Here is a 112,996-nt window from a genome sequence, read left to right as displayed (position 1 = left end):
GGGAGAGCTTCTGCTCGGTACGATTGAAGGACGAAGCGTCGTTTTAATGAAGGGACGCTTCCACATGTATGAGGGTTACGGCCCGGAAGTGACGGCTTTCCCGGTAAGGGTCATGAAAGAGCTCGGCGTGAAGAGCCTGCTGGTGACCAATGCGGCCGGCGGAATCAACACGGCTTTCGAGCAGGGAGACCTGATGGTCCTGACCGACCATCTGAACCTGACCGGCCGGAATCCGCTCATCGGCGCGAACGACCCGGCGCTTGGCGTCCGCTTCCCCGATATGTCCGAGGCGTACAGCCGGCGGCTGCGCCAGCTCTTGAAGGACACGGCCGCGTCGAAGAACATTCCGATTCGCGAAGGCGTATATGCCGGTCTGCTTGGACCGACGTACGAAACGCCGGCCGAAATCCGTATGCTGCGTACGCTCGGTGCAGACGCTGTCGGCATGTCGACGGTATCGGAGACGATCGTGGCCCGGCACGCCGGCCTGGAAGTGCTCGGCATTTCCTGCATCAGCAACATGGCGGCAGGCATTCTGGACCAGCCATTGTCCCATGAAGAGGTCATGGAAACAACCGAGAGAGTCCGCGAGAAGTTCCTCGGCCTGGTGCTTGCGGTCATCCCTCATATGTAATATGCACGGCACGTTTATTCAAAGCAGCCCCCGCAGGAGTGATCCTGCGGGGGCTTTTGCATTTTTCAAAAATAATTCGGCGTAAGCCGCCCCTGGCATGGAATATTTTCCTGTGATCCTGACGAAACTGAAAGACAGTAACCATTTCAATTGAACCATATAGAAATGAACTAAAGAAATGAAAGTTATAGGCCATATCAGGCCTTAATAACAGGAAGTTCAATGAAAAAGCTTTAGTTCAATCTATACAATAGGTCAGGAGGGGACTTATTTTGAAAAAAACGATACTGGCGCTCGCGCTGTCCTTCGGGCTGTCCACGGTCGCGCTGCCTTATCTGGGGTATGCCGAAGAAGCGCCAAAAGGCGGTCAGGCTCCGGGCGTGGAGCTGGCGGCGAATGCTAGGTCAGCCATCCTTATGGATGCGGATACGGGAACGGTCATTTATGAGAAGAACAGCCATGATAAACTTCCGCCGGCAAGCATTACGAAAATTATGACCATGCTGCTGACCATGGAAGCCATCGACGAGGGCAAGCTGAAAATGACCGATATGGTCCGGACGAGCGAATATGCGGCGTCGATGGGCGGTTCGCAAATATTCCTTGAGCCGGGTGAAGAGATGACGGTCAACGAAATGCTCAAGGGCATCGCAATGGCATCCGGCAACGATGCCTCGGTGGCGATGGCCGAAAAAATCGCCGGCACGGAGCAGGCCTTTGTCCAAATGATGAACGACAAGGCACAGGAGCTGGGGCTGAAGGATACCCATTTCGTGAACTGTAACGGGCTTCCTGCCGAGAACCATTACTCTTCGGCGCATGATATCGCGGTGATCAGCCGTGAACTGTTGAAGCATTCGGAAATTACGAAATACACCGGTTCCTATCAGGATTATTTACGGAAAGATTCCGAAAAGCCCTTCTGGCTCGTGAATACGAACAAGCTGGTCCGCTTCTATACTGGGGCCGACGGCCTCAAAACGGGGTATACCTCCGAGGCGAAGTTCTGCCTCTCGGCTACGGCCAAGAACGGCAACCTGAGAGCGATCGCCGTGGTGCTGGGCGAGCCTAACACCAAGACACGGAACGAAGAAGTGTCCAAAATGTTCGACTATATGTTTGCCCAGTACAGCACGCATACCATTTTCAATCCGGGTGACGTGATGGGTACGGTGAAGGTGAACAAGGGCAATTCGAAGGCACTGACCTTGAAGGCCGGACAAACCTACAGCGTTCTGACAAAGAAAAACGCCAAGGCAGCGGACATCCGCCACGAAATGGTCGTTCCGAAGGAGATCAAGGCTCCGGTCCAGCAGGGACAGGTTCTCGGTAAACTGGTCGTCTATGAAGGCGGCAAGGTGCTGAAGGAATTCGAGCTGAAGTCGCCGGAGACGGTGGGCAAGGCCGGATGGTGGAAGCTGTTTAAACGGACGACATCAAAATTGTTTCTTGTAGATTGATAGCGGTTTTCTTCTAGTTTTGTCGTGATGCAGGAATCCGGTTTTACTCCGTAGAAATCGTTGTTCATGACAGGGAGGAGAGTGAGCAAACGTGAATCTGCAAGTGGAAATGGAGCATCACCGCAACATCTTGATTGTGCGCTTATCAGGAGAGCTCGATCACCATACGGCTGACCATGTCCGCATGAAAATGGATGAGACGATCCAGCGCGGACTGACAGACCATCTGGTGCTCAGCCTGAAAAATTTACAGTTCATGGACAGCTCAGGCCTGGGTGTGATCCTCGGAAGGTATAAGCTGATCAAGGCCAAGGGCGGCAAAATGGCGGTGTGCGACGTCAATCCTACCGTCTACCGGCTGCTCGATATGTCCGGCTTGTTCAAAATTATGCCCATTTACGATAACGAGGGTCATGCGCTCTCGGGTCTGGAGGTCGTGTCATGAGTAAAGAAAAGGCCATGGAACGCAATTTCATGACGCTCCAATTCGCAGCCAAGTCGGAAAACGAATCGTTCGCTCGTGTGACGGTGGCCGCCTTCATCTCACAGCTGGACCCGACCATGGATGAGCTGAGCGACCTGAAGACGGTCGTTTCCGAAGCGGTGACCAACAGCATCATTCACGGGTACGACAGCGATCCCGAGGGGATCGTTACGATCACTGCGGAAATTGTGGGAGATACCGTCACGCTGACCGTGGAGGATCGGGGAAGAGGGATCGAAGACCTGGAGCTTGCCAAGCAGCCCCTGTATACGTCGAAACCGGAGCTGGAACGGTCGGGCATGGGCTTTACGATCATGGAGAACTTTATGGATGAATTCGAGGTATCCAGCGAGCCCGGTTCCGGAACATCAATCAAGATGAAGAAGAGGATCGAATCTAAGAAAGCTTTGTATAATTAGGGGTTGGGCGCATGGATGCTGATGTGAAGAAAGGTTCGCAGACTTATTTGGATGATGCCGAAGTCAAACGTCTGATCGCACTCAGCCAGACCGGGGACAGCTTAGCCCGCGATACGCTGGTAAACTGCAACATCCGCCTCGTCTGGTCTGTTGTGCAAAGGTTTATGAACCGGGGGTACGAACCCGAGGATCTGTTCCAGATCGGATGCATCGGCCTGCTGAAATCGGTCGACAAATTCGATTTAAGCTATGACGTCAAGTTTTCCACCTATGCTGTTCCGATGATTATCGGCGAGATCCAGCGCTTTCTCCGCGATGACGGAACGCTGAAGGTCAGCCGGTCGCTGAAGGAAATGGCCAACAAGGTACGCAAGAAAAGGGACGAGCTGTCGAAGCACCTGGACCGGCTGCCGACCGTCAAGGAAGTGGCCGAGGAGCTTGGGGTAACGCCGGAGGAAGTTGTGTTCGCCCAAGAGGCCAACAAGCCGCCTACCTCGATCCACGAGACCGTGTTCGAAAATGACGGGGATCCCATTACGCTAATGGACCAGATCGCCGACGAATCCCAGGAACGCTGGTTTGATAAACTGGCGCTGAACGAAGCAATCGACGGCCTGTCGGAGCGGGAAAAGCTGATCGTCTATTTAAGGTACTACCGCGACCAGACCCAATCGGAGGTAGCCACCCGGCTCGGGATATCCCAGGTACAGGTTTCGCGCCTCGAGAAAAAAATACTGCAGCTGATCCGCGATCAGATTGCCCAGTGAACAAGGAACCGTCTTCCGTAAAGGAAGGCGGTTCCTTTTTTTGGGCAGCGATGCAAATCGGACTAGAAAGTAGACCTTTTTCCTATACTAACGGTAATTCAGCAGCAAAAGGAGTGATTGGATGTCTGATCACGGATTGCCTACGGTCTACCTGCAGCTGCGCAGCCGCGTACCGATTTCCCATGGAAGGGTCGTGACCCTCGGCCACATCGCCCGGATTTTATGCGACCCCGAGTGGGAATCTTCGCTCCGCAGCCTGGAGCTGGTTCATCCCCATAAGTGGGATGGAAATTTGTTGTTAATTGACATGATGCACATCATACCGAAGATCCAGGAGCTCATTCCGGGCGTCCGCATTGAGTCGATGGGGAACAAGCACTCCCTGGTGGAAGTGGTAAAAAAGGAGAAGAAACCGTCACTGATCCTATTCCTCCTCGTCTGGCTCCTCCTTTTCTTCGGGTCAGCGCTGACGATCATGAATTTCCATGCGGACGTGAACATGCAGGAGGTGCAAATCCGTACGGTGGAAATGGTGACCGGCCGCCGGGACGAGCATCCCTACTTGTTCCAGACGGCTTATTCCTTCGGCATCGGGTTTGGCATGGTCGTTTTCTTCAACCATTTATTCAAAAAGAAATGGAACGAGGAGCCGACCCCGCTGGAAGTGGAAATGTTTCTGTACCAGGAAAATATCGACCAGTACGTCGTTGCCGAGGAATATAAACGGATGAAAACCGCGAGCCGTCAGGGGGATTCGTCTTGATTCTGGTCGGCTGGTTCATCCAAATACTGCTCGGGATTGCCGGGGGAATTGCGGTTGGCGGCGGCGTTATCGCGCTGTTCATCGTCCTCGACATGATTCCAAGGCTGGCTCAACTGACTTCATCCTATAACCGGGTTCACTGGTACGAAGGGGCGATGGTAACGGGGTCGCTGGTCGGGACCGTGTTCGACTTTTGGAACTGGAAACTATCCTTGGGACCGCTGGCGAGCCTCTTGATCGGGCTGTTTAACGGGATATTCGTCGGTATGCTGGCAGCCGCGCTCACCGAGGTGCTCAACGTGCTGCCCATTTTGGCTAAAAGGCTGCAGATGACCCGCTACCTGTTCGGTTTTTTGATGGCGATGGTCACGGGAAAAGTGGCGGGTTCCCTGTTTGACTGGTTTGTTTACAGAAAGTAAGGAGGAACGCTTCGTGAGAGATGACAAGGATCAGGAAATCAACGTAGAGGACCCTGCGGGTATTGCGATGATCATGCAGTATGGGGACGAATCGAAAGAGAAGAAGGAAGACGCTTCTCATCAGTCGGATGAGGGGAAGGAGCCCCGGAGGACAGCGAGCCGGAGTGAAGGCGGTGAAGAACAGGCTGAAGATGAGCATAAGGCAGCGGATGACGGCGGAGAAGATAAGCGGATGCAGGAAAAACGCGACCGGGAAAGGTCCGACACCGTCGAAGAATCTATCATCTATTGGCAGGATGAGGATGTCATCCCGGAAAGCCTAGAAACGACCAAAAACACGCTCAAGGAAGTGGTGGGCCTGGGTTCATCCTTTGACATCGTGTTTCGCGAAATGACCCTCGCCGGCCAGAACACGGGATTGTTCTTCATTAACGGCTTTGCCAAAGACAACATCATGCTGGAAATACTGAAGCGGCTTACCTATTTGTCCGCCGACCAGCTTACTTCGGATGCGCTTAAGTCCTTTTTTGAATTTTACATCCCGCATATTCAGGTCGAGATTGTCGACAAGCTCAGCGCGGCAGTCAATAAAGTACTGATGGGGATGTCCGCACTATTCATCGAGGGAGAACGGGCGTGCATCATTTTAGATACCCGGAATTATCCGGTCCGTAGTCCCGAAGAACCAAGTATAGAACGGGTGGTGCGGGGTGCACGCGACGGGTTCACCGAAACGCTGCTTACCAACATCGCCCTTGTGCGGCGGCGGATCCGCGACCCCGGATTCAAAAGCGAGCTGGTGCAGGTCGGGCGGCGGACGCGGACGGACGTCTGTATTGCCTATATCGACGACATTGTGGATAAGGTTCAAGTGGACTCCATCCGGAAAAAAATCAAAAGTCTCGACATCGACGGGCTTCCCCAAGGCGACAAACAGCTGGAGGAAGCGATTATCAACAAGGGATGGCATCCGTATCCGCTGGTCAGATATTCGGAGAGACCGGACGTGGTCGCTTCGCATATCATGGAAGGCAGGGTAGTGGTGTTCGTGGACACCTCGCCGAGCGTGATGGTCATGCCGACTACGTTTTTCGACCTGTGCCAGCATGCCGAAGAGAACCGGCAGACGGCCTTTATGGGAACCTACCTCAGATGGGTCCGGTTTCTGGGCATTTTCGCCTCCATGTTTCTGCTTCCGCTCTGGATGCTGCTTGTGATCGATCCGCACCTGAAGCCTCCGGAATTAAATTTCATCGGGCCGCACGATACGGGCAAAATTCCGCTTATCGCCCAGTTTCTGCTGGTCGAGTTCGGCGTCGATCTCCTACGATTGGCCGCTGTGCACACGCCGACCCCGCTGGCTTCGGCCATGGGCCTCATCGCAGCGATCCTCGTCGGGGATATCGCGGTGAAAACAGGCTTGTTCGTCAATGAGGTCGTCTTATACATGGCCGTAGCGGCCATCGGCATGTTCGCCACGCCGAGCTATGAGCTGGGATTGGCCAACCGGATGGTGAGGCTTGTGCTGCTGGTCGCGGTGGCCATTTTCAAAGTGCAGGGATTCGTTGTCGGGACGACGCTGCTGATCCTGCTGCTGACGCTGCACCGGTCTTACAACTCGTCTTATCTATGGCCGTTTATACCGTTTAATGCAAAGGCTCTGTCTGAAGTGCTGCTGCGCTTCCCGGTGCTTGAGAGCAAGAAAAGGCCGTCTTTCAACAAAACGAGGGATAATACGCGGATGGCGAAGAACCCGGACAACCGCGAACAGTCGTAGGAAAACACAAATGTTGTGCAAAAAAATCCATTCATTCTCTTCCCTTGTCTGGTATACTGATGTAAAAGTTCACATGGAATATTTACATTTCCAAGGAAAGCGAAGGGATGCATAATATGTTTCTACATGGTACAAGTAAAATCAATGCGGACGGTCACCTGGAAATCGGTGGCTGTGACGTTACCGAGCTGAAGAAGCAGTATGGTACGCCGCTTTATATCGTCGACGAGGAGCTGGTCCGCACGCGGTGCCGCGAATACGTCGATGCGTTCCGCGCGTCCGGACTGAAATTCCAGGTGGCTTACGCCAGCAAGGCGTTCTGCGTCATGGCCATGTGCCGGATTGCAGAGGAAGAGGACATGTCCCTAGACGTCGTGTCCGACGGCGAATTGTTCACGGCGCTTCAGGCAGGCTTCCCGGCCAAGCGCATCCATTTCCACGGCAACAACAAGACGGTGGAAGAGATGGAAATGGCGATCGACGCCGGCATCGGCTGCTTCGTCGTAGACAATTTTGTTGAGCTGCATGTGCTGGAATCGGTGGCGGCTGAGAAAAAGGTGAAGGTCAACATTTTGCTCCGCGTCACACCAGGGGTTGAAGCTCATACGCATGAATATATTTCAACCGGCCAAACCGACTCGAAATTCGGTTTCGACATCGGTAACGGCTCTGCGTTTGAAGCAGTCAAAGCAGCTGCCGCTCAGGAGCATCTGGAGCTTCTCGGCGTCCATTCCCATATCGGATCGCAGATCTTCGAGGTCGACGGATTTCAGATGGCGGTTCAGCGTGTAGCCGAATTTGCCAAGAGTGTCAAAGAACAGCTGGGCGTGCAGTTCAAAGTAGTGAACCTCGGCGGAGGCTTTGGCATCCGTTACGTTGAAGGCGACACGCCGCTTGAAGTCAGCCAGTACGTGAAGGCGATTACCGACGCGGTGAAAACGCATTTTGCCGAGTGGGGAAGCGAGCTGCCGGAAATTTGGGTGGAACCGGGCCGCAGCATCGTGGGCGATGCGGGGACAACCTTGTACACCGTCGGCACCAGCAAGGATATTCCGGGTGTGCGCAAGTATGTGGCCGTGGATGGCGGCATGACGGACAACCCGCGCCCGGCGCTGTACGAGTCGAAGTATGAGGCCATGCTGGCCAACCGTGCCAACGACAAGCCGGAAGAAACCGTGTCCATAGCCGGCAAATGCTGCGAGAGCGGCGACATGCTGATTTGGGATGCAGAGCTTCCGAAAGTCAATAACGGTGACCTGCTCGCCGTTTCGTGCACAGGAGCCTACAATTATTCGATGGCGAGTAACTATAACCGGATCCGCAAACCGGCGGTCGTATTCGTGAACCAAGGTCAAAGCGACCTGGTCGTTCGCCGCGAGAGCCTTCAGGATATCATCGGCCACGATGTCATTCCTGAGCGGATCGCAAAGCAGGCTGTGCTTAAGTAAGGAGATGCATTAAGGGGGCAGGCGCTGTTCGCCAGCGCCTCTGGTAAATGAATTGGTGCGCAGTATAAAGGATCATCTCTGTATTGGGGAATGCAGAGGGGTCCTTTTGCGCGTTTATAGAACGAGGAGAAATGCGGAATTATTTTGCTTCGCCCGGGATTTCATAGTAAACTAGAAGATGTCTGTTAACACTCAGGAAAGACATGAAAGGAGTCATTGACATAATGGCCAAGCAAGCAAAAATCACTCTTGAAAACGGCGGCGAAGTGCTGCTCGATCTGTTTGAAAAAGACGCTCCGAACACGGTGGCGAACTTTGAAAAACTGGCAAACTCCGGTTTTTACAACGGTCTGGTGTTCCACCGCGTCATTCCGGGATTCGTTGCGCAGGGCGGATGCCCGAACGGCACCGGTACCGGCGGCCCTGGCTACACAATCAACTGTGAAATCAACCCGAACAAACACGAGCGCGGATCGCTGGCGATGGCACATGCCGGCCGCAACACCGGCGGAAGCCAGTTCTACATCTGCTACCAGCCGCAGCCGCATCTCGACGGACAGCATACCGTATTCGGCAAAGTGACGAAGGGCATGGAATACGTCGACGCGTTCCAAGGCCGCGACGTGATGAAGACGGTCGAAGTATACGAAGCTTAATCTGCGAGTCGCGCACGATTTATCAGCCGCTTTCCCTGTTTCAAAGAGGGACAAGCGGCTTTTTGTTCTGGGCCGGGAAAAGGGGCGTATTGATTTTTTGATGAGGCAGTGTTAACATTTCCTAGTATAGATGGGGCTTCCACTAGGCAGCCATTCCATCTGGCAATTGCATATTAATATTGGTTATATCCTTCGGGGCAGGGTGAAATTCCCTACCGGCGGTGATGATGCGGCAGCCGATCAGTTCTGGCGCCCGTCTCAGTCCGTGACCCGGACGCTTCGTTTGACGCTGAGCGTGCGGTGGACCTGGTGCAAATCCGGGACCGACAGTATAGTCTGGATGGGAGAAGGAGAGAAAGCGTGCACTTCAGTTCGGAGTGCAGCTGTCCAATAAGATGTCACGTGTACGTGGTTGTTTTCACATAGTAGAAGGTTGTCCCTGGAGGGACGGCTTCTGTTTACTGATGACTTTACGCTACCGATGACTTATTTGGCTGATCCTGATTATTGGGATTCTGCAGCCTTATTGGAGTGTATCTGACTTGTCTCTCACAGCCCCGAGGATGGTTTAAGCCATCCCGGGGCTTTTTGCTTTTTTACAAAGACCTAGGGATCCCTGAAGAGTACCGGTTTGAACAGCGCGGAGCCAAAGCTGTGCATGGTAAAGTGATTTACCATGGAAATTCCAACATGCGAAGTATCCGCAAAGCGCTCGAAGCCGAGACTTAGCTTTGAGGGGATGTCCCGATTCCGAACAAGGGGGGAGATGAATGGACGGCATCATCAACGATGAATTTTATATGGCGCTTGCGCTTGATATGGCGGAACGGGCACAGGGTCAGACCGGAATCAATCCGGTTGTCGGCTGCGTTGTCGTTAAAGACGGGGCTATGGTTGGGCTTGGCACGCATTTGCAGCGGGGAACCGCTCATGCGGAAGTACATGCGCTGAATATGGCGGGTGACCGTGCGGAAGGGAGTACGGTCTATGTAACGCTGGAGCCCTGCAGCCATTACGGAAAAACGCCGCCATGCAGCGAACGCCTTATACGCGAGAAGGTGAAGCGGGTCGTCGTGGCCTGCGAAGATCCCAACCCCCAGGTGGCGGGCAGAGGAATCGATCTGCTCCGCCGAAGCGGGATTGAGGTGGAGGTTGGGCTGCTCGGTGACAGGTCCCGCCGCTTGAACGAAAAGTTTATCAAGTATATTACAACCGGGCTTCCCTATGTGACGGTCAAGACAGCAAGCACGCTGGACGGGCGCATCGCGGCCGAATCGGGAGACAGTAAATGGATCACGAACGAAGCGGCCAGGGAGCAGGTTCATACGCTCCGCCACCGGCATCAAGGGATTATGGTTGGTGTAAATACGGTGATCGCGGACAATCCGCAGCTGACCACCCGGCTGCAGGGCGCCATCGGTCTGAATCCTGTGCGGATCATCGTCGATTCCTTGCTGCGGATACCGCTTGAGTCGAAGGTGGTTCGGGATGGAGCTGCGCCGACCGTCATTTTGACGACGGAACGCGCCGATCTGGATAAGGCGGAAGCCCTTAAGAAGATCGGCGTAGAAACGATCCGCTGCGGATCAGGCCCGCAGGTCGATCTTCGCCTGGCGATGCAGGAGCTGGGCAAACGTGAGATCGGTTCGATTCTGGTGGAAGGCGGCGGCCGGCTGAACGGTGCCTTGCTGGAGGCCCGGCTGATCGACCGGATCGTGCTCTATTTCGCACCGAAAATCGTTGGAGGTCCGGCGGCCCCCGTCAACTTCTCGCTGCGTGGCGCCGACAAGATGGCGGACGCCGTCCGGCTAGAAGACGTAGAGACCGAAGTGCTCGGGGATAACGTCTGTATCAGCGGAAAGCCGGTTTGGCCGGCATGACCTGATCCGGAAAAACGATACTTAACTTTTTAAGGCTGCACACGGTTAACGATATGAATCGTATGAAATACTTCTTTACAGGACAGAAAGGAGCGGTTGCGATGTTTACCGGTTTGGTTGAAGAGGTCGGCGTCATGCGGGGTGTCTCCAGCAAAGGGGAAGCGATGATCCTGCATATTGAGGCCTCCCGGATTATGGGCGATCTCAAAATCGGGGACAGCGTCTCAGTCAATGGCGTCTGCCTCACGGCTGTCGAGATTGGAGCCCGTTCGTTCGCGGTGGACGTCATGCCGCAAACGTACCGCCACTCCAACTTGAAATCGCTGGGGGCCGGAAGCCGGGTGAATTTGGAGCGCGCCATGCAGGTGGGTGCCCGCTTCGGCGGACATATCGTGCAGGGACATGCCGACGGGACGGGGACGATCCGGGCGATGGACCGGGATCAGAATGCGGTGTTGATCGAAGTGGAGCCGGAAGATACCGCCCTGCTCCGCTACATCATCCCGCAAGGATCTATTACCCTGGACGGCATCAGCTTGACGGTGGTCAAGACGAGCGCCACAACATTCACCGTTTCCATTATCCCGCATACGCTTGCGGAGACAAGTCTGGCAGACAAAAAGCCCGGAAATGCGCTGAATCTGGAATGCGACATTCTCGGGAAATATGTGGACCATTTGCTTCACTACCGAACAGGGGAAGGGAACGGGCGTCCTGAACCTTCGGGAATCAGCATGGAGCTGCTAGCACAACACGGATTTGCATGAGGCAGGCAAGAGGACAGAAAGGCCAATAAGCCCATGCAGGAATAGGAGGGAAACCCATGAAGGAGGATTTTGTGTTTGACCGCATTGAAGATGCCGTGTCCGACTTGTCGGCAGGCAAGGTCGTCATCGTCGTAGACGACGAGGACCGCGAGAACGAAGGCGATTTTATCGCCTTGGCAGATCAGGCAACGCCTGAAGTCATCAACTTCATGATCACGGAAGGACGCGGACTGGTCTGCATGCCGATTACCGAGGAAAGAGCCGCTGAGCTCGGCCTGAAGCCGATGGTATCGAACAATACGGACCATCACGGCACGGCTTTTACTGTCTCCATCGACCACAAGGAGACGACAACGGGCATCTCCGCCTATGAGCGGTCCCTGACCGCCAAAGCGCTCGCCGATCCGGAAGCGACCGCAGCCGATTTCCGGCGCCCCGGCCACATGTTTCCGCTGATTGCCAAAACCGGCGGCGTGCTCCGGCGCGCCGGTCATACTGAAGCGGCGGTAGATCTCGCCCGTCTCAGCGGATCGTTCCCGGCCGGGGTGATCTGCGAGATTATCAAAGAGGACGGGACGATGGCACGGCTCCCGGACCTGGTGCAGATCGCCAAAAAACATGGCCTCAAGCTGATCAGCATCAAGGATTTGATCCAATACCGCAACAATAAGGAAAAGCTCGTTACCCGCGAGGTTTCGGTGCGGATGCCGACGGACTTCGGCGAGTTCCAGGTCGTCGCCTATACGAATGCGGTGGACAATAAAGAGCATTTGGCGCTCGTCAAAGGGGACATCGCATCCGGGGAGCCGGTGCTCACCCGCGTCCATTCCGAATGCCTGACAGGGGACGTGTTCCATTCCCATCGCTGCGATTGCGGTCCGCAGTTTGAAGCCGCACTCCGGCAGATCAACGAAGAAGGCCGCGGCGTGCTGCTGTACATGCGCCAGGAGGGCCGCGGCATCGGGCTCCTTAACAAGCTGAGAGCCTATAAGCTCCAGGAAGAGGGCCTTGATACGGTCGATGCCAACCTGAAGCTAGGATTCCCCGCGGATCTTCGCGATTACGGCATCGGAGCTCAAATATTGAAAGATCTCGGCATCCGCCAAATTCGGCTGCTGACGAACAATCCGCGCAAAATCAAAGGCCTGGAGGGCTACGGGCTGGAAATCGTCGAGCGCGTGCCGATCCAAATGCAGGCCAATAAGGACAACGAGAACTACTTGCATACGAAGCAAATGAAGCTGGGGCACATGCTGAAATTTGAGCAGCCCGATTCATTGACGACGACTACCGAATAATTACAGGAGGCTGATGAAGCATGGCACACATTTTTGAAGGAAATTTGGTATCCGAAGGATTAAAATACGGCATCGTGGTTGGAAGATTCAATGAGTTTATCACCAGCAAGCTGCTGGGCGGCGCACTCGACGGACTGAAGCGGCACGGCGCCAAGGAAGAAGAAGTGGACGTGGCGTGGGTTCCGGGCGCTTTCGAAATCCCGCTGATTGCCCAGAAGATGGCCGAAAGCGGCAAGTACGACGCCGTCATTACGCTCGGCACGGTTATCCGGGGGTCAACCTCCCATTACGACTACGTGTGCAACGAGGTGGCCAAAGGCGTGGCGGCGATCAACCTGAAAACCGGCGTTCCTACCATTTTCGGCGTCTTGACGACAGAGAACATCGAGCAGGCGGTGGAACGAGCCGGAACGAAGGCTGGAAACAAAGGATACGATGCTGCGGTGGCGGCAATTGAAATGGCCAACTTGACGAAACAGTTAAAATAGTGCTTATTTAATGTAGTACCCTTTTTTACGGGTACTGCATTTTTTATTTCCGCAAAGTGCCTTACGGGGCCCATTGCGACACAGCCCCGCTTGGCGGGCGTACTTTATGTGACGGGAGGATAAGCTGTGAACACCGTATTATACAAGCTGGAGACGTTTGAAGGTCCGCTTGATTTGCTGTTGCACCTGATTGACAAAGCGGAAATCGACATCCAGGATATCCCCGTCAGTGAGATTACCGATCAATATATGGAATATTTGCAGAGCATGCAGGAGCTCGAATTGGATATCACCAGTGAGTTTCTGGTTATGGCGGCCACGCTGCTGTCGATCAAGAGCAAGCTCCTGCTGCCGAAGCCTCCGGTATTTGAAATGGACGAGTTTGACTTTTATGAAGAAGAAGAAATCGATCCGCGGGCGGAGCTCGTGCAGAAGCTGATCGAATACCGCAAATATAAAGGGATTGCCAAGCATTTGCAGGAAAAGGAATTTGAACGGAGCCTGATCTACTCCAAGGAGCCGGAGGATTTGACGCCGTGGGTGCCGCGCGTGTCGGACAATCCGGTCAAAGGCCTGCACGCCTCCGATTTGGTCGCGGCCTTTCAGAAGGCGCTGCGCAAGGCGTCGAAGCGGACCAGCTACGCCAAAATCCAGCGGGACGAAATTTCGGTGAAGGATCGCATCCGCGAGGTGGTGAATGCCCTGGAATCCAGCGGGCCCGGCGGCAAGCTATTGTTTTCCAAGCTGCTGCATGATGAGATGGTACGGCATGAAATCGTCGTGACGTTTCTGGCCATTTTGGAGCTGATGAAGATGAAACAAATTATTTGTTATCAGGAAAAGCTGTTCGACGACATTGTGATGGAATGGAAAGGGGGAGGTCTCTCGAATGGACTTTCCGACATTGAAATCGATTATTGAGGGTCTGCTCTTTTTGGCGGGGGATGAAGGGCTGACGGCCAAGCAGATTGCCGAGGTCGTCGAGCACCGGCCCGAGCTGGTGACCGATGCCCTGGAGGAAATGAAGGAGGATTTTGTCAGGGAGAAAAGGGGGATCCAGGTCGTCCAGATTGCCGGCAGCTATCAGCTGGCTACGCTGCCCGATCACGCCCCGTATTTTGAGCGGCTCGCTTATTCCCCATCCCGATCCTCGCTGTCGCAGGCGGCACTCGAGACGCTGGCCATCGTGGCCTACCGGCAGCCGATTACCCGGGTGGAAATCGAAGAGATCCGCGGCGTCAAATCCGAGCGGGCGATCCAGACGCTGGTCAACAAGGACCTGATCGAGGAGACGGGACGGGCGGAGGCGATCGGACGTCCGATTTTGTACGGTACGACCAAGTCGTTCCTCGATTACTTTGGCCTGCCGAATATTCAGGCGCTCCCGGAGCCGGCCATTTTTGAAGATACGGATAATCTGGAGGAAGAAACCCAGCTCTTGTTCGAGAAGCTGGACGGAAAACAGCTGACGTTTGACGATGTGCCGTAAAACTGCATAAATAACAAGACCCATCCGGATTCCCCGGGTGGGTCTTTGGCGTTCAAAAAAAGCTTGTGGCCGAATCTTTTCCATTGGGGAATGCCATACTATGCACAGGAAGATTTATGGACAGACTTGGGGGTTTATACGTGTGGATTGTAGTCGCCATTATTGTTCTCCTGATCATTCTGCTGGTTGCCGTCATAATGTCAAGCATTACCATTACATTATGGTACAGCAAGCATAATAAGGATGACAAGGCCGTATTGGACGTCAAGATGCTGTATGGAATCGTAAAGATGCATTATGAAATGCCTTCCCTGGTGTTTGCCAATATGAAAAAGGGCTTTATGCTCCGGCTTGAGAGCAAAAACAGTTTCCGTAACGGCCAAACCGTCGGAAAAGCGCATATTAACAAAAGACGGCTGGACCATTGGGCAGATGAAGTGAGAATTATGCTCCAGTCGACGGCTTCTTTAAAGGAATGGTTTTACCGTACCATGCAGCATGTAAACATCATGAAGCTGGATTGGTCCACCAATTTATCAACCGGCGATGCAGCATGGACTGCGATTGCAACGGGAACCGTGTGGGGGCTCAAAACGACCCTGGTGGGCTGGCTCTCCTTTAAAGTACGCATGCGAAACAATCCAAGGCTCTTTGTCGTTCCGGTGTTTAAGGATGAGCCGCAGTTTGCCACTGAGCTGTCCTGCGTCGCCCGCATATCCTGCGGTTATGCCTTGTATGCCGGCATCATGTTGATGGCCCGAATTCTCAAAGTACCGGGAGGTCCGATCCATTGGTTCCGATTGGCCAAACAGGTTCTGCGATAACAAAGGCTTACTTAATTTAACGGTACCGGCCGCACAGGCGGGACTACATACTTCAAAGGGATATGGGCAAGCTAACATCTGTGGCTCAGAGCTTATTATCAACACACTAGGAGGAATCAACATGGCAGAGCATCCGATTCAAGGCTTAATGCAGACTGCGATGGAAAACATCAAAGGCATGGTTGATGTCAACACAATCGTCGGCGACCCTGTAGAAACTCCTGACGGCAGCGTCATCCTTCCGATCAGTAAGGTGGGCTTTGGCTTTGCCGCAGGGGGAAGTGATTTTAACGCGGATGATATCAGTAAAAGCGTGAGCGCGGCTCCCGGACATGAATCCAAGTCCTTGCCGTTTGGCGGGGGCAGCGGCGGCGGAGTATCGATTCGTCCGATCGCATTTCTCGTTGTCGGCAAAGCAGGCGTGAATATCGTTCCGCTCGATAATCAAACGCATTTATTCGAGAAATTAATTGATTCCGCACCGTCTATGGTGGATAAAATCACGTCGATGTTCCAAACGAATACGCAAACGGGTGCTGTCAATCCAGCCCAAACGACGACTTCGGAGATCAATCCTTCATTGTTTTAAGCCTGTGCCAATCCCTTCCGTCAGCCGGGAGGGATTTTTTATGGTTTGCACGTTTGGCATACCCGAGTTAGGCCAAGCATATACTTGTACAAGATTTTCTGAACCGAAAGGAAAGATAACATGTGGATCAAGCATAAACGAATATGGAGCTGGATTGCGGTCATCACACTCATCGCCAGCGGCTTTGCCGGTACAAGCCGGGCATCGGCCGCGAAAAATTTACCCGCTCTCGGCACCCACGCTCAGGCCGCAGCCTTGATCGATGTCACTTCAGGCAGGCTGCTGTATTCCAGCCACGGGGACGATGAGCTCCGGATCGCCAGCCTGACGAAAATCATGACCGCCATCGTAGCGATTGAGCATGGCAAGCTGGACAGCGAAGTGAAGGTCAGCAAAAACGCCTTTGGCAAAGAAGGGTCTTCCATCTATCTCAAGCTGGGGGAAGAAATGACCCTGGAAAATATGCTGTACGGGCTGATGCTGCGTTCAGGCAATGACGCGGCCACGGCGATTGCCGAGCACGTCGGCGGTTCTGTGGAGGGGTTTGTCTATTTGATGAACGAGAAAGCCCGTATGCTGGGCCTTTCCCATTCGCATTTTATGAATCCGCACGGACTGGACGAGGAAGGCCATTATTCATCGGCCAATGATTTGGCCAAGCTGACGGCATATGCCCTGCATAATCCGGTTTTTAAGGAAATCGTGAAGACGCCGACGAAGAAGGTTCCGAATCCGAATGAATCCTGGGACTACAAATGGGATAACAAAAATAAAATGCTCCGCCTTTATGAAGGAGCGGACGGAGTCAAGACCGGCTATACCAAAAAGGCGTTCCGCTGCCTGGTCAGCTCGGCGACCCGCAACGGCCAGCAGCTGGTCGCCGTGACACTGAACGACGGGGACGACTGGAACGACCACGGCAGAATGCTGGATTACGGGTTTGAATACTACCCGCTGAAACAGCTGACCGAAAAAGGGGAGTCGGTACAGGGTCAGGATTTGGTCGTCAGCCAAACGTTCCAGTACCCTTTTGCCGATGGCGAGGAAGCTCAGGTCAACAAGAAGCTGGTGCTCTATCCTGAAGCGGAGGAAGGAGCACCGGATTTGAGATTCGGGCTGAGAGGGAAAATCGAAGTGTCGCTGAAAGGGGAAAAGATCGGAGAAATTCCGGTCTACAGAAAAGGAAGCGTGCTGCCGGAACGAACGGCGTCCGGAACAGCTGCCGAGCAGACGATGGCACCCGTTCACAAAAGCAATTGGGGACAATGGTTCAGCGTAGTGCTGAAGCATCTGCTTCAGCCTGGGGCCTGATGTTAACGTAACAACCTGGGGAGAGGGGATACGAAATGATCAATGCGATTTGGCTGGGGCTTATTCTGATTGGATTCGGTTTTGCAGCAGCCCAGGGGAAGATTGAACTGGTCACTTCTGCGGCCTTCGACGGGGCTAAGACCGGGGTGACAGTATGTTTCGGGTTAATCAGCGTGCTGGTCTTCTGGCTCGGTATGATGCGCCTTGCGGAAGATTCGGGTCTGCTGAAAAAAATAGCCCGGCTGCTGAGCCCGATCGTCACCTTTTTATTTCCGGATGTGCCGAAAAACCATCCTGCCATGGGTTACATATTGTCCAATATGAGTGCGAATCTGCTCGGTCTAGGCAACGCAGCCACGCCAATGGGCATCAAGGCGATGCAGGAGCTGCAGACGCTGAATCCCGATAAGACGGCCGCCAGTCCGGCGATGTGCACACTGCTGGCGCTCAATACGGCCAGCATCACCTTGATTCCGACAACGCTGATCGCCATCCGGATGAACTATCAGTCCGCCAATCCGACGGATATCGTCGGCACCACGCTGATGGCGACCGCCGTGGCCACGTTGGCCGCCATCGTGATGGACCGCTGGTACCGGCGCAAATTTGTGCGCAGCAGGCCGAAGAAGCCGCCGGTGCACGGGGGTCCCGTTTCTTCCTCCCAATCCGAGCTGAAAGGGTGAGCAGGGCGTATGGTGGCGTTCATCAATTTGATATCGGCCTGGGCGATCCCGGTACTGATCGCGTTTATTCCCCTTTATGCTTTTACCAAGAAGGTGCCGGTGTACGAATCCTTCGTCGACGGAGCCAAAGAGGGATTTCAAACGGCCATTCAAATCATTCCTAACCTGGTCGGGATGATGGTAGGGATCAGCATTTTCCGGGCCTCGGGGGCCCTTGATTTTTTTGTGGGCTGGACAGGTCCCTTCCTTCAGCATTTGGGCGTTCCGAGCGAAATATTGCCTCTGGGTCTGCTGCGGCCGCTGACAGGAACAGGGTCCCTCGCATTCGCCACCGATCTGATCTCGGTGTACGGCCCGGATTCCATGATCGGACGGATGGCTTCAACGATTCAAGGGAGTACGGATACGACGCTGTACGTGCTCACTGTTTATTTGGGTGCGGTCGGGATCCGCAACGGGCGGTATGCGCTTAAGGTCGGTCTCTTATCGGATGCGGTAGGATTTGCAGCAGCTATTGCCGTCTGCCTGCTGTTCTTCGGATAACCGGCCAGCCGTGTGGAACGGTTTCATGGACACCTCATATACTGTACCAAGCTCAGGCTAGTTTAAATGAGGTGATCCGCATGACATTCGAAGGCTTTATCATTCATCATTCCGTATGCCCTTCCATCAACGGAAAAGGGTATGATTTTTGGATCGGGGAGGATGCCACGGTCGTTTCTTCCCCTTACGTCACCGATCCGTCCCATATCCATATTTGCCTCCAGGGTGATTTCAACCGCGAATACACCCTGTTTCGCCCTGCCGAAAAACAGCAGCTGTTCGTTGCCAGCAAGCTTATTATGGAGCTGGCACGCCGCTACAACATTTCCCCCCTCTATTTGTATCCTCACTCCGACACCTGCCCAGGAGCGGATTTTCCATGGAACGAACTTGTGATTTATCCTGTTGATGGTTATCATTAGGGTTGAGGTGACCTATTGAACATGGAAAGATTACAGAAAGTGTTAGCGCAGGCCGGTATCGCTTCGCGCCGTAAGTGCGAAGAATTGATCCTGGCCGGCAAAGTGGAAGTTAACGGGGAAACCGTAACCACGCTGGGGACCAAGGCGGACCCGAATCAAGATATCATCAAGGTGAACGGCAAACCGATCAAGCACGAGCAGAAGATTTACATCGTGTTCAACAAGCCGAAAGGGGTTATTACCAGCGCGTCCGACCCGGAGGGACGAAAAATCGTAACCGATTATTTGAAAGGCATCAAAGAGCGGGTTTATCCGGTCGGCCGTCTGGACTACGATACCGAAGGTCTGCTGCTGCTGACCAATGACGGCGAATTTGCCAATCTGCTGACTCACCCGCGGCATCATGTGCCCAAAACGTATCTTGCGACGGTGGAGGGGATCCCGCATGGCAGCGACCTGGACAAGCTCAAAGCCGGCATTCAGCTGGAGGACGGTATGACAGCCCCTGCCGAAGTCGAATATAAAGATATCGACACGGAGAAGAACGAAGCCGTAATCAGCATCACGATTCATGAAGGCCGCAACCGGCAGGTCAGACGGATGTTTGATGCGATCAAGCACCCGGTGATCCGGCTGAAACGTGTGGCGTTCGGCGACCTGCTGCTGCACAATTTGAAGCGCGGTTTGTACCGCCATCTGACAAAGGATGAAGTACAAAGTTTATTAAATATGGCTAAATCGGGAAATTTAAACAAAAGATAGAACGGAAGGACACATAATTTTCAAATACTCCCGGAGCACCTGTGACATTATTTCGCTATAATTGTTCATAGGTTGTTCAAACTCTGCGCTTAAAATATGTGATTTGTCATGGAAAGGGAGCTTTTGGCATGGGTAAATCTAGAAAAAAGGTTCAAATCATTATCCTGCTGTTGATTGTCATTTTGGGCGGTTACGCCATTACGACACAGGTTTCGGGCTCTAATGGCAAACCGACGGAAGGCAGTAAGGCGCCGAACTTTGACTTGCTCGGGCTGGACGGCAAGGTTCATACGCTCGATGAATATAAAGGCAAGGCGCTTGTTGTCAATTTCTGGGGAACCTGGTGCGAACCATGCGTGAAGGAAATGCCCGCCCTGCAGGCCCAGTATGATAAGTGGAAGGATAAGGATGTCGTCATCGTTGGCATCAACGCCGGCGAGGACAAGATGGCCGTGGAAAATTTTGTGAAGCAGGTCCATGTCAGCTTCCCGGTAATGCTGGATCCCGAGAAGGACGCCATTCAATCCTACGGAATATCCCCGCTGCCTACGACGTTTTTTGTCTCGCCTAACGGGAAAATCAATAAAATCCATCTGGGACAGCTGGATTTACAAACTCTCGATCAGCAAATTGAAGAGTTGGTGAATTCCTGATGATGAAGGAAGTTATTGCATTCAAGAACACCAAGTGCGAGTGCGGACACCAAAACCCCGTGGGGACGGTGCTCTGCGAGGCTTGCGGAAGGCCATTGGAAGAACAAGACCGCGAGTCCAACGAAGTTCTGGAGATGCGCTATGACGGGATGGCACGACGCTCTCAGCGTGCCAACCCGAATTTCATAGACCGGATCTGGAACTTCTTTTCGTCTGTAAAGATCGCCGTATACATGATTATCCTGACCCTGCTCGGATCGATGCTCGGGACGATTTTCCCCCAGGAAAACACATTTCTGAACATCGATCCCTCAACGTACTACAAGGAAACTTACGGCACGCCCGGATTGATTTATTACAAGCTGGGCCTGTCGCATACGTACGAATCCTGGTGGTTTGTCCTCCTGCTCGTCATGATCGGCGCGTCGCTGGTCATCTGCAGCCTGGACCGGGTGCTGCCACTGTACAAAGCGCTTACCAAGCAAAGAATTTTGAAGCATAAGCAGTTCCTGACCCGTCAGCGCGTGGTATATCAGGGACCGGTAGAGCTGGAGTCCAAGGAATGGGTGGAGCAGGCATCCGTCCACATCAGGAAAAGAGGCTACCGTGTACATACCTTGGATAACGCTTTACTCGCAGAAAAGTACCGCTTCAGCCGCTGGGGACCATACGTCATCCATATCGGACTGATCATTTTCCTGCTGGCCGTGCTGGCCCGCGGCTTGCCCGGTCTGCACATGGATCAGCATGTCGCTTTTCCAGAAGGCGAAATCAAGCACATTCCGAATACGTCGTATTATTTGAAGAACGAGAAGTTTACGGTTGAATATTACTCGGAACAAGATTTGCCAAAGGAATTTCAGGGCAAAAACAAGGTGCTTCCAAAACTGTTCAAGACGCAGGCGACCCTGTACGAATGTACGGCCAACTGCAATGATCCGTCCAAACAGCCTACGCTGAAGGCCGTTGATCATCACAACATCGAGGTTAACGACCCGATGGATTACAAAGGCCTGAAGGCCTATCAGTTTGACTACGATTTGACACCGGTCCTCCGTTCGGTCAAGCCTTCCCTGGTGGACAAGAAGACCGGCAAAGATTACGGAACGTTCCAGCTGAAGATCAAGGATCCAGAGCGAAACTACAAGGTAGGGCCATATTCGCTTGAGTTGAAGGAGAAGTACAACGATTTTGGGCTGGACGAGAACGGTCAGCCCGTCACGAAAACTCCGAATCCAAACGCGCCGGCTTTTCTCTTCCTGATTAAAGGGCCGAATTTGCCAGCCGAAGGCGTACATTATTTCTATTTCCCGAAACAAATCGACAAGGAGCGCTTCCAGCAGGATGCCATAAACGCCAAAATGAACGGCGGCAGCGTTCCGCTTGAGCTGGATGTCAAAGGAATGGGAAATGTGGACTTATCGATGTCGACCACCTATTTGAACATCCGGGTGGACAAAGCGATGCCTTTTGTCTGGGTAGGCGCAGCCATCGTCATGCTTGGACTTATACTCGGCTTCTATTGGCAGCACCGCCGGATCTGGCTGCGGATTGACGACGGGAACCTGACCCTCGGTGCGCATACCAACAAGAACTGGTTCGGCATCCGCCGGGAGATTGCGGCAATACTTCGCAAAATGAATCTGGAAGTGGACGAGAAGTCCTTGGATAACGGAGGGAATCACTCATGAGTGGATTGTTAAATTTCAGCAGCAACATGTTCGTCGTCGCATTCTTCCTGTACTGCGCGGCGTTCATCCTGTTCGCGGTCGCCATTATGGGCCGCCGGTGGAGCAACAGGGATCCGGAGTCGCACCGCAGGAAGTGGGGGAATATCGCGTTTGGGGTATCCTCCCTCGGCCTGGTGCTGGAGCTAACGTACTTCTTCACCCGGTGGGCGGGCGGCGGACATATTCCCGTCAGCAACATGTACGAATTCATGTCATTCCTTTCGATGATGGTCATGGTGGCGTTTACGGTGGTATATCTCATTTACCGCAAAACGATACTCGGCTTGTTCGCCGTTCCGATCACGATCATCATTATGGCATACGCCGCGGTATTTCCGCAGGAGGTGCAGCCGCTGATTCCGTCGCTGCAGTCCTATTGGCTGAAAATCCACGTCACGATGGCGGCGGCCGGAGAGTCGTTCTTCGCGATCGCATTTGCAGCAGGCTTTATGTACCTGCTGCGCACGGTGAATTTCAGCAGCACGGATAAAAAGGACAGACGCCAGCAGCGCTGGGTCGAAATCGTATTTTTCTCGATCATTCTGGTTATCTCGTTTATCATTACGGTCTTTGCCTTCCGTGCAGCCGGTTATGAATCCGTGTTCACCCAGACGAAGGCTTCCGGAACGGCCGGGCAAACGGCGAGCGTTACGCAGACCGTCGAATACAAGCTTCCGCCGATCGTAGCGCCTTACCACAGCAAGGTCGAAAGCTATCAGCCGTTCCTCGGCATGACGAAGCCGCTGTTCAGCGCTCCGTCCTGGATGAACGGGATCAACGCGGGACGCAAGTTCAACACGATAATTTGGACGGTGATCTCCGGCATTATCCTGTACGGAATCCTCCGGTTGATCGCGCGCAAGCCGCTTGGACGTGCGGCCTCTCCGTTCCTGGACGGGATCGACCCCGATGATTTGGATGAGATCAGCTACCGTGCGATCGCCATCGGATTTCCGATCTTTACGCTCGGCGCCTTGATCTTTGCAATGATTTGGGCTCAGGTGGCCTGGGGACGCTTCTGGGGATGGGATCCGAAAGAAGTGTGGGCGCTCATCTGCTGGCTGTTCTACAGTGCCTACCTGCACCTCAGATTGTCCCGAGGCTGGCAGGGGCGCCAGTCGTCATGGCTGTCGGTTCTCGGGTTCCTGGTAGTCATGTTTACCCTCGTCGGCGTGAACCTGGTCATTGCCGGACTTCACTCCTATGCGGGTACAAACTGATCCAGTTATGACAATTTATATAGATTGAACTGGAGCCAATTGTTACTCTAGTTCAATCCTTTAGCACTGAATAATCCGTTTCACATTGCTCGCTTGGATGTTGAAACGGATTTTTGTTAAGATTAGCATGGAGTTATGACAAGTTCTTCACAGAAACATAGAAGGGGTTGAGGTTGTCTTATGTCAGAACATACAAACCGGATCCTGGTCGTGGACGACGAGGAACGGATCCGCCGCCTGCTGAAAATGTATTTGGAGAAGGAAGGCTATGAAGTCGAGGAGGCCGAGGACGGCGAAACCGCGCTCCGTAAAGCTTCCAATCAGGATTATGGCCTGATCATGCTGGACTTGATGCTGCCCGGCATGGACGGCATCGAGGTGTGCAACCGGCTGCGCCAGCTCAAATCGACGCCGGTGCTGATGCTGACCGCCAAGGGCGAGGAGATCAACCGGGTTCAAGGCTTTGAAGTCGGCGCGGACGATTATGTCGTGAAGCCATTCAGCCCGAGGGAAGTCATTTACCGGGTAAAAGCGATTTTGCGGCGCTCTTCGGCAACAGCGTACCTGTCGAAGGAAACGAATTCGAGCAACAACATCGTGTTTCCGCATCTTGTGATTGAGCACGATGCCCACCGGGTGACAGCGAACGGACAAGAGGTCAGCTTGACGCCTAAGGAATACGAGCTGCTGCATTACCTGGCGGTCTCGCCGGACAAGGTTTTTTCCCGGGAAGAATTGCTGAAGGATGTATGGAACTATGAATTTTTCGGCGACCTGCGGACGGTCGACACGCACGTAAAGCGCCTGCGGGAGAAGCTGAACAAGGTATCACCGGAGTCGGCGGCGATGATCACCACCGTCTGGGGCGTAGGCTACAAGCTCGAGGTACCGAAATAACATGAATTTCTGGACCTCTCTTGTCGGGAAGCTCTGGGCGACCATCATCTGCCTGGTAGCATGCATCCTGATTATTCTCGGGTTATTTCTGCTTCCATACATCGATATGAATTATTCGAACTCCGGGGACATCAAGCGGCTGTTTACGTACACAGCTATCATCGGGTTTTCAATGACGACCTTCTTTGCGCTGTTTCTGCTGACGAAGATTACGCAGCCGATGCAGCAGATGATTCAGGCTACCGAAGCGATCCGTAAAGGCGAGTACAACACGCGCTTGTCGATCAATACGAGCGACGAGATCGGGAAGCTGGCGAACACGTTCAATCATATGGCGGCTGAGCTGGAAGACAATATCCGCAACTTGAACCAGGAAAAGGAGCATTTGGCGAGCGTCCTCCGAAGTATGAGCGATGGCGTCATTACGTTCGATACTTCAGGCAAGGTGATCTTGACGAATCCACCGGGACAGAAGCTGATCACCCAATGGAAGGATATCCACTGGAACTTGGATCAGGAGGACGCCGAAGGGGAGGAAGAACAGCAGGTACCTGAGCCTTTGCTGGACCTGTTCGACAATATGCTGGAGGGCAGCGGCGACACGAGCACGAATCTTCACGTCAAGCAGGGCGTCTGGTCGGTTCATATGGCGCCTCTGTATTCGGATAACGACATCCGAGGGGCGGTTGCGGTGCTCCGCAACGTAACCGAGGAAGTGCAGCTGGAGAAAATGCGGCAGGACTTCGTTGCCAACGTGTCGCATGAGATCCGCACGCCGCTGTCCATGATGCAGGGATACAGCGAAGCGCTGCTGGATGGCATGGCGGCGTCTCCGGAAGAGAGCCAGGAACTGATTCAGGTCATTCATGACGAATCCCTTCGCATGGGGCGGCTGGTTAAGGATCTGCTTGACATGGCGCGGATGGAAGCGGGGCATGTCGACATGGCCAAAAAGCAGCTTGACCTCAACGAGCTGCTCGAGCGCGTATACCGCAAGTTTACGGTACGGGCCAAGGAACGGAATATCGAGCTCCTTTATGACCGCAAGACGGAGGATATGGTGCTTGAGGAGGCCGATGAAGACCGTTTGGAGCAGGTGATGACCAACCTGCTGGACAATGCGTTCAGGCACACGCCAGAAGAGAAGAAGATCAGCATCCTTGCCGACCGTGTCCTGTCGGACAAAAAGCCGATGATCCGAATCGTGGTGAAGGACGAGGGCGTAGGCATTCCGCCGGAGGATCTGCCGTTCGTGTTTGAACGGTTTTACAAGGCGGACAAGGCACGGGTACGCGGGGAATCGGTCGGTACGGGTCTTGGGCTAGCCATTGTTAAAAACATCGTAGAATCGCACCAGGGCAGCATTCAGGTGGACAGCATCCTGGGCGAAGGAACGGCCTTTACGATGCTGCTGCCTGTCGAAAGCCGTAAATAATGGAAAAAGAACAGGAAACACCTCTGACGGGGTGTTTTTTTGTTGAAGAAAAAAGATTAATCTTGTTCAACGTGGAACATCACTTGTTTCCCACCAACAAAAAACAGCGTAAGCCAGGCTCACTTGAACCTGCTTACGCTGTTCTTCATAAAGTATAGACCGATTAGGAAAGGACGATTTCGACGGCACTGTTGAGTTCCGGAATCGTCGTCAGCTCATTCAGCACTTCTTTCTGCACGCCTTTATCGACGGTCAGAATCATGATGGCTTCGCCGCCGATAATTTTCCGGCCGACCTGCATCGAAGCGATGTTAACGTCGTTCTTGCCGAGCAGCGTTCCGACTTGGCCGATAATACCCGGTTTGTCGTTATGGGAAATCAGGATTTGATGACCCTCCGGAGCGATATCGACAGGGAACTTATTCAGCTGCACGATCCGCTCGCCATAGCCGTTAAGCAGCGTGCCCGCTACCAGACGCTCTTCGTTCTCGGAGGTTTTGAGGGTCACGGTAAGCAGGTTCGTAAAGCCTTTGGATTTAGGAGCCGTGGATACGGCCACGTTGACTTCACGGTTTTTGGCGAGATGCATGCAGTTGACGATATTGACTTCGCTGCCAAGGTGGTGGGCAAGCACGCCTTTGACGATATAGCGAGTCAGCGGAAGGGTGTCGATGTCGGACAAATCTCCCGCATAGTCCACATGAATTTCATGGATCGCCTGGTTTTTCGTAATTTGGGCGGCAAAGCTGCCCAGTTTCTCCCCGAGCGAGAAGTAAGGCTGCAGACGGCTCATGATGCTCGGTGCCACCGGCGGCATGTTGACGGCGTTCTTGAACGGCTCGTCGCGCAGAATATGCAGCACTTCTTCGGACACGTCAATGGCTACGTTCTCCTGGGCTTCGATGGTGGAAGCGCCGAGGTGAGGCGTAACGATAATTTTCGGATGGTTCAGGAACGGATGGTCCTGCTGCGGCGGCTCCGATTCAAACACGTCGAATGCGGCGCCGGCAACGATGCCTTCATCAATCGCTTCAACCAGGGCCATCTCGTCAATGACGCCGCCGCGGGCGCAGTTGATGATGCGCATACCCTTTTTCATCACTTCAAATTGCGGACGGGAAATCATATGGCGGGTCTCCGGCGTAAGCGGCGTATGCACTGTCATAAAATCGGCATTCCGGATAATATCATCCACCGTTGCCAGCTTTACTTCGAGCTTCTCGGCGCGTTCCTGGGTCAGGAACGGGTCGAATGCCAGAATGTTCATGCCGAACGCTTTGGCACGTTTGGCCACCTCACTGCCGATCCGTCCCATACCTAGTACGCCAAGCGTTTTGTTGCGAAGCTCGACGCCAAGGAACGATTTGCGGTCCCAGGTTCCGCCGATCGTTTTGGCATAAGCTTGAGGGATGTGACGGGCCAGTGCCATCATCATCGCAAAGGTATGCTCGCAGGTGGTGATCGTATTGCCGTCAGGGGCATTAATAACGATGATGCCGCGTTGGGTTGCAGCTTCGAGGTCGATGTTATCCACGCCGACACCGGCGCGGCCAACGACTTTCAGGCGGGTTCCCGCGGCCATAATTTTTTCGGTAACACGCGTTTGGCTGCGAACGAGAAGGGCGTCATAATCACCGATGATCGCCGCAAGCTCGTCTTCGGAGAGCCCTGTATTTTTCTCTACCGTAACATCAGGTGCATCGACTAACTGCTGGATTCCGAGATCGCTGATCGGATCCGATACTAACACTTTAAACATTGGTTTCCATCCTCCTTAAATATCTAGAACGCTTATATATAAGGACATGTCCGATAGGAACATATCCGTGAAGCCGAAAGTGGAGCCGCTGAGCAGCCTATGGGAGACAATCAGGCGGACGCCTAAGTTCATTCCGTAAAGCAACGCGGTACTGTGCCAAAGGATGAACGTGCAGCCGGCCGGATTTTTCTCCTTATTCTTAGTTGGACAACAAAAAAACTCCCGATCCGCATACTACTTCCGTAGTAAGGGACGAGAGTTATCGTGGTGCCACCCTAATTCACCGCCGTCTTCGCGAACGGCAGCCTCAAGGTCTTCCGATTGGAGACCTGATTGATAACGGAATCATCCGACTGCACCTACTGGGTAGTTCAATGCAGTTGCTCTGGAACGCTAAAGATGACTTCTCTGTCACCGGTTTGCACCAACCACCGGCTCTCTGGAGACGATAAAGCCTCTTCTTTCCTTCATCGTGTTTCGCTCAATTAATTTTTCCATAATGTATCACGGGCCTATCAGGCGTGTCAATAGGTAAAAGTGCTTCCCTTGAATGTTCTGCTCTTAATCTGCTATGATTCTAATGCTGGGAGGACTTTTTTAACAAAGTTAATTCGTATATTTCGGGGGTCCCGCAGAACACAAACAGATGTTGGAGTAAAGCCTTCACGTTGTGGGATGTTTGCAACCACTCTAGTAACAGAAACTTAATAGACAGGCAGGCCTCATCATGAAAAAAAGGAAATGGAAATTACCCAAAATTCAGCAGGCTAAGCCTGAACAGCTGAATGACCGTCTACTTCTGATCAATCTGTATATCACCCAGGGCCTAACCTTATTGATCGGTCTCGTATGGATTCTGCTGCAGCGAAGAAATCCGCTTGCCTTGTTTCAGCTTCAGCATCCCGGACAAGTTGCGGCATGGGGGCTTGGGCTGGCCGCCGTTATGTTTGCCGTCGATTTCCTCGTCTCCCGGATTACGCCGGAGGAAGTGATGGATGACGGCGGAATCAACAACATGCTGTTTCAGCGCCGTCCCGTATGGCATATTATAGTCATCTCCGCGGTCGTGGCGGTATGCGAGGAGCTGCTGTTCCGCGGAGCCGTACAGCATGCGTTCGGTCCGTATTGGACCAGTATATTATTTGCGGTCATTCACGTCCGGTATTTGAAGCACTGGATTCCAACCGGCTGGGTTTTTTTGAGCAGTTACGGCCTCGGATATATCTACATACATTCCGGAACACTGCTTGCCCCGGTCTTATGCCATTTTATGATTGATTGTGTATCCGGGCTAGTGATTCGATTTCGGAGGGAAGCATGAACAGCGAATTGAGCAGAGTTGAAACGTACAGAAAAAATCGGAAGAAGACCCCGGTAAAAAAGGCGCCTTCAGCCGGTGCCGGTCAACGGACTCCGCCCAAGTCCAAGGCAGCAGAGACGTCTTCAACACGGGCGGCCGGAACGCTGAGACGCGGAAAAACGGCAGGAAATGCAGGGAAGCGGCCGGCGGCCGCCAGAACTGCTGCAGCCGCTTCCGGCTCGGCGGCAGCCCCGCAGTCCCGCCGGAGTAATCGGACTGCCGGAAAAAGGGAGACGGCCGACGAATCCGCCGTTCCGGCAAGGGCGGACACTTACGGTTCCCGGCGCATCAAGATCAGTAAATATTTTACGAACTCTTTAATCTTTTTATTTATCGGTTTAACGGCATTTCTTGTTTATTGGGGAATTAAGGGCGCCCCCCCGCTGGAGGACCTATGGTAGCCCCCTGGCTCGTCTGGGCAGGGGCAGGCGTCGCGGCTGCGGCTGCAGCGCTTTACGCCAGGATGTCGTATGAAGCGAGGCTGGAGCTGGTTCAGCAGGCCGACGTGAGGCTGGAGAGGCTGCCAAAGCCCTTTGACGGCTGCAAGCTTCTGTTCATATCGGATCTGCATAGCAGAAGGCTGACGGGGAAGACGATACGGCAGCTGGCCGGAAAGGTTGATTGGGCGATCCTTGGCGGGGATATTATGGAACGGAATGTACCGCTAAGCCAAGTGGAGCACAACTTAAGGCTGCTCGCCGAAATCGCCCCGGTATATGCCGTATACGGCAACCATGATTATAAGGCCGATCCCGAAGGTTTGGAAAAGCTGATGAACGCATGCGGAGTCACATTGCTGCGGGATGAGAACGTTCCTCTGCTGCGACACGGCGCGCGCCTCTGGTTAACCGGTGTTGATTATCCGCGGTACAAACGAAACGATTATCCTCCGGTTCCACAGCTGCCTGTCCGTGATGCCGGTGCGGAATGCCGCATCCTGGCCGTTCATGACCCGGCCTGGCTGCAGAAGCAGAAGACGATCCAGGCGGACCTTGTGCTTGCCGGCCATACCCATGGCGGACAAATTACGCTGCCGTGGCTCGGACCGGTCCGGCTGAATCAATTTTACCGCAAGTATGCTTCGGGATGGTTTGAATGGGAGCAGCCGGAAGCAGAGGTCCGCCGGCCGCGCATGCTGATCAGCCGCGGTTTCGGCACAAGACGCGTTCCGCTCCGCCTGTGCTGCCCAGCAGAAATGCATGTCCTTACGCTAAGGACAGAATCCATAGAAAAAACACAGATAAACGAGTAAAAGCAGCCGATATGCCGGCTGCTTTTTTGTGCATTGCATGATTCCTTACTTGATTTGAGTATCGATGCTTTCGGGATCTACAAAGGTGTAGCCTTTGCTTTCCAGCTTGGTAAGGAGCGTATCCAGCGCTTCGACGGTCCACGGAAGCTCATGCATTAAAATGTTGCTGCCGCTGTGCAGCTGGTCCAGCACGTTCGAGACAACCTTGTCGGCATTGCCGCCGCTTTTGGAGCTCATCGTCCAGTCGAGCGAGCCGTTGGACCAGGTCATATACAGGAGACCGTTCTCCTTGGCGATTTTCTTGCCGGTATCACCGCCAGCCCCATTGGGGGGACGGAAAAATACCGGCGCTTTGCCAACGGTTGCCTTGACGATCTGCTGCGTATCCTCGATTTGTCTGCGTACTTCCGCTTCGGGCTTATTTTTGAGGATGATATGATCCCAGCTGTGGTTGCCGATAGTCTGCCCGCGGTCCGCTATTAATTTCAACAGCTCGGGATGCTGCTTGACGCGGTATCCATTGACAAAAAATATCGCCTTGGCGTGATGCTTGTCCAGCGTATCGATCAACCCGTTGATCATTTCGGCCTTTTTAGGGCCGTCGTCGAAGGTTAGCAGTACGACTTTTTTCGAAACCCCTTCAACACTCGGAACGATATCGTACGCTTTATTCATGCGATACTGCACCTTTACCGCTTTTGTACCCGACTGCTGATCCTCGGAATCCGGCTTGGATGCGCTGCCTTGATTCGTTTGATCGTTATTCGTTTGATCCTTATTCGTTTCTGGAGAACTTTCCGGTACCGATCCGCCGGGTTGAACGCCGGACGTCCCGTTTGTTGTGGTGCTGCCTGGATGGTTTGTATGTACTTCGTTTGTTTGAGCCGGAGGGACCGCCTTTTGGTCTTTTTGTCCCTCGTTTCCGCAGGCGCTAAGGATGAGCAGGGAGCATAGAGCTAGCGCCGCCGTGATTTTAACCATGATTTCATCTCGCTTTCCTGAATTTATGCCGCATGAGCAGGACCATATTCGCTCAAAATATATTCGACTTCATCCCATAAGGAGGTTGTACCTAAATGAACACTTCTGCTTTTATTGGCGGTATTTTGATTGGTGCTGCTGCAACGACGCTCTTGTCCAGAAACCGGGGACGCAGCATGATTACGTCTGTCATGGGCGGCAATGCCAAGGACAAAATGATGGATATGGCGAACATCGGCATGGGCTCGTCCCATCGTCACGACGCTCATGGTTCCCACAACGATTCGTATTCCAAGGGATCGAGCGTTACCCAGATTAAAGATTTTATCCGCACCAATCCGGATGTCAAGCGGGAAGTGGACATGATTCTGAAAGAGACAAATACGGTGATACCTGGATTGTAAACGCGTCAAACCCATTAGAATCATTTAAAGGGCGGTTATCCGCTCCAAATGATTCTTTTTTTGTCCATTTTACAGCGTGCATTTATGGTTATATAATGATAACATACTTACATAGAACTATTTTCAGCACATATTATGGGAGACATCATAATTTGTTATAACAATGCTTACAAGGAGGATCCTGTCATGAAAATAGAACGCTTAAGCTCAGATAAGATACGGATTTTCCTTACGTTTGACGACCTGAGTGAACGGGGCATCCAGAAGGAGGACATGTGGCAAGAAATCCCGAAGGTGCACGAGCTGTTTACCGAAATGATGGATCAGGCCTATAACGAACTGGGCTTTGATGCAACGGGACCGCTCGCCGTGGAAGTGTTTGCCCTTCCTGCTCAAGGAATGGTCGTCATCGTGACCCGGGGGAAATACGATCATCATCAGTACAGTCAACTGGGTGAAGATGAACTCCCTGAAGAAGTTTACGAAATGGAAGTCACGCTTGAACAAAGCGACTCCATCGTGTATGCTTTTAACGACTTCGAAGTGCTGATCGAAGCTGCACACGTACTTCAACGACATATCACCGAAGCCGGGCGGCTTTATCATTATAGAGATAAATGGGTACTATACATGGACCCCGAAGAAATCGACGCTAATCAGCTTCCTTCGCTGATCGCGGTTCTTGCCGAGTTCGGAGAAGCTGCATCCTATACGGAAGCCGTACTTGAGGAATATGGCAAAGTCGTCATTGCCGAGAATGCGGTTGACGTCATTTGCACACATTTCAAGCGCCAGGATTAACACCGTTGTCCTGATTGAGACATCCCATGAGGATTCATCTTCATGGGATGAACTTTGCTTTGAAGCTGGAGTTACATTCGGCAGGGCCGCTAAGGTCACTGCCAGGAAGTGGAGGGATTAAGAACGGTGCTTTTGTTTTCGGTTATTGCGTCGGCATTGGCGCCGGGTCTTGCCCTACTGACCTATTTTTATTTAAAGGACAGATACGATCAGGAACCGCTGCTTATGGTGATCAAGGTGTTTCTGCTTGGTTTTATGATCGTGGTTCCGGTCATGATCATCCAGCGGGGCCTTACAACGGGTCTCGGCGGCAATCCGTATCTGGATTCTTTTGTCATATCGGCGTTTGTTGAGGAATTTTTGAAATGGTTCGTGCTGTTTCACATGATATACAACCATACGGAGTTTGACGAGCCGTACGACGGAATCGTGTATGCCGTAGCGATTTCGCTTGGTTTCGCGACTGTGGAGAATGTGATGTATGCCTGGTACAGCCACGCATCCTTCGGGGCGATGTTCCTGCGGGCGCTGCTTCCGGTATCGGGGCATGCCATGTTCGGGGTGATGATGGGTTATTACCTCGGCAGAGCGAGGTTTTCGACCGGAGCCAAGGCCAAGCGTTTTCTGGTCTATTCGATGATCATCCCGTGGTTCTGGCACGGGGTCTACGACTTTATTTTAAGCACGATGACGCATTATTGGATCTGGTTTATCGTCCCGCTGATGGCTTTTTTATGGTACGGAGGCATGGGCAAGGTATACCGGGCCAACAACCGCTCCCCGTTCCGTTTCCTGAAGCGGGAGGAAGAGGTTAATACGTAATTAAATTGGGCACACTTTATCCTAAGAAGTTACAATCCGCATTCGGATACAATCTTTTTAGGATGGAGGTGTCCTTTTTTGCGTGTCAAAGTAAAAATCGTCTGCAGGCAGTGCGGGGAACGCTACGTGCTGCGCGGCAAAAAAGAACGCGGGAAGATCGAAACCGGCTTCAAGCAGTGCCTGTGCAACAACCAAAGCCAGTTCGATATCGAAGAAGACCCGTTTTGAACCGATACCTGGGAAACGATGCATAAGACTCCTTTCTTCTAGTCAAACTAACACCAGCTTTAAGTTGATGAAAGGAGACTTCACATGTACAAGCGATTAAGCGCTGTTTTATTTCCCATAGTCACCCTGTTTATGATCGGAGCGTTTGTGTGGGGGTACCAAGAGAACCAGGAGAAGAACGCCGTGCTGATCAAGGCGGAAAACCAGTATCAGCGGGCTTTTCATGACCTGTCCTATCATATGGACCGCCTGCACAGCGAGCTTGGCAATACGCTGGCCGTAAGCTCGGCTTCCAATGCGATGCACCGGAAAGGGCTGGTCAACGTGTGGCGGCTGACAAGCGAAGCGCAGAACGAAATCAACCAGCTGCCGCTCACCATGCTGCCGTTTAACAAAACCGAAGAGTTTCTGTCCAAAATATCGAAGTTTTCCTACCAGACCTCCATGCGGAATTTGGAGAAAGAGCCGCTGTCAAATGAGGAGATCAAAAACCTGAAGGCGCTCTACGCCAACTCCGGACAAATCACCAAGGATCTCCAGGACGTGCAGTCCAAGGTGATCAGCAACCGGCTGCGCTGGATGGACGTAGAAAGCGCGATGGCCACGGAAGACAAGAAGCTGGACAACACCATTATCGACGGCTTCAAAACGGTAGACAAAAGGGTCGGCGAGTACCCGGAATTGAACTGGGGTCCGTCGGTATCCAGCATCTATGACAAGCGATCGGTGAAAAAGCTGTCCGCACAGCCGGTATCTCCCGAGGATATCAAGCGGAAAGCAGCCGATTTTGCCGGCGCGGGAGGAGGCCAATCCAACGTTCAAGTTACCGAAAACGGGAAAGGAACCGAATGGGCATCCTACACCGCCACCGTCAGATCCAACAACCGGCCTGCTCCGCTGTCGCTGAACTTCACCCGTCAAGGCGGCCACTTGATTTCCTTTTCCGATAACCGGGAAGTCGGACCGAAGGCGGTTACGATGGAAGAAGCCCGCAAGAAGGCCGATCAGTTTCTGCAAAGTAAGGGCTATAATGACATGACGGCCGTTACAGCAGACCAGTATGATAATATGGGCAACTTCACATATGTGCGCAAGCAGGACGGCGTACTGGTGTACCCGGAAAAAATGACGGTTCGGGTCGGGCTCGATAACGGCGAGGTGACCGGGTTCCAGGCCAGCGATCTCGTTTACGAGCAATCCCAGGCGCGTAAAATTCCAAAACCGAAGCTGACCTTGAGCCAGGCGCGGAAGAAGCTGAATCCCGAGTTTAAGGAAAACTACAACCGGCTGGCGCTGATCAAGGATGATTCGGGCCAGGAAGCTCTGTGCTACGAATTCGGAGGCAACATTAACGGCTCCAGATACCGGATATACATGGATGCCAATGACGGCTCTGAACGGGTCGTAGAGGAACTCAAGGATTCGGATAAAAAAGCGGTGAAATAGGCAAAAAGTTGCAAGGATCAAGTGATGAGCAAAGCCTCTCGGATCAGTCGAGGGGCTTTTTTTATTGCGCAAAAACACTGCTTACCTATGAACAAAGACATGGTATAATCAGGATAGAATGCTATTTTACAGGCTGGCGGTGAGTTTGTTGTTTCCTAAAATCAGCGATCAATTGTTTATCTCCGTGGATTCCGGAGACCAGAAAGAAGCGGGGATGGAGTACAAGTCCCGCATCACGGATTTGGAGGACGAGTCCATTCTGATGGAAGTGCCCATCCAGGAAAAGACCGGGCAGCTGAAGCGGCTGCACATGGGTGACGAGCTTTCGGTGTATTTTTTGACCGACGGCGGCGTTAAAAATTTTTTCAATACTTACGTGCTCGGCTTCAAGGAAGACGTCGTCCGGATGGTGCGGATCCGCAGGCCTGAGCCCGAGTCGATCGGCAAAGTCCAGCGCCGAAGCTTTTTGCGCGTCAATGCCGGTTTGGAGGTGGCGGTCCAGACCGAACACAATATCCGCTTCGTCACGCGTACAGAAGATGTCGGCGGGGGCGGCATTTCCTTTTATAGTGACGCCGACATGGCGATCCGGGAAGGTGACATGCTGTCCTGCTGGGTGCTCGTACCGTATAAGAACGGAAACCTGGAGCACGTTCCGTTTAAAGGCAGCGTCGTCCGGATCCAGCAGCTCGACAACGGCCGGAAAATCATGATGCTGAAGTTTGAAGCGATTACGGATATGGAGCGGCAAAAGCTGATCCGGTACTGCTTCGAGCGCCAGTTTGATTTCCGGAACCGCTGAGAGATCGGGTGAGGGAATATTTTGCAATGCCAAGGATACACTAGTAGGAAAATTCAGGGAGTGTATCTGATGGATGAACAGGATCGCGTTCGGCAGTATCTCCGGCTGTTCGGGGAATGCTTTGACGTTTTGTCCAAATGGGTGAAAAGGGCTTTGATTGTGCTTGTCGTTATGCTGATCCTCATACAGGGGGCGCTTCATATCAAGCAGGTCAGACCATACTTGTCCCCGGTGTACAAGCTTGACGGCATCCCTGTCAAAGAGCGGGATGTCAGGGATTGGAAAGAGTAAAATGGAGGGACGTTTTTGCATCGGAATAGGTTGTGTGGTATAATTTTCTCGACGCAGGCAATGCCTGCTTTTTTCTTGAGGCTTATGTTTGAGGAGGAATGCCCCTTTGGTTAGGCAGGGGACAGAGGATAACTTGAAAATCAACATTGCGATCGATGGACCTGCCGGGGCCGGCAAAAGCACGATTGCCCGCCTGGTGGCGAGAACCCTCTCGTACATATACGTGGACACCGGAGCCATGTATCGGGCCGTAACGTGGTTTATGATGGAGCAAGGAATTGGACCGGAATTTCCTGAAAAAGTGCTTCAACTCACCCAAAAGATGGTGATTGAATTAATACCCGGGGAAGACGGGCAGAAAGTTCTGGTCAACGGCGAAGATGTGACCCCTTACATCCGTTCTTTGCAGGTGAACGGGATGGTATCCCAATACTCACAGATTGAAGGAGTAAGACGCCACCTCGTTGGGCTGCAGCAGCAGATGGCTCTGCACAAGGGCATAGTGATGGATGGACGAGATATCGGAACGACCGTGCTTCCCGATGCCGAAGTGAAGATTTTCATGACGGCAAGCGTCAAAGAGCGTGCTCTCCGCCGGTACAAGGAAATGAACGATGCGGAAGGAATGACACTTGAACAGCTTGAGAAGGATATCGAAAGACGTGACCGTCTGGACGCAGAGCGCGAAATTTCGCCGCTTCGCTGCGCCGATGACGCCATTGTCCTGGATACGACTCACATGGATATACCTCAGGTTGTCGACACCATCGTTGATTACTGCAAAACGTACAGGGGTGGGGAGAAGAATTGAAGATTTACGTTTTTTGCCGGGATATCCTTAGGGCCATATTCACCTTGTTGTACCGCTTTGAAGCGGTCGGCACGGAGAATATCCCCAAAGAAGGCGGGGTGCTGCTCTGCTCCAATCACAAAAGTCTGCTCGATCCGATATCCGTCGGGATCAAGGTGAAGCGGCAGGTCAAGTTCATGGCCAAGGAAGAATTGTTCAAAGTTCCTGTACTGGGATGGCTGATCACCCAGTTCGGAGCGTTTCCCGTCAAGCGGGGGGGAGTCAGCAAAGAGTCTTTCAAGACCTCCATCTCCATTTTGCGCGGCGGTGAAATCATGGGCATCTTTCCGGTAGGCACGCGCTTCTCCGATACTGGCGCCGCCAAGAAAGGGGCTGCCATGTTTGCGCTCCGCGGCAATGCCGCCGTCGTGCCGGCCGCGATTATCGGCGATTACAAGATTTTCAGAAAAATGAAAATCGTGTATGGACAACCTATCGTCCTGGATGACCTGAAAAGCGGCGAGGTGGATGGCGATCCGCTCGAGCTGGTGACAGAACGCATCATGGACCGGATCCATGAAATGGAGAAGACCGGAAGACCTTCGGGGAATTAGCCGGGCGTGCATGAACACAAGCACTTATTGGAAACATATGATTCGTACTGCTTTATGATGTTTTGAACTCTGCGTCAGCAGGTTTGAATAAATGGGTTTTTTTGAATTGAGGAGGGTATTGACATGTCGGAAGAAACGAAAAATCAAGAAACTGCAGAAGCGGTAAACCAAGAGGAATTGGATCAATTCGTATCCTTGAAAAAAGGGGACACCGTGAAAGGCACGATCGTCAAACTGGAGGACAACCAGGCTTATGTAAGCATTGGATATAAATATGACGGCGTCATTCCGGTCCGCGAACTGTCTTCCGTACACCTTGACAACGCATCCGAAGCGGTGCAGGTTGGTCAGGAAGTGGAATGCAAGGTTGTCAGCATCGACGACGAGAAGGAAAGACTTGTTCTTTCCAAGCGCGCGATCGACAGCGAGAATGCTTGGGATGAGCTCGAGAAGCATTTCGAAGCTCAGGACGCTTTCGAAGTTACCGTAGCTGACGTGGTAAAAGGCGGTCTCGTCGCAGACGTGGGCGCACGCGGATTTATCCCGGCTTCCATGGTAGAGCGTCATTTCGTTGAAGACTTCAGCGACTACAAAGGCCGCACGCTGCGCGTGAAGGTGAAAGAGCTTGACCGTGAGAACAACAAAGTGATCCTGTCGCAAAAAGACGTTCTCGAAGAAGAGTTCGAAGCCAACAAGCAAAAAGTGATGGGTGAACTCCAAGAAGGACAAGAAATCGAAGGTACGGTTCAGCGTCTGACTCAATTCGGCGCCTTTGTTGATGTGGGCGGCGTTGACGGACTGGTTCACGTGTCCGAAATGGCTTGGCATCATGTGGACAAACCTTCCGATGTCGTGTCCGAAGGCGACCAAGTGAAGGTAAAAGTGCTCAAAGTTGATCCGGAAAAAGGCAAAATCAGCCTGAGCATTAAGGCTGCCCAGCCAGGACCATGGGAATCCGCAGCCGACAAGTTCCATACCGGCGATGTAGTAACAGGCGAAGTGAAGCGTCTTGTCACTTTCGGTGCTTTCGTTGAGCTGGCGCCAGGTGTCGAAGGACTTGTTCATATTTCGCAAATTTCCCATAAGCACATCGGTACACCGCATGAAGTGCTCAAAGAAGGCCAAGAAGTTCAAGTCAAAATCTTGGACATCAACACGGCTGAAAAGCGCGTAAGCCTGAGCATCAAGGAAACCGAGGAAGCTCCTGCGGCAGCTCCAAGACCGGAAAGAGCACCGAAGAGCAGCGCGCACAAGGATGATCTGAAAGACAACCCGAACGTATCGCTCAGCAACCAAGGCCTCAGCATTACACTCGGTGAACGTTTTGGAGACAAACTCAGCAAATTTAAATGATTTGGGCCTCCAAAATTGAAATCGGTGAACCCTTACACGGGTTTACCGATTTTTTTTTAGATTAGCAAGTATGCTGACTCGGGGAAATTGGTACGAGATGTTCGATCATGAAAGCCAAAGAATCGGCCATGCATGGTTCGGTGTATGCTTTGGAAAAATACAATTAACATTCGCTATTCCTATGAAAGGTTAGCCAAAAGAAACGTTTTTTGCTATGATGATTATCGTAAGAATTGACAGGAGGAGTGACTATGGCAAGACCCGTAGTGGCAATCGTGGGCAGGCCTAATGTGGGAAAATCCACCATTTTTAACCGTTTGGTCGGGGACAGGCTGGCCATTGTAGAAGATAAGCCGGGCGTGACGCGTGACCGGATTTACAGCGTTGCCGAATGGAACGGCAAACCTTTCAGTGTCATTGACACGGGAGGTATTGAAATTGACGGTGACGATGAAATTTTGAAATCGATCCGTATGCAGGCTGAGCTTGCTATCGAAGAAGCCGACGTCATCGTCTTTATGTGCGATGCCAAGAGCGGCGTAACCCAATCTGACGAAGAAGTAGCCCAGATGCTTTTCCGTTCCGGAAAACCGATCGTGCTGGCCGTAAACAAAGTGGACAATTTGCAGCGCAATGACGACATTTACGAGTTTTACAGCCTCGGTTTTGGGGACCCGATCGCGATATCCGGCAGTCACGGAACCGGGATCGGCGATCTTCTGGACGCTATTGTAGATATTTTGCCAGACCTGACGGATGACGAGTACGATGAGGACGTGATTCGGGTTGCACTGATCGGACGCCCGAATGTCGGCAAATCGTCGCTCGTGAATGCGATCCTCGGCGAAGAACGCGTCATTGTCAGCGATATTGCGGGTACGACCCGGGATGCCATTGACACTCCGTTTGAGCGGGACGGGCAGCGTTACGTGCTGATCGATACCGCCGGTATGCGTAAACGCGGAAAAGTATACGAAACGACCGAGAAGTACAGCGTTATGCGGGCGATGCGCGCCATCGAAAGAGCGGACGTGGTGCTTGTCGTCATTAACGGTGAAGAAGGGATCATTGACCAGGATAAGCATATTGCTGGTTACGCTTACGAGGCTGGCAAAGCTTCTCTTTTTGTCGTCAATAAATGGGACGCCGTCGAGAAGGATGACAAGACGATGCACCAGTTTGAGAAAAAGATCCGCGATCACTTCCTGTTTATGACCTACGCGCCGATTCTGTTTCTGTCCGCCAAAACGAAGCAGCGGCTCCACAAGCTTCTGCCGGTCGTTCAGCACGTCGCCGAGCAGCATTCGCTGCGGGTGCAGACGCATCTATTGAATGACGTCGTATCTGACGCCGTGGCGATTAATCCGCCTCCGACGGACAAGGGGCGCCGTCTGCGTATCAACTATGCGACGCAGGTTGCGGTCAAGCCGCCGACGATGGTCATTTTCGTGAACGATCCGGAACTGATGCACTTCTCTTACGAGCGTTATTTGGAGAACAAGATCCGGTCTGCTTTTGATTTTGAAGGAACGCCTATACGCATCTTTACTCGGCGCAAATCGGATGAAAGTTAGGGGAGAATAGCTTGGTTCTACAGATCATCGCCATTATACTGAGTTACTTGCTCGGTTCCATCAGCTTCAGCGTCGTCCTTGCCAAGCTGCTGAAAGGGATCGACATCCGTCAGCACGGCAGCGGTAATGCGGGAGCGACGAATACGCTGCGCATACTGGGAAAGGGACCGGCCGTTCTGGTTCTGGCGCTGGACGTCCTCAAAGGAATCGCGGCTGTGTGGATCGGCGTGTGGATGGGCGGAGGCGAGGCATGGGTTCCCGCATTATGCGGCATCGGTGCGATCGTCGGGCATAATTGGCCGGTGTATTTTCACTTCCGCGGGGGCAAAGGCATTGCGACGACCATTGGCGTCATGGCGACACTGAGCTTTCTGCCAGCACTGTATGCCGGCATTATCGCCATTCTGCTAATCGTGGTTACACGGTACGTGTCGCTGGGATCGCTGGTGTTCGTGGCGCTTACGCCTGTATTTTTGCTCATTTTGGGTTATGCCTGGCCGATTTTTTGGACCAGTCTCATTATTTGTTTATTTGCCTTCTGGAGACATCGGAGCAATATTGTGAAAATTCTTCAGGGTCGGGAAAACAAAATCGGATCCGGAGGGCCCAAAGGGGGTAAAGGGATTGTCAAATAAAGTGGCTGTATTGGTCGCGGGCAGCTGGGGAACGGCTTTGGCCAGCGTGCTGGCTGCAAACCATCCGGAGGTGGTGCTGTGGAGCCGAAATCCGGATCAGGTCAAGGAAATCAATGAGCAGCATACCAACAACCGCTATCTGCCGGACGCTCAGCTGCCAGTCAATCTGAAAGCGACAAGCGACATGGGTGAAGCGGTGTCGGGGGCGAAGGCCGTAGTTATCGTTGCCCCATCCAAAGCGATGCGGCAGGTGGCGCGGGATTTAAGCGCTCATTGGCAGAAGGATATGCTCGTGATCCACGCGACGAAAGGTTTTGAGACCGAAACGTTGAAGCGGATGTCTACGGTCATCGCTGAAGAGCTGGGCTGCGAAGAGGGAAGAATCGTAGTCATGTCCGGTCCAAGCCATGCGGAGGAGGTCGTCAAGCGGTGCCCGACCACCGTTGTGGTCGCATCACTGACCGAGAGCGAGGCGGTCGCCGCGCAGGACTTGTTTATGAATTCCGACTTCCGCGTATACACGAACCGGGATATGGTCGGGGTCGAGCTCGCGGGAGCGCTGAAGAACATCATTGCCCTCGGCGCGGGCATGTCGGATGGCCTTGGCTTCGGGGACAACGCAAAAGCGGCGCTGCTGACGCGAGGTTTGGCTGAAATCACCCGGATCGGCGTGGAAATGGGAGCGAACCCGCTCACGTTCTCCGGCCTCGCGGGCGTCGGGGACCTGGTGGCCACGGCAACGAGCAGGCACAGCCGGAACTGGCGGGCAGGCTCCATGCTCGGTCAAGGCAAAAACCTCGATGAGGTGCTGGATTCGATGGGCATGGTGGTGGAAGGTGTCCGGACGACCCAAGCGGCGCATGACATCTCGAAAAAATACGGCGTACAGATGCCGATAGCCGATCAGCTGTACCACGTGCTCTTTTTGAACCGGAATCCGCGCATTGCCGTCGAGGCGCTCATGGGCCGGGACCCGAAGACCGAAATGGAGACGATGAAGCTGGAAACGTGGGAGCAGTGGCACCGTTAATGCTTATTCACCTTTTTCCGCACTTCCTCATATATTAGGGTTGAGGAATGCCGGAGGAGGGGAGAAGACATTGAGCAAAAACATTTCTAGGGATGCGCTGAAGGCGATCAATAAGAAAACGGGCAAAAACATCTCTGAAAGTGCCGTCAAAAAACTGGCCAGCACGGTTAAGCCGTCGACCATGCAAAACGAGGCCCAGCTCCGTCAGCTGATTAAACAAGTATCCGCGATGGCCAACGTTCCCGTCAGCGAGGAAACCATCAAGGATATCATCAGCGCCGTGAAGAAAAGCGGGATGAATCCTGAAAACATGGAAGCGTTGATGAAAATGATGATGAAGAAATAATCATATAGGTCTGACGAAAAAAGAGCATGAAGTCTTTGGAGCCGGAGGCTGCAGGGCTTTTCGCTCTTTTTTTATATGTGTCAAATCGTCTCTGCTGTTCCGATGAGAGGAAGAAGTACGGGGACTGCTGACCGAGCCTTACTTTGTGGGCGCATTTTGCGAAATTGGACAAGTTTCGTGTTATAATACGGTTAATGATGGAACAGATTGGAGAGTTTTAGCGTATGGATCCAATGACAAAAATGTGGGTATCCCTGATCGCCATCTTGATTATGGGGCTATCCGTCTTTCTCATTACCTTCGCCCGAACCAAAACAAAGGGGGTTCTTCGGGGAGCCCTCTCTTTGGTCGCATTTGTCATTATGGTGGTCGGATTTTTGGGCGGCATGGCAGCATTAATGTAGCAAAGGAACGGTGGATAACGAACATGGAAGCAGCATTACAGCTAATTGGAAGAACAATCGAGAAAACCGTCGTGCCTGAACCGGGCAAAAGCATCCTTCAGCATGCGAAGGACAACAAAGTGGACTGGCAGCATCTCTGCACCCGTGGTACTTGTGCCCGCTGCCGCTGTCTGATTTCCGAGGGGGCGGAGCACCTGGAGGAACCGACGAAAGCGGAACATCTTCGCCTCGACCCGGAAGAGTTTGACGAGGGCTATCGTCTAGGGTGCCAAGCCGTGGTCAAGACGGCGGGAAAAATCGTAGCCAGAAACAAAACGTATTTTTAAATGGACCGGAAGATTGGAGTGTGTGCCGTGCAGATCCCAGCCGAATTACAGCAAGCCCTGCATGACGCCTCTCATGCGCTGTCGCAAACTTCATCCTGCTGGTTGATTGGCGGAAGCTGCGGGCTATTGCTTCAGGACGTGCATTTGGATAAACCGCCACGCGATATCGACATCTACGCCGATTCGGCCTCCGTATCGGAGCTTCATCATGCCCTCGCAGGGTGGGAGGTGGATCAGCCGGTCCTGAGCGTTACGGATCAATACAGGTCCGTGTTAAGCCATTATAAGTTGAGCCGGTACACGCTGGAACTGGTGGGAGGGTTCGAAGTTCAGGCGGAGGGTTCGCATTATAAGGTTGAAATTAACCGGAGGCTGGCCTCTGCGGGCGTCCATGCGAAACTCAACTCAATACGGATTCCGCTGATGCCGCTCAGCCATGAGCTGCTGTTTAATGTGCTTCGGAACCGGGAGGACCGGTACACGGCGATTGCTGCTGCCATGCGGGCAGATTTGCAGGCCCATTTACCGCTTCTTGAGGATCTGCTCTCGGATAATGCGTTCCAATCCGAACACATTCAGATCATTTCCCAACTACTCCATACCGAGTCGTTAGTACGATTTGCGGTAAACGGGCAGGATTCAGGCCATGCCGGGCGGGAACGCCAATGAACCATAAAGTTACGTTCCAGCCGTCAGGCAAAAGCGTTCTCGTCCGTGAAGGCATATCGCTGCTCCATGCGGCCAGGGATGCAGGTGTATACATACCCACGCGATGCGGGGGCAAAATGGGCTGTTTGATGTGCAAAGTTCAGGTTGACGCCGCCAGCGCCGGACAGCTGACCCCTCCCGCCGAGGCGGAGAAGCGCAAGCTCGGTTCCCTGATCCGCAGCGGCACCAGGCTGTCTTGTCAAGCCAGAGTGCGCGGGGCGGTGACGGTGACAGTCCCGGAAGACAAATTGAAGGCGGCGGTCCGCAAGCAGCTGGAAGCAGCAAGGAACCGTGACAGGGAGGACGACCTGTGGTAGCGGCAGGCAGGACAAACACGTTACAGGCTGCTTGATGTATCAATCGGCTTTACTATATGCAAAGGGTGATATTTGTTGATGACACCGGCTTTGACCAACAAGATGATGAAGGGAGCCCGGAAGGCGGCGACGGCTGTCATGGTGCTGCTGTTGATCATGACAGCCACAGCCTGCATGTATCCGGATCAGAAGAGCGGTGAGACGAGGGTATCCTACCGTGAAAGTGTGAAACGCATCCAGTCCGCGATGGACGATTTTCAAAAGGACCAGGGGATCCTGCCGATCATCAATGCGGATGAGACGACGCCGCGCTTTGAGAAGTTCCGTATCGACCTGGACCAGCTCCAAAAACGGGGCTACTTGGACGATATCCCGACGACCGCCTTTGAGAAAGGCGGAAGCGCATACTTTCTGGTACAGAACGAAGAGACCGACCCGACCGTTAAGGTCATGGATCTCGTCACGGTGCAAAAGGTCAACGACGTGCAGCGGGCGGTCGATTTGTATAAGTCCAAGCATGATGGGCAGCTGCCGGCCGGCGAAGAAATATATCCCGGGATCCATACCGTTGACCCGGATCTGGCCGGCACAAACAATGTTGAGCTGAAGAGCGTATATTCGGGTCAGGACATGAGCTTTATTATGGATGCCAAGGGCGTCGTGTACGCGGATTATGCGTTTGATATTATGCAGTTGATTGACAAGGAAGGCGTGAAGCCTTCCAAAGACGAGGATTTACGAGATTACCTCATCAAGTCTTCCGATTATGTACCGGTGAAGTCGCTGCCGTACGAGTGGTCCGGTGATGCGCCAGTCGCCAATCGGAGACAGGGGCGTGAAGCTGAACGTACAGATTGGAAGTGAATGGCCTGCTGGAAACAGCAGGTCTTTTTTTATGCGTATTACTATGTTTTTCGGGATTCCCGCTAGCAAAACAGCATCAACAAGCGGATAAGCGGCTGTGCGCAGGTAGTTATGTTGTGCTGCATGCTTCATATACATATTTATTTCTGCCCCGGCATATATCTGAGAGGGATGACGAGGGGCATGCGAACGACGCAGGGATTATATGAATTTTATTCCGAATACCCGTCATATTGTTTTTAATAGGTACATACTATGATACTAGTCCAAATGCCTACGGAGTAACGCCGCTTTGCCGTTTCCCATCCTACCTGACTACCGGCGGCGGACTACTGACGACATTGTAAGGCTCAAATCCGTTGCAATGGCTCGAGGCTCCAGATGGAACACGAAGCGGATGCTCTTAAAGCATTTTTCCTTCGGAGTAAATGAGGAGGGGATCTCTTTTGGAAAAAGTGGACATTTTTAAAGACATTGCCGAACGAACTGGCGGGGACATTTACCTGGGTGTCGTCGGCGCCGTCCGCACAGGAAAGTCAACATTTATTAAACGGTTTATGGAAACAATCGTACTGCCGAACATTGCAAGCGAAGCAGACCGCGCCAGAGCGGTCGATGAGCTCCCGCAGAGCGCTGCCGGGAAGACGATTATGACCACCGAGCCGAAGTTTGTACCGAACAATGCGGTGCAGCTGAAGGTCACCGAAGGTCTGGAAGTGAACGTCCGCCTCGTGGACTGCGTAGGCTATGCGGTCGAAGGCGCCAAAGGCTATGAGGATGAAAACGGTCCGCGCATGATATCGACGCCATGGTTCGAGGAGCCGATCCCGTTCCAAGAAGCGGCCGAAATCGGGACGCGGAAAGTGATTCAGGAGCACTCCACGCTGGGCGTTGTGGTGACCACGGACGGCACGATTGCCGAAATTCCGCGCCACTCCTATGTGGAAGCTGAAGAACGCGTCATCGCCGAGCTGAAGGAAGTCGGTAAGCCGTTTGTGCTGGTCATCAACTCCACGAAGCCGCGGAGCGAAGAAACGCTGCAGCTGCGCAATGAGCTCGCCGAGAAATACGACATTCCGGTCATGGCGCTCAGTGCGGCCACAATGACGGAGGATGACGTCACCGGCGTCCTGCGCGAAGTGCTGTACGAATTCCCGGTGCACGAAGTCAACGTCAACCTGCCTAGCTGGGTTATGGTGCTGAACGAGAAGCACTGGCTGCGCAGCAACTATGAAAATTCCGTACGCGATACGGTCAAGGATATCCGCCGTTTGCGCGACGTGGACCGGGTGGTTACCCAGTTCATGGACTACGACTTCATCAACCGTGCGGCGCTCAGCGGCATGAATATGGGCCAAGGGGTAGCCGAGATCGACCTGTTCGCTCCGGATGAACTGTACGATCAAATCCTGATGGAAGTGGTCGGGGTGGAAATCCGCGGTAAGGACCACCTGCTGCAGCTGATGCAGGAATTCTCGCATGCCAAGCGGGAGTACGACCGGTTCGCCGAGGCGCTGGAGATGGTCAAGACGACCGGTTACGGCATCGCCGCTCCGTCGCTGGCCGAAATGTCGCTCGATGAGCCGGAGCTGATCCGCCAAGGATCCCGTTTCGGGGTTCGCTTGAAGGCGACGGCGCCTTCGATCCATATGATCCGCGTCGATGTCGAGTCGGAATTCTCGCCGATCATCGGTACGGAGAAACAGTCCGAGGAACTTGTGCGCTATCTCATCCAGGACTTCGAAAACGATCCGATCAAGATCTGGGATTCAGACATTTTCGGCAGATCGCTGCACTCTATCGTACGGGAAGGCATTCAAGGCAAGATCGCCATGATGCCGGATAATGCGAGATATAAACTGCAGGAGACGCTCGGACGCATTATCAATGAGGGCTCTGGCGGATTGATCGCGATTATTTTGTAACCCATCAGCATGAAGTAAAAACCGTAGGCAAGCGCCCGCTTGCTTGCGGTTTTTTTGTGCTTGAATGCAGAAATGGATACCTGTTGATAGTAATTCCTGTTTTATACATAAAAATAAGCAAATGGCTGCTCGGAGCCGAGTTAAGGGACCGTAATTACAGGTTTTTTATGAAAAAAAGAAAGTATTTATACAAACTCTTAAAAACCTATTTACATACTTGGATATAGGCTTTATATTAGTGTATAACATTTTAACATAGTGAAGCTTTTAAGGGGGAAGAGAGAAATGCGTTTAAGAGGTAAAAAAAGGGGTTTCGTGTTGGCATCCGTCCTGCTGGTGCTGTCGATGGTGATGAGCGCCTGCGGTCATAACGCGCCGCCGGCATCGGACTCGGGGAGTGCATCCGGTGCAAATGCGGACAAGCCTCTGGCTGGCAAACGAGTTGCGCTTATCATGGAGTTTAACACAGGGACGTTTTCCCAGCAATACGTTCAAGGGGTAACCGAGGAAGTGGAGAAATTCGGCGGAAAGCTGACGAAGTTCGTGGCCGCCAACGATAAAGCAAAAATGGCGTCTCTGCTGGATTCGGCCATCACGCAGCATTTTGACTTGATTCTGACCGACCACGGCGATTCGCTCCTCGAACCTGGCCTGCGCAAGGCGGTGGAGCAGAAGATCCCTGTCGTCGTCTTCGACGCTGACGTGAACGTTCCCGGCGCGACTGTGCTCTCTCAGGACGACCAGAAAATGGCCGACCTGACGCTGCAGCAGATGAAGGAAGACATCGGGGGCAAGGGCAACATCGTTAAAGTATGGGTGGCCGGATTCGCACCGATGGAACGGCGCCAAATCTCTTACGCGAAATTTATGAAAGAGAATCCGGATATCAAGGAAATCGCTACGTTCGGCACCGCGAATAACCCGGCACTGGACACGCAGACCCAGATGGAAGCGATTCTGAAGCAGTATCCGAAGGGACAGATTTCGGCCGTTTGGGCTGCATGGGACGAGTTCGCCAAAGGGGCTGCGCGCGCCATCCAGCAGGCCGGACGCGATGAAATCAAGGTGTACGGCATCGATATGAGCGACGAGGACCTGCAAATGATCCAGGATCCTAGCAACCCGTGGGTCGCATCCGCCGCTGTCGATCCAAAGGATATCGGACGCATCCAGGTCCGCTATGGCTACCAGAAGCTGCATGGTGATCAAACCGATGACAAGGTCGTTCTGAATCCGGTCTATGTATCCCGCGACGCGCTTCCTAAGGAGCAAATTTCCACTACCGAGCTGTCCCAATATGTAGACGGCTGGGGTGCCAGCAAGCAAGGGCTTCAGGACTGGATGAACGAGTACAGCAAGTAAAAAAGATCCGGTCAAACCGGCAAATGCAAGTCTTGGGGTGGTGCTGAGGCGCTGCCCTTTTTCAGGAACAGGGGCTAAGCTGCACGCCACTTTGTGTGGTTACTTTTTGAAGGAGGAATGCCGTGTGACATCATCATTTCAGCTGGAAATGAGCGGAATCGGCAAACAATTTGGCGGCGTTCCTGCGCTGCATGCGGTGGATTTTTCGGTTCACGGCGGCCAGATTCATGCTCTGCTCGGTGCCAACGGCGCCGGGAAGAGCACGTTGATGAAGATTCTGTCGGGCGCTTATCAGCCGGACAGCGGACGCATTGCGGCAAACGGCACGGAGCTGCACATCACCTCTCCGGCCGCGGCCAAGCAGCACGGCATTCACTGCGTGTATCAGGAGGTCGATTCGGCCCTCGTCCCCCAGCTGAGCGTCGCCGAAAACGTCATGCTGGACGCCTTGTCTTCAGGCCGGGGAAGCATGTGGGTCAATTACCGGTCTATGGACAAACAGGTCAAGGCGATTTTGTCCAGGCTGGATGACAGTATAGACATTCATAAAAAGGTATATGAGCTGTCGCTTGCTCAAAAACAGATTGTCCTGCTGGCCCGCATTTTGTCCCAGGACGCCAAGGTGATTATATTCGACGAGCCGACCGCTCCGCTGAGCGACAGCGAATGCGAGGCTTTTTTCCGGATGATGCACTCGCTGAAGGACGCGGGTGTGGCGTGCATCTTTATTACACACCGCCTGCCGGAAGTGCTGCAGCACAGCGATATGGTGACCGTGATGCGTGACGGCAGGAAGGTTTACACCGGCCGGACACAGGACATCACCGGGGAAGGCATTATCGGGCACATGCTCGGTAAAACGTTTGAAGAAGAGTTTCCGAAAAAGGATACCGTGATCGGGGAAGTGCTCCTTCAGGCGGAAGGCGTCAAGCGCGGACACAAGGTGCGGGGCGCGGATCTTGAGGTCCGCCGCGGTGAAATTGTGGCCGTAGTCGGCCTGGTGGGCGCCGGTAAAACCGAACTGGCTCGGATCCTGAGCGGTGCGGATCAGCCGGACGAAGGCAGCATCCATCTGAAAGGGAGGAAGCTGTCGCTTAAGCAACCGGCGGACGCGGTATCCGCGGGAATCGTCTCCATCCCGGAGGAGCGCCGGAAAGAGGGAATCTTTATTCACGAATCGGTGGATTTGAACCTGTCCATACCGGTGCTGAACCAAGTCAGCAGACTGGGGTTCATCTCGCGGAAGAAGGAGAAGGCTTTATCCACCAAAATGGTCGGCGCCCTTGGAGTCAAGGCCGCCTCCGGCAGCCAGCTGGTGAAGTTTCTGAGCGGCGGCAACCAGCAGAAGCTGGCGATCGGCAAATGGCTGGACAGCGGGGCGGAAGTTTTTATTTTTGACGAACCGACCAAAGGGGTCGATATCGGCGCGAAAAGCGATATATTCCGCATTATCGGAGATTTGGCGGATGCCGGCAAGGGCATTTTGTATTTTACCTGCGAATTGGCAGAAGGACTGGGAATCGGCGACCGGATCGCCGTCATGAGCGGCGGAACCATCAGCAAAGTATTTGCTCGGGGAGAAGCGACGCAAGCCCAGCTCCTATATTATGCGAGCGGAGGCTTGGAGGAAGACCATGAAGGATAAACTGTTAAACTTGGCGTTCCGGTACGGGGCGGTTGTCGTTATCATCGGGGTTATTGCATTTTTTTCGTTCAGACTGCCTTATTTCTTCACGTACGGGAACCTGACCGACATTCTGGGCTCGATCACGATCGTGACCTTTGTGGCGATTGGGGTGACCTTGTCGCTGGTCGTGGACGGCTTTGACCTGTCGGTAGGCTCAACCGTGTCGCTGACCACCGTAGGCGCTGCGTCGCTGATGATATGGTATGAGCAGCCGCTGTGGGTCGTCATCATCGTGCCGCTCATCCTCGGTGCCGTCATCGGGCTCGTTAACGCCTTCCTAATCGTCAAGCTGCGGATTCCGGATCTTCTGGCGACCCTTGCCGTGATGTACATTGTCGGCGGGATTCACAAAACGTATGCCGCGGGTTATACGATTTACAACCATATGGAATTTCCGGACGGCACCAAAGCCCCCGGCGAGATGAGCGCAGCCTTTCTGCAGCTTGGACAGGGCAAATGGTTCGGCATTCCGATTTCGGCCGTCCTCCTCATTATCGCTGTGGCGCTTGTGCATATTTTTCTGACGCGGACCAAATACGGCCGCCAAATGTACGTCACGGGCGGTAATGAGGAAGCGGCGCGCCTGTCCGGAATCAAGGTGAAAAGGGTGCGTACGCTGGCGTACGTCGCTTCCGGCGTGTTCGCCGCGATTGGCGGGATTATTTACGCCTCCCGGGTCGGATCCGGTCAAATCGACGCGGGATCGCCGCTCTTGATGGAATCCGTGGCGGCCGTGTTCGTCGGTTTTTCGGTCTTTGGCGCCGGCAAGCCCAACGTCATCGGCACGTTTATCGGGTCGGTATTGATCGGGGTACTGGTCAACGGACTGACCATGATGAATTTGCAGTATTTTACACATGACATCGTCAAAGGGATCGTTCTTGTCCTCGCACTTGCCGTCACTTTTTACGTTTTAAACCGCTCGCGAACGTAAAACTCTTGAAATTCTGCGGTTGCTGTATTACTATAAGTTTGTTCCGCGCCTGCGGCTGAATACGGTCTATATGGCGATTCTATCTGTAAATCTCACAGATGAACGTATATTTTACGGCAAAACGGAAAGATTGATAACATCGATTTATTATTTTGGGAGGTGAAATGATAGTGAACAAGTCCGAACTGATTTCCCAAGTAGCTGAAACGACAGAACTGTCCAAGAAGGATGCGACGAAAGCGGTTGACGCTGTATTCGAATCCATCGCACAGGCTCTGCAAAACGGGGACAAAGTCCAACTCGTTGGATTTGGTAACTTTGAAGTGCGCGAGCGTTCCGCACGTAAAGGCCGTAACCCGCAAACCGGTGAAGAAATCGAAATCCCTTCGAGCAAAATTCCGGCATTCAAGCCTGGTAAAGCGCTCAAAGACGGAATTAAATAAGATTTCTACATATTCCATACGCAAGAAGAGGACCGTGACGCTCGTTCACGGCCTTTTCTTTTCTGTAGGGCTGACATGTCCTTCGAGAGGATTGCCGTTGTCGTCCTTTTCCGAATAGGCGATCAGGATGACGGGAGAACCCGTCAGCTGGCTCAGCTGCTGTTCGTATTCGCGAAGCTTGGAAATTTGCCCTTCCCGCAAGGGCGCCGGTTCATATTGCATGTTCTCAACTCCTTGGACTTTATTACATTGGGTAGTATAGCCAGAGGATTTTAAAATAATTATACGCTGTGTGTAAGGCTCGCTGAAAAAAGGAGGATACACTCATGGAAAATAAAGGGAATACGGGGAACAGCGATTTTATCGTGATCAAGGCGAAGGATCAAGGGGTGCAGGTCATTGGACTGACCCGAGGCCAGGATACCCGGTTTCATCACACGGAGAAGCTGGACAAAGGCGAAGTGCTGATCGCCCAGTTTACGGACCATACCTCCGCCATTAAAATTCGCGGCAAAGCCGAAGTGTGGACGAAACACGGAAGTCTCGAAAGCGACAGCTAATAGCAGGGAGCGCAAAAAAACAGCTCTTGAATGCAAATTAGCTGCTGGTCAGGGGATGGCAAATTACCTTAAGCGCAATCTGTACAAACGCAGGCATAGCCTGCTTTTTTTCGTTGTAGAATGAGGTATGGACAGCACGTGTCCGGACGAAACTAAGGGATACTATGACGATGGGAGGGCTGTACTTGAAACGATTTTTCATTCCTGGCCTGGTGCTTGCCGTTACGCTGGGCTCGGTCCTCATCCTGCCTGCACTGTATCATGCGGAGCACACATTTGCCCGGGAAAGCCGGGCTTTGGCCGCGTTTCATCCCCAATCGGGCTGGACGCTCGACAATGCGAATATCGTGGATGCGCTGGACAGCCTTCCCCTTACGCTGCCGATCCGCAAGGTGGAGTGGGAATCCCGCGTGCTGACGGTTGACCTGAAAGTGGCCACACCGGAGGTGTCCGTGTCTGAAATCTATTCGAATATCGCCGAGATCCTCACATTTAGCTTTGACGGCACTTCCAATGTCGACCAGATTCTCCTTCGGCTCGTCGCAGAAGACAAATGGCTCGGCACAAGGCATCTGCTGCTTGCTGCGGATGTCCGGCGGACGGAGTGGAGTCCGGAGCTGAAACAGGCGCTTGGCGAAGCGGGAGAAGGCCCGCTTGCGGACGATATCAAATCCCGATTCCACCTCACCGAAACGAAACTGTGGAGAGACCGGTTCGATCCGCAGGAAAACGGGTAAAAAGAAGTAAGCATACTGTGCGTGGTCTGACAAGTTGTGCTATAATAAAAAAGATTGTGAACAAAAGTTCTTGCTCGCAACAGACGACATAGAAGTGAGAAAGTTATAGGCTCGGAGGCTGACGATGAAACCGTACCGCATACCCCAACTAGCAAAGAAATATGTCGATTACGACATGATCCAAACCCATACGGAGCTGCCGCCCTATCCGGATGCCCGTGTTCATCTTCTATATATTTTTCTGAACCAGGGAAGCCGCAAGCCTTCCGTGCATACAGAGCTGCTGGCGCTTGTCACGTCGCTCGTTCAGATGGGTATTGACACGCATGAAACGATCGACACCATCCAGGGCAAACAGAACGAGGGAGAAATGCGTTCCCGTCAGCTTAAAGTGCTCGCGGGAGACTATTTCAGCAGCCGGTTCTATCAGCTTCTGTCCCAGAAGGGGCAAATCGAGGCTGTATCGACGCTGAGCGCGGCCATTTGCGATGTGAATATTTTGAAAATGAATCTGTACGGCAAAATGAAAAGCCTTCTCCTGTCAGCGGAGGAATACTTACGGCAACGGGTACAGCTGAATATGCAGCTGTTTCTTTCTTTTACCCCTTTTCTGGATGACTCGTTAAAAGAACTGTGGAAATCGCTTCTCCGCGGCTTCAGCGAATGCGAAACGGTCGTTCGTGAAATGCAGCTGAGCTCAGGCTCGGAGCCATTCTTGTACAGCTATTCGTTCTGGCACATCCTGGATGTGGCCTCGGATGAAGACAAGCTGGCCCTGAAGGAAAACCGGGTTGAGCCGAAAGACTGGAAGAAGATGCTGCTTAAGTACAAGGCCGGAGAACATTTGGCGGATAAGCTGCAGCAGGCGGTGAACAGCGTGCAGTCCATCCTGAAAATGGTTAAGGGAGACGGAATGTTCCGGGAGATCGGACAGGTGCTTGACCCGTTCCTTCGTCAGCTTAACACACCGGGATCCGCAGTAGGGGAGGGATTGGCGAGAGGATGAATACCAGCATGAGTGAACGGGACACGAAGACGGAAAACAAATACTCACATGTCCAATCCGTTTTTGAGAGCATTGCACCGAAGTACGATGTGATGAACGATATTATAAGCTTTCGCAGGCACAAGGCCTGGCGGAAGTTCACGATGAAGAAAATGGCGATGAAACCCGGAGATACGGCGGTTGATCTGTGCTGCGGGACTTGCGACTGGACGTTGAGCATGGCGGAAGCCAGCGGCACGGGGCAGATGGTCGGCCTCGATTTCAGCCCGAACATGCTGAAGGTCGGCATGGACAAAATCAAGGCGAGACACCTCGAGGATCAGATTACGCTGGTTCAGGGGGATGCCATGAATTTGCCGTTTGAGGATAACCGTTTTGACTACGCCACCATCGGCTTTGGTCTGCGGAACGTGCCTGACCTGGTGCAGGTGCTGAAAGAAATGCAGAGGGTCGTCAAGCCTGGAGGCATGGTTGTATGCCTGGAGGTGTCCAAGCCGACGTGGCAGCCTTTCAAAGGAATTTATTATTCTTATTTCAAGTATATACTGCCTGGACTCGGAAAGGTGTTGGCCAAAAGATATGAGCAGTACAAATGGCTGCCGGAATCGTTGGCTCTTTTCCCGGGAAGAGAGGAACTGGCAAGCATATTCCGCAGCATCGGTCTTCAGAATGTCGAAGCCTATCCCCTAACTGGCGGCGTCGCAGCATTACATATTGGGATCAAGGAGAATCGGCATGTTTAAGAAAATCGGCATTTTTCTAGAAATGATCAAAATTGAGCACACATTATTTGCGTTACCTTTTGCGTTTATGGGCGCGATCCTCGGATCAGTCGTCGTAAACGGTCACCTTCCATCATGGGCCCAGATCGGCTGGGTCCTGTTAGCCATGTTTGGGGCCAGGAGCGCGGCCTTCGGCTTGAACCGGATGATCGATCAGGTGATCGACAAGAAAAATCCGCGGACGGCGAACCGGGCCATTCCGGCAGGGCTGCTGAAGAGCGCCGAAGTGATCCTGTTTACGGTCGTTTGCTTCCTGCTTCTGCTCTGGGCGGCCTATGAGCTGTCTCCGCTGGCGCTCAAACTGCTTCCGATCGCCGTGTTTTTTCTCGTCATTTATTCCTACACGAAACGGTTTACCTGGCTGTGCCATATCGTGCTCGGCTTAACGATCGCGCTTGCCCCGCTCGGCGGCTGGGTGGCCGTGACCAACGAAATCGACTGGCCGTCCATCGTGCTGTACATCTCGGTCGCTTTCTGGACTGCCGGCTTTGATATCATTTATGCGATCCAGGATATCGATTTTGACCGGAAGGAAGGCTTGTACTCCATTCCGGCGCGCTTCGGCGTCCGCAAGTCGCTGCTCATTGCACGGTATTTTCATTTCATTACCGCGATCGGATTCGTTATCCTGTTCTTTACGACCGAGCTGAGCTGGTGGTATTTTGGTGGGATGCTGATCGCTTATATTATTCTCTTCTACGAGCATTTTATTTTGTCCCCGAATGACATGAGCAAGCTGCAGGTCGCCTTCTTTACAATGAACAGCGTCCTCAGCATTCTCGTATTCGTATTCACCCTGATTGATTTGGTGGTGCAGTACTTGTGACGCAGACGGAGAACAAGAGAAGAAGCTGGGTCGTCGGGATTACCGGCGCCAGCGGTTCGGTGTATGGGGTTCGGTTAACGGAGGTTCTGCTGAAGCAGGGCTATGACGTACACATCGTCGTCTCGAATGCAGGCTGGCGGGTGCTTGGCGAGGAGCTCGGCTGGAAAACAGCTCAAAGGGAGCTTGTGCTAAGCGAAAAATTCGGCGGCCATCCGGGCAGCGTCTATTACCATCCGGTGGCGGATATCGGAGCAACGATTGCCAGCGGCTCCTATCAGGTGGAGGGTATGGTGATTGCGCCATGCTCAATGGGGACATTGTCCGCTGTAGCTAACGGATCGTCCGACAATTTGATGACCCGCGCTGCAGACGTCATGCTGAAAGAAGGAAGGCCGCTGATTTTGGTACCCCGTGAGACGCCGCTGCATGCCATTCACTTGGAAAATATGCTGAAGCTCGCCAGGCTCGGAGTGAAGATGATTCCGGCGATGCCGGCTTTTTACTTTCATCCCCGGACGATCGAGGATTTGATCGACTTCCAGGTGGGAAAGGTGCTTGACATGATGCGGATCGAGCATGAGCTGTTCAGGCGTTGGGACGGCGGGCTGGCCGGACAGGCCAAAGCTGCAGAGTCCGGTACCAAAGAATAGACAGTCCTCCAAACCCATTCGTGCAGCACGAATTGTATGCTATGATTTAAATAAGATGAAAATGAATGGAAGAACGCCAGTGCTCTTTGTTTCTGCTATGCGGGCCATGCTCAAGCCGATGATTTGAACATGAACGGACAGGGAAATGCGGAGTAACATTACGCTGATACGGGTGAAGGAATGAAGAGATTAGACATATTCGGCTTACTGAAAAAAGATATGAATCAAATCGAACAAGAGCTCTTTCGCAGCATTGAGGGCGATCACGAGCTGTTGAACGAGACGTCCATGCACCTGCTGAAGGCAGGCGGCAAGCGGCTGCGCCCGGTGTTTGTGCTGATGGGCGGCAAGTTCGGCAGCTATGACCTGGACAAGCTGAAGCATGTGGCCGTTCCTCTGGAGCTGATCCACATGGCTTCCTTGGTGCACGACGACGTCATTGACGACGCCGAGACGCGCCGCGGTCAATTGACCGTCAAGTCCAAGTGGGATAATAAAATCGCGATGTATACGGGGGACTATATATACGCCCGGGCGCTGCTGCTTGCCACCAAGCTGGAGAACCCGAAGATTCATCAAATCCTCTCCAAAGCGATGGTCGAGATGTCCATCGGGGAAATGGAGCAAATTCGGGACTTCTTCAATACGGAACAGAGCATCCGTCGTTACCTTCTCCGTATCCGGCGCAAAACCGCCCTTCTGATCGCGATCAGCTGCCAGCTGGGAGCGGTAGCGGCTGACGCGGAGCCGAAGGTAGGCAACCTGCTCTACCGCTACGGCTACAACGTAGGGATGGCATTCCAGATTCAGGACGATCTCCTGGATCTGTGCGGAACGGAGAAACAAATCGGCAAACCGCCTGGAAGCGATATCCGGCAGGGCAACATTACGCTGCCTGTGCTGTATGCCCTGGAGGACGAAGCGGTTCGGGAACCGCTGCTGAAGGAGATCGCCGTCATCCGGGAACAGAACGGGGAATGCGACGTTTCCGCAGCGGTTTCGCTCATCAAATCCAGCACGGGAATCGCCCGGGCGGAGGAGCTGGCTACGCGCTATATCAACAAGGCGCTGGAGGCGCTCGACCGGCTTCCGAACCAGCGGACGAAGAAAAATTTGCGCGATATCGCCCATTTTGTGACCAAACGTTCGTATTGATACTTCCGCTGATCCGACTTTCTGTTTACAATACAAATCATAACTATGTACAACATTCGCAATGACTTGAGGAAATGGAGAGTGAGTTTATGCAGCGAACTTTTTTAATGATCAAGCCTGATGGAGTGCAGCGTGGTTTAATCGGTAAAATTATCGGCAGATTGGAAGACAAAGGTTTCAAAATGGTGGCCGGCAAGCTGGTTCAGGTGTCGGACGAGCAGGCCAAGCGTCATTACGCGGAGCATGAGGGCAAGGACTTTTATGACAATCTGGTAAAGTTCATCACGTCCGGCCCTGTGTTCGCCATGGTATGGGAAGGGGATAACATTATTCAATTGTCCCGCATTCTGATGGGCAAAACAGAAGTCACGGAGGCTCTGCCGGGCACCATCCGCGGGGACTACGCTTCCCATACGCCCCACAATCTGATTCACGGCTCGGATTCACCGGAGAGCAGCGCACGCGAAATCGCCAATTTCTTCGAAGCGCATGAACTGGTGGATTACGACCGCAGCATTACGCCGTGGATGTAAAGCCTGTTTTATATAATAGCGGCGCGTCGGAAGAGCCAGGGACGCCCGACCCGGATTACATAAGGTTTATCCAGAATATTAAGCGAAGCACGGGAATCGACCTGTCGGACTATAAGGAAGCCCAAATGAAGCGGCGTCTGACGACGCTCAGGGTAAAGAACGGATACAGCAGTTTTGCGGAGTTTTTCGAGGCGCTGCAAAAGGATAAGCGCTTGTTTCATGAGTTTCTGGACCGGATGACGATCAACGTCTCGGAATTTTGGCGTAACCCGAACCGCTGGGAAGTGCTGCGCGATGTGATCCTTCCCGAATTGACCGCAGGTGCGCGGTCCAGGCTTAAGGTATGGAGCGCCGCATGTTCCACGGGAGAGGAGCCCTATACGCTGGCCATGATTTTGGACGGCAAAGGGCTGCTGCAGACGAGTACGCTGGTCGCCACCGATATCGATGAGGGCGCGCTGGCCAAAGCGAAACAGGGCTTGTACCTCGAGCGTTCGCTGAAGGACGTGCCGAAGGAAGTCGCGGCCCGGTATTTTTCCCAGGAAGGTCCGATGTACAAGTTCAGCGAAGGGCTCAAGGCAAACGTCCAATTTCGTAAGCAGAATCTGCTGACCGACACGTTTGAGCAGAATCACGATCTCATCGTCTGCCGGAATGTAATGATTTATTTTACTGAAGAAGCCAAAGCCAAGCTTTACCATAAATTTGCCTCTGCCCTGCGTCCAGGGGGATATCTTTTTGTGGGGAGCACCGAGCAAATTTTTACGCCCGGCCAATACGGGCTCGAGCCGACCGAAACCTTTTTTTACCGGAAAAAGGCGGACGCTTAAGGTGTCAAGGTATATTCAAACCTTCTCTTTGCGATACTACGATTATATTACGGCATCAGACAAAGCGGAGGTTTGCACATCATGGACAAACGAAAGGTAATTACCGCGTATCAGCGCGGGTTTATTACCATTCAGGAATGCGGACAGATTCTGGGCATTGAGAGCGTCCAGCTGAGCCGCCTGGTACAGGATTCCCTGGAAGGTCAGAAGAATACGCAGCGAAGCAGCCAGCCGGTCAGCCGGTAGGCAGGCGGAAGCTGGCGCTAATAAGCACCGTTCTTTCACTAGGAAAGACGGTGCTTTTTTGTGCTTGGTTACGGGGCTATTCTTTCGGGTGCCCCCATGCAAAGGACTGAAGCTGTAAACGAACCGAACAGCTGGCCTTGATCGTGGGATTTCAATATAACGGGCTAATATGAACCAAGCTTCTCCTTGAATCATCTTCAATACAGCGAAGTGTTTTCCCTAGCTGTAGCACATTGTATATAGCTGTAGGGGTTTCTTGTCAAAGCGTGGCACCTATACTATAATGGCAAAAGATATCTGCGGATTTTAGCCAGTTAATGTTTAACAGTTTAAAGGGGGAAAGCACCATGAGTATACGCTACTTAACGGCGGGGGAGACGCACGGACCTCAACTCACGGCCATTATCGAAGGATTGCCGAGCCAGTTGAAACTGGACTTTGAAGCCATCAATTTTCAGCTTGCACGCAGACAGAAGGGGCATGGACGCGGGCGCCGCATGCAAATCGAGAAGGATACGGCGAATATTGTAGGCGGTGTCCGGCACGGTTATACGACGGGAGCGCCTGTTGCCCTCGTGGTCGAGAACAAGGACTGGGCGAGCTGGAGCAGCATCATGAACGTGGAGCCGATCGAAGGGTCGGATGAAGAGAAACGCCGCGTTCACCGTCCCCGCCCGGGACATGCCGACCTGAACGGAGGCCTGAAATACAACCATAAAGACCTGCGGAACGTGCTGGAGCGCTCCAGCGCGCGAGAGACGGCAGCACGCGTTGCCTGCGGGGCGATCGCCCGCCAGTTTCTCGAAGCTTTCGGCATCAAAATTGCCGGGCAGGTCATCCGGATCGGCGAGATTGAAGCGCCGGCCAACAACCTGAGCGTCGACGAACTGATCGAACGCACCGAGGCTTCTTCGGTTCGGGTGGTAGATCCTGAGACGGAAGCGAAGATGGAAGCCTACATCGATGAAATCAAGAAAGAAGGCGATTCCATCGGGGGGATCGTGGAGTGCGTCGTTGAGGGCGTACCGGTCGGTCTCGGGAGCTATGTGCAGTACGACCGCAAGCTGGACGGACGGATCGCTCAGGCGGTCATGTCGATCAACGCGTTTAAAGGCGTCGAGATCGGCATCGGGTTTGAGGCCGGCGTACTGCGCGGATCCCAGGTTCACGACGAGATCCTGTATGAGGAAGGCAAGGGATATACCCGTGCCAGCAACCGCCTGGGCGGTTTTGAGGGCGGCATGACCAACGGCATGCCAGTTGTGGTCCGGGGCGTGATGAAGCCGATCCCGACGCTGTACAAACCGCTGCAGACCGTGGATATTGACACGAAAGAGCCGTACACCGCTCAGGTAGAGCGTTCGGACGCCTGCGCCGTTCCGGCGGCGAGCGTGGTGATGGAGCATGTGGTCGCATGGGAAATCGCCAAGGCGTTCCTGGAGAAGTTCGGCGGCGATTCCATGGACGAAATTAAAGCCAACTATGAAAATTACCTTGCCCAAGTGGAGAGGTACTAATGATGAGAACCGTACAAGTGGAGCTTGGCGACCGTTCGTATCCGATCTATATTGGCCCGTCCCTTCTTCCCGAAACGGGAAGTTATCTGGAGAAGCATGGGCTGACCAAGAAAAGCACGCATCTGATCGTCACGGATGAGCAGGTTGCGGCCCGCCATCTGGACACCCTCAAGCAAAGTCTGGAAAGCCGGGGATATACAGCGGTCGTCTCGATCGTCAAATCGGGGGAAACGTCCAAATCCCTCGCAGTGTATGAAGAAGTGATGACGACGGCCATCCAGGGCGGTCTGGACCGCAGCTCGGCCGTTCTGGCACTCGGCGGAGGCGTAGTCGGAGACCTTGCCGGCTTCGTGGCTGCTACATATATGCGCGGCGTCAAGTTCGTGCAGATTCCGACCACGATTCTGGCGCATGACAGCAGTGTCGGCGGGAAGGTAGCCGTCAACCACCGGCTCGCCAAAAACATGATCGGCGCCTTCCACCAGCCCGAGCTGGTGCTATACGACATGGATACGCTGCAGACGCTCCCGGCACGCGAAGTATCCGCCGGTCTTGCCGAGATGGTCAAGCACGGCCTGATTCGGGATGCGGAGTTTGCCGGCTGGTGCCGCGACCACGCGTCTGAGCTGCTGTCCCTGGACCGGGAGGCGCTGGCGTACGGATTGGAACGCGGCTGCTCCATCAAGGCCGATGTCGTGTCGGCCGATGAACGCGAGGGCGGCCTGCGCGCTATTTTAAATCTGGGCCATACGATTGGCCATGCGATTGAAGCGGTGGGCGGCTACGGAGAATTTTTGCACGGTGAGGCGATTTCCATCGGGATGGCGGGCTCAGCATTGCTGGCTGTCAAACTGGGACGCGATGCCTCCATCTATCCAGAGACGGTGTCCATGCTGAAGGCACTGAAGCTTCCGGTCGTACTGCCGGAGCACTTGTCCACGGATGAGCTGATCGCGGCGATGAAGCATGACAAGAAATTTACGGAAGGCACCATGGTGTTTATCGTCCCGGATCGGATCGGGGAGGTCAGCATTGTGAAAGACATTCCGGAGGCTCTGGTCCGCGAAGTGATCGAAGAGCTGAGAAGAAAGGAGCCTGAGCATGTATAACCGGGGAATACGGGGAGCAACAACAGTAACCCGCAACGACGAACAGGAAATTCTGGATGAAACCCTCCGTTTGATGAAGGAAATTGCCGACCGCAACGAGATCAATCCGGAAGACATTTGCAGCATCTGGATTACGCTGACCCAAGATCTGGATGCAGCGTTTCCGGCCAAAGCGATCCGCCAGCTGGAAGGCTGGGAGCTTGTACCGCTGATGTGTTCGATGGAGGTTCCTGTCAAGGGAAGCCTGCCGCGCTGCATCCGTCTTATGGTGACGGTCAATACCGAGAAGGGCCAGGCAGAGATCAACCACGTCTACCTGAATGAAGCGAAGAAGCTGCGCCCGGATTTGGCCGCACCCAAAGCCTGATTTGAAAAACATGGTTGCCATAACAGGGAATGTTCCTGTATAGTGTAGGTAGTTGAGATGAGTAGAGTTTAGATGAGATGAGTTAAGTATAGAAGAGCAGAGTCCATAAGGTTGCATATATATTTCGTCAACATGTCCGTGCTGAGGCAGTCAAGGCGTTTCCTTGTATTAGGGAACAGGTGAATGCTGATGCGGTTCATGCTGTCGGACTCTTTCATATACTTATTGAAATCCAAACCTCTACTTCGGTAGAGGTTTTTTTGTTGCTTTCGAGTCTGCTGCTCAACAAAGTCCTGATCAATCGAAGGAGGGTACACGATGTTGAATCCTAGTAAAGAGCAGGTCATCGCCCTGGCCGGGCAGTACAATCTGATCCCGGTCGTCAAGCGGCTGCTGGCCGACATGGAAACGCCAATCCGTATATTTCAGCGCTATGCCCAGCGGGAATGCGCATTTCTGCTTGAGAGTGTAGAGGGAGGAAGCCAGTGGGCCCGTTATTCGTTTATCGGGACGGACCCGTTCATGATGATCTCCGGCAAGAAGGGGGAAATCGTGCTGGAGCAGGGCGGACAGAAGCAGCTCATGAAAGGGAAGCCTGTTGAGGAGCTCAAAGCGCTGCTTCGCACATATCGAAGCCCGAAACTCGATGATCTTCCTCCATTCACGGGAGGAGCGATCGGCTTCTTCGGATACGATCTGCTGCAGTATTATGAGAAGCTTCCCGCGCATCAGGTCGACGATCTGGGGATGGACGACATCCGCTTCATGTTCTGCGACACAGTCATCGTGTTCGATCATGTGAAGCAGCAAATTTTGCTGGTCGGCAACGTGCATGTAAAGGAAGGGGACAACGACGAAGCGATCCGCAAAACGTATGACGAGGTGGACCGCAGGCTGGAGGAGATCGCGGGGCAGCTGCAAGAGCAGGGTCCGCGAGAGAATGTCAACGGCCGCAGCATTCCGGTGGATATCGACCTCGGCGAAATCAAGTCGAACATGACCAAGGAGCAGTATATGGCGAACGTTCGCCAAGCGCAGGAGTATATTCGCGCAGGGGACATTTTTCAGGTAGTGCTGTCCCAGCGCTTTCATATCGAGACGGAGGTGTCCCCGCTGCATGTGTACCGGGTGCTGAGAACACTGAATCCTTCGCCTTATATGTATTATTTGAAAATGCATGAAGAAATCATTGTCGGCACCTCACCCGAGGCGCTGGTCAAGGTCGACGGCAACCGGGTCAGCACCCGGCCGATCGCCGGCACGCGGCCGCGGGGAGCCGATGAGGCCGAAGACAGCCGCCTTGCCGCCGAGCTGCTCGCCGACGAGAAGGAGCGCGCCGAGCATTTGATGCTCGTGGATTTGGGACGCAACGATCTTGGCAGGGTGTCGGCGTTCGGCACCGTGAAATGCGACAGCTTTATGGAAATTGAGAAGTATTCGCATGTGATGCACATGGTTTCGAATGTGTCGGGGACGCTGCGGGACGACAAAGATTTCTTCGATGCCTTTCTGTCCTGCCTGCCGGCGGGAACGGTGTCCGGAGCACCGAAGCTGAGAGCGATGGAGATCATCGCCGAGATGGAGCGGGAGGCGCGCGGCGCTTATGCCGGTGCCATCGGGTATCTGGGATTTAACGCCAACATGGACTCCTGTATTACGATCCGGACGATCATATTCCGCAAGGGCAAGGTGTACGTGCAGGCGGGCGCAGGCATCGTGTGGGACTCCGTTCCGGAGAAAGAGTATGAGGAGACGATGAATAAAGCCAAGGCGCTCCTGAAATCGATCCGGACGGCGGAAGCGATGTTCCCGCCGGTTAAACTGGAGCGGGAAGTGACCAATCAGGATTATTTCTTTGAATATACACCTTAATGGACCGGAAAGGAGAGGAAAGAGCATGAGCGCAAGCGAATTGATACATGCGAGTTTGTCACAATTAATCGGAGGCGCGGATCTTTCAAGGGAGGAAGCCCGCGGACTGATGCAGTGCATCATGGAGGGAGCGGCGACATCTTCCCAGATCGGGGCGCTGCTGACAGCGCTGCGGATCAAAGGGGAGACCGTGGAGGAAATCACGGGGTTTGCCGAAGCGATGAGAAGCGTCGCGAGCCATGTAGCGACCGATAACGCAAGGCTGCTGGATACCTGCGGAACGGGCGGATCGGGGATCCACAAATTCAACATTTCCACCGTCTCGGCGATTATTTCTTCTTCCGTTTCGGTCCGGGTGGCTAAACACGGCAACCGCTCGGCATCCGGCCGCGCGGGCAGCGCCGATGTGCTGGAGGCGCTCGGCGTTAACATTCACTTGAGCAGTGAACAGGCTAAACGGTGCCTCGAGGAAATCGGCATCTGCTTCCTGTTCGCCCAAATCTACCATCCGTCCATGAAACATGCAGCCGCTCCGCGCAAGGAGCTCGGCGTGCGGACGGTATTTAATATGCTGGGACCGCTGACGAATCCAGCCGGAGCCGACCGTCAGCTGCTGGGAATCTACGACCGGAACAAGACCGAAACGATCGCAAACGTGCTGAAGGAGCTCGGCTCCAAACGGGCGCTCGTTGTGACCAGCCTGGAAGGTCTGGACGAAATCAGCATCTCGGGGCCGACGCAAATTTCCGAACTGCGTCGCGGCGAAGTGCGGACCTATCAGATTCACCCGCATGATCTCGGGTTGGACGTCCACCCGCTGGAAGCCGTTCTGGGCGGAGATGCAGTTCAGAATGCCGCCATTATCCGCTCGGTGCTGGCAGGCGAGAAGAGCCCGTACCGCGACATCGTGCTGGCCAACGCGGGGGCATGTATCTATGTCGCGGGGCTTGCAGACAGCATCGCGGAAGGCGTGCAGGCGGCGGTTCGGGCCATCGACAACGGCAGCGCATCGGCCAAACTTGAGCAACTGATCCAAATGACAGGAGAGCTGAGCTATGTATCTTGATAAAATCGTACAAACCAAACGGACCGAGGTGGCCCGACTCGCCGAGCATTTTTCACTTGCGGAAGCGGAGCGCCAAATCGCGGCGATGCCCGCGACCAGAGGATTCCACCGGGCGCTGACTGAAGGACGCAAGCGGAGCATGGGGCTGATCGCCGAGGTAAAGAAGGCGTCGCCTTCCAAGGGTCTCATCCGTCCGGATTTTCATCCGGTGCGTATCGCCCAGGCTTATGAAGCGGCAGGGGCCGACTGCCTGTCGGTTCTGACGGACGTCGAATACTTCCAGGGGAGCGGGCAGTATTTGCGCGATGTGCGCGCCGCGGTGGACCTTCCGCTGCTGCGGAAGGACTTCATCATCGACGAGCGGCAAATTTATGAAGCCCGCCTCCTCGGTGCGGACGCGGTGCTGCTGATCGCGGCCATTCTGGAGCCCGATCAAATCGCCGCTTACCTGCAGCGGGCGGGTGCGCTCGGGCTCGACGCCCTGATTGAAGTTCACAGCCGGGAAGAGCTCGAAGCCGTGCTTGGCCTCGGAGCGGATCTGCACCAAGGAGCGCTGATCGGGATCAACAACCGGAATCTGCATACGTTCGAGACTTCCCTGGAGGCAACGGCAAAGCTTCGGGAGCTGATTCCACAAGGGATTCCGGTCATCAGTGAGAGCGGCATCGCGGGCAAAGAAGATATGGCCTATTTGGAGCAGGCAGGCGCAAGCGGCGTGCTGATCGGAGAGTATTTCATGCGCCGGGATGACATCGCGGAGGCGGTCCGTGACTTGATGGGCCCGACCTTATCCGGGGAAGAAGTGAAGCATCGTGGGTGAGACGGCGGTAAAAATTTGTGGACTTCAGGACGTTGAAGTGCTAAAATCAATGGTAAACTTGCCTGTGGATTATATCGGATTCGTATTCGCGCCGAGCCGGCGCCGGGTAACGCCTGAGCAGGCTGCCCTGCTTTCAGCACAGCTGAAGGCGTGGAAAACGCCCGAAATTCCGCAAAGCGTCGGCGTGTTCGTCAACCCGGAACTGGAAGAGCTTGCGGCGATCGTGGAGGAGGCCCGGCTCGACGTCGTTCAGCTCCATGGACAGGAAAGCCCGCAATTTTGCCGGGAGGTCAAGGAGCGTTTGGGGACCCGGGTATTCAAGGTACTATCAGTTCAATCCCTTAATGAGAATTCCGAAGCATCTATAAATCATGAACTTTACGCAGGCGTGATCGATGGCCTGCTGCTTGATACATTCGATCCGGTGTATGGCGGAGGATCGGGAAGCACGTTTGCCTGGGAGGAGATACCGGAATACCGCGATTGGGCGAAAGCCCAAGGGATTCCGCTGTTTGTAGCCGGAGGCCTTCTGCCGTCCAACGTGGCCGAGCTGATCGATAAGTACAGCCCGGACGGCGTAGACGTTTCCAGCGGCGTGGAAAGTGACGGAGTGAAGGATATAGACAAAATCGCAGCATTTGTGGGAAGGGTGAAGCAGGCATGACAACACAATTACCAGACAAGAACGGGCGCTTCGGACCGTTTGGCGGGAGATTTGTTCCCGAGACGCTCATGAACGCGCTGATCGAGCTCGAGGAGTCATACAACCGATATTCGGACGACCCGAGCTTTCAGGAGGAGCTGAACTATCTGCTTAAGCAGTACTCCGGCCGCGAGACGCCCCTGTACTATGCGGAGCGTCTCAGCAAGCATTTGGGGCAGGCGAAGATCTACCTGAAACGGGAGGATCTCAACCACACCGGCGCCCATAAAATCAACAACGCGCTCGGACAAGGAGTCCTCGCCAAACGAATGGGCAAGACGAAGGTCATTGCCGAGACGGGAGCAGGCCAGCATGGTGTGGCCACGGCAACCGTAGCCGCACTCCTTGGAATGGAATGCAAGGTGTTCATGGGGGAAGAGGATACGAAACGGCAGGCGTTGAACGTATTCCGGATGCAGATGCTGGGCGCCGAAGTCGTACCCGTTACGTCCGGTTCGCGTACGCTGAAGGACGCCGGCAACGAGGCGCTGCGGTACTGGGTCAGCCATGTCGACGATACGTTCTACATCCTCGGCTCTGCCGTAGGGCCGCATCCATATCCGATGATGGTGCGCAACTTCCAGCGGATTATCGGCGACGAGACGCGCCGCCAGATCCAGGAGGCGGAAGGGCGTCTTCCGGACTATGTTGTCGCAGCCATCGGCGGCGGCAGCAATGCGATCGGCATGTTCTTTCCGTTTATCGAGGACAAGGACGTCCGGTTGATCGGCGTAGAGGCCGCTGGTAAGGGTGTGGAGACCGCCTTCCACGCCGCGACGATGAGCAAAGGCACTCATGGCGTCTTCCAAGGGTCTATGAGCTATCTGCTGCAGGACGATTTCGGCCAGGTGCAGGAAGCCCACTCCATATCGGCCGGCCTGGATTATCCGGGCGTCGGACCGGAGCACTCTTACCTTAAGGATATTGAGCGCGCCCAATACGTTCCGATCACGGACCAGGAAGCGCTCGATGCGCTTCAGCTGCTATGCCGGACGGAAGGGATCATTCCGGCTCTGGAATCCGCACATGCGATCGCTGAAGTAGTGAAGATGGCGCCGAGGCTCGGAGAGGACGACATCGTCGTCATCTGCCTGTCCGGACGGGGAGACAAGGACGTGGAGTCCATCATGGCTTATACGGGAGGTAAACAGGCATGAATTTGATGGATCAAACGTTTGCCCGTCTCAAACAGGAGAATCAAACGGCGCTGATTCCGTTTCTGACCATCGGTGACCCGGATCCCGATACGTCGGTTGAAATTATAGCCGGTCTCGAAGCGGCCGGAGCCGACATGATCGAGCTGGGCGTGCCGTATTCGGACCCCTTGGCCGACGGCCCGGTTATTCAGCGGGCTTCCGAGCGGGCGCTGAAGCATCAGGTGACGATCAAAACCTGCATGGAAACGGCGGTCAGAGCACGAAAGGCAGGGGTGAAGCTGCCATTCATCCTGTTTACTTATTATAATCCGGTGCTTCAGTTCGGGCTGGACCGCTTTTTTGAAGAGGTCAAAGCACATGACATTAGCGGCATTATCATTCCGGACCTGCCGATTGAGGAGTCAGCCGACGTACGCGCCCGGGCCGAGCGCTCGGATATTCATGTCGTTCCGCTGGTGGCTCCGACCTCCCATGAGCGGATCAAATCGATCGTGGAAGGAGCCAGAGGCTTCATTTACTGCGTATCCTCGCTTGGCGTGACGGGTGAGCGGGCGAGCTTCCACGAAGGCGTGGAAGATTTCATCGCCAGCGTGAAGAAGTATACGGACATTCCGGTGGCTATCGGCTTCGGTATTTCGAACAGGGAGCAGGCGGTGCGCTTTTCCCGGATCTGCGACGGTGTCGTCGTGGGCAGCGCCATCGTCCGCAAGGTCGAAGAGGCCATTCCGCTGCTGCAGGGCGGAGATACGCATGAACAGGGCCTTTTGCAAATCCGTGAATTTGTGGCACAATTAAAACCATAATCTTGAGTTGAAAGTGAGGGGGGATACGGTGAAACCAAAATCCCAGATAGTGAACATTCCGGTCTATGAGCCGGGCAAACCGATTGAAGAAGTCAAGCGGGAGCTTGGTCTCAGCGAAGTCATCAAGCTGGCTTCCAACGAAAATCCTTACGGCGCTTCACCGCGTGTGAAGGAGGCGGTGCTTGCCGAGCTCGACAACATCAGTCTGTACCCGGACGGAGGCGCGGTGGAGCTTACGGCGGAAGTAGCCCGCTTCCTGGGTGTTGAGCCCGGGCAAATCATTTTCGGCTGCGGCTCGGACGAAGTCATCGCCCTGATCTGCCGCGCGTTCTTGGTTTCCGGCGACGAAACCATCATGGCGGATCAAACCTTCTCCGTGTATAAAAGCAACGCCGACATCGAAGGGGCCGTCAGCATCGAGGTTCCGCTGGTGGACGGAAAGCATGATCTTGAAGCGATGCTCGCCAAGCTCAGCAGCAAGACGAAGATCGTGTGGATTTGCAACCCGAACAACCCGACGGGAACCATTCTCTCCGAAACCGAATTGACCGGTTTCCTGGATCAAGTTCCATCGAATGTGATGGTCGTGCTGGATGAGGCTTACTTCGAGTATGTAACCGACCTCTCCTACCCGGACGGAAGCAAGCTCCTATCCCAATATCCAAACCTGGTCGTTCTCCGGACCTTCTCGAAGATCTACGGCATGGCTTCCCTGCGGATCGGCTACGGCGTAGCTCAGCCTGAGGTCATTCAGCTGATCAACCGGGTGCGCGAGCCGTTCAACACGACGCGGGCAGCCCAGGCAGCGGCCAAAGCGGCGCTTGGTGATCAGGAATACGTGGCTAACTGCCGCATCGCGAACGCGGAGGGCATCAAGCAGCTGCAGGCTGAGTTCGACCGGCTAAGCCTCGATTACTTCCCCGCGCACGGCAACTTTATTATGGTCAATGTGCGTAAGTCTGCGGTGGAAATGTTCCAATCGCTGCTTCAGAAGGGGATCATCGTTCGCGCCGGATTCGGCAAGTATCCGAACCATGTTCGTGTAACCGTTGGATCCGAGGAACAAAATAAAGCATTTATTCACGCATTGGAGCAGGTATTGAGCGAAGATAAGGCCCAAGTGCAGTAAGTGCGAACAAACGAGTGAGGGAACATGAATACAACGAAGATTGCTATATTTGGAGTGGGTCTGATCGGCGGTTCGCTGGCGCTTTGCTTTAAAGGGAAGCCCGGCTTAACCGTCGTGGGCCATGCCCATCTCCCTGAATTGGCCGACAAATATATGAGCCGCGGCGTCGTCGACGCAGCGACGCTGTCCATGGAAGAAGCCGCACTTGATGCGGACTTCATTTTTTTGTGCGTTCCTGTCGGTATGCTGGAAGAATACCTGGACCGGTTAAGCGCACTCCCATTGAAAAAGGGCTGCATCATCACCGATGTGGGCAGCACGAAGGCAAGCATCGCGCAGGCGGCGCGCGCGCATGATTTCAAGGACTTTTACTTCATCGGCGGGCACCCGATGGCCGGCTCCGAACGTTCCGGTGTAGAGGCGGCCACGCCGCTGCTGTTTGAGAACGCGTATTACGTGCTGACTCCGCCTCCGGGCACGCCTGATCATGCTTATGACGCGCTGGCGCAGCTGCTGTCATACACCCGCGCCCAAATCGTCAAGGTGGATCCGGTCCTGCACGATGAAATCGTCGGGGCGATCAGCCATCTGCCGCATATCATCGCAGTGGCGCTCGTGAACCAGGTGTGCGATTACAATCATTCCAATTCCTTATACCGGCTGCTCGCGGCAGGCGGTTTTCGTGACATTACCCGGATTGCATCCAGCGATCCGCTGATTTGGCGCGACATTCTGCTGGGCAACAAAAACGTGCTGCTCAGACAGCTCAAGGACTGGAATGAAGGCATCGCCGCGTTCGTAGAGATGCTGGAGGAGGGCGATGGACAGGCCATTCAAGAGGCGTTTGCCAAGGCGAACGATTTCCGCAGCGAGCTTCCGGAGCGCCGCAAGGGCATGATTACGCCTAGTTTTGATCTGTACCTCGACGTACCGGATACGCCCGGTATTATCGGGAAAATCGCCACAGAGCTGGGCGTTAGGCACATCAACCTCAGCAACATGCAGATCATCGAGAGTAGGGAGGACGTCCCGGGCATTCTGCGCCTGTCCTTCAGGCAGGAACATGATTTGGAGCGGGCCAAGGAACTGCTGCAATCCATGAGTTATCAGGTATCGCAGTAAATTTTAAAACGTTTACAAAAAAACGCTTACTTTAGTGTTGACAAAATGAAAACGTATACATATAATAAAAGTACAGTATGGTTTCTCTCCACTCCTATCCAAATAAATGGCACTTTGTGCAGCCACCCGATGCGGGTGGTTTTTTTTTGCCTTTTTTTATTTTGCGGCCATTTTTTTCTATAATCTAGCAACATTTACGGGGCGAAATTCGTCTATTAAGAGATTAGTGATGATTCATTGTGTCCCAAAAAGCGTTAATATCTCCTTGGATTTGGCAATTCTTCTTGAGGTTCGACTGACTAGCAGGAATTAATATGTTACAATGGAAATGATATATTTGTAGAATCGTTGCCGATTTTGCCGAATACATAGCTTTTTGGACGTTTATACTGCCGCGCGGTGGCGTAAATACCGCAACTTTTCATCACCTGTTCAGTACAAACATATAACTGAATCGAACGGGGATGCTTGTGTACGGTCGAGGAGGTCACAATGGAAATGACGGATTCGCAGATGATACAGGACATCAAGAAGGGCAATGTAGAGCTCTTCTCTGAATTGATGCGCCGTTATCAGCGGAAAATATTGGCTTTTGTATATCATATGCTTAAAAGTTCACATTTGGAGTTAATGGCGGAAGACTTGTGTTCAGAGACGTTTTACAAGGCTTTCAAGAGCCTGCATTCGTTTCGTGAGGTCGACGCATCGTTCTCCACATGGCTCTATACGATTGCCCGGAACACGGTGCTCAGTGAGCTGAGAAAGCAGCGCAGCGCCAATGTGCCGCTGGAGGAGAGCGGGGTTACACCGGTTGCGCCGATGGAGGTGGCGCCGGAGCAGGCCATTTTGCGCACCGAGAAGGTGGAGCTGGTTCGCGAGGCCATTAACAACCTGCCGGAAAAGCAGCGATCCGCGCTCATTTTACGGGAATACGATCAGCTCGATTACCAGGAGATTGCCGACATTTTAGGTCAAAGCGTCAGCTCTGTAAAATCTCTTCTATTCCGGGCAAGGTCCAGTGTAAAAGTTCAGCTGGAGCCGTATTTTTACGAGCTGACGTATGAAGAATATGAAGGGATGAAAAGCAAATGAATTGCGATGAGGCTCACAGCCTGTTCGGCATCGTTTTGGATTTGGAAGAAGACGATCCGAGACGGATTGAGCTCGAACAGCATACAGCCACTTGCAGTGATTGCCAAGCAGAATTGGCGTTATGGAAAGAAAGCCGGGTTCTCATGATGGAATTGCAGGAGGAGCCGACGGAAGAACAGGCGGAAGAAATCAACCGGAACGTCATGGACCGTATATACCGGGAGTCCCCGTGGCTGATTCCGGACCGGAGCAAACCTTTTGCCGTACCTGCATCTACCCGAAAACGCATGTCCTGGTGGATTGCCGGGTTTGTCATGGTATTTTTGGTGAGCTTTCTGTATTGGGCCATCATGGATAAGCCGTTTGCTAAAGAGACAGCCGAAGCGGTACCTACCGGGATTCTTCCGACCGGCGTTGCGGGTTCGTCCGTGGTGACGGAACAGGTCAGTTATGTGATCCCGAAGACGAACAGCGGGATTATCGAGCCGCTTGTCGCCGGCATGGGTCCGACCCATCCACAGTACTGGATGATTCTGTCGGTACTCGGGGTAGGAATGGCCCTCTTTTCATTGGGAAGGGTCAGCCGTATCAGAAAATAGGTTCTTTCGCATATATATATAGAAGAAAGGGGATACGCGTATGATGATCGGTTTGATCCGCCACGGCCTGACGGATTGGAATAAGCTCGGCAAAATTCAGGGACAGAGCGATATCCCTTTGAATGAAGAGGGCAGACAGCAGGCGGAGCGGCTTGGGGAAAGGCTGCTTCACGAACCGTACCGTTGGGATTTTATCATCAGCAGCAAGCTCTCCCGCGCGCGGGAAACCGGGCAAATTCTGGCCGACAAGCTCCACATACCGCTGCTTGAGCCTGATGAGCGGCTGAATGAACGGAGTTTTGGGCAAGCGGAGGGACTGACGGCGGATGAGCGGGAAAGCCGCTGGGGCAAGCAATGGGATGTGCATGACCTGGGCCAGGAGACGATCGAGCAGATTGAGGCTAGAGCTTTGGCGTTTATGGAGGATATGTGGACGGCTTACCCCGATAAAAACATGCTCGTCGTGAGTCACGGCGGGCTGCTGGCACAGCTGTACAAGTCACTGTACAGGGATAAATATACGGAACGGATTGGCAACCTGTCGCTTACGATCCTGGAGAAAAAGGATATCGACTGGGTGCCGCTCCTCTATAACTGCACCCGCCATTTGGCGGAAAAGAACGGATAACTCGGACAAGCGCCGGGTTATTTTTTTTGCCCGGATCGAATAAAAATTGTAATAATTCCCATAATGGTAGTAAAACGGCGAGGCGATGATGACATGAATTTAGCGGATATGCTTTCGTATGCGGATATCGGCCAGCTGACTACCATTGCAAGCCACTACCAATGCCAGTGCAAGCGGAATTCCAAGCATGAACTGATCCAGAGCATCCTGGTCACGCTGAACCGGAGGGAGTTTATCGCGCAGCAGGTTAACACGGTTTCCCTTCAAGATTTACGCTTTCTGAACTCAGTCTTGTTTGACAGCAGATCGTTTTACAGCGTAGAAGATTTGGCGGCTGTCGTCCGGCAGACGGCTTTTGACCTCCCGGCAAACGAGGTGCATGAGACCCCGAGGGAAGCTATCGCCCGCTATAAGCGAAGCGGCTGGCTGTTCAACGGAATGACATCAAGCACCAAGTATCTGTTTCAAATGCCGAGTGATCTGAAGGACCGGTTCCGGGCCGAGCTTGGACACGCACTGAAGCGAAAGGTCGTTAAATCCGGAGAGCCTCCGGTTTACCGGGAAGAGCAGGATCTGTGCGCCGAGGATCTGATGTACATGCTGAAGTATGTGAACCAGCAGGAGATCGAGCTGAATCAGGAATTCGTAATGTACAAGCGATACCAGCAGCAGTTAATGGACATGTTCCATGTCAGCGAGCCTCTGCTGACCAAAGGGGGATGGCGCTTTGGCTACGGCAGGAGCTTCAATGCATACCCCAACCGGATGGCGCTTCTGTATGACTATGCGTTCTACCATAGATATATCGAAGAAAACGGCAGCCGGCTGGAACTGTCGGGCAAGGGCGCAGAGCTGCTGGAAAGCGGGACGAAAGAGAGCATGGTACAAATTTTCCGCTTTTGGTTAAAACTTTATAAAAGCGCCATACCTAACTTGGCATCCCTCGTATATTGGACCGGGGAATGCGCCAAGGAATGGGTAACCGCCGCTTCCCTGCATGATGCTTTGGGCTGGCTGATCAAACCGTTTTATTACGACACTGCAGAGTCGATATTAAATGAAAGAATTATCGCGATGATGATGCATCTTGGGCTGATCCGCATCGGAGAAAGTCCGGAGAGCGGCATGGTTTTGAAGATGACCGCTTTCGGACAAAAGCTGGCCAGCAAAAGCCTGAACCTCGGAAGCGGCGAGCTGGAACCGCTCATTGACAAGTCATAGCCGCCTTGTTACAATCACTCCCAAAGTTAAGGGGTGATGAAAACATGCTGTTACCTTACGGCCAGCATCTGCCAAAAATCCACCCGTCCGTCTATGTCGCGGAGGGTGCCAAAATTGTCGGTGACGTTCAAATTGGACAGCAATCAAGCGTATGGTTTAACGCCGTGCTTCGGGGTGATATGGCACCCATTGTGATCGGTGACCGGTGCAATATTCAGGATGGAGCGGTAGGTCACGTCAATACGGACGAGCCGCTGATTCTGGAGGACGACGTCTCCGTCGGACATGCCGCCATCGTTCACGGCTGCACAATAGGCAAAGGTACATTAATCGGAATGGGGGCCATCGTACTGAACGGGGCCGAGATTGGTGAATATGCTTTAATAGGGGCAGGATCTATCGTTACTGAAAATAAAAAAATACCACCCTATACGCTTTCTCTGGGTTCGCCGGCGAGAGTGGTCCGTGAATTAACCGAAGAAGACTTGCGCAGAATGTATCGTACCACTCAAAACTATGTGGACAAGGGTAAAGAGTATAGGATGTTCTAATCAAAGGTTCGGAGGTGCATCCTAATGGATAAGATGAAAGCTACTTATGAAGTCATGTTGGGGCTGGCGGCTGAAATGGTATGGGACGAAGCGTTGCGAAAACACCGGAGCGAGGAGCTTTACCGTGAAATAGACAGGGCTCTGGCATCCGGAGACGAGGCGGCTTTCCGTAACCTGACGGATGAACTGAAGTTGCTTAATTAAGTGGAATAAATGAAAAGAAATGCAGGCTTTCATGCTGCATTTCTTTTTTGTTGGGACGGCCTGCGCGAATGAATTTTACAAATTGCTGACACGGGAACAAGCATATTATAGAATGGAATGGTGAAAAATAATGGAAAGGGTGAACCCTTGAATGAAGTTCAGCGAAGTGGAAGAGGCAACATGGAGTGAGCTCTCCCCCTATTTCGACACCTGCCTCATCCCTTACACCGGCCTGTCGGGCAAAGAGTCTCCCATAGAAGCGACGGAGGCGCTGGCGAGGCTGCGGGATTTTATGGACCTGGTCGAGATCCCGTTTAAAGGGAGGATCATTACATATCCGGCCGTACAATACGGCCAAGGAGAGGATCTGTCGTTATTGCAGGAAGTTTGTCGCAATGTTAGGGAAGCGGGCTTTGCTTACGTCATTGTCATGACGGCAGACATCGAGCTGATCCAAGGAAAGATTGAAAGCTGTGATTTGGTTCTGTCCCGGAAAGTATACAATGAAGAAACGGGCGGAGCAGGTATAGCAGGCCAGATTAAGGATAAAATACAGGAAATGTGGCAGCGTGACAGCAAGATGGAAATGTGACAGAAATTCAACAATTTAATTGGCTAAATCTTCTTCCGCCTGATAAAAGAGTTGGATATTCTTGACGGTCTTATAAGGCTAATATATTATTATTATGTCCTAGTAAGTCGTGTGATAATAATCATTGAAAGCACTTTAAGACTTGGTTGACAAAGGGGGTTGAAGACATTATGAGCAACCAAAATGAGCACCATGAACCATCTCACAAACCACCCGGTCGTAAAGAAATGTCCCGTCGACAATTTCTGACTTATACATTGGGCGGTGCCACTGCTTACATGGCAGCCGGTGCAGTCCTGCCGATGGTGCGTTTTGCTGTGGATCCGATCCTGCACAAGAAGGGCGAGGGAGAGTTCATTAAAGTTGTCGAAGAAAGCAAAATTACCGACGAGCCTCAAGAATTCTCTTTTGAGCTGAAGCAGCAGGATGGATGGTATGCAAGCACTGCTACATTAACTGCTTGGATACGCAAGGATGAACAGGGAAAAATCTATGCGCTGTCCCCGATCTGTAAGCATTTGGGCTGTACGGTCGGCTGGAACAATGATAAAAGCTTCCCGGATGAATACCACTGCCCATGCCACGGGGCGCGTTATACCAAAGAAGGCAAGAACTTGGCCGTTGCGCCAAAGCCGCTCGACACTTACAAAATAAAGATTGAAAACGGTTGGGTGTACCTTGGCGGAGTCGAGCCGAATACTGAAGTAAAATAGGAGGCGTAGAATCGGATGTTTAAGAATGTCTACAACTGGATTGATGAACGTCTTGATGTCACGCCGATTTGGAGAGACGTGGCGGACCATGAAGTGCCGGAGCACGTTAACCCGGCGCATCATTTCTCTGCGTTTGTATACTGTTTTGGCGGATTGACGTTTTTTATCACGGTCATCCAGATCCTGTCGGGGATGTTCCTGACCATGTATTACGTTCCGGACATCATTAACGCCTACGCCAGCGTTGAGTACCTGCAGACGAAAGTAGCCTTCGGGCAAATCGTCCGCGGTATGCACCACTGGGGGGCGAGCTTGGTTATCGTTATGATGTTCCTACATACCATGCGCGTGTTCTTCACAGGTTCCTATAAGGCGCCTCGCGAAATGAACTGGGTTGTGGGTATGCTGATTTTCTTTATCATGCTGGGCTTGGGCCTGACAGGCTATCTCCTTCCTTGGGATAACAAAGCCTACTTTGCAACAAAGGTTACGCTGGAAATTGCGAATTCCGTTCCATGGCTTGGGCCGATCATTAAGGAATTCCTGCAGGGCGGTACGATTGTAGGTGCCGAGACGTTAACGCGTTTCTTCGCACTTCACGTCTTTTTCCTCCCGGCCGTGTTGCTCATTCTTCTGGTCGGACATTTTATCATGATCCGCAGACAGGGCATTTCCGGTCCACTATAATAAGAAGGGAGGAATATCGATGGCACACGGTAACAATTCAAAAGAAAAAGTGGTGTATGTCGGCGACTCGCGCGTCCGTAAAGGCAACGGGTTCATTACACCGCCGGACTACACGTCGTATCCAGGCAAATCGGAAGCGTTTATCCCTAACTTTCTTTTGAAAGAATGGATGGTCGGTGTTGTCGTACTTGTCGGATTTCTGGTGCTCACCATTGCGGAGCCGGCTCCACTGTGGTTCCCTGCGAACCCAAGTGCGTCCATTATCCCGATGCCTGACTGGTACTTCTTGTTCTTGTACCAATATCTGAAATTGCCGTACGCATCCGGAAGTTACGTCGTTCTCGGCACGATTGGTGTAAGCGGTGTAGCGTTTGGTTCACTGCTGCTGGCTCCTTTCCTGGACACTGGCAAAGAGCGCCGTTTTTACCGCAGACCGATCGCTTCCTCGCTGATGTTTCTCTCTTTGATCGCCGTGGTGTACCTGACGAACTCCGCATGGCACCACTACAAAGAAGAAATGGCTGCAACCGGTCAAATTCCGGAGAACATCCAGCGTGAAGAGAAAGCTGCCGAAAACAAGGCAAAAGGACTTCCGACGACCAGCGCGAACCAGCAAAAAGAGATCGCGATCGTCGATAAAGAAGATCCGGCAATGGAATCTTATAAAAAAGCTGGCTGCATTACCTGCCACGCAGCGGATATGAAAGGTGCTGCGGGTCCGTCTCTCCGTGGAGTCGGCGACAAACATAACAAAGAAGACATTCTGAAAATCATCAAAGAGGGCTATGAAGGTAAGATGCCTGCCATGTACGACTCAGCAATCGCTGCAGGCCTGACCGACAAAGACATTGATCATTTGGCAGAATGGCTTTCGAAGCAAAAGGCAGAGCAATAAGCGGCCATACTTATGAAAACCTGATCGTATTTACGATCAGGTTTTTTTAAGAGATCAGAAAGTATGCTTACATGCTAAAAACACAATGAACGAAGCTCAATAACCCAGCTTTAGCGGTAAAGGGATCGTGGGAGTACAAGGAGGGACAAGCGTGTCGATCGCTTATTTCTGGAGCCGTTCGCTCCTCGGAAACCGGGGATTTTTATGGCTCCTGTTATGGTGTAACCTGCTCGGAACAGTATACGGTTACTATTGGTATGCGGAACAAATGGAATATACCGTGGCGAACAACCCGTTCTGGCAGGTCATTTTCGTTCCGGACAGTCCGACGGCAAGCTTATTTTTTACGATCGCAGTCTATACGCTGCTGTATCCGCCTAGGACGAAGTTCGGATACGGATTCCGGCTGCTAATTGAGGCGCTGGCCGTCGTCACGTCGGTGAAATACGGCATCTGGGCGGTGAGCATCATATTTGCCGGATATGCACAGGGTTCCCCGCTGGTATGGCAGGACTGGATGCTGGTCCTCTCCCATTCAGCGATGGCCATTGAAGCGCTGCTGTACGTCCGCCTGTTCAAGTTAGGCGAGACGATGCTGATTCCGGCTGTGGCCTGGACATTCCTGAACGATACGGTGGATTATACATACGGGGTATTTCCTTGGCTGCCCGTTCAGCTGATGGACGATATCGCGAGCGTACAATATTTTACTTTCGGTTTGACGCTGTTCAGCGCGCTGCTGGCTTGGCTTGTCATCAGACAGGCAAGGCGCTGACTTGAAGTTCAGTTCTAGGGACATCCCTTCTGCCATACATATACGGTAGGAGGGATGTCCCATGTTACGTAGAGGCACGGCTGCCAGATGGAGCCTGGCGGTCATCGTGGTGCTGCTTGGACTCGGCTGCAGTCTATCCTGGGTGGCGGCGGACGCCGATACGCTGTCGGCTGCAGGAGGCTCAGACGGGAATGCTGAGGCGGTGAAGCAGGCGGAGCAGCTCGATCTGCTGGCCGACTCGCTTTATCAGCATGTACTGGAGGGTAACATCAATCTCGTCCGGCAGGAAATTCTGCAGGCCAGCGATATATTTGAGCATTCATCCTTTCAAGGCTTGACGAGTGTGGAAGGATTTCATGCCTTATCGGAGAGCTTGGTGGAAATGAAGGAAGCGACGAATCAGGCGCAAATCCAGCAGGAACAATGGCAGACGGCTTCGGCCAAATTCCGGTTGGCAGCGGACAGCTTAAGTCACCCCAAACAGCCGATGTGGATGCAGTACTACAAGGTGCTTCGTGAGGACCTGAGCGAAATGAAGGCCCGGGCGGCCGCTGCCGACTCCCGGGGGATGAAAGCGGCTTACGAGAGCCTGCAGAACCATTATGAGATCATCCGCCCGGCCGTGATCATTCAGCGTAAACCGGAGGAAATCACAGCAGCGGATGCCTGGGTATCTTATGCAGGCGGCTTGGTTCAGTCTTCATCGTCCTCGGCTGCCGAAATTCAGGATGTCGTGACTTCCGGCGAGGAAGTGTTTAACGGCTTATTCGGTAAGAAAAAAGACGATAACCCGGCCTTCGCCCCCATTGACGAGGTCAACGGACTGTGGCCGTGGACCTTCTGGGCCGGCTCGTTCATCATCCTGATCCTGACTTATACCGGTTACCGGAAATATAAAGGGGAGCGGGAAAGCTTTAAAAGCGTGAAGCCCAAAGAGCTGTAGTTCATATGGGGTACTGGGCCGCATTTGCTGTCCATTGGAAAAGCCCGCCGGCTTCAACAGCCGGGGGCTTTTTTGTGCTTTTGATTATTCTTCCTTAAAACCTTCGCCGTGAACGTCGTGCACATCACTAATGATGACGAATGCCCGCGGGTCCACCGATTTCACAATATCGTGGAGCCTGCGGATCTCCTGGCGTCCGACGACGCAGTAGGCCATATGCTTGGCCTGCTTGGAGTACGCGCCTATGGCCGGAATCAGCGTAACGCCCCGCTCCATCTCGACCGTGATTTGGTCGGCGATTTCCTGGGCGTGGTCGCTAATAATCGTAAAGGCTTTGGCTGCATAGGCACCTTCCTGGATAAAGTCAATCACCCTGGAGGCGATGAAGACGGCTACGAAGGTGTACAGGATCCGCTCTCTGGGGATGAAGAACAGGGAAGCCCCAATAATGATAATATCGATCACGAGGATAACCCGTCCCATGCTCCAGCCAAATCGCCGGTTGCAAATGCGTGCAATGATATCGGATCCGCCGGTCGTCCCGCCGAAGCGGAATACGACGCCCAGCCCGGCTCCGAGAGTGACGCCTGCATACAGGGAAGCCAATATGTAGTCTCTTTCCGTTTGAAACGGCGTGATCCACCCGGCATCAATCAGCTTTTCGATGAACCACAGAAAAAACGTCAGCGATGCGATCCCGACGCCCGTATAAATCATCTGTCTGCCGCCAAGGATCTTCCAGCCGAGAAGGAAGAGCGGGATGTTCAGTACCAGGGTCGACAGGGAAGGCGGAATGGAAAATGCATAATTCAGGAGGACCGTTACCCCTGTAACGCCCCCTTCCATCAGCTGGTTAGGGATAATGAAATAAAGCAGGCCGAAGGCATATACGGCAGAGCCCAGTATGATGGGCAATACGAGCTTGAGCTGAATAAACAACTTGGATGAACTCATGAAATCCCCCGCAATACCAGAAGTAGGAAGAAAGGTTTTTCTTCGCTCCATTCCATAGTATACCTTTTTCCCCGGCGATTAAAAAATATTTGTTTTCATTTCCGCTTTGCGATAACATATGGAGTAAACTAGCGTCCGGCGTGACGTGAAGCATTGTACATACGAAAGAGGGGGACGGTTCGGTATCATGGAGAAGTCATTGGCAGAGATGCAGCGGGAAGTCGACCGGTACATCTCCCAGTTCAAAGAAGGGTATTTCAGTCCGTTATCGATGCTGGCAAGGATGTCCGAAGAGGTCGGTGAGCTCGCCCGCGAGGTGAACCACCGGTTTGGGGAAAAGCCGAAGAAGCCTTCCGAAGCGGATAATTCCATTGAGCTTGAGCTCGGAGATATATTGTTCATAACGATGTGCTTTGCGAATTCGCTGGGGATCGACCTGACGGAAGCGCATGACAAGGTCATGCACAAATTCAATACGCGCGATAAGGACCGTTGGACGAAAAAGGACACCGATTAGGCGAAATGAACATATGCTGTAGGAAAACCGCCTGAACGGGGGGAGCAGCTATGCAGTCCGAACCTTTTGTCCAAAAGGCTTACCATTGTATTTTGCAGAACGATTTTGAAGAAGCACTTCATTGGTTTGAAGCAGCGATCGCCGAAAACCCCGAGGATGCAGAAATTCATTATAGATGCTCCGTAACCTATGCAAGAAGCAACCGGCTGGATAAGGCCATGGAACGTGCGCTAGAAGCCTCCAGGCTTGCACCCGATAAGCCGGAATACGGTTTGTATGTTCAGCATTTGCAGGCGATGCGCATCGTGCAGGATGCGAAGAAAACGATCGATTCTCCCGATGTAGCACCTGCCAATCAATTGTATGAAACGGTATCTATTTTGAAGGAAGCGGTGCGGCTCGACCCGCTCTACGGGGAGGCGTATATTTGGCTTGCGCTTGCCTACAGCCAGCTGAACGAGCACGCGCTTGCCATATCGGCTATCAAGGAAGTCATCGCCCTTCAACCCCATGACCACGGCCTGCAGGATATGCTGGAGCAGTTAAAAGGCCGGCTAAACTCGTATTTATACGATTCATCCACCTAAATAGAATGAACTAAAGTTTATCTCATGTAATGTCTGGATCCCCGGGTCATTTTTCCGTGTCAGAACAGGACTTTCTTTAGTTCATTCTATAAATCATGAGAAAGTGGGGAGCTAACATGTCAACCATCAAAGTAGCCGTCGCAGGAGCAGCCGGCAGAATGGGCAAGGAAGTCGTCAAACTGGTACTCGAGGATCCTGATCTGGAGCTGGTTGCCGCCGTCGGACGGTCCGGAGAGGGGACGGACGCAGGCACTTTGGCCGGACTACCGGAATGCGGCGTGAAGCTGACCTCCGATCTGGAGATGGCACTGGTCGAAGGAAGGCCGGACGTGCTGGTGGACTTTACGACACCGCAGTTCGCATACCCCAACACGGTCTTGGCTGTATCCCACGGGGTTCGTCCCGTGATCGGCACAACGGGCTTCACCCCGGAACAAATCGAAGAGTTGGACAAGCAGTGCAAGGAGAAGGGGATCGGCGGGCTGATCGCACCGAATTTCTCCATCGGGGCCATTCTGATGATGAAATTTGCGGCGCAGGCAGCCAAGTATTTCCCACATCTCGAAATCATGGAATTCCATGGGGATCAGAAGCTCGACGCGCCTTCCGGCACCGCCATCAAAACGGCTGAAATGATCGCTCAGAACCGCCAGGAGATCCGCCAAGGAAATCCGAACGAGGAAGAGACGATTGAAGGCTCGCGCGGAGGATATTATAACGGTTTCCGCATTCACAGCGTCCGCCTTCCTGGCGTATTCGCCCAGCAGGAGGTATTGTTTGGAGGCTTTGGCCAAACGCTGAAGATTCGCCACGATTCCTATGAGCGGGCAGGATATATGCCTGGTGTCAAAATGGCGGTTGAGAAGGTTATGACGTACGAGGGTATGGTTTACGGGTTTGACCATTTTATAGAGTAGTTCAGGAGGGGTTACAACATGCTAAAAATCGCATTCATCGCACATGACCGAAAAAAAGACGAGATGGTCAACTTTGTCACGGCTTATGAGCATGTGTTTGAGGGACACCAGCTGTATTCCACAGGAACGACCGGACAACGGATTATGGAGGGCACGAACCTGAAAATCCACCGGTTCATGTCGGGTCCGCTCGGCGGTGACCAGCAGATCGGGGCGCTCGTGGCCGAGAATGAGATGGACCTCATTATTTTCCTGCGGGATCCGCTGATGGCTCAGCCTCACGAGCCGGACATCAATGCGCTTCTCCGTCTTTGCGACGTCCAGGGGATTCCGCTTGCGACTAACATCGCAACGGCCGAAATTTTGGTCAAGGCGCTGGACCGCGGAGATTTTGCCTGGCGCGAGCTGGTACATAAATATAAGCCGGGTGCTGAAATATGAGTGAACGGCTGGATATTCTGATTTTCGGTGCCCATGCGGACGATGCCGAAATCGGGATGGGCGGCACGATCATCAAGCATGTGCAGGCCGGGCTTAAAGTGGGGATCTGCGATTTGACCTATGCGGAAATGTCCTCTAATGGAACGGTCGAGCGCAGGAAGCAGGAAGCGGCGGCCGCGGCTGGCGTTCTTGGTCTTTCCATGCGGAGCAGCCTTGGACTGCCGGACCGTGGACTGTTCATCACGCCGGAGCATGTGGACGCCATCACTGCGGAAATCCGCCGTCATGCGCCGAGGGTCGTTTTCGCTCCGTATTGGGAAGACCGCCATCCCGATCATGTAGCCTGCAGCAAGCTGGTTGAGGAAGCGGTGTTCAACGCCAAGCTGCGCCGGTACATGCCGGACAAGCCGCCTGTACAGGTGGAGCAGCTGTATTTTTACTTCATTAATGATATGGGCAGAGCCGATTTGATGGTGGATATTACCGCACAGCAGGAAATGAAGGAACAGGCGCTCCTGTGTTACCGGTCGCAGTTTGAGATGACTCCGGTTGAAGGAGATACGGTGGTTACCCCGCTGAATCAGGGATATATCGAACGCGTCAGATCCCGCGACCGGCTGACCGGCCAGCGCAGGCTCATTCCCTACGCGGAAGGCTTTGCGATCAAGTCGCCTTACGTCGTGGACATGTTCATTTCATGATCCGAATAATGACCGATAGACAGGACTGAAGTCAAGCGCCCAATCTTTAGGCTTGATTTCAGTTCTGACTTTTTATAAGCTGAAAGCGCGCAATCGAAATACCCGGTTGAGCGGTTGTACGCTGTAAAATGAAACGTCGCCAGACGTTTTTAATATTCTCTGGGTACATAATATAGAGAAGGCATGTAAAGAAGGGGGGACACGAAGCTTGGGTCAATCACTTAAAATTGGCATCACCTGCTATCCGTCACTCGGAGGCTCAGGTGTAGTCGCGACCGAGCTCGGCAAGCTGCTGGCCGAAAAGGGCCACCAGGTACACTTTATTGCCCACAGCATTCCATTCCGGCTGGGAGGGCAATTCCATAAAAACATTTTTTATCATGAGGTCGAAGTCAGTGATTATTACGTATTCCGCTATCCTCCTTATGACTTATCCCTTGCGACCAAAATGGCACAAGTGGCCAATATGCAGCAGCTGGACATTTTACACGTCCATTACGCGGTTCCTCACGCGGTGTGCGCCTTCTTGGCCAAGCAGATGGTAGGAAGCAACCTGAAGGTGGTCACGACGCTTCATGGCACGGATATTACGGTACTGGCGCAGGACGAATCGTTAAAGGATCTGATACGCCTTGCGATCAACGAAAGCGATGCGGTCACGGCGGTATCCGGAGACTTGATCCGGGAAACCCGTGAAGTGCTGGATATCAGTCGCGATATCGATCTGACGTACAATTTTGTGGATAAGCGCATCTATTATCCGCGCGATACGTCCTCGCTCCGTGGCGACTATGCCGAACCGGACGAGAAAATTTTGATGCATATTTCCAACTTCCGCCCGGTCAAACGCGTCGGTGACGTCGTGGACATCTTCGCCAAAGTCAACGAGCGGATGCCATCCAAGCTGCTGTTCGTCGGGGAAGGTCCGGAGCTGCCGAAGGTCCAATGCAAGATCAGGGAGCTCGGACTGGAACATAAAGTCCACTTTTTGGGCAAGCAGGACGAGATCGCACAAGTCATCTCATTGGCTGACGTGCTGCTTCTTCCATCGGAAAAAGAAAGCTTCGGCCTGGTTGCGCTTGAAGCGATGGCATGCGGCGTTCCGACGGTGGGATCGCTCGCCGGTGGAATTCCCGAACTGGTGGTTCACGGCGAGACCGGGTTCCTGTCCCCGATCGGAGATACGGACCAGATGGCCGATCAAGTGCTGCGGCTGCTGACGGATAGCGATCTTGCCGCACGGTTCCGCGAGGCCTGTCTGACCCGGGCATGCCGGGAATTTTCTGACGCATTGATCACACGCAAGTATGAACAGATCTATTATCGCGTTCTCGGACGCGAGGTGCCCCAGCTGGATGCGGTGTGCAGATAAGAGGTAGTCATTTAGGGGGTCATGGAAAGTTATGAAATGGAAGCAGGCGGATGCCGGGATGGCGGGCTGCGCCGAGCAGGTGCTGTCCGTCCTCGAAGCGCATGGGCATGAAGCGTATTGGGTCGGCGGATGCGTGCGTGATGAACTGATGGGCCGGCCGGTCAACGACATGGATATTACGACATCGGCACGCCCCGACGAAGTGACCCGGCTCTTTGAACGGACGGTGCCTACGGGGATTGAGCACGGAACGGTCACCGTTCTGGTTGGAAACTACGCCTTTGAGGTTACTACATATCGGGTGGAAGGTTCATACGAAAATCACCGCCGGCCGGCGGAAGTGGCCTTTGTGCGAAATCTGTCCGAGGATTTGCGCCGCCGGGATTTCACGATGAACGCGATTGCCTGTGACCGGCAGGGACGGATCGTTGACCCTTACCATGGTGAAAACGACATTCGAAAAGGCATCATCCGCTGCGTTGGAGAGGCCCGTGTCCGCTTTCAGGAGGATGCCCTACGGATGGTCCGATGCATCCGATTTGCCTCGGTGTTCGGTTACCGCATTGCCTTTAACACCTGGAAAGGCCTTCTCCTGGAAAGAGAAGGAATTCAGTATATCGCGCTGGAGCGGATCCGGGCGGAGCTCGACAAAATGATGGAGGGCCCTCATCCTTATCTCGGCCTGGGCCTGCTGGGAAGGAGCCGATTGCTGGAAAAAGCCCGGGTACCGTTTACATCTAGCACCGTGGACGCCTCCCTGTCCAGGATCGGCGACATCCCTTCCAAGGAGACCGCTGTCAGATGGGCCCTGCTTATGCTGGCCTGCGGCTTATCCGGACAGGATGCCGGAAACCTGATGCGCCAGTATACGTTTTCCAACGATGCCCGCGAGAGGGTTGAAGCCCTTTTGTATTTGGACGAAGAGGTAAAAGGGTTGAGTGGCGAGACCCATCTTAGAGAGCAGTGGGTAGGTCTAGTACTGAAATACGGTAAAGAATCTATCCGGCGCTGGCTCCTGCTTTGCTCAGTACTGCCGCAGGAGAACAGGGGGACGGCAGCGGATGAGCTGCTGGCCCGCGGGCTGGAATGGATGGACGAAATGAGGATTTTCCACCTGCAGGAGCTGCAGATCGGCGGCTCCGATTTGATTGCGATTTCGGGCAAAAGGGGCGGACCTTGGGTGGGAGAACTGCTGAAGCAATTGCTGTTTAAAGCGGCGGCAGGCATGCTGCCCAATACGAAATTGGATTTGACAGAAGAAGTGAGACGGGTGATGGTTACCGATGAAAAAGGCTGAGACCCTTTTGGATATACTGCTGGATGCGGAAGAATTTGTTTCGGGCGAGGAGATCAGCCGGCGGCTGTCGGTCAGCAGAACCGCGGTCTGGAAACAGATCAACAAGCTCCGTGAGGCAGGGTACGAATTTGAAGCGGTTCCTCATAAAGGCTACCGGATTGTCAGCAAGCCGGACCTGCTGGACCAGCAGGAGCTGGCGCAGCGGATACAGTCTAAAGTGATGGGATCGCAGCTGAAAATATTGGGGACGACGGTATCGACGCAGGAAGAAGCGAAAGCGCTGGCTGAGGAGGGGGCGCCGGAAGGCACCCTGGTCATTGCCGAAGAACAGACCGGCGGCAAGGGGAGGATGGGCCGCAAATGGTTTTCTCCCTATGGTAAAGGCATCTGGATGAGCCTGGTCCTTCGGCCAGAGCAGCCGCTCCATTACACACCGCAGCTTACGCTCTTGACCGGAGTGGCGGTGTGCCGGGCGGTCCGCAAGGTTACAGGCGTCATGGCCGGTTTGAAATGGCCGAACGACCTGCTGGTCGACGGGCGGAAAATTTGCGGCATCTTGCTGGAGTCGGCGGCGGAGGACGAGCATGTCCGCTACTGCATTGCCGGCATCGGAATCAGCGCCAACCTGGACCGCGACGATTATCCGGAAGAGCTGACGGGGATCGGAACTTCCCTGAAGATCGAGGCGGGTGAGCCGATCGACCGGATGGCGCTCATCGCCACGGTGATGGAAGAGTTTGAAATGCTGTACGAGCTGTACCGCAAAGACGGATTTCAGCCGGTCGCCTCGCTGTGGGAGGCGCTGTCGGTAACGTTGGGCAAGCGTGTGTCGATTCAGACCGCACGCGGGCCGATCGAAGGAATGGCCGACGGGCTTGATGCAAGCGGCGCGCTTCGAGTTCGTACCGATTCGGGAGAGCAGATTCCTGTTTTTTCCGGAGATGTCGAACTTAGACGATGAAAATATAATGAATTTTTGCTATAATGACATGTAGAGGCGGTATCGACAGATGATCGAACTGCACTCTGCATGTTTTTGTTTGAAGAACACCCTCATAACTGCAAATGGAATATTGCCGTTACGTTGGATTCTGCTCTGAGCCGGAAGGACCGAGACAGAAGGGACGATCGCAAGTGACCCTTTATGCCCTTTCGGACCTTTTTAGTGACTCACTAAAAGGTTTTTTTGTTTTTATCCTATTTTTCACACCCATCGAAAGGGGAAGAAGCACAATGGCAAACAAACAACCACTGAATATCGTGAAAATGAAAAAGATGAAGGCGGATGGCATCCCGCTCTCCATGGTAACCGCCTATGACTATCCTTCGGCGAGCTTGGCGGAGGAAGCCGGCGTGGACATGATTCTGGTCGGGGATTCGCTCGGGAACGTGGTGCTCGGTTATGATTCCACGCTGCCGGTCACGATCGACGACATGGTGTACCATACGAGATCGGTTGTCAGAGGCGCCGGGCATACATTTATCGTGGCTGATATGCCGTTTATGACGTACCACGGAAGCATCGACAGCACGCTGGACAACGTCAAACGCCTGATGCAGGACGGTCATGCCCATGCTGTGAAAATGGAAGGCGGACGCGAAATCTGCAACGCGGTGGAAACGATCGTCAAAGCCGGCGTTCCCGTGCTTGGCCACATCGGCTTAACGCCGCAGTCGGTGAACCAGATCGGGGGTTACCGGATTCAAGGTAAAGACGAGGCGGATGCCGCCAGATTGCTGGAAGATGCGAAGGCTCTCGAAAAAGCAGGGGCCTTCGGCGTTGTGCTTGAACTGGTAACGGAGGAAGTGGCCCGCTATATTTCCGAGCAGCTGTCGATTCCCACCATCGGGATTGGCGCCGGACGGTATGTCGACGGCCAGGTGCTCGTATTCCATGATTTGTTTAAGTACGCATCCCCGTATCGCGACAAGCGTTTTGTCAAAACCTATGGTGACATCGGAACGATCGTTCGCGACGGGATCAGCCAGTACGTTCATGACGTGAAGAGCCGCTCTTTTCCGGATGAGACCCATGTATTTACGGCAGACGATCAGGTCGTCGAGAACTTGTACGGCAAAGGAAAGGAGAAGGTGGGACGCGCATGAAAGCTGTAAGAACGATTGAAGAACTGCGCAGCGGTATACGGGCGCTACAAATAAATTTGGGACCGGAAGCCACGGTCGGCCTGGTTCCAACGATGGGTTATTTGCATGAGGGGCATGCCAGTTTAATCCGCCGTGCCCGCAAAGATAATGGAATTGTCGTCGTCAGCATCTTCGTTAACCCGATCCAGTTCGGTCCGGGCGAGGACTACGAAACTTATCCGCGTGACGAAGCAAGAGATCTGGCACTGGCTGAAGCGGAAGGAGCGGATCTGGTCTTCCTTCCGTCGGTGGAGACGATGTATCCGCAGCCGACCAAGACCAAAATCATGGTGTCGGACATTACGACCCGTTTGTGCGGAGCCTCCCGTCCGGGGCATTTTGACGGCGTGACGACGGTGGTGAGCAAGCTGTTCAACATCGTTCAGCCCGATAAAGGTTATTTTGGCATGAAAGATGTGCAGCAGGTCGCCGTGCTTCAGCAGATGGTACAGGATCTCAACATGAACGTAGAGATTGTTCCCTGCCCGATCGTACGTGAGGAAGACGGCCTAGCTCTAAGCTCGCGCAACGTGTACCTGAGCGAAGAGGAACGCCGGCAGGCGCTTGTGCTGTCACGCTCTCTGCGCGAGGCTGCGGCCGCTGTGAGCGAGGGGACGGCGATAACCGCCGGGGACATTCGAAACCTCCTGCAGCGCGTCATCAGCCAGTCTCCGCTGGCCGATATCGAATACGCCGAGGTCGTGTCTTTCCCAGGGCTTCAGCCTTATCCCGATGACGAAGAAATCAGCCGGAAGGACGAGGCCGTCCTGATGGCACTAGCCGTCCGTTTCGGTCGGACGCGCCTGATCGATAACCGTTTATTTAATCCCAAGGAGGCGAATTGACCGATGTACAGAACGATGATGAAATCCAAAATCCACCGTGCGACCGTAACCGAAGCGAATTTGAATTATGTGGGAAGCATAACGATCGATGAAGATTTGATGGAAGCCGCCGACCTGCTGGAGAACGAAAAGGTCCAAGTGGTGGATAACAATAACGGGGCGCGTCTGGAAACCTATGTCATCCCAGGTCCCCGCGGGAGCGGTGTGATTTGTTTGAACGGGGCGGCAGCCCGCATGGTTCAGCCCGGTGACACCGTCATTATTATATCCTATGCCGTCATGTCCGATGAGGAAATCAAAAGCCACAAGCCGACGGTAGTTTTTGTGAATGAATCCAACAAGCCGATGAATACAATGAGCAAAGAGGTTCACGCCACGATTATTTAAGGACTGGTCATGTATGCGCGGGGAAGCTAAGACAAGGAATGGCAGCCCGGAGCGGGAATGAAAAAGCCCGGGTTAACAAAAAATGAGTTCAGGTGACCGCACTGATTTCATTTTTGTTTAAGGTGGGATGCAGCCATGTTTCAGCATGTATTCGCGGAAATGAACAACATGTTAGACGAAATCGTGAAACATTACCCCACAGCGCAGGAGGCCCAAAAGCATCAGCTGATCCAAAAGTGGAATTTGCTCAAAACGATGAGCGACGGCATCATAGAAGAATGGTTGTCTTTTGAAGAGAAAATGGGCGCTTTCCGGGAGCAGGCCAAGATCGCCCCTGTATTTCCGCAGCATGAAACGCCCGAGGTCGAGATGGATTCCTTTATCCGGGGGCAGGGATATTTCAAGCTGCTGATGTACAGGCAGGCGGCCCAGCAATTTGCGCAGGTGATCCTTGAATTCCCCGACAGCTTTTTGGCCCGGATGTACTTGGCTATGGCGTATTTGCACCTGGAGGAGCCGGCGGAAGCCCGCCATCATTTCCAGTGGATTCTGCCGCTTGCCCAGCATCCCAAGCTGAAGGCGATGGTGCTGAATGCGCTTGGCTGTGTCGAGGCGATGCAAGGGCAGCTTGGCAAGGCCCAGGATTATTTTACGCTGGCGCTTTCGCATGATCCCTCGTTCCCGGATCCGCTCATGAATCTGCAGGTTTGCCAGCAACAGTGCGGTCAGCTTCATTATGGAAGCCAGTTAATATCGCTGATGTAATGCATGTGAGAAGACGATGCCCGCTGCACGGAAAGCGCCGGGTGTCGTCTTTTTCTATAGAACCGGAAGTTCAAGTTTTTCCTTCCTTGAATTTTCAAATGTGAAATCTTCTGTTATGCTGTTAAGGAGACTGGACGAAAGGATTTAGGAATCATGAAATTTGCCGTACTTGACTTCGAAACGACAGGCAACCAGTCCGCAGACGAAATTATTCAAGTTGGACTTGCCATTATAGAAGAGGATGGGACGATTTCAAAGGTGTATGGCTCTTATGTCAACCCGGGTATCGAAATCCCTCCGTTTATTACGGGACTTACCGGCATTACGAATGAGGATGTGGCCGCAGCTCCGGCCCTGGAAGAAATGATGATGGAGCTCGTGCCGCTGCTCGACGACGTGGTCCTGGTAGGGCATAATGTAGCATTCGATTTTAATTTTTTGCAAAACGCACTCGACCGGTGCGGCTATTTGCCGTTCTCTGGGCGGATTCTGGACACGCTCGACCTGCTCAAAATATGCTTCCCTTCGCTGACTTCCTATCAGCTGGGCATGGTGACCGGACACTTCGGTCTTCAGCATGACCGGCCGCATCAGGCCGACAGCGACGCTTTGGCGACGGCATACGTTCTGCTGAAGTGCCTGGATGAGCTGAACAGCCTGCCGTTGATTACGCTGCAGCGGCTGGCCGAGCTGTTTGCCGATGAGGACAGCGACCTCGGCTGGTATTTCGACGGTCTCTGCCAGGAGAAGGAGCGGGAACCCGCTCAAGATCTGAACAGCCACACCTTTTACCGCCAGCTGGCGCTTAAGGTGGAAGACTGGACCGAAATGGCCCCGCCGCGCGACGACGTGGACGACAATCCGCTCAAAGGCGTCGAGTTTAAGGAATATTTGGCCGAGATCGAAAAACGGCTGCGCGATATTATGCCTCATTACGAGGAGCGTGAGCCGCAGACGATCATGTTCGACCAGGTGATGAATGCGCTGGATCAGGACAAGCATCTACTGATCGAAGCCGGGACCGGGACGGGCAAGTCGCTCGGCTACCTGATCCCCTCGATTTATCAGAGCGTGAAGCAGGACCAGAAGGTGATGGTCAGCACGCATACGATCAACCTGCAGGAGCAGCTCCGGGAGCGGGATATCCCACTCTTGACACAGGTCGTGCCATTTCCTTTCAAGGCTGCCGTGTTCAAGGGCAGACAGCACTATTTGTGTTTGAGAAAATTTGAACATAAAATAAACAGAAGAGACTTTATCAATCCGAAGGAAGACACCATCACAGCCGCCCAGATGATCGTCTGGCTCGCCCAGACCGAATCGGGTGATGACGAGGAGCTGAGCCTCGGCGGCCGTGCGGGAGACTTCTGGGAGACCGTAAGCAGCGACTCGGACTCCTGTCAGGGCCGTGCCTGTCCTTGGTTCCGCAAGTGTTATTACCACCGGGCCAAGCATGAAGCCGGAATCGCAGATGTCGTCATAACGAACCATTCCAAGCTGTTTACGGACGTCAAGGCAGGCCATCAGCTGCTGCCTTCCTACGAGCGGCTCGTGATCGACGAAGCCCATCACCTGGAAGACGTTGCCGGCAAGCATCTCGGTCTTCATTTGAAGTACTTTACGGTCGTCCATACGCTGACACGGCTCTATAAGGACGCCCGGAGCGGGCAGCTGCCGGCTCTTCGCCAGCTGCTTCAATCGTCGGCCTATGAGCAGGCCGGTGAATGGACCGCCGTTATCGACCGGATGAGCGAGGATTTGGTCGATGTCAAAGAGCACTGGGACAAGCTGAGCGAATTGCTCTTCAACTTGCTTCCGGAACGGAGCGACGCTGCTCCCGGCGACGGCGGCCAGTATACGCTGCGCCTTCAGCCGGGGAAAAAGCCGAAAGAGTGGGAGACGCTGGCGGCGCTCGAAAACCAGATCTTTGTCACGGTGGGGGAAATCGTCCGCAAAGGCGAAAAGATGCTGGCCGAATACAAGGAGGAGCAGGATGATTACGGTTCCGACAGCCTGATCACCGATATCGGCGGGCTGCTCAAGGACCTCAGCTCCGAGCGGGAGAATCTCCGCTTCTTTATGACGCTGAACGACGAAACCGTCGTGTACTGGATGGAAGCGAGCGGCCATTTCCGCAGCAAATCGCTCCAGCTGTACGCTGTTCCGGTTGACGTCAGCAAGCAGCTCAAGGAACTGTTTTTTGATAAGAAAAAGAGCGTCATCCTGACGTCCGCCACCTTATCCGTAGATAAATCGTTCCAGTATATGATCGATAACCTCGGACTGCAGGAGGACCAGGACAGCGGACGCCTTGTGACGGTCCAGCTTCCGTCCCCGTTCCGGTACAGGGACCAGGCGCTGCTCGTCATTCCGCGGGATTTTCCAAGCGTGAAGGGAAGCGTCGGGGACGCCCTGTTTGTCGAAACGCTGGCCCGCTCACTAGCGGACGCCGCGATCGCGACCCACGGCCGGATGCTGGTGCTGTTCACCTCATACCGCATGCTGCGCCAGGTATACGAGCCGCTGAAAGAAGCCCTTGCACAAAGCGACATCGCCGTGCTTGGACAGGGCGTAGACAGCGGCAGCCGCACGAAGCTGATCCGGCGGTTTACGGACAGCAGCGCTTCGGTGCTGCTTGGAACAAGCAGCTTCTGGGAAGGCGTGGACATCCCGGGTGAAGCGCTGACTTGCCTGGCAATCGTCCGGCTCCCGTTTCAGCCGCCGAACCATCCGCTGGTGGAAGCGAAGAGCGAGCTGCTGCAGCGCCAGAAGAAGAACCCGTTCATGAAGCTGTCGGTCCCGCAGGCCGTCATCCGCTTCAAGCAGGGCTTCGGGCGGCTGGTCCGCACCGCCCATGACCGGGGCATCGTCATCGTATACGATACGCGCGTTATCGAATCGTATTACGGGAAGTACTTCCTGTACTCGCTGCCTGGACCGAAAATGGAGCATATGCAGACAGACCAGATGGTTCCGCGCATCTCTGAATGGCTTCATCAGGACGGTGTGTCTTAAATGAGTCCATTAGATAGATTGAACTAAAGCGGTTAGAACAGGAAATTCAATGCAAAACTTTAGTTCAATCTATATAACCAAATAAATATTCAAGCCGTTCAATAGGGGGAACATGCATGAAATCGGAGAAAATATCCGAGGCGGTTGTCCGCAGATTGCCTATATATCTTAGATATCTAAATGAGCTGAACAAGCGGGAGGTGGCCACAGTCTCCTCCCAGGAGCTCGGGCAGAAGCTGGATCTCAACCCGGCGCAGATCCGCAAGGATTTGGCGTATTTCGGGGATTTTGGCCGTAAGGGGATAGGGTATGACGTGTCCTATCTCATCGAGAAGATCCGTCAAATTCTGAATTTGGATCAGCAGATCAACGCGGTGCTGGTCGGAGCGGGGAATCTTGGTCAAGCTTTGTCCAACTATAACTTTTACCTGAAGGAAAATATGAAGATCGTGGCCGTGTTTGACGCCAATCCGTCCAAAATCGGCACACGGATCAACACCTTGACGGTACAGGCCATGGATGAGCTGAAAGAAACGATACAAAGCAAAAATATCCGGATCGGGATCATTACCGTCCCGGATTTCGAAGCACAAAACGTCGCCGATCAGCTGATTGCGGCCGGGATCGAGGCGATTCTGAATTTTGCGCCGACGATTCTGAAGGCGCCGGCTAGCATCCGGATCCATGCTGCCGATTTTACGACGGATTTGCTCAGCCTCGCTTATTATTTGAACAACGGAAAGGACGACACGGAAGATGACGGACAATTTGAAGAGCTCCAGCAGCCGGAGCGCCAATCCTAAATGGGCCATCAAGAACGGCAGCTTTGCCGTTTTGCGGCCGGAGCAGCCGGTATTGCACGGCTGGATGGTCATTGAGGGCGACCGCATCACCTATATCGGTGAAGAGGAGCCGCAGCTGGAGGAAGGCGTACAGGTCGTCGACGGCACGCATTTATTTTTTATGCCGGGCCTGATCAACACCCATGGACATACGGCCATGTCGCTGCTGCGCGGTTACGGGGATGACATGGTGCTCCAGGAATGGCTGCAGGAAAAAATGTGGCCGATGGAAGCGAAATTCACGTCCAATGACGTTTACTGGGGGACTTCGCTGTCGGTGCTCGAAATGCTGAAAGGCGGCACGACGACGTTCCTCGATATGTACGATCATATGGATCAGGTGGGCAAAGTGGTGACTGAGTCCGGCATGCGCGCTGCCCTGACCCGCGGTGTCATCGGTCTGTGCCCGGAGGATGTGCAGCGGCACAAGCTGAACGAAGCCATTCAGTTCGCCAAGGACTGGCACGGGCAGGCAGACGGCCGGATCACGGCGATGATTTCTCCGCATGCCCCGTACACATGCCCTCCTGATTTTATCGAGAAGTTCGTTCAGGCGGCGCATGACCTGGATCTGCCGATGCATACGCATATGTCGGAGACCAAGGCGGAAGTGGAGCAGAATGTACGCGATTATGGAACGCGTCCGGCGATTCATTTGGAGAAGCTCGGCATGTTCTCACGGCCGACGATTCTGGCACACGCGGTCCATTTGACAGACGAGGAAATCGACATTTTGGCGAAGCATCATGTGACGGTATCACACAACCCTGGCAGCAACCTGAAGCTGGCGAGCGGTGTGGCCCGCGTTACCGACATGATGCAGGCAGGCATTACGGTTTCCCTGGGAACCGACAGTGCGGCGAGCAACAACAATTTGGACATGTTTGAAGAAATGCGTCTTGCCGCTTTGATACATAAGGGCGTCTCGGGAGATCCGACGGCGGTTCCCGCGGCGGAAGCGCTGCGTATGGGCACGATCTACGGAGCCCAATCCTTGTTCCTGGAGGGAGTCGGTGCACTTGAGGCCGGGATGAAGGCGGATTTTATCGCGGTGAACACGGATCAGGCTCATTTTCTGCCGCGTACGGACTTCATTTCACACGTCATTTATTCGGCCAGCGCGAAGGACGTTGAGCATGTCTGGGTGGACGGGAAGCAGGTCGTGAAGCACGGCAGCTGTCTCACCCTGGACGAGGAACGCATCCGCAGGGAAGCCCAAGCGGCTTTTGAAGGTCTTCTCTCCCGATAAGACCGGGATGATTAGCTCACCTTTCAGAAAGGAAGTTCAGGTTGAAGAACAAGAAAAAATGGATCTTTCTCGGCATTGTCGCCCTGCTGCTGATCATTTTCGGCGCTTACCGTTATTTTATTTACGTGCTGCAGGATCAATGGAGCGAAAAGGACACCGCTATTGCCAAAGCGAAGCAGGAAGCCGGAATCGTGTCGGTCGCCGATGCCCAAAAGTCGGTGTGGGACCAGAACAGCATCTACTGGGTCGTGGAAGGGACGAACAAGACGGGCCAGGAGGTCATGGTCTGGGTGCAGTTCACCGATCAGGGAAAACCCAAGGAAGGCCAGAATACCGTGCATCAAGAGCTTTTGAGCAGCGGTATGTCCAAAGAGAAGATGAAGGCCAAAATCAAAAGCTCCATTCCCGGCATTAAAGATATGCGCCTCGTACCGGGTGTCTATAACGGAGAATACGTATGGCAGCTGTTCTATAAGGTGAAAGATCACTATTACTATCAATTTTACCGGTTCAGCGACGGAGCGGAAATCGGCAGCCCGTTCACGCTGCCCAATCGATGATTTTGTTTAAACGGCCATATCATGCAGAAAGAACCCCATCCTCAAATGGGGTTCTTTGGCTTACAAAGGATAATATTTAAAATATATTCACACTTTACCTTCGATTTAGTATATACAATGTGATATACTCTTATTTGTATTGAAGAGATATATATGACGAACAGCCCGGATTGTACTTTAATTAGAGGATAGCGTTTTTCAGTAAAATTCAGCAGCCCGCTTCAGCTTGGAACAAGATTTTTCTGCTCTTTATTGAAAAACATGGTATATAGAAGTGCTGTCAGATGCGTGTATCTAACGAAGAGATGGTTGTGTTTCGCGACAAGCGCAAAACCATCCATCGAATCGGACGGGAACAGAAGCATGATGGCCGACCAATGGACTTGAACCGCTAACGAAATATTTATTTTTGTCATCTAAAGTTTACTTTTTTTTTGCTTTACCATTTCGAAAGGGGGACAACAAGTGAAATTGCGTCCATTGCCTATTATTATAACTGTTGTTGTATCGGTTGCCGTATTGTTTGGCGGCTGGTTCTTTTATCGGCAAACGACCCTGCAGGGTCCGCTGCAAAAAATCGTCAGCAATTATCAGGGCGTGAATAACGCACATTTTAATATTACCCGCGATCAGGTGGATTTGAAACTCGATTTGAAGCCGAATGTAAATTTGGCTGATTTGGCGGATAAAATCTCCACCGAAGGCAAATCCGTCGTCGGCACCCGGACACTGAAGTTCGATTTTGTGGATCATTCATCGGACAAGCTGAACCAGTATTGGGATAAAGCGATGTTCTCTGTAGCCGAAGCGATGGAAAACAAGCGCTATACGGAAATTCCGGTCAAGCTGCAGGATCTGGCTAAGGGTACCGGAATTCAGACGAAAGCCGAAATGGACACGAAAAATGTCTATATCACGCTGACGGACGGCAGCTCAAGCAAGTTTCTTGTTCTGCCCCGTGATCCCGGCAAGATGGGAGTGTGGGAATAATGCCTAAATTGCTGAAGGAAATTTTGATCGGATTTGTGCCGGTATTATTCATTTTTCTAGCTTTTGTAGGGGTCAATGTCATCCCTCTCATTATCGCCGGCCTGATGATCGGCGGACTCCTGTTTATGACCAATATGAGAGGCGGACTGACGGTAGGTGCGGCTTCGGAACGCAAGCGTAAAAAGGGCGGGCCGAAGAAGCTCACTTTTGAAGAAATCGGCGGCCAGGATAATGCCAAGCAGGAACTGCGCGAGGCACTGGACTTCCTGATCCGTCATGATGAAATCCAGAAGCTCGGCATTCGCCCGTTGAAAGGAATTCTGCTGACGGGACCTCCCGGAACAGGGAAGACGCTGATGGCCAAGGCGGCCGCACATTACACGGATTCGGTATTCGTTGCCGCATCCGGCAGTGAGTTCGTAGAAATGTACGTCGGCGTCGGCGCGGGCCGTGTCCGGGATCTGTTCCGCGACGCGAGAAACCGCGCAGCCAAGGAGAACAAGCAGAGCGCGATCATTTTCATCGATGAGATCGACGTCATCGGCGGCAAGCGCGAAGGCGGGCAGCAGCGCGAATACGATCAGACGCTGAACCAGCTGCTGACCGAGATGGACGGCATCTATTCGTCGGACAGCCCGAGAATCCTTTTGATTGCGGCGACCAACCGCAAGGAGATGCTGGACAGCGCACTGCTTCGTCCGGGACGGTTCGACCGTCATATTCAGGTGGACCTGCCTGACAAGAAGGGACGCAAGCACATCCTAGAGCTGCATGCGAAGAACAAGCCGCTGCACGAGGATGTCAACCTCGATAAAATCGCCGAGGAATCTTACGGCTTCTCCGGCGCCCAGCTGGAGAGCGTTATGAACGAAGCCGCGATCTACACGATGCGTGAAGGTCTGAAAGAGATCGAGCAGCGCCATCTGTCCATGTCCATCGACAAGGTGATGATGGGTGAGCGCACCGACCGTGAATCGACGATCGAAGAGAAGAAACGCGTCGCCATCCATGAGCTTGGACATGCCATCATGGCAGAGCTGGTACGTCCGGGCAGTGTCAGCCAGGTGGCCCTCAGCCCACGCGGCAAGGCGCTCGGTTACGTGCGCCATAACCCGCAGTCGGAGCAGTACCTGTACACGAAATCGTTCCTGGAAGAGCAGATCATGATTGCTCTCGGCGGCGCGGCGTCGGAGGAAATTTTCTACGGCGGACGCAGTACCGGTTCGAGCAACGACTTTGAACAGGCGCTCGACATCGTCAAGACGATGATGAGATCCGGCCTTACGTCTCTTGGCATCGTAAACATGGATATGGTCACGACCGAAGAGCTGATGAAGGTGAACAATGAGATTCTGGAAGACCTGATGGGCAGAACGCGCAGCCTTCTGGAGAACCACCGGATCATTTTCGACAAATCTCTGGATATTTTGCTGGCAGAAGAAACGCTGTCCGGCGAACAATTCCGCAAGCTGTTTCATGAGTTTTCACTACTGCCAGCCTAATGCGCTGGCTCTTTTTTTTACTTTTTTTTAATGCTGCGTTATTATTATAAGTTGGGTCGTAAATGTATTTTTCGACAAGAAGGGTACAATAAATATAGAAGACCATGGAAGGTGGAGCAGAAACATGTACTTTAAAAAAATTGGTGTTATCGGCGGGGGGACGATGGGCCAAGGCATAGCCGAAATGCTGGCCGCCAGAGGCCTGGACGTTCTGCTGGTCGAGAAAACGCCGGAGAAACTCGATTATTCGTACAGCATGATCGAAACGAGTCTCGATAAGCAGCTGGAGAAATGGGCGATCACCCAAGCGGAGAAAAAGCTCATTTTGGGCCGAATCCAAAAGGTGGTCCATTTTGCTGAGCTGGGAAGCTGCGATATGGTCATTGAGACCATTTCGGAGGATCTCGAAGCGAAGAAGGAAGTATTTGCCCAGCTGGATCAAGTGTGTCCTAATCATATTATTCTCGCCAGCAATACTTCTACGCTCAGCTTAACGGAGCTTGCGAGCACGACGATGTATCCGGAGCGTGTCATCGGCCTGCACTTTATCCATCCTGTCAGCAAGGTTGACCTCGTGGAAATTATTCGCGGCCTGAAGACGTCTGACTCCACGTTCGGGGAAACGAAGCGTTTTGTGGAGGAAGTCGTGGACAAGAAAGGGATCATGGTCTATGAGTCCCCAGGCTTTGTGACGAGCCGCATGATCTGCCTGATGATTAACGAAGCGCTGCATATTCTGCAGGAAGGCGTCGCCTCCGCGGAAGATATTGACGATGCTATGCGGATCGGCTATTCGTTCCAGCACGGACCGCTCGAAATGGCGGACCGCTTCGGTCTGGATTCGGTTCTGGCCGCTCTGGAGCGCATGTTCCGCGAGTTCGGCGAACTGAAATACCGCCCGTCCATCGTGCTGAAGAAAATGGTTCGTGCCGGGCATTTGGGCGTGAAAACGGGAGTAGGCTTCTTCAAGTATGACAAGGATGGTGACCGCGTATGAAAATTTTGGTGATTAATGCTGGCAGCTCTTCGCTGAAATACCAGCTGTATGATATGACAGACGAAAGCGTACTTGCAAAAGGACTCGTAGAACGGATCGGCATGGACTCATCCATCGTTACCCATAAACCTACCGGCCGTCCGGACGTGACCGAGGTCAGCGAAATTCTGGAGCATACGACGGCGATCCGCAAAGTGCTTGCCCTGCTGACGGATAAAGAGAACGGCGTGATCGAATCCGTGGATGAAATCCAGGCGGTCGGCCACCGGGTCGTGCACGGGGGAGAATTCTTCAAGGAATCCGCTCTGGTGGATGCGGAAGCCAAGTCTAAAATCCGCCAGCTGTTCGATCTGGCGCCGCTTCATAACCCTGCATCCATGCTGGGGATCAAAGCAACGGAGGCGAATATGCCTGGCGTTCCGCAGGTTGTCGTGTTTGATACCGCCTTCCATCAGACGATGCCGGAGACGGCTTATTTGTATGCTATTCCGAGAGTGCTGTACAACAAATACAAAGTCAGACGTTACGGGATGCACGGCACCTCGCATGATTTTGTCAGCAAAGCTGCAGCGGAGTACCTGGGCCGGCCGCTGGAAGATCTGAAGATCATTACCTGCCATATCGGCAACGGGGCCAGCCTTACCGCCGTGGATGGCGGAAAATCGGTCGACACCTCCATGGGCATGACGCCGCTCGAAGGCTTGATGATGGGTACGCGCAGCGGTGACCTGGATCCGGCGATCGTTCCTTACGTGATGAACAAGGAAGAGCTGACGGTCAACGAAGTGAACTCCATGCTGAACAAGCACAGCGGTCTATTGGCCATTTCCGGCATCAGCAGCGACATGCGCGAAATTACCGAAGGGATGGAGAAGGGCGATGCCCATTCCAAGCTGGCCTTTGACATGTACGAATACCGTCTGCGCAAGTACATCGGTTCATACGCAGCCGCGCTGAACGGCGTAGACGTGATCGTCTTTACGGCGGGCGTCGGTGAGAATTCGGTTGTTTTGCGTAAAAAAGTATGCGAAAATTTGACTTACCTGGGCGTGGAATTGGACGAAGAACTGAACGCCGTCCGTTCCGGCGAACCGCGCCGCATTTCTTCCAAGAACTCCAAGGTGGAAGTGCTGGTCGTTCCGACGAACGAGGAACTGGTGATCGCCCGCGATACCAACCGGATCGTTCAATCCTTGAACGCCTAGGCTGAAGGGATACAGGCAAGTAAAGTTAAGGGAGAGATTGAAGCATGGCCACCAAATGTGTAATTCGTGACGTAAGCAAGCACGTGGGCGAAACCGTCACGATTGGCAGCTGGATCAACAACAAGCGTTCCAGCGGTAAAATTCAATTTTTGCAGCTGCGCGACGGCACCGGATACATCCAGGGCGTCGTCGTCAAGAGCGAAGTCACCGATAAAGTGTGGGAAGACGCGAAAAGCTTGACGCAGGAGAGCTCCCTGTACGTCACAGGCGTCGTGCGCGAAGAACCGCGCAGCCCGTCCGGTTATGAAATGACGGTAACGGATGTGGAAATCATTCATCTGACGGAGAACTATCCGATTACGCCGAAAGAGCATGGCGTCGACTTCTTGATGGATCACCGCCACCTGTGGCTCAGATCGTCCAAGCAGCGGGCGATCCTGGTGATCCGCGCCGAAATTATCCGCGCTGTGCAGGAGTTCTTCGACCAGAACGGCTTTACTCTGGTGGACCCGCCGATCTTGACGCCGACGTCCGCAGAAGGGACCACGAACCTGTTCCATACGAAATACTTCGAGGAGGACGCCTATCTCACGCAGAGCGGTCAGCTGTACATGGAAGCCGCGGCGATGGCCCTCGGGAAGGTGTATTCGTTCGGACCGACCTTCCGTGCCGAGAAGTCCAAAACCCGCCGCCATTTGATCGAGTTCTGGATGATCGAGCCGGAAATGGCATTTACGGATCACGAAGAGAGCCTTCGTGTGCAGGAGCAGTTCATTACGCATGTGGTGCAGTCCGTCGTCAAAAACTGCCGGGCAGAGCTGGAAGCGGTTGGACGCGATGTATCCAAGCTGGAGAACATCCAGGCGCCGTTCCCGCGCATCACGTACGATGAAGCGATCGAATTTTTGCATGGACAAGGCTTCGATATTCCTTGGGGCGAGGATTTCGGCGCTCCGCATGAAACGGCGATTGCCGAAAATTACGACAAGCCGGTGTTCATTACGCACTATCCGGTCGGCATCAAGGCGTTCTATATGAAGCCGGATCCGAACCGTCCGGACGTCGTGCTGTGTGCCGACATGATCGCTCCGGAAGGATACGGCGAAATTATCGGCGGCTCGCAGCGGATCGACGATCCGGAGCTGCTGGAGGAACGCTTCAAGGAGCATGAGCTGTCCACGGACGCCTACCAATGGTACCTGGACCTGCGTAAATACGGGACTGTGCCGCATTCCGGATTTGGTCTCGGACTGGAACGGACGGTAGCCTGGATTTGCGGTCTGGATCATGTCCGCGAGACGATTCCGTTCCCGCGGACGCTGTACCGCTTGTACCCATAATGCCGGAAGAGGTGGAGCTCATGGACAATGCAGGTTGGAAGACATGGGCCGAGGGAGCATCATCCGGACTCGGGGCAGGCATGGCGGTCATTCCGTATGTGCTGCTTCGCCATTACCGCAAGCTGAAGCTGACGGATAGCGAAGCGATGCTGCTCGTTCACCTGATCGCGTTCAAGCAGGTCGAGCAGAAGGACTTTCCGACGATGGAGGAGCTGGAGGAGGTTACGGGATCCGGCGCCCAGTCGATTGCGGAGTCGCTGCAGAAGCTGATGAGGGCAGGGTTCATCGCCATCGATGAGGAGCTGGACGAGCTGCGCGGCATTCAATATGAACGGTACAACTTGTCCGGTCTGTATCATCAACTGAGCCTGTGCCTGGCGAGCGAGGAGAAGCAGCGGACCCAGGCTGCGAACAGACGGACGAAGAAGGCGGCCAAGCCGGAGACGGACAGCAGCAATATGTTTACCGTTTTCGAAAAGGAATTCGGCCGTCCTCTCTCACCGATGGAATGCGAAACGATTTCGGGTTGGATGGACCAGGACCGTTACCCTGAAGAGCTCATCCGCATGGCGCTGAAGGAGGCGGTCTTTGCCGGTAAGGTCCATTTTCGGTACATAGACCGGATCCTTCTGGAATGGAGCCGCAACCGGGTGCGTAGTGCCGAGGACGCCAGAGCCTACACGCAGAAATTCCGCGGCGGCGGCAGAGCCTGACATCAGAGAGTTGAAAGCGTGCCTTTCCGGTTAGACGGAAGGGTACGCTTTTTTAGCGTCTGAACAGAACGGTTAGGCCGTGTGGTTTGAATCAGGTGTAAGGACAGCTGCTGCTTGGAAGCGGTTTGGTTTCCGTCTGATTATGCGCCGGTTCGATGGACGTTTCCATATAAAAAAGGCGGATCGGCGGGCGGCGGGAACATGATCGGCAGGCAGGAGTATGGTACAATATTTCATAGTGTTTAAGAAGCTGGGCTGTAAGCTTTTATATGTTAAAGGAGGATATCCATGAAGAACATACTGATCCTTGGCGGTACCCGTTTTTTCGGCAAACGGCTTGTTGAGCGGCTGCTGGAGGATGGGCATGAAGTCACCATCGCGACAAGAGGAAACACGCCGGATCCCTTTGGCGACAGGGTAGAGCGGCTGGTGCTGGATCGCGAGAATAAGGAATCTCTGGCCCTGGCCGTGGCAGACGGCAGGGTGTGGGAGGTCGTATACGACAACATCTGCTACTCCCCTCAAGCGGCCCAGGATGCCTGTGACGTATTTCAGGGAAAAGTCAAAAGATACATACTTACCTCGTCCTTGTCGGTGTACGATCCTTCTTCGCACCGGAATCAGGAGAAGGACGTCAACCCGTACATTTATCCGATCACGATGGGAGGCAAGGATGATTTCTCCTATGCAGAAGGCAAGCGGCTCGCCGAGGCTGTCTTTTTCCAAAAGGCCGACTTCCCGGTATGCGCCGTCCGCTTCCCGATCGTGCTGGGGGAGGATGATTACACGGAGCGGCTTGAATTCCATATCCGGCGGGTACAAAGCGGTACGCCGATCGGCATGCCGAATCTGAGCGCCAAGCTGTCGTTGATCGATTCTGAAGATGCGGCTACTTTCCTGAGCTGGCTGAGAACCCAGCGCGTGGAAGGGCCGATCAATGCCTGCTCGCAGGGGGATGTCAAACTATCGGACATCATCGGCTGGATCGAGAAGGAAACGGGACGTAAAGCCATCATCCAGCGGGAGTCGGCGAAAGAAAATGCTTCTCCTTTTGGCGTTCCGGAGTCCTGGACGATGGATACCTCCAAGGCGGAACGGCTGGGATATTCGTTTAAGCCGATCCGCTCGTGGGTTCCGGCTTTGATCAAGCAGCTATCTCAGCAGGAGAATGTTTAGAAAAAGATTTGCGGCGCTTCAGCTGGCCTGGGGCAGCCAGGCACGGATTCATTAAACAATTTAGGGCAGCCTCTTCCTTCGGGGAGGGGCTGTTTTTCTTTTGGATGATATTGGCACGAATTTTTTTTGAAAAACATGCAGGGTTAACCCGGAGGGCCGGCGTCTATAGATACGGGAAGGAGGAGAGAGTTATTGACGAGGAAGCATTGATCGAGCAAATTCGTGATGGCGACCAAAGCGCGTTCCGCACGCTCGTGGAGCGTTACGGACAGCATGTGTTCCATACGGCCTACTCGGTGCTGAAAGATGCCAAGGAAGCCGAGGACGCGGCCCAGGAAGCCTTTATACAAGTGTATAAATCTCTCTCCGAATACCGGTCCCAAGGATTCAAGACGTGGTTGACCCGCATTGCTTTACATAAAGCCATCGATGCTAAAAGAAAGCTGGGAAGGCGCAGGGAAGACCAGCTTGCGGATGCAGAGCAGCTGAACCAGTGGCCTTCCGGTGAAGCGGATCTGCTGGCCCAGCTGGTCAAGAAGGAGAAAAAAGAGACGCTGGAGCGGAGGTTACATCGCCTGCCGCAGCAGCACCGCGAAATTTTGATTCATTTTTATATTCAGGAAAAAAATTACGAGCAGATCGCCAAGGAGCAGGGAATTGCCGTCAAAACGGTGGAATCCCGGCTGTACCGGGCGAGAAGCTGGGTCCGCACCCATTGGAAGGAGGAGGAGTGGTAATGAGTCACAAAGGACGCTCCCAGCCGGTGACGCAGGATTGGGTGGAGTACATACAGGGGGATTGCTCCCCGGAAAAAGCGGATTCGCTGGAGTCGCTGCTGATGGAGGACGATACGGCCCTGGCGGCATACATGCAGGTCATGAATGATCTGGGACCGAAGCTGCCCGGTCTCGAATATGAGCAGCGGTTCATCGACAACGTCATGGATGCTCTTCCTTCCGAAGATAAGGATGCGGAGCGCGGAGCAAACGAAATTTGGCGCCGGCGGTGGTACGAGCATCGCATGTTCCATTACGCCGTGGCGGCCTGCATTACGCTCGTATTCCTGTCGACCGGATGGTTTGACAAGCTGGGCCCGGAAACGCTGCACAAGGCGGGGACCGGCGGCCAGCCGACGTATGGTGAAAAGCTCGTTCATGTGACGACAGGCTGGCTGGACCGGCTGAAGCCATAAAAAAGAGAGAACAGATGACCATTCAGAACAAAGGAAAGGAACGATGACTTTGTATCCACAACGCAGTAAGATGGCTGCTTTTATTCTCAATTTCATCCCGGGCCTCGGCCACTACTACATGGGACGGAGGCTGAGAGGGGTTATATACCCTATGCTGTTTTTTGGAGGTATTTTGTTTGGGGTGATGGTGGCGATCGCACTGGGTGAAGGCGGCATGTTTTTTGCTTTTACCCTGCTGTGTGCGGCTATACTATGGGGAATCTGCATGCTGGACCTGATCGTGTATCTGGTGCGCTTGCCTGCTCCGCAACCGGGGTATCCGCCGCAGCCTTATCCTCCGCATTGGGAACCGGGGGCAGGTCCTTATCCGGGAGGATACAGCGGGCAGGGGCAGCCTGGGTTTCCGGGGAATGGACCCGAATTTGCCCAGGAAGGAATGTATGCGCAGCAGCCGTACCCCCCTTATCCGCAGCCCAGCCCGGAGAACGAGCGCTTCTTTACCATTCTGCTCTCCTTTATTCCAGGGCTTGGACATCTTCATATGGGATTGATGCAGCGGGGCCTGTCGTTCCTGATCGCCTTTTTTGGGCTGGGGACCGTCATGTTCTTCCTGACCGGCCTGACCAGCCATGCGTTCTTTATGCTGTTTCTCGGCATCCTGCCGATCATCTGGCTGTACTGCATGTTTGACGCCGTGCAGCTGATCCACCGCAAGCAGGCCGGCGAACGGGTTGAGGACCGCACCCTGTTCGACGAGATGGAGGCCGGCCGTGCGGAAGGACGCCGCAGCAAAGTGCTCGCCACGCTGCTGTCTGCTTTCCCGGGAGCCGGACATATGTATCTGGGCCTGCAAAAAAGAGGGCTGCAGCTGATGGTGATTTTCCTGGGGAGCGTCTACATTTTGGATTTGCTGCGTCTGTCCTTGTTCATGTTTCTCATTCCGCTCATCTGGTTTTACGCCTTCTTCGACGGGCTGCAGCAGACGAGCCGATACGGGCGGGAGCCCCTCATCGACCGGCCTGTCATTGAAGGCATCAAACTGCACCAGAAGTGGCTTGGCATTGGCCTAATGGCACTCGGCGTGTATTATATCGCCACGAGCCTGATCATTCCCGAGCTTGAAGCACGTTTTCCCGAGTTCCATATCGATTACCGGATTTCGCATTACTTGAAAACAGCCATCGTGGCCCTGCTGCTAATCGGCGTAGGCATCCGGCTGTTAACCGGGCCTAAACCTAGCGGCCGGGAGAGAAGCCACGGGGATTTTTAAACGGATATTCACTCTAAAATACTGTTCGGCACTTCATGCAGCCTGACTTGAGTCAGGCTGTTTTTTTTATGGGGATTAAAGAGGATAAATATGGTGGCATTGGGGCCTTACGAGCAAATGACTTATAGCGGTAACCAATGGAGCACGATATCGATTGCTTTCCTGTTTCAGGAAATGGTATGATAGCCCATGCTCTAGCATGAGTTCGGGTCGGAATCGGGTATGAAGGTTTTTATCATGAAAGCCCACAGCTTGCCCAGGACATAACTGAGATGGAGGTGTTATCGTACGTATGAACCAGTGGGATGCCGATATTCACATCACGGACGCTTTGGTCTGCGAGCTGATCGAAAGCCAGTTCCCGGATCTGGCGGGACTTCGGATCAGGCAGATTGGGGAAGGCTGGGACAACGCCGTTTATCGGGTGGGAGACCGCTATACGTTCCGTTTTCCAAGAAGAAGCATCGCCGTAGAATTTCTGCGCACAGAAGGGAGGCTGCTGCCGCTCCTTCGTGATTACATTACGTTTCCCTATCCCAAACCGGTGTTTTACGGACTGGAAAGCGAGGCATATCCGTTTCCGTTTCTGGGTTACACTTATATTCCCGGAACGTTTCCCGTTGGACTGACCGATGAACAGCGGCGTTTATCGGCGGCTTCTTTAGGAAGCTTTCTGCGTAAACTTCATTCGTTTCCGGTGGGAATTGCAAGGGAAGCGGGGGCTTCGGAAGACCACCGGAACCTGACGGACGTAACTTCACGCAAGATGAAAATGGTAGACATCCTGTCCAGCCTGAAGCCTCATCTGCCAAGGGAGGAGCATGATGCCATCCAGAAATATTTGAACCACCATGTTACCGTGGACCGGATTACCCCGAAGGAAGTAATGCTCCATGGCGATCTGCACTTTAAAAATATGCTGGCAGACGAGCGTGGACAAATCAGCGGCGTGATCGACTGGGGAGATCTGAATGTCGGCCATCCGGGCTGCGATCTCAATATCGCTTACAGCTTTTTGGGGCCGGCAGAGAGGCAGTTGTTCTTCGAACAGTATGGCGAAGTGGATGAGGAAACCAGGCTGCTGGCCAAGCTGATCGGCGTGTTTATTCCGATGCTCCTTTTGGCTCAGGCGGTTCAAATCAAGGATGCCGGGGTGGCGGAAGAAGCGCGGGCCAGTATTCGCCGGGCTTTGTCCGGTGATTGAAGCGGCCGATAATGATCCTCGGGAAGCGTATGGTCGTGGTCCAACGGGACGGATGAAACTTTTTTGAAAAGCGCCCCCCAACCTGTTAAGAATGTTGGTGCCAGCTGCCCGAGTGTTAGGCAGTAAACCTCGACTTAACTGTCGGGGATTTTGGTTAGCTCAAACCGGCTGCCCCATCTTTGGGTAGTGGCGATGAGGGTGCGGTCTCCTTTCGTAAAAAAATAGCCGCTCCCTTCATGCTCCTTATAGTCCCACCCCTGCTTCTCCAGCATGGAAATGATGCGCTGACCATTCTGCTGAGAATTGAGCCGGCTGATATACCAAGTATTTTCCCCATCTGACAGCAGGACAGCAGGCGTATCGCCGGACTGCATGCCCTGATTCCATGCCGTCTTTTTGTCGATCCCTTGAAGCGGAAAAGCCGGGTATAGAAGATGGGTCTGAAGCATGAGCCACAGTATAATGGATAGCAGAACCAAGGCTCCCGACGCGCCGATAAACCATTTTTTCAACACGATATATTTCCCCTTTGTTTATCAGATAAAGTTCACAGTGCTAGAATTTTCCTTTATCCCATTATAGCCTGGATGTTCGATGTCTTGACAGGCCTACATAATGCAAACAGGCGTTACTTTCCTCTCACTTAAAGCGTTTTATACAAAGAGAATGACGTACAGATCGCGTTTGAAGGGGGCGCTCTATTGAAATTTATATTGCCGGCGATCCTGCTGACAGTGTTGGTGTTAGCGGGCTGCAGCCCGGAAAGGAATACGTTCAGCTCCCCGCTGTATCAAGGCCGAAGCTTGAAGATCGGGGTGATTGGTGATGTTCCGATGGTGCGGGAGAGTAATGTTACTTTTAAGCAAATTACGTTTGATGATTTGGAAAAAGGAGATTCGTTCTTATCCTCATACGACGCCGTTTTTATCATGAAAGAGGAGCTGCCGACAGCCGCATCGCCGCAGTACGCCAAAATATATAAACTTGCTGGAATTCCGTTTTTTTTCTTCGAATCTTCCAGATATCTTGCCACCTATATAGATGCTACGATTTCTTACGAGGATTGGCCTGACATGGGGCCCGGTTTCTTCGTACTTGGATACGACGGAGGGACACGGCACCAGTTTGGCACAGGTTTATACAACGACACCAAAAACGAGACGAATGTCAAAAGCGCTTACTCCGATATCTTCAGGCAGATCGAAACCGGGCTATAGATGGTAATATCGTATTGAATAAGGAGGAACATGTCCTGAAAATCATCGGCTGCTCGCTGTTAGTGCTTCTACTGTTACTTACCGGATGTGCTCCCGTCCCCCAATCTTACAGCATGCCTGAGTATAAGGGCAGAAGCTTAACGATCGGAGTGGTTGGAGGGGCGCCTTCTGTAAGGGAGAACAACGTTAGCTTTGTAACCTTAAATAAAGCAGATCTGGAGAAAGGTACCGCGAATTTAACCGGCTATGATGCCGTGTTTATCATGAAGAAGCATGTCTCTCATTTTGAAGCTCTTATGGAAAAAAATGAACTGAACTTAGAGGACGGCGTTCCGATCTTTTTTTTACAATCTTCGAATATACCGGATCCTCTCTTGAGCGGCGAGGGCTTGCTCCGGAAGAATACTTCCGAATCTAATGAATTTGCGTTAGGTTATGTGAAGAAGGGAGAGCAGAATAAAACATTTTCCTTAGTCTTGGACGAACAAAACGACCCTTTCTCAAACCTGGAGAACGCCTATACCATCCTTTTCAAAACAATCGAATCGGGTATTTAACCGGACAAAAAAATCCTTATTCCGACGCCGGCAGATCCGGTATGGAATAAGGATTTTTTGCTTGTTTCATCAAGAGCAGCAAGGCTGCTTCCGCGGTTGCTTAACGCCGGCCATCCAGCGTAAGCGGGGCGGCACTGTTCTGAAGAAGCATGCTGCGGTACAAATATTCAAAAATGAATTCAAACGCCTCCAGATGCTTTTTCGCTTCAAACGCGTTTTTACCCCACGCATAAATGCCGTGGTTGCGCAGCAGGATTCCCGGTACGGCCGGGTTCAGCACGCCTTCCACGAGTTCGGCAATGCGGGGAATATCCGCATAGTTCGGAAGCACAGGGATGGAAATCGGCGCATTCTCCTCCCAAATGTTGAACGCTTTAATCAACTCGATGCCCTGAGCCGGCACGGCTCCGGCCTCCCCGAACCATTCGCTGATCAGGTTGTTAAAGATCGTATGCACATGGAACACGGCGCCGCAGCCGGTGAGACGGTATATTTCGCAATGGATTTGCGTCTCCGCGCTGGGCTTCAGCGAGGTCGTTTCCACCGCCCGGCCGCTTTTGTCCACGAACAAAAAGTCTTCCGGCGTCGTCAGCGACTTGTCTTTACCGCTCGCCGTAATGGCGAAATAAAAGGCTTCCGGGTCAAATTCGCCCACCCGCATCGAAAGATTGCCGCTGGTCCCCGGGAACCAGTTCTTCGCGGCAAACTGCTGTTTGATCAGGCTCAACTCTCCGAGAACCTGCTGCTTATGCTCCAGGCTAATGCCGGCAAAGGTCATGTCTACAGCACTCCTTGTCGTTGTTTCTTCTTCATGTCCTCGATAATGTCAAAAAAGGTTTCAAAAGGAACATGCTTCACGCCAAGCTCCGCGCATTTGTCCGTCAGGATGGAGCGGGAGTAGACGAGGTCGGCGATTTTGGCGCCTTCGAAGTCGGTCAGGCTGTCGCCGATCAGAATCCGCTCGTATTCGTCTTCCGGGAACCGCCGCATGACCGTCGTTTTGCACATCCCGCAGCCGTTATGGCAGGGATCCTGGCAAGGGTGCGGCCAGAGAATCTCGATCCGCTCTCCGCTGAAATCGGCGCTGTTGCAGAAAATATGGTCGGACGGAATCCCGAACGGCTCGAGGAGCGGATCGATAAAAAAGTCCATGCCGCCGCTGGTCACGTAAAAGCCGATATTTTCCTCTTTGGCGTAGTCCAGAAACTCACGGAAGCCGTCGCGAATGCCCGCCCGGCTTAAGACGTAGCTGACAATTTCGTCCTTCATCGAAGAAGGCAGCAGGGCGAACATGGCGCCGACGCCTTCGCGCAGGGTGATCTTCTGGCTGACCGTATCTTCCATGATCGGCTTGTACCCGGCCGGGTCAAAATGCTTCATGATCGCCACGATGTTATCCGACAGTGTGATCGTGCCGTCAAAATCGCAAAAGATTACGCGTTTCTTGGCTGTCATCGTTCGCCTCCCCAGGCGTCCAGGGCGGCCTTCAGCTCAGGATGGCCGTCTTCGGCATACTGGGCGAGCGGAATGGACTGCTGCGCCGCAGCAATCGCCTGTACAAACGCCCGTCCGCCGGCCTCCGTACCCATCGGATGGCCGTGAATGCCGCCGCCGGCGTTCACGACGACGTCGGTTCCGAAATCCCGCAGGATGAGCGGCACGAGTCCGGGGTGAATTCCCGCCGAAGGCACAGGCATGCTGGCCTTCAGTGGCAGTTCACGGCTGATCAGCTCGTCACGGATCGCCATGTTTTCCGCCTTAGGCATCGTCACGGATCCGTAAGGGGAAGGGAAGAGCACCAGATCCGCGCCGGCGAGCCGCATAAGCTGGCCGAGCAGCACCGAGGCAGAGATACCATAATGCGGCGACGGGTAGAAGGCTCCCGCGAGCGCCGGATGCGCGGCGATCGGTACGTTGATCTCCGGATCGCTGCTCAGTTCATGCAGCACGTCGTAGCCGTAGGACAAGACGTTGAACAGCAGCGCGTTCGCGCCGGCGCCGATCGCCTTCTTCGCTTGGCTCTTCAAGCTGGACGTCGGTCCGGTCAAATTGGCCGCATACAGCAGCTTCTTGCCTGTTTCCTTCTGCGCCGCTTCTGCCGCCTTCAGGCATACTTCCACGCGCTTTTCGATCGGCGTCAGTTCGTTTTCGAACAGGATCTCGTCGTCTTTAATCAGGTCGACTCCCCCGAGGGCTTGTCTCAGAAACTGCTCACGCAGCTCGTCCGCATTCAGGCCGATGACGGACTTGAAAATGCTCATCAGAAGCGGCCGGTCATGGACGCCGAGAATGTCCCGAATGCCGGCAATGCCGAATTTGGGGCCGGGGAAACCCTGCACGAAATGATCTGAAAAGCCGAGGCGGTTCAGCTTGATTTTGCCGTCCATCGAGATTTTGCCGAAAACGGTGACAAGCAGGGCCGGAATGTCGCGGCTGAAGTTGATGTCCGGGTACGCGATGGTGACGTCGGCGTACCGCTCGCCGGGTGCGGCGCCTTCCGGCTCATGCACGTCCACCTGGAGCACTTCGCCAAGATGCTTCTGCATTGATTCCCGCTTTGCTTGGGGAAGCTCGGTCCAGCTGCCGACGGTCATGCCGACAGCGATCGATTCGGCCTTTTTACGAAAGTCGGCCTTGTCGTCATACAGCCGGTACGTGGCTGTGCAGCGGCTCATGAAATTCCCTCCTTCAGCGCGGCCCCCATTTCCCGGGAGCGTTCCGCGCAGCGGTTCACGGCAGCGATCACTGTTTCGAAGAAATCGCCTTTGTCAAGCGTCTCCAGTGCCGCCTGGGTGGAGCCGTTCGGCGATGTCACCTTCGCCCGGAGGGCGGCAGGCTCTTCGCCAGTCTGCTGCACCATCCGTGCGGCGCCAAGAACCGTCTGCACCGTAAGTTCCTTGCACTGCTGCGGCGTCAGTCCGCCGCGGATGCCGGCAGCCATCATCGCTTCCATCATGTAATAGATATAAGCGGGGCCGCTGCCGGAGATGCCGGTCAAAATTTCCAGCTTGTCTTCTTCCACGACCGTTACCGTACCGACAGCCTGGAACAGCGTCATGACCGTCTGGCGGTCCTGGTCGTTGATTTCCTTGGAGAAGGAGACGCCGGTTGCGCCGAGGCCGATGGAGCTGGAGGTGTTCGGCATCGTGCGGGCGACGGGCTGCTTGCGTCCGAGCAGATCCTGGATCGTGCGGATGGTGAGACCTGCGATGACGGATACGATCAGCGTGTTATCGGAGAGCAGCGGACCGAGTTTGCGCAGCACGTTAGCCGCATCCTTCGGCTTGATAGCGAGCACGATAATCGGAGATTCACGCAAAATTTCCGTCGTTTCCGCCGGGTCATTGTTCGTTTTGACATTGTAGCGGTGCTTGAGCTCTTCGAGCCGCCCCGAGTTGGAGCGGTTCAGCATGGTCAGGCTTCCGGCATTGACGACCGATCTTCCGATCAATCCTCTGACGATGGCTTCCGCCATCGCTCCTGCACCGTAAAAGGTAATGGGCTGGGCAATCATGGCCTGTTGTTGACTCATTATAATTCCTCCTTGCGCGGTAAGCCGGTATTGTAAAGCTCCGGTATTACCCGCGAATTTGTCCATTTCCATGGATGATGTATTTCGTGGAAGTCAGAGCCGGCAGGCCCATCGGGCCGCGGGCGTGCAGCTTTTGCGTGCTGATGCCGATCTCCGCGCCAAATCCGAATTCGAAGCCGTCCGTAAAGCGGGTGGAAGCGTTATGGTATACGGCGGCAGCGTCCACTTCGTGAAGAAAACGTTCGGCATGGCGCTGATCGGCGGTAACGATGCATTCGGAATGCTTGGTACCGTAAGCAGCAATGTGCTGCATGGCCTCATCTATCGATTCTACAATTTTT

At 53.5% G+C, this 112,996-nt stretch carries 127 protein-coding genes, 1 riboswitch and 1 other annotated feature (2 of these 129 cut by a window edge); of the genes, 117 read left to right on the top strand and 10 right to left on the bottom strand.

What is annotated here, in order from left to right:
• The 28 genes from KI379_RS18195 to KI379_RS18060 form a co-directional block, all read left to right on the top strand.
• On the top strand, nt 1-634 hold the 3' portion of the coding sequence (locus KI379_RS18195) for a purine-nucleoside phosphorylase (RefSeq protein WP_212984369.1). Its footprint begins 191 nt before the window's first position; 634 of the gene's 825 nt are visible here — the last part of the coding sequence; the start codon falls outside the window, past its left edge; the stop codon is at nt 632-634.
• Between the two features lie 272 nt (nt 635-906).
• Nucleotides 907-2,094, top strand: a complete 1,188-nt coding sequence (locus tag KI379_RS18190; protein ID WP_212984368.1) for a D-alanyl-D-alanine carboxypeptidase family protein — start codon at nt 907-909, stop codon at nt 2,092-2,094.
• A 91-nt stretch (nt 2,095-2,185) separates the two neighbouring features.
• Entirely contained in the window at nt 2,186-2,539 is a 354-nt protein-coding gene (gene spoIIAA, locus KI379_RS18185) for an anti-sigma F factor antagonist (protein ID WP_076170047.1), read from the top strand.
• Nucleotides 2,536-2,997: an anti-sigma F factor gene (gene spoIIAB, locus KI379_RS18180; RefSeq protein WP_076170048.1), complete on the top strand. Its 462-nt coding sequence runs from the start codon at nt 2,536-2,538 to the stop codon at nt 2,995-2,997. The genes spoIIAA and spoIIAB overlap by 4 nt, the downstream gene beginning before the upstream one ends.
• Before the next feature lie 11 nt (nt 2,998-3,008).
• Nucleotides 3,009-3,764, top strand: a complete 756-nt coding sequence (gene sigF, locus KI379_RS18175; protein WP_089548075.1) for an RNA polymerase sporulation sigma factor SigF — start codon at nt 3,009-3,011, stop codon at nt 3,762-3,764.
• A 121-nt stretch (nt 3,765-3,885) separates the two neighbouring features.
• Complete coding sequence (locus tag KI379_RS18170; protein ID WP_076170050.1) at nt 3,886-4,527, top strand: stage V sporulation protein AA; 642 nt, start codon at nt 3,886-3,888, stop codon at nt 4,525-4,527.
• The gene (locus tag KI379_RS18165) at nt 4,524-4,946 is read left to right on the top strand and encodes a stage V sporulation protein AB (RefSeq protein ID WP_076170051.1); all 423 of its coding nucleotides are present in this window, start codon (nt 4,524-4,526) and stop codon (nt 4,944-4,946) included. Before KI379_RS18170 ends, KI379_RS18165 begins: the two co-directional genes overlap by 4 nt.
• A gap of 73 nt (nt 4,947-5,019) precedes the next feature.
• The gene (locus tag KI379_RS18160; protein WP_212984784.1) at nt 5,020-6,723 is read left to right on the top strand and encodes a spore germination protein; all 1,704 of its coding nucleotides are present in this window, start codon (nt 5,020-5,022) and stop codon (nt 6,721-6,723) included.
• Between the two features lie 116 nt (nt 6,724-6,839).
• Nucleotides 6,840-8,171, top strand: a complete 1,332-nt coding sequence (gene lysA, locus KI379_RS18155) for a diaminopimelate decarboxylase (RefSeq protein ID WP_076170182.1) — start codon at nt 6,840-6,842, stop codon at nt 8,169-8,171.
• Between the two features lie 224 nt (nt 8,172-8,395).
• Nucleotides 8,396-8,827, top strand: a complete 432-nt coding sequence (locus KI379_RS18150; RefSeq protein ID WP_076170052.1) for a peptidylprolyl isomerase — start codon at nt 8,396-8,398, stop codon at nt 8,825-8,827.
• A gap of 184 nt (nt 8,828-9,011) precedes the next feature.
• A riboswitch (FMN riboswitch) is annotated at nt 9,012-9,183 on the top strand.
• Between the two features lie 414 nt (nt 9,184-9,597).
• Entirely contained in the window at nt 9,598-10,707 is a 1,110-nt protein-coding gene (gene ribD, locus KI379_RS18145; RefSeq protein ID WP_212984367.1) for a bifunctional diaminohydroxyphosphoribosylaminopyrimidine deaminase/5-amino-6-(5-phosphoribosylamino)uracil reductase RibD, read from the top strand.
• 101 nt (nt 10,708-10,808) lie between these two features.
• Nucleotides 10,809-11,474, top strand: a complete 666-nt coding sequence (locus KI379_RS18140; protein WP_212984366.1) for a riboflavin synthase — start codon at nt 10,809-10,811, stop codon at nt 11,472-11,474.
• 56 nt (nt 11,475-11,530) lie between these two features.
• Complete coding sequence (locus KI379_RS18135; RefSeq protein WP_076170055.1) at nt 11,531-12,772, top strand: bifunctional 3,4-dihydroxy-2-butanone-4-phosphate synthase/GTP cyclohydrolase II; 1,242 nt, start codon at nt 11,531-11,533, stop codon at nt 12,770-12,772.
• A 20-nt stretch (nt 12,773-12,792) separates the two neighbouring features.
• Nucleotides 12,793-13,260, top strand: coding sequence for a 6,7-dimethyl-8-ribityllumazine synthase (ribH, locus tag KI379_RS18130; RefSeq protein ID WP_076170056.1), 468 nt, complete (start codon nt 12,793-12,795; stop codon nt 13,258-13,260).
• Between the two features lie 126 nt (nt 13,261-13,386).
• Nucleotides 13,387-14,181 (top strand): segregation and condensation protein A, encoded by a 795-nt coding sequence (locus KI379_RS18125; RefSeq protein WP_076170057.1) that lies wholly within the window; start codon nt 13,387-13,389, stop codon nt 14,179-14,181.
• Complete coding sequence (scpB, locus tag KI379_RS18120; RefSeq protein ID WP_076170183.1) at nt 14,150-14,749, top strand: SMC-Scp complex subunit ScpB; 600 nt, start codon at nt 14,150-14,152, stop codon at nt 14,747-14,749. The genes KI379_RS18125 and scpB overlap by 32 nt, the downstream gene beginning before the upstream one ends.
• A 140-nt stretch (nt 14,750-14,889) precedes the next feature.
• A complete protein-coding gene (locus KI379_RS18115) occupies nt 14,890-15,573 on the top strand; it encodes a DUF2953 domain-containing protein (RefSeq protein ID WP_181908919.1) in 684 nt (227 codons plus the stop codon).
• A gap of 121 nt (nt 15,574-15,694) precedes the next feature.
• Entirely contained in the window at nt 15,695-16,162 is a 468-nt protein-coding gene (gene ytfJ / locus KI379_RS18110; RefSeq protein WP_076170059.1) for a GerW family sporulation protein, read from the top strand.
• Between the two features lie 120 nt (nt 16,163-16,282).
• Entirely contained in the window at nt 16,283-17,473 is a 1,191-nt protein-coding gene (locus KI379_RS18105; protein WP_212984365.1) for a D-alanyl-D-alanine carboxypeptidase family protein, read from the top strand.
• Between the two features lie 35 nt (nt 17,474-17,508).
• Nucleotides 17,509-18,156: a nucleoside recognition domain-containing protein gene (locus tag KI379_RS18100; protein WP_212984364.1), complete on the top strand. Its 648-nt coding sequence runs from the start codon at nt 17,509-17,511 to the stop codon at nt 18,154-18,156.
• Between the two features lie 9 nt (nt 18,157-18,165).
• Nucleotides 18,166-18,699, top strand: a complete 534-nt coding sequence (locus tag KI379_RS18095) for a spore maturation protein (RefSeq protein WP_076170061.1) — start codon at nt 18,166-18,168, stop codon at nt 18,697-18,699.
• A gap of 80 nt (nt 18,700-18,779) precedes the next feature.
• Nucleotides 18,780-19,121, top strand: coding sequence for a peptidoglycan recognition protein family protein (locus KI379_RS18090; RefSeq protein ID WP_212984363.1), 342 nt, complete (start codon nt 18,780-18,782; stop codon nt 19,119-19,121).
• Between the two features lie 21 nt (nt 19,122-19,142).
• Nucleotides 19,143-19,883, top strand: coding sequence for a pseudouridine synthase (locus KI379_RS18085; RefSeq protein WP_076170063.1), 741 nt, complete (start codon nt 19,143-19,145; stop codon nt 19,881-19,883).
• A gap of 128 nt (nt 19,884-20,011) precedes the next feature.
• On the top strand, nt 20,012-20,536 hold the full coding sequence (resA, locus tag KI379_RS18080; protein WP_076170064.1) for a thiol-disulfide oxidoreductase ResA: 525 nt from the start codon (nt 20,012-20,014) through the stop codon (nt 20,534-20,536).
• Nucleotides 20,536-22,227: a cytochrome c biogenesis protein ResB gene (gene resB, locus KI379_RS18075; protein ID WP_244879326.1), complete on the top strand. Its 1,692-nt coding sequence runs from the start codon at nt 20,536-20,538 to the stop codon at nt 22,225-22,227. The genes resA and resB overlap by 1 nt, the downstream gene beginning before the upstream one ends.
• Complete coding sequence (gene ccsA / locus KI379_RS18070; RefSeq protein WP_089548069.1) at nt 22,224-23,486, top strand: cytochrome c biogenesis protein CcsA; 1,263 nt, start codon at nt 22,224-22,226, stop codon at nt 23,484-23,486. Before resB ends, ccsA begins: the two co-directional genes overlap by 4 nt.
• A 180-nt stretch (nt 23,487-23,666) precedes the next feature.
• A complete protein-coding gene (locus KI379_RS18065) occupies nt 23,667-24,383 on the top strand; it encodes a response regulator transcription factor (protein ID WP_076170066.1) in 717 nt (238 codons plus the stop codon).
• Nucleotide 24,384: 1 nt separating this feature from the next.
• Nucleotides 24,385-25,818, top strand: coding sequence for an ATP-binding protein (locus tag KI379_RS18060; RefSeq protein ID WP_089548068.1), 1,434 nt, complete (start codon nt 24,385-24,387; stop codon nt 25,816-25,818).
• Between the two features lie 163 nt (nt 25,819-25,981).
• On the opposite strand, the gene serA is transcribed toward KI379_RS18060, so the two are convergent.
• Nucleotides 25,982-27,577 (bottom strand): phosphoglycerate dehydrogenase, encoded by a 1,596-nt coding sequence (gene serA / locus KI379_RS18055; protein WP_076170068.1) that lies wholly within the window; start codon nt 27,575-27,577, stop codon nt 25,982-25,984.
• Nucleotides 27,578-27,822: 245 nt separating this feature from the next.
• Nucleotides 27,823-28,057, bottom strand: a binding site (T-box leader).
• A 247-nt stretch (nt 28,058-28,304) separates the two neighbouring features.
• Here serA and KI379_RS18050 point away from each other — a divergent pair.
• From KI379_RS18050 to KI379_RS18040, 3 genes are read left to right on the top strand one after another with little or no spacing between them, the layout of a single operon-like run.
• Nucleotides 28,305-28,898, top strand: coding sequence for a CPBP family intramembrane glutamic endopeptidase (locus tag KI379_RS18050; protein ID WP_076170069.1), 594 nt, complete (start codon nt 28,305-28,307; stop codon nt 28,896-28,898).
• Nucleotides 28,895-29,338, top strand: coding sequence for a hypothetical protein (locus tag KI379_RS18045; protein ID WP_212984362.1), 444 nt, complete (start codon nt 28,895-28,897; stop codon nt 29,336-29,338). The genes KI379_RS18050 and KI379_RS18045 overlap by 4 nt, the downstream gene beginning before the upstream one ends.
• Entirely contained in the window at nt 29,332-30,189 is an 858-nt protein-coding gene (locus KI379_RS18040) for a metallophosphoesterase (protein WP_212984361.1), read from the top strand. The genes KI379_RS18045 and KI379_RS18040 overlap by 7 nt, the downstream gene beginning before the upstream one ends.
• 45 nt (nt 30,190-30,234) lie before the next feature.
• Here the strand turns inward: KI379_RS18040 and KI379_RS18035 are convergent, their stop codons facing one another.
• Nucleotides 30,235-31,170, bottom strand: coding sequence for a polysaccharide deacetylase family protein (locus tag KI379_RS18035; protein ID WP_212984360.1), 936 nt, complete (start codon nt 31,168-31,170; stop codon nt 30,235-30,237).
• Between the two features lie 95 nt (nt 31,171-31,265).
• Between KI379_RS18035 and KI379_RS18030 the strand changes: the two genes are divergently transcribed.
• The 24 genes from KI379_RS18030 to KI379_RS17915 all read left to right on the top strand — a co-directional run bounded on the left by KI379_RS18030 (nt 31,266) and on the right by KI379_RS17915 (nt 51,276).
• On the top strand, nt 31,266-31,574 hold the full coding sequence (locus tag KI379_RS18030) for a hypothetical protein (protein WP_145131964.1): 309 nt from the start codon (nt 31,266-31,268) through the stop codon (nt 31,572-31,574).
• 186 nt (nt 31,575-31,760) lie between these two features.
• Complete coding sequence (locus tag KI379_RS18025; RefSeq protein WP_076170074.1) at nt 31,761-32,375, top strand: genetic competence negative regulator; 615 nt, start codon at nt 31,761-31,763, stop codon at nt 32,373-32,375.
• Nucleotides 32,376-32,501: 126 nt separating this feature from the next.
• The gene (gene prsW, locus KI379_RS18020) at nt 32,502-33,197 is read left to right on the top strand and encodes a glutamic-type intramembrane protease PrsW (RefSeq protein WP_076170075.1); all 696 of its coding nucleotides are present in this window, start codon (nt 32,502-32,504) and stop codon (nt 33,195-33,197) included.
• A 78-nt stretch (nt 33,198-33,275) separates the two neighbouring features.
• On the top strand, nt 33,276-33,425 hold the full coding sequence (locus KI379_RS18015) for a hypothetical protein (RefSeq protein ID WP_163879344.1): 150 nt from the start codon (nt 33,276-33,278) through the stop codon (nt 33,423-33,425).
• 84 nt (nt 33,426-33,509) lie between these two features.
• Entirely contained in the window at nt 33,510-34,871 is a 1,362-nt protein-coding gene (ypeB, locus tag KI379_RS18010; RefSeq protein ID WP_212984359.1) for a germination protein YpeB, read from the top strand.
• Nucleotides 34,872-35,019: 148 nt separating this feature from the next.
• Nucleotides 35,020-35,673 (top strand): flagellar brake protein, encoded by a 654-nt coding sequence (locus KI379_RS18005; RefSeq protein WP_179232025.1) that lies wholly within the window; start codon nt 35,020-35,022, stop codon nt 35,671-35,673.
• A gap of 69 nt (nt 35,674-35,742) precedes the next feature.
• Nucleotides 35,743-35,964, top strand: coding sequence for a hypothetical protein (locus tag KI379_RS18000; protein WP_212984358.1), 222 nt, complete (start codon nt 35,743-35,745; stop codon nt 35,962-35,964).
• A 106-nt stretch (nt 35,965-36,070) separates the two neighbouring features.
• Entirely contained in the window at nt 36,071-36,775 is a 705-nt protein-coding gene (cmk, locus tag KI379_RS17995) for a (d)CMP kinase (protein WP_212984357.1), read from the top strand.
• Nucleotides 36,772-37,368, top strand: a complete 597-nt coding sequence (locus KI379_RS17990; RefSeq protein ID WP_285855049.1) for a lysophospholipid acyltransferase family protein — start codon at nt 36,772-36,774, stop codon at nt 37,366-37,368. The genes cmk and KI379_RS17990 overlap by 4 nt, the downstream gene beginning before the upstream one ends.
• A gap of 123 nt (nt 37,369-37,491) precedes the next feature.
• A complete protein-coding gene (gene rpsA / locus KI379_RS17985; protein WP_076170079.1) occupies nt 37,492-38,721 on the top strand; it encodes a 30S ribosomal protein S1 in 1,230 nt (409 codons plus the stop codon).
• Nucleotides 38,722-38,972: 251 nt separating this feature from the next.
• On the top strand, nt 38,973-40,295 hold the full coding sequence (gene der, locus KI379_RS17980; RefSeq protein ID WP_076170080.1) for a ribosome biogenesis GTPase Der: 1,323 nt from the start codon (nt 38,973-38,975) through the stop codon (nt 40,293-40,295).
• Nucleotides 40,296-40,306: 11 nt separating this feature from the next.
• Nucleotides 40,307-40,930, top strand: a complete 624-nt coding sequence (gene plsY, locus KI379_RS17975) for a glycerol-3-phosphate 1-O-acyltransferase PlsY (RefSeq protein WP_076170081.1) — start codon at nt 40,307-40,309, stop codon at nt 40,928-40,930.
• Complete coding sequence (locus KI379_RS17970; protein ID WP_076170082.1) at nt 40,920-41,960, top strand: NAD(P)H-dependent glycerol-3-phosphate dehydrogenase; 1,041 nt, start codon at nt 40,920-40,922, stop codon at nt 41,958-41,960. The genes plsY and KI379_RS17970 overlap by 11 nt, the downstream gene beginning before the upstream one ends.
• Nucleotides 41,961-42,030: 70 nt before the next feature.
• Nucleotides 42,031-42,306 carry a stage VI sporulation protein F gene (locus tag KI379_RS17965; protein ID WP_076170083.1) on the top strand — a complete coding sequence of 92 codons (276 nt, stop codon included), beginning with the start codon at nt 42,031-42,033 and terminating at the stop codon, nt 42,304-42,306.
• Between the two features lie 224 nt (nt 42,307-42,530).
• Nucleotides 42,531-42,710 carry a DUF2768 family protein gene (locus KI379_RS17960; protein ID WP_076170084.1) on the top strand — a complete coding sequence of 60 codons (180 nt, stop codon included), beginning with the start codon at nt 42,531-42,533 and terminating at the stop codon, nt 42,708-42,710.
• A gap of 23 nt (nt 42,711-42,733) precedes the next feature.
• On the top strand, nt 42,734-43,036 hold the full coding sequence (locus tag KI379_RS17955; protein ID WP_089548059.1) for a 2Fe-2S iron-sulfur cluster-binding protein: 303 nt from the start codon (nt 42,734-42,736) through the stop codon (nt 43,034-43,036).
• A 27-nt stretch (nt 43,037-43,063) separates the two neighbouring features.
• Entirely contained in the window at nt 43,064-43,705 is a 642-nt protein-coding gene (locus KI379_RS17950; RefSeq protein ID WP_212984356.1) for a hypothetical protein, read from the top strand.
• A complete protein-coding gene (locus KI379_RS17945) occupies nt 43,702-44,061 on the top strand; it encodes a 2Fe-2S iron-sulfur cluster-binding protein (RefSeq protein WP_089548058.1) in 360 nt (119 codons plus the stop codon). The genes KI379_RS17950 and KI379_RS17945 overlap by 4 nt, the downstream gene beginning before the upstream one ends.
• A gap of 78 nt (nt 44,062-44,139) precedes the next feature.
• Entirely contained in the window at nt 44,140-44,925 is a 786-nt protein-coding gene (locus tag KI379_RS17940; protein WP_244879325.1) for a DUF3939 domain-containing protein, read from the top strand.
• Nucleotides 44,926-45,371: 446 nt separating this feature from the next.
• A complete protein-coding gene (spoIVA, locus tag KI379_RS17935) occupies nt 45,372-46,850 on the top strand; it encodes a stage IV sporulation protein A (RefSeq protein WP_152398299.1) in 1,479 nt (492 codons plus the stop codon).
• 285 nt (nt 46,851-47,135) lie between these two features.
• Entirely contained in the window at nt 47,136-48,212 is a 1,077-nt protein-coding gene (locus KI379_RS17930) for a sugar ABC transporter substrate-binding protein (RefSeq protein ID WP_212984355.1), read from the top strand.
• Nucleotides 48,213-48,360: 148 nt separating this feature from the next.
• Entirely contained in the window at nt 48,361-49,857 is a 1,497-nt protein-coding gene (locus KI379_RS17925) for a sugar ABC transporter ATP-binding protein (RefSeq protein WP_212984781.1), read from the top strand.
• Entirely contained in the window at nt 49,847-50,833 is a 987-nt protein-coding gene (locus KI379_RS17920) for an ABC transporter permease (protein ID WP_105444680.1), read from the top strand. The genes KI379_RS17925 and KI379_RS17920 overlap by 11 nt, the downstream gene beginning before the upstream one ends.
• Before the next feature lie 170 nt (nt 50,834-51,003).
• Nucleotides 51,004-51,276, top strand: a complete 273-nt coding sequence (locus KI379_RS17915) for an HU family DNA-binding protein (protein ID WP_076170090.1) — start codon at nt 51,004-51,006, stop codon at nt 51,274-51,276.
• A gap of 45 nt (nt 51,277-51,321) precedes the next feature.
• On the opposite strand, the gene KI379_RS17910 is transcribed toward KI379_RS17915, so the two are convergent.
• Entirely contained in the window at nt 51,322-51,498 is a 177-nt protein-coding gene (locus tag KI379_RS17910) for a hypothetical protein (RefSeq protein ID WP_167372869.1), read from the bottom strand.
• Between the two features lie 104 nt (nt 51,499-51,602).
• On the opposite strand from KI379_RS17910, the gene mtrB reads away from it, so the two are divergent.
• The 33 genes from mtrB to KI379_RS17745 all read left to right on the top strand — a co-directional run bounded on the left by mtrB (nt 51,603) and on the right by KI379_RS17745 (nt 79,166).
• Nucleotides 51,603-51,836 carry a trp RNA-binding attenuation protein MtrB gene (gene mtrB, locus KI379_RS17905; protein ID WP_076170091.1) on the top strand — a complete coding sequence of 78 codons (234 nt, stop codon included), beginning with the start codon at nt 51,603-51,605 and terminating at the stop codon, nt 51,834-51,836.
• Nucleotides 51,837-52,021: 185 nt separating this feature from the next.
• Nucleotides 52,022-52,573, top strand: a complete 552-nt coding sequence (locus KI379_RS17900; RefSeq protein WP_212984354.1) for a hypothetical protein — start codon at nt 52,022-52,024, stop codon at nt 52,571-52,573.
• A 124-nt stretch (nt 52,574-52,697) separates the two neighbouring features.
• Nucleotides 52,698-53,579, top strand: coding sequence for a heptaprenyl diphosphate synthase component 1 (locus KI379_RS17895; RefSeq protein WP_089548054.1), 882 nt, complete (start codon nt 52,698-52,700; stop codon nt 53,577-53,579).
• Nucleotides 53,580-53,587: 8 nt separating this feature from the next.
• Nucleotides 53,588-54,322 (top strand): demethylmenaquinone methyltransferase, encoded by a 735-nt coding sequence (locus KI379_RS17890; protein ID WP_076170190.1) that lies wholly within the window; start codon nt 53,588-53,590, stop codon nt 54,320-54,322.
• Nucleotides 54,315-55,187 carry a UbiA-like polyprenyltransferase gene (locus tag KI379_RS17885; protein ID WP_089548053.1) on the top strand — a complete coding sequence of 291 codons (873 nt, stop codon included), beginning with the start codon at nt 54,315-54,317 and terminating at the stop codon, nt 55,185-55,187. Before KI379_RS17890 ends, KI379_RS17885 begins: the two co-directional genes overlap by 8 nt.
• Nucleotides 55,184-55,837, top strand: coding sequence for a UbiX family flavin prenyltransferase (locus KI379_RS17880; RefSeq protein ID WP_089548052.1), 654 nt, complete (start codon nt 55,184-55,186; stop codon nt 55,835-55,837). The genes KI379_RS17885 and KI379_RS17880 overlap by 4 nt, the downstream gene beginning before the upstream one ends.
• 180 nt (nt 55,838-56,017) lie before the next feature.
• Nucleotides 56,018-56,992, top strand: a complete 975-nt coding sequence (locus KI379_RS17875) for a polyprenyl synthetase family protein (protein WP_089548051.1) — start codon at nt 56,018-56,020, stop codon at nt 56,990-56,992.
• Nucleotides 56,993-57,081: 89 nt separating this feature from the next.
• Entirely contained in the window at nt 57,082-57,525 is a 444-nt protein-coding gene (gene ndk / locus KI379_RS17870) for a nucleoside-diphosphate kinase (RefSeq protein ID WP_076170097.1), read from the top strand.
• Nucleotides 57,516-58,355, top strand: a complete 840-nt coding sequence (locus KI379_RS17865; RefSeq protein ID WP_280518761.1) for a CheR family methyltransferase — start codon at nt 57,516-57,518, stop codon at nt 58,353-58,355. Before ndk ends, KI379_RS17865 begins: the two co-directional genes overlap by 10 nt.
• A gap of 81 nt (nt 58,356-58,436) precedes the next feature.
• On the top strand, nt 58,437-58,601 hold the full coding sequence (locus KI379_RS17860; protein ID WP_163879324.1) for a hypothetical protein: 165 nt from the start codon (nt 58,437-58,439) through the stop codon (nt 58,599-58,601).
• Nucleotides 58,602-58,948: 347 nt separating this feature from the next.
• A complete protein-coding gene (aroC, locus tag KI379_RS17855) occupies nt 58,949-60,118 on the top strand; it encodes a chorismate synthase (protein ID WP_076170099.1) in 1,170 nt (389 codons plus the stop codon).
• Between the two features lie 2 nt (nt 60,119-60,120).
• Complete coding sequence (gene aroB, locus KI379_RS17850) at nt 60,121-61,227, top strand: 3-dehydroquinate synthase (RefSeq protein ID WP_212984780.1); 1,107 nt, start codon at nt 60,121-60,123, stop codon at nt 61,225-61,227.
• Nucleotides 61,220-61,594, top strand: coding sequence for a chorismate mutase (gene aroH / locus KI379_RS17845; protein WP_076170100.1), 375 nt, complete (start codon nt 61,220-61,222; stop codon nt 61,592-61,594). Before aroB ends, aroH begins: the two co-directional genes overlap by 8 nt.
• A gap of 318 nt (nt 61,595-61,912) precedes the next feature.
• On the top strand, nt 61,913-63,466 hold the full coding sequence (gene trpE, locus KI379_RS17840) for an anthranilate synthase component I (RefSeq protein WP_212984353.1): 1,554 nt from the start codon (nt 61,913-61,915) through the stop codon (nt 63,464-63,466).
• A gap of 25 nt (nt 63,467-63,491) precedes the next feature.
• Nucleotides 63,492-64,532 (top strand): anthranilate phosphoribosyltransferase, encoded by a 1,041-nt coding sequence (gene trpD / locus KI379_RS17835; RefSeq protein ID WP_212984352.1) that lies wholly within the window; start codon nt 63,492-63,494, stop codon nt 64,530-64,532.
• Nucleotides 64,522-65,352 (top strand): indole-3-glycerol phosphate synthase TrpC, encoded by an 831-nt coding sequence (gene trpC, locus KI379_RS17830; RefSeq protein WP_212984351.1) that lies wholly within the window; start codon nt 64,522-64,524, stop codon nt 65,350-65,352. The genes trpD and trpC overlap by 11 nt, the downstream gene beginning before the upstream one ends.
• Nucleotides 65,345-66,016, top strand: a complete 672-nt coding sequence (locus KI379_RS17825) for a phosphoribosylanthranilate isomerase (protein WP_212984350.1) — start codon at nt 65,345-65,347, stop codon at nt 66,014-66,016. The genes trpC and KI379_RS17825 overlap by 8 nt, the downstream gene beginning before the upstream one ends.
• Entirely contained in the window at nt 66,013-67,212 is a 1,200-nt protein-coding gene (gene trpB / locus KI379_RS17820; RefSeq protein ID WP_089548046.1) for a tryptophan synthase subunit beta, read from the top strand. Before KI379_RS17825 ends, trpB begins: the two co-directional genes overlap by 4 nt.
• Entirely contained in the window at nt 67,209-68,015 is an 807-nt protein-coding gene (gene trpA / locus KI379_RS17815) for a tryptophan synthase subunit alpha (RefSeq protein WP_076170106.1), read from the top strand. The genes trpB and trpA overlap by 4 nt, the downstream gene beginning before the upstream one ends.
• A gap of 28 nt (nt 68,016-68,043) precedes the next feature.
• A complete protein-coding gene (gene hisC, locus KI379_RS17810) occupies nt 68,044-69,144 on the top strand; it encodes a histidinol-phosphate transaminase (protein ID WP_212984349.1) in 1,101 nt (366 codons plus the stop codon).
• A 24-nt stretch (nt 69,145-69,168) separates the two neighbouring features.
• Nucleotides 69,169-70,266, top strand: coding sequence for a prephenate dehydrogenase (locus tag KI379_RS17805; protein WP_089548044.1), 1,098 nt, complete (start codon nt 69,169-69,171; stop codon nt 70,264-70,266).
• A 498-nt stretch (nt 70,267-70,764) separates the two neighbouring features.
• Complete coding sequence (locus KI379_RS17800) at nt 70,765-71,358, top strand: RNA polymerase sigma factor (protein WP_076170192.1); 594 nt, start codon at nt 70,765-70,767, stop codon at nt 71,356-71,358.
• Nucleotides 71,355-71,957: an anti-sigma factor family protein gene (locus KI379_RS17795; protein WP_212984348.1), complete on the top strand. Its 603-nt coding sequence runs from the start codon at nt 71,355-71,357 to the stop codon at nt 71,955-71,957. The genes KI379_RS17800 and KI379_RS17795 overlap by 4 nt, the downstream gene beginning before the upstream one ends.
• A 40-nt stretch (nt 71,958-71,997) precedes the next feature.
• Complete coding sequence (locus tag KI379_RS17790; protein ID WP_145158489.1) at nt 71,998-72,585, top strand: histidine phosphatase family protein; 588 nt, start codon at nt 71,998-72,000, stop codon at nt 72,583-72,585.
• 93 nt (nt 72,586-72,678) lie between these two features.
• Nucleotides 72,679-73,806, top strand: a complete 1,128-nt coding sequence (locus KI379_RS17785; protein WP_089548042.1) for a hypothetical protein — start codon at nt 72,679-72,681, stop codon at nt 73,804-73,806.
• A gap of 44 nt (nt 73,807-73,850) precedes the next feature.
• Nucleotides 73,851-74,357, top strand: coding sequence for a gamma carbonic anhydrase family protein (locus KI379_RS17780; protein WP_089548041.1), 507 nt, complete (start codon nt 73,851-73,853; stop codon nt 74,355-74,357).
• Between the two features lie 24 nt (nt 74,358-74,381).
• On the top strand, nt 74,382-74,561 hold the full coding sequence (locus tag KI379_RS17775; RefSeq protein WP_076170113.1) for an IDEAL domain-containing protein: 180 nt from the start codon (nt 74,382-74,384) through the stop codon (nt 74,559-74,561).
• 151 nt (nt 74,562-74,712) lie between these two features.
• Nucleotides 74,713-75,153 carry a DUF2487 family protein gene (locus KI379_RS17770; RefSeq protein ID WP_212984347.1) on the top strand — a complete coding sequence of 147 codons (441 nt, stop codon included), beginning with the start codon at nt 74,713-74,715 and terminating at the stop codon, nt 75,151-75,153.
• Between the two features lie 170 nt (nt 75,154-75,323).
• On the top strand, nt 75,324-75,866 hold the full coding sequence (locus tag KI379_RS17765) for a ubiquinol-cytochrome c reductase iron-sulfur subunit (protein ID WP_179232023.1): 543 nt from the start codon (nt 75,324-75,326) through the stop codon (nt 75,864-75,866).
• Nucleotides 75,867-75,881: 15 nt separating this feature from the next.
• The gene (gene qcrB / locus KI379_RS17760) at nt 75,882-76,553 is read left to right on the top strand and encodes a menaquinol-cytochrome c reductase cytochrome b subunit (protein ID WP_076170115.1); all 672 of its coding nucleotides are present in this window, start codon (nt 75,882-75,884) and stop codon (nt 76,551-76,553) included.
• Nucleotides 76,554-76,572: 19 nt separating this feature from the next.
• Nucleotides 76,573-77,448, top strand: a complete 876-nt coding sequence (locus KI379_RS17755; RefSeq protein WP_076170116.1) for a menaquinol-cytochrome c reductase cytochrome b/c subunit — start codon at nt 76,573-76,575, stop codon at nt 77,446-77,448.
• A gap of 151 nt (nt 77,449-77,599) precedes the next feature.
• On the top strand, nt 77,600-78,223 hold the full coding sequence (locus tag KI379_RS17750; protein WP_076170117.1) for a DUF1405 domain-containing protein: 624 nt from the start codon (nt 77,600-77,602) through the stop codon (nt 78,221-78,223).
• 61 nt (nt 78,224-78,284) lie between these two features.
• Nucleotides 78,285-79,166: a sporulation protein YpjB gene (locus KI379_RS17745; protein ID WP_076170118.1), complete on the top strand. Its 882-nt coding sequence runs from the start codon at nt 78,285-78,287 to the stop codon at nt 79,164-79,166.
• Between the two features lie 84 nt (nt 79,167-79,250).
• On the opposite strand, the gene KI379_RS17740 is transcribed toward KI379_RS17745, so the two are convergent.
• The gene (locus KI379_RS17740; protein WP_076170119.1) at nt 79,251-80,120 is read right to left on the bottom strand and encodes a YitT family protein; all 870 of its coding nucleotides are present in this window, start codon (nt 80,118-80,120) and stop codon (nt 79,251-79,253) included.
• A gap of 187 nt (nt 80,121-80,307) precedes the next feature.
• On the opposite strand from KI379_RS17740, the gene KI379_RS17735 reads away from it, so the two are divergent.
• From KI379_RS17735 to KI379_RS17605, 27 genes are all read left to right on the top strand, one after another.
• Nucleotides 80,308-80,637 carry a nucleotide pyrophosphohydrolase gene (locus KI379_RS17735; protein WP_076170120.1) on the top strand — a complete coding sequence of 110 codons (330 nt, stop codon included), beginning with the start codon at nt 80,308-80,310 and terminating at the stop codon, nt 80,635-80,637.
• Between the two features lie 50 nt (nt 80,638-80,687).
• Nucleotides 80,688-81,224 carry a tetratricopeptide repeat protein gene (locus KI379_RS17730; RefSeq protein ID WP_076170121.1) on the top strand — a complete coding sequence of 179 codons (537 nt, stop codon included), beginning with the start codon at nt 80,688-80,690 and terminating at the stop codon, nt 81,222-81,224.
• A gap of 116 nt (nt 81,225-81,340) precedes the next feature.
• Nucleotides 81,341-82,141: a 4-hydroxy-tetrahydrodipicolinate reductase gene (gene dapB / locus KI379_RS17725; RefSeq protein WP_145132014.1), complete on the top strand. Its 801-nt coding sequence runs from the start codon at nt 81,341-81,343 to the stop codon at nt 82,139-82,141.
• Nucleotides 82,142-82,159: 18 nt separating this feature from the next.
• Nucleotides 82,160-82,582, top strand: a complete 423-nt coding sequence (mgsA, locus tag KI379_RS17720) for a methylglyoxal synthase (RefSeq protein ID WP_145132016.1) — start codon at nt 82,160-82,162, stop codon at nt 82,580-82,582.
• Nucleotides 82,579-83,283 carry a bacillithiol biosynthesis deacetylase BshB1 gene (gene bshB1 / locus KI379_RS17715; RefSeq protein ID WP_212984346.1) on the top strand — a complete coding sequence of 235 codons (705 nt, stop codon included), beginning with the start codon at nt 82,579-82,581 and terminating at the stop codon, nt 83,281-83,283. The genes mgsA and bshB1 overlap by 4 nt, the downstream gene beginning before the upstream one ends.
• 208 nt (nt 83,284-83,491) lie before the next feature.
• A complete protein-coding gene (gene bshA, locus KI379_RS17710) occupies nt 83,492-84,655 on the top strand; it encodes an N-acetyl-alpha-D-glucosaminyl L-malate synthase BshA (RefSeq protein WP_212984345.1) in 1,164 nt (387 codons plus the stop codon).
• 31 nt (nt 84,656-84,686) lie between these two features.
• On the top strand, nt 84,687-85,952 hold the full coding sequence (locus KI379_RS17705) for a CCA tRNA nucleotidyltransferase (RefSeq protein WP_212984344.1): 1,266 nt from the start codon (nt 84,687-84,689) through the stop codon (nt 85,950-85,952).
• Nucleotides 85,939-86,913, top strand: coding sequence for a biotin--[acetyl-CoA-carboxylase] ligase (locus tag KI379_RS17700; protein WP_212984343.1), 975 nt, complete (start codon nt 85,939-85,941; stop codon nt 86,911-86,913). Before KI379_RS17705 ends, KI379_RS17700 begins: the two co-directional genes overlap by 14 nt.
• A 272-nt stretch (nt 86,914-87,185) precedes the next feature.
• Nucleotides 87,186-88,058 (top strand): 3-methyl-2-oxobutanoate hydroxymethyltransferase, encoded by an 873-nt coding sequence (gene panB / locus KI379_RS17695; RefSeq protein ID WP_212984342.1) that lies wholly within the window; start codon nt 87,186-87,188, stop codon nt 88,056-88,058.
• Nucleotides 88,055-88,942 carry a pantoate--beta-alanine ligase gene (gene panC, locus KI379_RS17690; RefSeq protein ID WP_212984341.1) on the top strand — a complete coding sequence of 296 codons (888 nt, stop codon included), beginning with the start codon at nt 88,055-88,057 and terminating at the stop codon, nt 88,940-88,942. Before panB ends, panC begins: the two co-directional genes overlap by 4 nt.
• A 3-nt stretch (nt 88,943-88,945) precedes the next feature.
• Nucleotides 88,946-89,329 (top strand): aspartate 1-decarboxylase, encoded by a 384-nt coding sequence (panD, locus tag KI379_RS17685; RefSeq protein WP_076170868.1) that lies wholly within the window; start codon nt 88,946-88,948, stop codon nt 89,327-89,329.
• A gap of 135 nt (nt 89,330-89,464) precedes the next feature.
• Complete coding sequence (locus KI379_RS17680; RefSeq protein ID WP_212984340.1) at nt 89,465-90,094, top strand: tetratricopeptide repeat protein; 630 nt, start codon at nt 89,465-89,467, stop codon at nt 90,092-90,094.
• 153 nt (nt 90,095-90,247) lie between these two features.
• Nucleotides 90,248-93,109 carry an ATP-dependent DNA helicase DinG gene (dinG, locus tag KI379_RS17675; RefSeq protein ID WP_212984339.1) on the top strand — a complete coding sequence of 954 codons (2,862 nt, stop codon included), beginning with the start codon at nt 90,248-90,250 and terminating at the stop codon, nt 93,107-93,109.
• Between the two features lie 116 nt (nt 93,110-93,225).
• Entirely contained in the window at nt 93,226-93,912 is a 687-nt protein-coding gene (locus tag KI379_RS17670; RefSeq protein ID WP_076170875.1) for a redox-sensing transcriptional repressor Rex, read from the top strand.
• A complete protein-coding gene (locus tag KI379_RS17665) occupies nt 93,866-95,200 on the top strand; it encodes an amidohydrolase (RefSeq protein ID WP_212984338.1) in 1,335 nt (444 codons plus the stop codon). Before KI379_RS17670 ends, KI379_RS17665 begins: the two co-directional genes overlap by 47 nt.
• Before the next feature lie 41 nt (nt 95,201-95,241).
• On the top strand, nt 95,242-95,760 hold the full coding sequence (locus KI379_RS17660; RefSeq protein ID WP_076170879.1) for a cell wall elongation regulator TseB-like domain-containing protein: 519 nt from the start codon (nt 95,242-95,244) through the stop codon (nt 95,758-95,760).
• 465 nt (nt 95,761-96,225) lie between these two features.
• On the top strand, nt 96,226-96,750 hold the full coding sequence (locus tag KI379_RS17655; RefSeq protein ID WP_116229723.1) for a hypothetical protein: 525 nt from the start codon (nt 96,226-96,228) through the stop codon (nt 96,748-96,750).
• Nucleotides 96,750-98,252: an AAA family ATPase gene (locus KI379_RS17650; RefSeq protein WP_116229724.1), complete on the top strand. Its 1,503-nt coding sequence runs from the start codon at nt 96,750-96,752 to the stop codon at nt 98,250-98,252. Before KI379_RS17655 ends, KI379_RS17650 begins: the two co-directional genes overlap by 1 nt.
• 124 nt (nt 98,253-98,376) lie before the next feature.
• Nucleotides 98,377-99,249: a 3-hydroxyacyl-CoA dehydrogenase family protein gene (locus tag KI379_RS17645; protein WP_076170885.1), complete on the top strand. Its 873-nt coding sequence runs from the start codon at nt 98,377-98,379 to the stop codon at nt 99,247-99,249.
• Nucleotides 99,246-100,454, top strand: coding sequence for an acetate/propionate family kinase (locus KI379_RS17640; protein ID WP_116229725.1), 1,209 nt, complete (start codon nt 99,246-99,248; stop codon nt 100,452-100,454). The genes KI379_RS17645 and KI379_RS17640 overlap by 4 nt, the downstream gene beginning before the upstream one ends.
• A 44-nt stretch (nt 100,455-100,498) precedes the next feature.
• On the top strand, nt 100,499-101,794 hold the full coding sequence (gene asnS, locus KI379_RS17635; protein ID WP_076170891.1) for an asparagine--tRNA ligase: 1,296 nt from the start codon (nt 100,499-100,501) through the stop codon (nt 101,792-101,794).
• A 20-nt stretch (nt 101,795-101,814) separates the two neighbouring features.
• A complete protein-coding gene (locus KI379_RS17630) occupies nt 101,815-102,507 on the top strand; it encodes a DnaD domain-containing protein (protein ID WP_076170893.1) in 693 nt (230 codons plus the stop codon).
• Nucleotides 102,508-102,795: 288 nt separating this feature from the next.
• On the top strand, nt 102,796-103,683 hold the full coding sequence (locus tag KI379_RS17625; RefSeq protein WP_089548022.1) for an NAD-dependent epimerase/dehydratase family protein: 888 nt from the start codon (nt 102,796-102,798) through the stop codon (nt 103,681-103,683).
• 104 nt (nt 103,684-103,787) lie between these two features.
• Nucleotides 103,788-104,420 (top strand): RNA polymerase sigma factor, encoded by a 633-nt coding sequence (locus KI379_RS17620; protein ID WP_089548021.1) that lies wholly within the window; start codon nt 103,788-103,790, stop codon nt 104,418-104,420.
• A complete protein-coding gene (locus KI379_RS17615) occupies nt 104,420-104,875 on the top strand; it encodes a hypothetical protein (protein ID WP_089548020.1) in 456 nt (151 codons plus the stop codon). The genes KI379_RS17620 and KI379_RS17615 overlap by 1 nt, the downstream gene beginning before the upstream one ends.
• Nucleotides 104,876-104,918: 43 nt before the next feature.
• On the top strand, nt 104,919-106,145 hold the full coding sequence (locus KI379_RS17610) for a hypothetical protein (RefSeq protein ID WP_089548019.1): 1,227 nt from the start codon (nt 104,919-104,921) through the stop codon (nt 106,143-106,145).
• Nucleotides 106,146-106,437: 292 nt separating this feature from the next.
• A complete protein-coding gene (locus KI379_RS17605; protein WP_076170904.1) occupies nt 106,438-107,349 on the top strand; it encodes a phosphotransferase in 912 nt (303 codons plus the stop codon).
• A 134-nt stretch (nt 107,350-107,483) separates the two neighbouring features.
• On the opposite strand, the gene KI379_RS17600 is transcribed toward KI379_RS17605, so the two are convergent.
• Nucleotides 107,484-107,864 (bottom strand): hypothetical protein, encoded by a 381-nt coding sequence (locus KI379_RS17600; RefSeq protein WP_089548018.1) that lies wholly within the window; start codon nt 107,862-107,864, stop codon nt 107,484-107,486.
• Between the two features lie 186 nt (nt 107,865-108,050).
• On the opposite strand from KI379_RS17600, the gene KI379_RS17595 reads away from it, so the two are divergent.
• Nucleotides 108,051-108,566, top strand: coding sequence for a hypothetical protein (locus KI379_RS17595; RefSeq protein ID WP_089548017.1), 516 nt, complete (start codon nt 108,051-108,053; stop codon nt 108,564-108,566).
• Nucleotides 108,567-108,580: 14 nt separating this feature from the next.
• Complete coding sequence (locus KI379_RS17590; protein ID WP_089548016.1) at nt 108,581-109,123, top strand: hypothetical protein; 543 nt, start codon at nt 108,581-108,583, stop codon at nt 109,121-109,123.
• Nucleotides 109,124-109,223: 100 nt separating this feature from the next.
• Here the strand turns inward: KI379_RS17590 and mtnB are convergent, their stop codons facing one another.
• The 5 genes in view from mtnB to KI379_RS17565 are tightly spaced (at most 46 nt apart) and all read right to left on the bottom strand, a layout consistent with a single transcriptional unit that may run on beyond the window.
• The gene (gene mtnB / locus KI379_RS17585; protein ID WP_076170910.1) at nt 109,224-109,901 is read right to left on the bottom strand and encodes a methylthioribulose 1-phosphate dehydratase; all 678 of its coding nucleotides are present in this window, start codon (nt 109,899-109,901) and stop codon (nt 109,224-109,226) included.
• A gap of 2 nt (nt 109,902-109,903) precedes the next feature.
• Nucleotides 109,904-110,578, bottom strand: coding sequence for a 2-hydroxy-3-keto-5-methylthiopentenyl-1-phosphate phosphatase (locus KI379_RS17580; RefSeq protein ID WP_089548014.1), 675 nt, complete (start codon nt 110,576-110,578; stop codon nt 109,904-109,906).
• Nucleotides 110,575-111,798 carry a 2,3-diketo-5-methylthiopentyl-1-phosphate enolase gene (locus tag KI379_RS17575; protein ID WP_089548013.1) on the bottom strand — a complete coding sequence of 408 codons (1,224 nt, stop codon included), beginning with the start codon at nt 111,796-111,798 and terminating at the stop codon, nt 110,575-110,577. Before KI379_RS17575 ends, KI379_RS17580 begins: the two co-directional genes overlap by 4 nt.
• Complete coding sequence (proC, locus tag KI379_RS17570; RefSeq protein WP_076170916.1) at nt 111,795-112,655, bottom strand: pyrroline-5-carboxylate reductase; 861 nt, start codon at nt 112,653-112,655, stop codon at nt 111,795-111,797. Before proC ends, KI379_RS17575 begins: the two co-directional genes overlap by 4 nt.
• Nucleotides 112,656-112,701: 46 nt before the next feature.
• On the bottom strand, nt 112,702-112,996 hold the end of the coding sequence (locus tag KI379_RS17565) for a glutamate-5-semialdehyde dehydrogenase (protein ID WP_076170918.1). 953 nt of this gene lie beyond the right edge of the window; only the last 295 of its 1,248 coding nucleotides appear in the window; its start codon lies off the right edge, out of view; the stop codon is at nt 112,702-112,704.

The sequence above is a fragment of the Paenibacillus cineris genome (assembly GCF_018333335.1).
GTDB lineage: Bacteria > Bacillota > Bacilli > Paenibacillales > Paenibacillaceae > Paenibacillus_AQ > Paenibacillus_AQ favisporus.
This window is presented reverse-complemented; position numbering and strand designations above follow the sequence as displayed.

Excerpts from the sequence above, each read along its gene's own strand:
- spoIIAB (WP_076170048.1), top strand. The coding sequence starts at position 2,536 with ATGAGTAAAGAAAAGGCCATGGAACGCAATTTCATGACGCTCCAATTC.
- sigF (WP_089548075.1), top strand. The coding sequence starts at position 3,009 with ATGGATGCTGATGTGAAGAAAGGTTCGCAGACTTATTTGGATGATGCC.
- KI379_RS18170 (WP_076170050.1), top strand. The coding sequence starts at position 3,886 with ATGTCTGATCACGGATTGCCTACGGTCTACCTGCAGCTGCGCAGCCGC.
- KI379_RS18160 (WP_212984784.1), top strand. The coding sequence starts at position 5,020 with ATGCAGTATGGGGACGAATCGAAAGAGAAGAAGGAAGACGCTTCTCAT.
- lysA (WP_076170182.1), top strand. The coding sequence starts at position 6,840 with ATGTTTCTACATGGTACAAGTAAAATCAATGCGGACGGTCACCTGGAA.
- KI379_RS18150 (WP_076170052.1), top strand. The coding sequence starts at position 8,396 with ATGGCCAAGCAAGCAAAAATCACTCTTGAAAACGGCGGCGAAGTGCTG.
- ribD (WP_212984367.1), top strand. The coding sequence starts at position 9,598 with ATGGACGGCATCATCAACGATGAATTTTATATGGCGCTTGCGCTTGAT.
- KI379_RS18140 (WP_212984366.1), top strand. The coding sequence starts at position 10,809 with ATGTTTACCGGTTTGGTTGAAGAGGTCGGCGTCATGCGGGGTGTCTCC.
- KI379_RS18135 (WP_076170055.1), top strand. The coding sequence starts at position 11,531 with ATGAAGGAGGATTTTGTGTTTGACCGCATTGAAGATGCCGTGTCCGAC.
- ribH (WP_076170056.1), top strand. The coding sequence starts at position 12,793 with ATGGCACACATTTTTGAAGGAAATTTGGTATCCGAAGGATTAAAATAC.
- scpB (WP_076170183.1), top strand. The coding sequence starts at position 14,150 with ATGGACTTTCCGACATTGAAATCGATTATTGAGGGTCTGCTCTTTTTG.
- ytfJ (WP_076170059.1), top strand. The coding sequence starts at position 15,695 with ATGGCAGAGCATCCGATTCAAGGCTTAATGCAGACTGCGATGGAAAAC.
- KI379_RS18105 (WP_212984365.1), top strand. The coding sequence starts at position 16,283 with ATGTGGATCAAGCATAAACGAATATGGAGCTGGATTGCGGTCATCACA.
- KI379_RS18100 (WP_212984364.1), top strand. The coding sequence starts at position 17,509 with ATGATCAATGCGATTTGGCTGGGGCTTATTCTGATTGGATTCGGTTTT.
- KI379_RS18095 (WP_076170061.1), top strand. The coding sequence starts at position 18,166 with ATGGTGGCGTTCATCAATTTGATATCGGCCTGGGCGATCCCGGTACTG.
- KI379_RS18090 (WP_212984363.1), top strand. The coding sequence starts at position 18,780 with ATGACATTCGAAGGCTTTATCATTCATCATTCCGTATGCCCTTCCATC.
- KI379_RS18085 (WP_076170063.1), top strand. The coding sequence starts at position 19,143 with ATGGAAAGATTACAGAAAGTGTTAGCGCAGGCCGGTATCGCTTCGCGC.
- resA (WP_076170064.1), top strand. The coding sequence starts at position 20,012 with ATGGGTAAATCTAGAAAAAAGGTTCAAATCATTATCCTGCTGTTGATT.
- resB (WP_244879326.1), top strand. The coding sequence starts at position 20,536 with ATGATGAAGGAAGTTATTGCATTCAAGAACACCAAGTGCGAGTGCGGA.
- ccsA (WP_089548069.1), top strand. The coding sequence starts at position 22,224 with ATGAGTGGATTGTTAAATTTCAGCAGCAACATGTTCGTCGTCGCATTC.
- KI379_RS18065 (WP_076170066.1), top strand. The coding sequence starts at position 23,667 with ATGTCAGAACATACAAACCGGATCCTGGTCGTGGACGACGAGGAACGG.
- KI379_RS18060 (WP_089548068.1), top strand. The coding sequence starts at position 24,385 with ATGAATTTCTGGACCTCTCTTGTCGGGAAGCTCTGGGCGACCATCATC.
- serA (WP_076170068.1), bottom strand. The coding sequence starts at position 27,577 with ATGTTTAAAGTGTTAGTATCGGATCCGATCAGCGATCTCGGAATCCAG.
- KI379_RS18050 (WP_076170069.1), top strand. The coding sequence starts at position 28,305 with ATGAAAAAAAGGAAATGGAAATTACCCAAAATTCAGCAGGCTAAGCCT.
- KI379_RS18045 (WP_212984362.1), top strand. The coding sequence starts at position 28,895 with ATGAACAGCGAATTGAGCAGAGTTGAAACGTACAGAAAAAATCGGAAG.
- KI379_RS18040 (WP_212984361.1), top strand. The coding sequence starts at position 29,332 with ATGGTAGCCCCCTGGCTCGTCTGGGCAGGGGCAGGCGTCGCGGCTGCG.
- KI379_RS18035 (WP_212984360.1), bottom strand. The coding sequence starts at position 31,170 with ATGGTTAAAATCACGGCGGCGCTAGCTCTATGCTCCCTGCTCATCCTT.
- KI379_RS18030 (WP_145131964.1), top strand. The coding sequence starts at position 31,266 with ATGAACACTTCTGCTTTTATTGGCGGTATTTTGATTGGTGCTGCTGCA.
- KI379_RS18025 (WP_076170074.1), top strand. The coding sequence starts at position 31,761 with ATGAAAATAGAACGCTTAAGCTCAGATAAGATACGGATTTTCCTTACG.
- ypeB (WP_212984359.1), top strand. The coding sequence starts at position 33,510 with ATGTACAAGCGATTAAGCGCTGTTTTATTTCCCATAGTCACCCTGTTT.
- KI379_RS18000 (WP_212984358.1), top strand. The coding sequence starts at position 35,743 with ATGGATGAACAGGATCGCGTTCGGCAGTATCTCCGGCTGTTCGGGGAA.
- rpsA (WP_076170079.1), top strand. The coding sequence starts at position 37,492 with ATGTCGGAAGAAACGAAAAATCAAGAAACTGCAGAAGCGGTAAACCAA.
- der (WP_076170080.1), top strand. The coding sequence starts at position 38,973 with ATGGCAAGACCCGTAGTGGCAATCGTGGGCAGGCCTAATGTGGGAAAA.
- KI379_RS17960 (WP_076170084.1), top strand. The coding sequence starts at position 42,531 with ATGGATCCAATGACAAAAATGTGGGTATCCCTGATCGCCATCTTGATT.
- KI379_RS17955 (WP_089548059.1), top strand. The coding sequence starts at position 42,734 with ATGGAAGCAGCATTACAGCTAATTGGAAGAACAATCGAGAAAACCGTC.
- KI379_RS17945 (WP_089548058.1), top strand. The coding sequence starts at position 43,702 with ATGAACCATAAAGTTACGTTCCAGCCGTCAGGCAAAAGCGTTCTCGTC.
- KI379_RS17940 (WP_244879325.1), top strand. The coding sequence starts at position 44,140 with ATGACACCGGCTTTGACCAACAAGATGATGAAGGGAGCCCGGAAGGCG.
- KI379_RS17930 (WP_212984355.1), top strand. The coding sequence starts at position 47,136 with ATGCGTTTAAGAGGTAAAAAAAGGGGTTTCGTGTTGGCATCCGTCCTG.
- KI379_RS17925 (WP_212984781.1), top strand. The coding sequence starts at position 48,361 with ATGAGCGGAATCGGCAAACAATTTGGCGGCGTTCCTGCGCTGCATGCG.
- KI379_RS17920 (WP_105444680.1), top strand. The coding sequence starts at position 49,847 with ATGAAGGATAAACTGTTAAACTTGGCGTTCCGGTACGGGGCGGTTGTC.
- KI379_RS17910 (WP_167372869.1), bottom strand. The coding sequence starts at position 51,498 with ATGCAATATGAACCGGCGCCCTTGCGGGAAGGGCAAATTTCCAAGCTT.
- mtrB (WP_076170091.1), top strand. The coding sequence starts at position 51,603 with ATGGAAAATAAAGGGAATACGGGGAACAGCGATTTTATCGTGATCAAG.
- KI379_RS17895 (WP_089548054.1), top strand. The coding sequence starts at position 52,698 with ATGAAACCGTACCGCATACCCCAACTAGCAAAGAAATATGTCGATTAC.
- KI379_RS17890 (WP_076170190.1), top strand. The coding sequence starts at position 53,588 with ATGAGTGAACGGGACACGAAGACGGAAAACAAATACTCACATGTCCAA.
- KI379_RS17885 (WP_089548053.1), top strand. The coding sequence starts at position 54,315 with ATGTTTAAGAAAATCGGCATTTTTCTAGAAATGATCAAAATTGAGCAC.
- KI379_RS17875 (WP_089548051.1), top strand. The coding sequence starts at position 56,018 with ATGAAGAGATTAGACATATTCGGCTTACTGAAAAAAGATATGAATCAA.
- ndk (WP_076170097.1), top strand. The coding sequence starts at position 57,082 with ATGCAGCGAACTTTTTTAATGATCAAGCCTGATGGAGTGCAGCGTGGT.
- KI379_RS17860 (WP_163879324.1), top strand. The coding sequence starts at position 58,437 with ATGGACAAACGAAAGGTAATTACCGCGTATCAGCGCGGGTTTATTACC.
- aroC (WP_076170099.1), top strand. The coding sequence starts at position 58,949 with ATGAGTATACGCTACTTAACGGCGGGGGAGACGCACGGACCTCAACTC.
- aroB (WP_212984780.1), top strand. The coding sequence starts at position 60,121 with ATGAGAACCGTACAAGTGGAGCTTGGCGACCGTTCGTATCCGATCTAT.
- aroH (WP_076170100.1), top strand. The coding sequence starts at position 61,220 with ATGTATAACCGGGGAATACGGGGAGCAACAACAGTAACCCGCAACGAC.
- trpE (WP_212984353.1), top strand. The coding sequence starts at position 61,913 with ATGTTGAATCCTAGTAAAGAGCAGGTCATCGCCCTGGCCGGGCAGTAC.
- trpD (WP_212984352.1), top strand. The coding sequence starts at position 63,492 with ATGAGCGCAAGCGAATTGATACATGCGAGTTTGTCACAATTAATCGGA.
- trpC (WP_212984351.1), top strand. The coding sequence starts at position 64,522 with ATGTATCTTGATAAAATCGTACAAACCAAACGGACCGAGGTGGCCCGA.
- trpB (WP_089548046.1), top strand. The coding sequence starts at position 66,013 with ATGACAACACAATTACCAGACAAGAACGGGCGCTTCGGACCGTTTGGC.
- trpA (WP_076170106.1), top strand. The coding sequence starts at position 67,209 with ATGAATTTGATGGATCAAACGTTTGCCCGTCTCAAACAGGAGAATCAA.
- KI379_RS17805 (WP_089548044.1), top strand. The coding sequence starts at position 69,169 with ATGAATACAACGAAGATTGCTATATTTGGAGTGGGTCTGATCGGCGGT.
- KI379_RS17800 (WP_076170192.1), top strand. The coding sequence starts at position 70,765 with ATGACGGATTCGCAGATGATACAGGACATCAAGAAGGGCAATGTAGAG.
- KI379_RS17795 (WP_212984348.1), top strand. The coding sequence starts at position 71,355 with ATGAATTGCGATGAGGCTCACAGCCTGTTCGGCATCGTTTTGGATTTG.
- KI379_RS17790 (WP_145158489.1), top strand. The coding sequence starts at position 71,998 with ATGATGATCGGTTTGATCCGCCACGGCCTGACGGATTGGAATAAGCTC.
- KI379_RS17785 (WP_089548042.1), top strand. The coding sequence starts at position 72,679 with ATGAATTTAGCGGATATGCTTTCGTATGCGGATATCGGCCAGCTGACT.
- KI379_RS17780 (WP_089548041.1), top strand. The coding sequence starts at position 73,851 with ATGCTGTTACCTTACGGCCAGCATCTGCCAAAAATCCACCCGTCCGTC.
- KI379_RS17775 (WP_076170113.1), top strand. The coding sequence starts at position 74,382 with ATGGATAAGATGAAAGCTACTTATGAAGTCATGTTGGGGCTGGCGGCT.
- KI379_RS17770 (WP_212984347.1), top strand. The coding sequence starts at position 74,713 with ATGAAGTTCAGCGAAGTGGAAGAGGCAACATGGAGTGAGCTCTCCCCC.
- KI379_RS17765 (WP_179232023.1), top strand. The coding sequence starts at position 75,324 with ATGAGCAACCAAAATGAGCACCATGAACCATCTCACAAACCACCCGGT.
- qcrB (WP_076170115.1), top strand. The coding sequence starts at position 75,882 with ATGTTTAAGAATGTCTACAACTGGATTGATGAACGTCTTGATGTCACG.
- KI379_RS17755 (WP_076170116.1), top strand. The coding sequence starts at position 76,573 with ATGGCACACGGTAACAATTCAAAAGAAAAAGTGGTGTATGTCGGCGAC.
- KI379_RS17745 (WP_076170118.1), top strand. The coding sequence starts at position 78,285 with ATGTTACGTAGAGGCACGGCTGCCAGATGGAGCCTGGCGGTCATCGTG.
- KI379_RS17740 (WP_076170119.1), bottom strand. The coding sequence starts at position 80,120 with ATGAGTTCATCCAAGTTGTTTATTCAGCTCAAGCTCGTATTGCCCATC.
- KI379_RS17735 (WP_076170120.1), top strand. The coding sequence starts at position 80,308 with ATGGAGAAGTCATTGGCAGAGATGCAGCGGGAAGTCGACCGGTACATC.
- KI379_RS17730 (WP_076170121.1), top strand. The coding sequence starts at position 80,688 with ATGCAGTCCGAACCTTTTGTCCAAAAGGCTTACCATTGTATTTTGCAG.
- dapB (WP_145132014.1), top strand. The coding sequence starts at position 81,341 with ATGTCAACCATCAAAGTAGCCGTCGCAGGAGCAGCCGGCAGAATGGGC.
- mgsA (WP_145132016.1), top strand. The coding sequence starts at position 82,160 with ATGCTAAAAATCGCATTCATCGCACATGACCGAAAAAAAGACGAGATG.
- bshB1 (WP_212984346.1), top strand. The coding sequence starts at position 82,579 with ATGAGTGAACGGCTGGATATTCTGATTTTCGGTGCCCATGCGGACGAT.
- KI379_RS17705 (WP_212984344.1), top strand. The coding sequence starts at position 84,687 with ATGAAATGGAAGCAGGCGGATGCCGGGATGGCGGGCTGCGCCGAGCAG.
- KI379_RS17700 (WP_212984343.1), top strand. The coding sequence starts at position 85,939 with ATGAAAAAGGCTGAGACCCTTTTGGATATACTGCTGGATGCGGAAGAA.
- panB (WP_212984342.1), top strand. The coding sequence starts at position 87,186 with ATGGCAAACAAACAACCACTGAATATCGTGAAAATGAAAAAGATGAAG.
- panC (WP_212984341.1), top strand. The coding sequence starts at position 88,055 with ATGAAAGCTGTAAGAACGATTGAAGAACTGCGCAGCGGTATACGGGCG.
- panD (WP_076170868.1), top strand. The coding sequence starts at position 88,946 with ATGTACAGAACGATGATGAAATCCAAAATCCACCGTGCGACCGTAACC.
- KI379_RS17680 (WP_212984340.1), top strand. The coding sequence starts at position 89,465 with ATGTTTCAGCATGTATTCGCGGAAATGAACAACATGTTAGACGAAATC.
- dinG (WP_212984339.1), top strand. The coding sequence starts at position 90,248 with ATGAAATTTGCCGTACTTGACTTCGAAACGACAGGCAACCAGTCCGCA.
- KI379_RS17670 (WP_076170875.1), top strand. The coding sequence starts at position 93,226 with ATGAAATCGGAGAAAATATCCGAGGCGGTTGTCCGCAGATTGCCTATA.
- KI379_RS17665 (WP_212984338.1), top strand. The coding sequence starts at position 93,866 with ATGACGGACAATTTGAAGAGCTCCAGCAGCCGGAGCGCCAATCCTAAA.
- KI379_RS17650 (WP_116229724.1), top strand. The coding sequence starts at position 96,750 with ATGCCTAAATTGCTGAAGGAAATTTTGATCGGATTTGTGCCGGTATTA.
- KI379_RS17645 (WP_076170885.1), top strand. The coding sequence starts at position 98,377 with ATGTACTTTAAAAAAATTGGTGTTATCGGCGGGGGGACGATGGGCCAA.
- KI379_RS17640 (WP_116229725.1), top strand. The coding sequence starts at position 99,246 with ATGAAAATTTTGGTGATTAATGCTGGCAGCTCTTCGCTGAAATACCAG.
- asnS (WP_076170891.1), top strand. The coding sequence starts at position 100,499 with ATGGCCACCAAATGTGTAATTCGTGACGTAAGCAAGCACGTGGGCGAA.
- KI379_RS17630 (WP_076170893.1), top strand. The coding sequence starts at position 101,815 with ATGGACAATGCAGGTTGGAAGACATGGGCCGAGGGAGCATCATCCGGA.
- KI379_RS17625 (WP_089548022.1), top strand. The coding sequence starts at position 102,796 with ATGAAGAACATACTGATCCTTGGCGGTACCCGTTTTTTCGGCAAACGG.
- KI379_RS17620 (WP_089548021.1), top strand. The coding sequence starts at position 103,788 with ATGATATTGGCACGAATTTTTTTTGAAAAACATGCAGGGTTAACCCGG.
- KI379_RS17615 (WP_089548020.1), top strand. The coding sequence starts at position 104,420 with ATGAGTCACAAAGGACGCTCCCAGCCGGTGACGCAGGATTGGGTGGAG.
- KI379_RS17610 (WP_089548019.1), top strand. The coding sequence starts at position 104,919 with ATGACTTTGTATCCACAACGCAGTAAGATGGCTGCTTTTATTCTCAAT.
- KI379_RS17605 (WP_076170904.1), top strand. The coding sequence starts at position 106,438 with ATGAACCAGTGGGATGCCGATATTCACATCACGGACGCTTTGGTCTGC.
- mtnB (WP_076170910.1), bottom strand. The coding sequence starts at position 109,901 with ATGACCTTTGCCGGCATTAGCCTGGAGCATAAGCAGCAGGTTCTCGGA.
- KI379_RS17580 (WP_089548014.1), bottom strand. The coding sequence starts at position 110,578 with ATGACAGCCAAGAAACGCGTAATCTTTTGCGATTTTGACGGCACGATC.
- KI379_RS17575 (WP_089548013.1), bottom strand. The coding sequence starts at position 111,798 with ATGAGCCGCTGCACAGCCACGTACCGGCTGTATGACGACAAGGCCGAC.
- proC (WP_076170916.1), bottom strand. The coding sequence starts at position 112,655 with ATGAGTCAACAACAGGCCATGATTGCCCAGCCCATTACCTTTTACGGT.